The sequence below is a fragment of the Undibacterium sp. RuTC16W genome (assembly GCF_049339445.1).
Taxonomy (GTDB): domain Bacteria; phylum Pseudomonadota; class Gammaproteobacteria; order Burkholderiales; family Burkholderiaceae_D; genus Undibacterium.
The window spans coordinates 115,344-230,686 of sequence record NZ_JBMPPE010000007.1; the positions used below are offsets into that span (position 1 = coordinate 115,344).

Consider the following 115,343-nt stretch of genomic DNA (forward strand, 5'->3'; position numbering starts at 1 on the left):
TCCGGCATCGGTCTGTGGCGCTTGAGTGAGGTTGCGGCGAATACTCGCGCCATGATGCAGGAGCCCCTGAAAAAAGAGCGGCTTACCGAAGAATGGTATCGCATTACCGTCGCGGGTCTGAAGCGTACGCTAGCGATTGTCAAAAGCACTGATCCCAGCCTCGCCGATTTTTTTGAGGCAGATATAAAAAATTCTTCAACCCGGAATAACGAGATCCAAAAATATATGGAAGACCATATCAGCTCATCAGCTGAAAAAGATCTGCTACAAAAAATTATTGTGATCCGAAAACAATATATCACCACCCGCGACCTGATCAATAACGCAAAAAAGGCAGAACAAGCGGACGAAGTTGCCAAATTGTTTGAACAATTTAAACCCATGTCAGATGCGTATCAAAAAAGTGAGCTTGACTATCTCGAATTCCAAAGAGAGTCGGTAGATAAACTCAGCAAAAATGTGGATGACATAGCCTCCGAAAGTAAAATATTGGTTATTTCTCTGATTCTCGTTTTCGTTATTTTCGGTGTAATTTGTGCATGGTATTTAACGCAGGGCATCACCAGGCCCATGAACAATGCGGTCAATCTGGCAAAAAGCGTTGCAGACGGCGACCTGACAAGCAAAATAGAAATCCATTCATCAGATGAAACTGGACAACTGATGCAAGCGCTCAAAAACATGAATGACGGATTATTGAAAATCGTCAATGAGGTGCGCAGCGGCACCGATACCATCGTCAGCGCTTCGACCGATATCGCAAATGGCAATCTAGATCTATCATCACGTACCGAAATGCAAGCAAGCTCGCTGGAAGAAACCGCGTCATCGATGGAAGAACTCACCAGCACCATGAAGCAAAATTCTGATAATGCGCGGCAAGCCAATCAGCTAGCTCATGCAGCCTCTGAAGTCGCCATCAAAGGTGGTGCCGTAGTCGCACAAGTCGTCAACACCATGGGTTCCATCAATGAGTCATCGAAAAAAATCGTCGATATCATTGCCGTGATTGACGGCATCGCGTTTCAAACTAACATCCTGGCCTTAAACGCGGCAGTAGAGGCTGCACGCGCGGGGGAACAGGGGCGCGGCTTTGCGGTTGTGGCATCCGAAGTACGCAATCTGGCGCAACGATCAGCCAGCGCAGCGAAAGAAATCAAAGCCCTGATTGCCGACTCTGTTGGCAAGGTCGAAGAAGGCTCTCAGCTGGTTGACCAGGCTGGCGCCACCATGAATGAGATCGTCCAGCGCGTCAAACACGTCACCGATATCATGGGCGAAATCAACAATGCCAGTAACGAACAATCATCCGGCATCGACCAGATCAATCATGCCGTCATGCAGATGGATGATGTCACACAAAAAAATGCAGCACTGGTCGAAGAAGCTGCCGCCGCGGCAAAAAGTATGCAGGATCAGGCAAATAGCCTGCTCGACGTCGTCAGTGTATTCAAATTAGCCTCAACAGCCACCTACAGAGCGCCTTATCTGGCGAGATGATTAGAATCGGTCTTCATGAAATTTTGGATTTGTTTGTTACTGGCGACTCTCTCGTGCAGACAGTCATATGCAATCGAGATGCTGCAGTTTCGTGTTGCGGCACAAGAATCTTCTGAGCCCAAATTTATCGCTGCAACACACAATGGCAAATCCGCGATCGCGGGTCTTTGTGTCGATATTTTTCGTGCCATAGAAAAAGCCGACCCCATTATTCAATTTACCGGAGATCAGACGTGGCAACCGCGCGCACGCATTGATAACAACCTCAAATCGGGAGCACTTGATGTCATTTGCGGCGTACAACATATCGAGCGCTTTGAAGCCATCTATGCGTTCATTGACACGCCGCTATTTTCCGTCAACTATTTACTCGCAGCACGCGCAGATGATAGCGTCGAGATTAATAGCTGGGACGATATCCGCAAACTAGGTAAAGACGGCATCATCCTGGCCATGCATGGCTTTGGCATCGTTGATATTCTTGAGGACCTCGGCGGACTGACAATCGACTCGGGCGGAACAACTCCCTTGTCTAATACTGGCTGGCCGCGGACGTTTTTATTGCCATCGTTCACCGGGCATCAAAACCGACATCCTCAAAGCAGGCATGGAGAACAAAGTCAGATTGATTAGCAAATTACAGTTCTCAGAAAAACTCTATATGGCGACGTCTAAGTATGTGCCAAACAGTGACCGCTTGAGAATCCGCTCAGCGCTTGTTGTTCTGCAAGCGAACGGAGAATTAAAAAGGCTGATGGATAAATATCAGGAGTGAGGCTTCTTGCTATCAATATGGCGATCTAAAGTAAAGGCATCTGCTATTGGGAGTTCCTGATCATTTATTTTTGCACGTTTCATTTTAAGGTTGAGCTATCCCGAAATGTGCGCGATACATAAATCTCGAAAAGTAATCCATTAAGAAATGTTGAGAGTCGAAATTGCAATATGTACAGTTTCCGATTGAAGCTCCATCTTCATTTCCAAAAATCACCAAAATTTCCACCAGCTTTTAGTAAGAACTTCACGTTTTTTACATTTGTAACCTGTCGGCTCTTTTTCAATGGCAGTTCTATTATCTTGATATTCAATACCTTGATATTCGCCACTATGATCGGTTAAAACAATTTTCCCTGAATTAAGCCAAGAAATAACTTTTTTCGCTTCTTCAGCTATACCTGGATAAAACTCATTTATTAGTTCTTGCTGATCTTGCGTGGTCAATTCCAGCCATGTTTCGCCTTTATATTTCTCACGAGGAACGATCACGGCGAGTCCGTATCCCAAACCAAGATTATCCAGAAAATAGTACCCGTCGCAATAGAGGTCGTAACATTCCTCAATATATTTATGTACATCTGCAGTACGATTTATGATTCTTTGAAGAACGTTCTTTAAATGCCATTCGTAGCATTTTCCAATCCCAATATGCTTTCGAAGTATTTTCCCTGCATCGTATAAAGACGAAGACGTTTGATAGTTTAAAGAAATTAATTCTAAATAATCGTCAGACGTTAATATCTCGCTCAATTTTTTTTCTGAATACACCCATCGCTCAAAATCGCTTTGCTCGATTTCTTTTAATAACAATTTGTAGATAGTAAGTTCAAATTCGCTCAATTGAGACACTCATACAAGTAACGTTTATATAATTTCATTGCTCATCGTTCGTGTTGATGGATGATGTAGCCACTGCTAGTGATAAAAGGCGATTTCGACAGTTGTACATGATTCGTTAGTACTGGTAGCGATTGTGGGACTTGGCGAAAGATTCGTATTTGATGAAGACGGCACCAGCTTCCTCAGATTGATTAAGAAATCTGGTGTTCTTCCTAGCTAAGTCAACAATTCCAGAACCGCGATCCCCTCCACAATTACTGGGCGTGGCAGAGAAAGACGGAAAAAGATAATTCGTTCGATTTCTTCGTTCCGGTACTTAAGAGGTAACCCAGATTCAAAAAATAAATCAGTCTCGATCAGCGATATATTGAAGTACCAAGCTAGGTAACGGGCAAGCGTGGTCTTTCCAGCAGCATATGATCCATTGATGGCAATGACACGTAGCGGCAGTCCGTATAAAGGCTGAGTCAGTGCAGCAGTCACAAGATCAAAGGCTGGCGAGTGAATTGACATAGGCGGTTAACGTGCCATCAATATAAAAATGCTAATTTAACATTAAATGTTGCGATACATCATGAAAATTTAGTTCTCTGGAAACTCTCTTGATTTTTGGTTCTTGCGCCAACAAACTGCATACATATGCAGCTATAAAAAACAGACAAACCACGCAAGCGACTATTGAGCTACAGACGATCACTCGATCAGGTCTGAGGGCGTATTTGCAGTATGCATTACAGTCTCCAGGTAAAGAAAACGACTAGTACCTAGTGCGCTGGCAGATTCAGCGACCTAGTTTGCATTACCCGCTTAATTGGTTGGCTATGAAGTCAATCGTCAGATCAAACAATGCCACTTATCTTATGCATTCCTTTACCAAATAACCTGGTAAAAAATTTTCCCGTTGATCTACGACGAAATAAAAAAAGCCCTGATGACTCAAGGCTTTGAATTACAACTTTACACTTCACATCGCAGATACGAATGAGAAGTTTTGGAAAGATTAAAACGGAATATCATCATCCATATCCGAAAAATTCGGTGCAGGGCGTGAAGTTGGTGCCTGGCGTGGTGCGGATGATGGTGCTGGTGCGCTTTGGCGTGGTGCTGACGGTGCGCCGCCGTATTCGTCCATCGGTGCGCCGCCGCCCATGCCTGGACGTCCGCCCAGCATTTGCATGGTGTCTGCTTTGATGTCGGTCGAATATTTTTCTACGCCATCTTTGTCGGTGTATTTACGGGTGCGCAGGCTGCCTTCTACGTAGACTTGCGAACCTTTTTTCAGGTACTGGCCAGCGATCTCGGCGAGCTTGCCGAAGAAGGTGATGCGGTGCCATTCAGTCTGTTCTTTTTTCTCGCCGGTGGCTTTGTCTTTCCAGTTCTCTGTTGTGGCAACAGTGATGCTGGTCATGGCGTCGCCGCTAGGCATATAGCGCGTTTCTGGGTCGCGTCCGAGATTGCCGATGATCTGGACTTTATTGAGGGATGCCATGTGTTTCTCCTGTAATTCAGTAAATTTCTGTCATTTAAGTGTTTAATTCTTTAGGCTGGAAGCTGCTGCGAGGCTTTGGCGCGACGTGGCAATTCTGGCATATTGTTTGCGATTATAAGCCAGAGCAGGGTCAGAAAGGCACTTACAATAAATACGGAAGATGCGCCGGCATGCTGTTTTACCCAGCCGCCAAGCAGGCCGCCGCAGACCAGACCCAATGCTTGCAAGGTGTTATATACGCCCAGAGCAGCGCCTTTGGCGGCTGGCGGCGCGATTCTCGATACCAGGGACGGCTGACTGGCCTCGAGAATATTAAAAGCCAGAAAAAATGCAAATAGCAACGCCATCAAGATCGCAGGATTACTCAAAAATTGCCAGAATCCGATCTGCACTGCGAGCAGTAATGCAATTGCGGCGATAAATACCTGTTTCATCTTGCCTTGCTTTTCACCCACGATAATCGCTGGCAGCATCGCAAAAAATGATCCGAGTACGGCAGGCAGATACACTTTCCAATGCGATGCCAGCGGCATGTCTGCGTATTGAATCAGCGCCGATGGCACAACGACAAACATCGCTACCTGCGTCAGATGCAGTACGAATACCCCATAGTTCAGCCGCATCAATTCAGGATTTTTGAGCACTGCGCTGAAGGCGACTTTTTCTTGTGCTGTCCCGCGTACCGCAGGTGTAATCCAGATGACGACGGCAATCGCAGCAACAGACAATACTGCCGTCAGGATGAAGATGCCATCCATGCCGATGCCTTGATACAGTGCCGGAGCAGCAACCAGAGATAGTGCAAAAGTAATGCCGATCGAGCCGCCGACCATCGCCATCGCTTTGGTACGGTGCTCCTCACGGGTAGCGTCGGCGATCAGTGCCGTAATTGCCGCAGAGATGGCCCCCGCACCTTGCACAGCCCTGCCTATCAGGATGCCCATGACGGTGTGTGAAAAAGCAGCGATCAATGCACCGCAGGCGAACAACATCAGGCCAATGACAATAATGCGTTTGCGGCCAAATTTATCCGATGCAATCCCAAAAGGAATTTGCAGGCACGCCTGAGTCAGGCCGTAGATTCCCATCGCCATACCAACCAGGGTCGTGTTGTCACCATCAGGCAAGGATTTTGCATGGATTGCAAAGACCGGCAAGATCAGGAACAGACCTAGCATACGTAAAGCGAAGATTGATGCTAAAGAGCTGCTGGCGAGGATTTCAGCGCGGCTCATGCTGTCGGGCAGAGGATTCGGGCTGGTTTGTGTTGCAATAGTCATCATACAAACGAATCACAAAAACGGTGCAGAAACAAAGCGGATACGTCACCCGCGTTAAATTTCAAAAACCCGTTATAGTATCAGGTTGCTTGTTCCCGAATCAAAATCCCGGGACGCCACATCATCCTTTTGGAAAGCAGTTGATATGACACAAAATACGGCCAAAGTTCGCTCAAAATCGGCTAAAGCCAGCAAACCAGCAGAGATTGACTTTGACCATGCTGGTCTCGTTGCGCCCAAGAAAGAAGAAATCCGGATTCGTGGCGCACGTACCCACAATTTAAAGAACATCAATCTCGATCTGCCCCGCAATAAGCTGGTGGTGATTACAGGTTTATCCGGTTCCGGCAAATCCTCACTGGCCTTCGATACGCTGTATGCGGAGGGACAGCGCCGTTATGTGGAATCGCTGTCGGCCTATGCGCGCCAGTTTTTGCAATTGATGGAAAAACCCGATGTCGATCTGATCGAAGGTCTGTCTCCTGCGATTTCGATTGAACAAAAAGCGACGTCGCACAATCCGCGTTCGACCGTCGGCACCGTGACCGAGATTCATGATTATCTACGTTTGCTTTATGCCCGCGTCGGCACGCCGTATTGCCCGGATCATCCGGAAAATCCTTTAGCAGCGCAGTCGGTATCACAAATGGTCGATACCGTCCTGGCGATGCCGGAAGATACCAAGCTGATGATACTTGCACCGGTCGTCGCCAACCGCAAGGGTGAACACCTGGATCTGTTCGAGCAAATGCAGGCACAAGGCTTTGTACGCTTCCGTGTGCAGAGCGGTACACATGATGCGAAGATCGTTGAGGTCGATGACCTGCCGAAATTAAAGAAGACCGAAAAGCACACGATCGATGTCGTCATTGATCGCGTCAAAGTCAAGACCGAGATCAAACAACGTCTGGCAGAGTCCTTTGAGACCTCATTACGTATTGCAAATGGTCGCGCCCTGATCGTGAATATGGATACCGGTCATGAACAATTATTTTCGAATAAATTTGCGTGTCCGACCTGCGGTTATTCATTGCAAGAATTAGAGCCGCGCCTATTCTCCTTCAACAATCCTATGGGTGCCTGCCCGGAATGTGATGGGCTGGGTCATATCGAATTCTTCGATCCGAAGCGCATCGTCGCTTTTCCGAATCTGTCGCTGGCGAGCGGCGCAGTCAAAGGCTGGGATAGACGTAATCAATTCTATTTCCAGATGTTGTCGAATCTCGCTGCGTTCTACGAATTTGATATTGATACACCGTTCGAACAATTGCCGGAATCTGCGCAGCAAGTCATTTTGTATGGATCGGGTAAACAGAATATTCCGTTCACCTATATCAATGAACGTGGCCGCACGGTGATCAAAGAACATACCTTTGAAGGTGTGATCCATAATCTGCAACGCCGTTATCGCGAAACAGATTCAATGGCAGTCAAAGAAGAACTCGCTAAATTCATCAATGAAAAGCAATGTCCGAGCTGCAACGGCGCACGCTTGCGCATCGAAGCACGCTATGTAAAGGTCGGTAACGGCGCGCAAGAAAAAGCTATTTATGAGATCAGCGCCCTGCCTTTACGCGCTACGCTGAGCTTCTTTGAATCCCTGGTATTGACGGGAGCAAAGAAAGAAATCGCCGACCGTATCATCAAAGAAATCGGCTCACGCCTGACCTTCCTGAACAATGTCGGCCTCGATTATCTGTCTCTGGACCGCAGCGCGGACACGCTGTCCGGCGGTGAGGCGCAGCGTATTCGTCTCGCCTCACAAATTGGCTCAGGCCTGACGGGTGTGATGTACGTACTCGATGAGCCATCAATCGGCTTGCATCAGCGCGACAATGACCGCCTGATCGACACACTGAAGCATTTACGCGATATCGGTAATTCCGTGCTGGTAGTTGAACACGATGAAGACGCGATCCGCTGTGCTGACTTTGTCGTCGACATGGGGATCGGTGCCGGGGTACATGGTGGCGAAGTGATTGCCCAAGGTAGCTTGGAAGACATCATGAAGAGCGAGCGCTCATTGACCGCGCAATATCTGAGCGGCGCAATGGGAATTAAAGTACCGAAAAAACGTACGCAATTCAGTCCCGACAAACAATTTGTGATTGAAGGTGCGCGCGGCAATAACCTGAAAAACGTGACCCTGAAATTACCCGTCGGCCTGCTGACCTGCGTCACAGGCGTCTCCGGCTCAGGCAAATCTACGCTGGTCAATGACACACTCTACCCTGCTGCTGCCCGCCACTTGTATGGCTCACAAACGGAGCCGGCCGCTTTCGACAGCATCAGCGGTCTGGAACATTTTGATAAAGTCATCTCAGTAGATCAGGCGCCCATCGGACGCACACCACGCTCAAACCCGGCGACCTATACCGGCCTGTTCACCCCGATACGCGACCTGTTCTCGACAGTACCGGTAGCCAAAGAACGTGGCTACAGTGCCGGACGTTTCTCATTCAACGTCAAAGGCGGTCGCTGTGAAGCCTGTCAGGGCGATGGCGTGATCAAGGTAGAAATGCACTTTTTACCAGACGTCTATGTTCCCTGCGATGTCTGCCACGGCAAGCGGTATAACCGCGAAACACTGGAAGTCCAGTACAAGGGCAAGAACATCAATGAAGTGCTGAGCATGACGGTAGAAGACGCGTATGAATTCTTCAAACCTGTCCCGGTGATTGCCCGCAAACTGCACACCCTGCTGGACGTTGGTCTGGGCTATATCCGTTTGGGACAAAGCGCCACCACACTCTCTGGCGGTGAAGCGCAACGCGTCAAGTTGTCACTAGAATTATCAAAGCGCGATACCGGCCGGACCTTGTACATCCTCGACGAACCGACGACCGGTCTGCATTTCCATGACATCGACTTACTGCTCAAGGTAATTCACCGTCTGCGCGATCAGGGCAATACCGTCGTCATCATTGAACACAATCTCGACGTGATTAAAACGGCAGACTGGATCGTTGATCTGGGACCGGAAGGCGGTGCAGGTGGCGGCGTGATCATCGCCAGCGGCACGCCGGAACAAGTTGCCGTGAACGCGGACAGTGTGACAGGCAAGTATTTATTGCCACTGCTAAAGAAGACTAAATAAATTGATCAGATAGTCGTTTCAGATCAATTGAAGATGGGTTTCAGAATCGGTAACGTAAGTCCGAGATGTCATCAAAAAAACAGGCAAGTTGCTTTTGGGTGTGAGAGATAACAGGAATTTTGAGATGATTTTAGACACTATCCAGAAATGAACTCGCAATCCAGATGCGGCTTCCAGAGGCATTTCGTGCCAGAAGGCGCATAGATATTGCGGATTCACTTTTTAATTCTTGTTTTCAGACCGGTAGCGGGTGCTTGTTTATAATGAGCGCCCGTTCTGCCAACACAAACACTTTACTCAGCAACACCAGAACATCACTACCAAAACCTATCCGCGCAATAACAATACCAATGACAATACGATTGATCGTCGGGTTGGGAAATCCCGGCCCTGAATATGAGCAAACCCGCCACAACGCTGGCTTCTGGCTGGTTGATCAACTCGCGGCAAATGGTTTGCAACGCGATAAAAACTTTAATGCCCTAGTGGCTAAAACACGGATTGCCGGTGAAGATGTCTGGTTGCTGGAGCCACAGACGTTTATGAATCGCTCTGGTCAGTCGGTCGGTGCGATTTGCCGCTTTTATAAAATCACGCCGGATCAAGTACTGGTTGCCCATGATGAACTCGATATCCTGCCAGGCATCGCCAAACTAAAACTCGGCGGCTCCTCCGGTGGTCACAACGGCTTAAAAGATATTACAGCCGCGCTTGGCACACAAGATTACTGGCGCCTGCGTCTCGGCATCGGTCATCCGCGTAGCCTGAATTTGCAACAAGGCGTGGCTGACTTTGTGCTACATCGCCCGCGCAAAGAAGAACAGCCGCTGATCGATGAATCGATTGCCCGTAGCCTGGAAATTATCCCGATGCTGGTGGAAGGAAAATTTTCTACCGCAACGATGCAATTACACACGGCCAAGTAAGCATCTCGTTAGTAGTCTCCATCGTATTTCATCCCACAAAAAAAACACACGACACAATGAGTTCAGCCATTCAAATTCATGCCGGTAAAATCGCTTTGGAACATCTGCGCACCAACGGATTACATGCCAGCGATATTGCCGTCATTCCGGCAGCGGCAGGTGGTCCCAAAGGCTTGATTTTGCAAGCGCTGGACCAATGGCTGTTTGGCGAATGGCTGCCGTCTGCACCGCGTGAACGCAGTCTGATCGGCGCATCGATCGGTGCCTGGCGCATGGCCGCCGCCAGTCATGCCGATCCGGTTGCAGCGTTTCAGCGACTGGGCGATTTATATTGCGAACAACGTTATCCTGAAAAGCCGTCTGCACGTTACGTGACGGACGAAATTCACCAGCTTTTACAGGCATTCATCGGTGGTCATGAAGATGAGATTGTGCATCAACCTCTACATCGTTTGCATCTGCTGGCCATGCGTGGACGAGGACTATTGACTGCACCGCAAAGCAGCGCCAAAGCCAAAGCGGGCTTCGTCGCGGCGACGTTTTCGAATTTCGCCTCACGTGCCAAACTGGCGCAGCATATGGATAGGGTCGTCATCGGCGACATGCGCGATCCGCTGTTTTGGCTGAAGGCGAAATTCGATCATTTTGATACGCATTTTTCTTCACTGACGCCGGATAATCTGGAGCCAGCTTTACTGGCATCGGGAACCTTGCCCTTGATCATGGAACCGGTACGTCATATTCCGCATGCACCAACCGGTACCTATTGGGACGGCGGGATTATTGATTACCATCTGGCGCTGCCTTATTCACGGCTGACCGGCGGTAAAGAAGGCGGGCTGGTGCTGTATCCGCACTTTACCGATCATATCGTACCTGGCTGGTTGGATAAGCCTTTGCCTTGGCGTCGCGGCAGTCTGGGTAAAGACCGCCACTGGCTGGATAACGTGATCATGATTTCACCATCACCCGCCTTTTTGCGAACGCTGTCGCGTGGCAAATTACCGGACCGGAAAGATTTTTTCTACTATGGTACCGACCATGATTTCCGGATACAGAACTGGAAATTAGCCATCGCAGAAAGTGGCCGCATGTGCGATGCGTTTGCGGCTTTCGTCGAGCGGCCGGATCTGAGTCAGGTGTTGCCGCTGTAGTTGACAGTCCATGAAAACTTCAGAAATACGGATAAACGCAGAACAAGGCGTGACGTCCTGTTGTTCCAGATCTGGTACAAGTGCTGAATGTCGAATGCCGACTGCTGCCAGGCACTAGCTCAATTGCTGATACATACTGGTAATGCCATCCATCACTTCGAGTATGCGTTCGCTGGTGGATGCGACATTATTGGCGCTGAGTGTACGGTTGCCTGATTCCCCACTTTGGCGCAGTGCACTGTCAAAGAACATCCATTGCTGCTGCGCCAGCGCCAGCTCTTCTTTCAATTTTCCGCTGTTGCCGGGGGCGGCCATCAACGTCTGCATTCCAGCGATGAATTCTTTGCGTGATGTATCTAGTTTTATATTGGCATCTACCGGTGCGACGTCCCATTGCAACGCCTGATAAAATTTTGCCATACGTTGTGACAGCATACGCTGGCGGCCAGAGATATTTACCAATTGTCCTGCTGAGGTACCTGAATATTTCTCTAACTGGAGCGTAGCTTTTTGCGCCATTGCCAAGACATCTTCATTGATCACCATGATGCTCCTGGCATCTTGCTGATTCGGTGTTTTACCTGCTAAGACCTGCTTATAACTCAGCCAGGATTTTTCCATTTCACTCAATACTTGTTTGTTATCGGGAGTCGGGGCAAAGGTTCTTAACTCAGCTAACTGACGGTCAAATAGCGTCATTGAGTTATCAAGAATTTTTCGGGACTGCTCGACTGCAATTCCCTGACCAAGCTGCAAATAGGCTTTGGCCAGGCGTTGCGACAACATGCGCTGCCGTCCCGACTTGTTGATCGCCTCATTGATATTCAATGCTTGTGCTACAGAATACGAAAACAATCCCAATCCGCTGCTGATTAGTACGGTCTTACCAATGAAGCTTCTTCGGTTCATCATGACGCTCTCCTTTTTTAACATTAATTTTGCTATGTCACGCATAAGCAAAATTAATGCCCAGAAATTGCGCCAAATTGATGCTGATTATTCGACCTCTGATTTTTCAGGTGTCAAAGTACTATCAGGAACACGGCCTCGACGGTTTAACGCGTCCCTTAACAAATACTCGACTTGCGCATTACTACTCCGCAGCTCCTGTGCGGCAAGGCGCTCGATCTCTGCCCACAGTGCAGGATCGATGCGCAGTAAAAACGATTTTTTCCCTGGACTGGCCATGTCGTCAACGGCTTGGTGCAACGGTGAGCTGATGCAATTGCGCGTACAGGCGGTCTGGCTCGGCCGAACCAAGACGGATGGTGCTGCCATCTGCCTTGGTAATCCGCACAGCCCCGCTGCCCGCAGCGTTGTAGAGCATGCCTTCTTTGGTAAAGCGTATTCCCCAGCCTTCTACCCAGCGGGTCTCGCATAACTCCACTTGTCTTATCTCACTGAGAGGTAGTTTCCATGCGGGCCAGCCGAATACACCAAAATGCCAGCGCAGATGCGTACTGTCGATCTTGATAGTGAGACGCCCTATCACGCCAAGTACGAGAAAATTAATTCCGGCCATCGTAAGTAAAGCGCGCAAGCGCGCGGCAGTATCGAGGCCGTTGGTTTCTATCGTCATCACAATCAGCGTGATCAGCGGTAAGGTGATCCACAATACTTTCATCCACTGACTTTGCTGGTATTTGATTTGATTCACACTTAGTTCCTTTATTCTTGACACTTTTTAAGCCTAATTTTTATAGGGATGACTCACTGATTTTTTTTGCATTGTCTGTTTTAGGTACTGGTACGAATGGGCCTTGCATCCGAAATTTGATGAAGCTTTCCACTTTCTCCTGACCAAAAATCTTCATCAGCCAGGCTATCCCGAAGAAGCATATCGTCAGTGCTAATACCGTGACAATCATGACGCCGATAATCAGTAGAAGTGGATGCATACCAGCTCCGTTCAAGTAGTAAAGTGACCGAAAACAATCAGCTTCAATTGTAAAGCGTACCGGTGTTGATAATCGGTTGCGTCTCTTTATCCGAGCATAAGACGACTAGCAGATTGCTGACCATGGCGGCTTTTCGCTCGTCATCGAGATTCACGATCTGACGCTCGGATAACCCTTTTAAAGCTTCTTCCACCATCGAGACTGCGCCGTGTACGATTTTTTTGCGGGCACTGATAATCGCTTCCGCCTGCTGTCTGCGCAACATCACTTGCGCGATCTCCGGCGCATAGGCTAAGTGTGTGAGTTTGGCGTCTTCGACATCAATACCGGCAAACTCAAACCGTTTGTGCAGTTCGACGCTGAGTGCCTTGGTAACTTCATCAAGACCGGCGCGCAAAGTCGTTTCATGTGTTGGCACGTCGTCGCCCTCGTCGTAGGCATATTGCGATGCCAGATGGCGAATAGCGGTTTCTGCCTGCACATTCACAAAGCGCTCAAAATCGTCGATGTTAAATAAAGCGAGAGCGGTGTCCTGAACCCGCCATACGATCGCAGCACCGATCTCAACGGGATTACCGCGCTTGTCATTGACTTTTAAGGTAGGCGAGTTCAAGGTACGGGCGCGCAGGCTGACTTTACGCACCGCATAAAAAGGATTCGCCCAACGCAAACCCGGATTACGGTCGGTACCGATATATTGGCCAAACAAGGACAGTAAGGCAGCCTCATTGGGTTGCAACATATACAGACCCGATAACAAAAAAGCCCCGAGAACACTGGTCAGTAATTTAACCAGCAAACCCGGCAAATCGAGATTCGCAGCGCCAGACCATGCCCAGTAAGCACCACCCACGATCAACAAGAGCCCGATCGCCACCATCAGGTAGCCATCCGGGGATGAATGGATACGTTCATGCATCAAGACTTTTTTCCCGGCGGCAACCACTGGTTTGTTAGATTTGTCCATATATTCTCCGTTTGAATGACATCAAAGTGATATCACTTTAGTAGCAGCCAAATTGAAAGTCAAGGAGAGTTTGTATGAAAGGGAGAAAATCCACTGTTGGGCGAAAGCGATGCTGCAATGACAAAAAATATACTCTGGCATGTATATTTTAAGTATCCATATAATCATTGGACAATATTGCTCATTAATTTGAAAAATGGGGAGTATGCAATATTGGGTTAACTTTGCAGAGGGGGAAAGAATGTCTCGGCATACTTTTCTTGAAGCAAAAAAGGGCGGTTACAAGATTCAAGCATTTCCTGAGGTCGATGTTAAATTTAGTCCTGATTTAGCGCCAAATACGGCACGAGGTGCACATGCTATGACTGCGCCCCGTGCATGTTCCGACAAATATTACAGCTTAGGAACGGGTGCTTTTTTGTGCTCTTCCAAAATCTCAGTGTTCTTTTTATCCATCATTGCACGCGCAGCAGCATACTCGGCTGTCATCATTACAAAATCGGTAACACCAACCTCGATGTTGTTGTACTCCAGGCCGCTGTTATTAGAGCCTGCCAGAGCAACACTGACTGATTGCCGGCAATCTTTAAATTTACTCATCGTATAACCGACATTAATAGCCGTTCCAAATCTTCCATTGCAGTCGTTCAAATCGGTGCCAACGCCGGCGCGGCTATAGCCCGGACGGTAAGCAATCCAGTTCAAATCGCTGGAAGTTTGGCTGCTGGGGGTACCATATTTTTCAATCAGCGCTTTTTTTATTTCCGTCGCTACGACTGGATGATCAAATTTTTCGCGACGTAAAATAGCCATCACTCTGCCAGATTGAGGCCCAAATCGCACATCAACCATTGCAAGATCTCGACTACCAGTACTGGCGCTTGAATTAATCGTGTACACCAAACTCCACAACACTCCGGGAAAATTTTGTCCCAGCGGATGATTGTTAGTCGAGCCCAATTTATAACCCTTACTTGTCAATACCTGATCGACCTGCTGTCGTGTATCCCCGATTTTGATACCGATTGTTTCCAAGACTTTAGGAATACCATCCTTGCTAACTGCGCCGCTGCCAGCATTAGCAGTATCAGCGCCTGGGTTATTCGCATCGGGAGTTTTGGCTTGTGAATTACTATCGGCAATACTCTTCTTGATAATGTCCTTCAAATTAAACGTGGCCGTTTGCGAATGAGCCAATAAGGAAGAGAAAAGCAGTGTGCTAGCGCATACAAAGTGGGTGATTTTCATGAATGAGATGATGTGGTTAATTTCGTGAGATTTTAAGATTGAGTTCAACAACGGCGATCAACACCAATGCGAAACAAATGCTAATTGGACAACCCATTGTCACTCACGACATATCATTTCGTCAACTGAATACATGCTCATCTTTGTCGGAATAAATCAGCAGCTAAATAAATTCATACATCCGCTACGACATACGGATGCGGATGCAGTCAAAAATCGCGAGTGAAAAGACGAAGAACGGGAATCTAAGCTCACAAGGCGCTTGTATCTGCCAGGGCTTGCTTTACGTTTTAATGCTCCCCCGGTTACACAAGCTAACCGGAGCTACATGAACTTTTTATATAGGGCTGAAAACAGATACTACCCATATGTATATATTAATAGCTCAATCATTTATTGGGCAACACAGAATATTTTTATAAAAATAAGGGGAGTATGTCATTAATCTGCCCACCGAAAAGAACGCACTACAGCTAGCGTTAGCGCTCGTATTTAACCTCCAGCAGAAAGCTAAGATACTTTTTATAAAAAATGAACTAAGATGCCACTCGCACTTTATTTTGCGACTCACACTCGCTCGCACTACTGATTATGAAAACAAAAATCCTCACTGAATCCCGTGCTTTATGGCAGCTTGCATGGCCTGTACTGATTGGACAGCTTGCTACCGTCGGCATGGGCGTATCGGATGTGGCGATGACAGGTCATGCCAGCGCCAACGATCTGGCTGCAGTCGCCTTGGGGGCATCACTCTGGTCGATTGTTCTGGTGACAGTGATGGGCGTGATGATGGCGATTAATGCGATTGTTGCGCATGAAGTCGGTGCCAGTGCCGATCATAAGATTCCGCATATTGTCCGCCAATCGTTATGGATGGGACTGGGAGTCGGGATCCTGGCATGCGTGCTGCTGAACCTGTCCACGCTGATATTTGATCACCTGTATCTGGAAGATAGCGTCCGTGATAAAGCGGCTGAATTCGTCCACGTGATCAGCATCGGTTTGCCTGCTTTTGCGTGCTATCGCGCTCTGTATGGCTATACCGCCAGCCTGAACCAGACCAAACCGGTGATGCTGATTGCAATGGGTGGACTGGTGTTCAATATCTGCATCAACTGGTTATTAATTTATGGTCACTGGGGACTGCCGCAACTGGGTGCAACGGGCTGCGCAGTAGCTACTGGCGTGGGTTTGTGGCTGATGCTGGGGGCGATGATTTTCTGGATTAGCAAATCCCCTGCTTACCGCAGCACTTATCCATTTACACACAAGGAGGCGCCACACTGGAATGAAATCCGCAGCATGCTACGCATGGGCCTGCCTATTGGCGTCACCTATTTTGCCGAGGTCAGCGCATTTGGCGTGATCGGTCTGCTGGTTGCCCGCTTTGGCGTGACTGCGGTATCAGCGCACCAGATCGCACTGAATTTTTCATCGCTGGTATTTATGGTGCCATTAAGTTTCGGGATCGCCTCGATCACTCGCGTCGGTCAGGCACTGGGTGAAAACGATCCGCACAGAGCGCGCTTTTCGTCGTGGGTGGGCGTCGGTATGTCAGTAGGTTTTGCGCTAATCTCCGCATTAATGATCACACTATTCCGTCATGAAATTGCGGCGGCCTACACCAGTGACGTAGCAGTACAGCAAGTCACAATTAACCTGCTCTTGCTCGCCGCGCTGTTCCAATTATCAGACGGTGCACAAGTCGCCGCATCGTCGGCAATCCGCGGCTACAAAGTGACACGCACACCGATGTTGATTCATCTGGCAGCGTTCTGGGGTGTCTGCATTCCATTGGGCTGCATACTTGGGCTGGCACCGGCATGGTTACCATGGCGACCGGCGCAGCCGATGGCAGCGACTGGCTTCTGGATTTCACTGGTTGTTGGCCTGACGATCGCTGCCATCGCACTCGTGATGTACCTGCATCGGGTATCACACCGGCGCCTGGTTACCTGAGCGACTGATTGACGGGCATAACCAGAGTTCAAAACAGGTAAAACCCGTCCAAACTCAGCAAAACTGACTTGCACGATGGATGTTCAAGTAAAATAGTGGGTTAATCTAATCACGTTTCACCTACTCGGCAAACTATCATGAGTCTCAAATGCGGCATCGTCGGCCTGCCTAACGTCGGCAAATCCACTCTGTTTAATGCACTGACTAAAGCAGGCATTCCGGCAGAAAATTATCCTTTCTGCACGATTGAGCCTAACGTCGGCATGGTAGAAGTACCCGATCCGCGCCTGGCGCAATTGTCCGCCATCGTCAAACCAGAACGCATCCAGAACGCGATTGTTGAGTTTGTCGATATCGCTGGCCTGGTTGCCGGTGCATCCAAGGGCGAAGGCTTGGGCAACCAGTTCCTCGCCCACATCCGCGAAACCGATGCGATCGTCAACGTTGTCCGCTGCTTCGAAGATGACAATGTGATCCACGTCGCAGGCAAAGTCAGCCCGCTCGATGATATCGAAGTCATTCAAACGGAACTGGCATTAGCCGATATGGGTTCGGTAGAAAAAGCGATTCACCGCGAAAACAAAAAAGCCCGCTCCGGCGATAAAGACGCCGCCAAACTGGTCGCTATCTTAGAGCGCATCATGCCAGGCCTGAATGATGCCAAGCCAGTGCGCGCATTAGGTCTGGATGCAGAAGAAATGCTGCTGATCAAGCCGCTCTGCCTGATCACCGCCAAGCCAGCGATGTACGTCGCTAACGTTTCTGATACTGGCTTTAAAGATAATCCTTTATTGGATCAACTGACTGCCTACGCCAAGTCACAGAACGCACCGATCGTCGCCATTTGTGCCGCGATTGAAGCAGAAATTGCCGATCTGGACGACGCCGATAAAACCGATTTCTTAAACGATATGGGCATGGAAGAACCAGGTCTGGATCGCCTGATCCGCGCCGCATTCAAACTGTTGGGTCTGCAAACTTACTTCACTGCTGGCGTCAAAGAAGTACGCGCCTGGACCATTCATGTCGGTGATACAGCACCACAAGCCGCAGGCGTGATCCACACCGATTTCGAACGCGGCTTCATCCGCGCACAGACCATTGCATTCGACGACTATATCGCCTGCAAAGGCGAAGCAGGCGCCAAAGAAGCGGGCAAAATGCGCGCCGAAGGTAAGGAATATGTGGTCAAGGACGGTGACGTGCTGAACTTCTTGTTTAACGTCTAAGTACTAATTTAATTATTCTCGCCAACCCTGGCGAAAGTACTTCAAAAAGCGTAGCCTGCATCAGCAAGCTACGCTTTTTTTATCGCGTTATCGAGTGCTTATTTGAATATTGATGTGATTGCCATATCAGCATTACAAGAGAGTTTTACTAACGCTGCATTGGTACTTTAGTAGTGCTTGATCAGCCCTATCCGTTTAGGCAGATGGATGCACCCGTCCAGCCAGATGGGATACCAATACATTGCTCCGCTCTAACACACCTCCTGCATTAATTACCGTAATCCATTCTGCGGTGCTGCTCACTGCGCCGAAGTTGGATTGGAAGACGACATTAAAAGCGCGATGGATTTCTTCTGCGCTGGCGTATCCTGCGTTGTTTTCGTAGGGTAAAGCACCGGTTGCGTCGGATAAAATTTCGACTTGATAAGCATCGTGCGCTGCTTGATAAATAGTGCTGGCATTGCAGTTGTGCGTCATGTAGCCAACGATTGTCAGGGTATCAATGTGATTTTTTTCCAGCCATTGTTTAGCGTCCGTGCCAACAAAAATACTGGCCATGGATTTTTCGATCAAATGATCATAAGGACGACTTGTGACCGTTGTATGCAACTCCCAATTGGTCGAGCCACGCGCAAAGATGGGGGAGTTTTCAGGTGCGGAATGTTGTATTACCAAAATCGGGATACCTGCCGCCTTAGCTGCGTCCATCGCAAGACCAATATGATGCAGGGACAGTTGCGGATCTGGGTATTCGATCAGCATGTTGCCAGTAAAATATTCGTTCTGTACATCGATCACAATCAATGCACGCTTAGGTGTGGTCGGAATGGATATGGGCGTAGTCATGATGAAGCTCTCCAGATAAAGTGATATGGCAAACAGCGATTGCGTTTGTGCTGTTATTTTCAGATATATCGTCCAGATTAAGAAGTGACCCGATTGCCAATATTCGATACAATCAGGCCATGCATATTGCAACTCTGACTCAAGCCCCGATTCAAACCCCTATGCCATCTTCAATTCAATTCCCTTCCAGGACAGTAACGGTTGCTGTGCTGGCATTTGATGGTATTAGTCCGTTTCACTTATCGGTCCCTTGCCTGGTGTTCGGTGAGCAGCATGGCGAATTTAAACTACCTGCGTTTAAGCTGAAAGTGTGTGCCTTCGCGGCGAAGGCTGGTAAGCATGTGGTGACGACGAGTGCTGGTTTTTCTATCAATACGAGTCATGGTTTATCGGCCTTAGCACGGGCGGATATGATTGTGATCCCGTCGTGGCATAGCGATTTGCGACCTGCGCCAGCAGCACTACTGATGGCTTTGCGTAAAGCGCATCGAGCTGGTGTGCGGATTGTTGGTTTATGTCTGGGTGCGTTTGTGGTGGCGGAAGCAGGTTTGCTTGATCAGAGAATGGCAACGACTCACTGGGCATTTGCGAAAGAATTTTTACAGCGGTTCCCACAAGTACACCTCGATCCCAATGTCTTATACGTTGACCATGGGGATGTCATTACCTCGGCGGGTACGGCGGCGGGGATTGATTGCTGCTTACATGTGCTGCGCTCTCAGTATGGCGCGGAGGCTGCGGCGCATGTCGCCCGGCGCCTGGTGGTGGCGCCACATCGTCAGGGCGGGCAAGCACAATATATTGAGCAACCTGTTCCGACTCTTGCCAGCGATGACCGTCTATCTACAGTGCTGGAATGGATGCTACGGCATCTTGCGGAACCACAGCATCTGGATCAGCTGGCAGAAAAAGCGTTGATGAGCCGACGCAGCTTTACCCGTCATTTCCAGCAATTGACCGGGACCACCGTGGGTAAATGGCTGCTCAATCAGCGACTGGCACAGGCGCAACGTCAGCTAGAATCCAGTAAGCGCTCGGTTGATGACATCGCGGTGGATACCGGCTTTGGCTCGGCGTTATTATTGCGACGCTATTTTGCGAGAGAATTTAATCTCTCACCGTCGGCTTACCGGCAAGCTTTTCAGGGTAAGTAATGGGTTAACCTAGCGGATATGACGGTTGAATCTGCCAGTTTTGATAGTGTGCCTCTGAATATTCGCTAGCTTATCAGCTATCGAAATAATGATACTCCCATACAGTATTATTATTTACCTAGTCAGTATGTGGGCAATGAGGCGTATTTTATAAAAATTGGGGGGAGTATATTGAATGTCCGCGTATAAACTGATCATCACGAAGATTTATCACCTTATGAATTTTTGATTTGTGAATATTAACTATGCCTACGATTACTGAACTGACGCTGTACCCCATTAAATCTTGTGCTGGCATCGGCTTAGATTCAGCGATGGTGAGCGAATCCGGTTTATCACTTCAGACCGGAGCGGGCGTGATTCACGATCGCGAGTGGATGCTTGTTGATACTGCTGGACTGTTTTTAAGTCAGCGCAGCCATCCTCGCATGGCATTGATACGTCCAATAATCGACGGCGATCAGCTAATGCTGCTTGCGCCTGATATGCCTGCATTGCCGATGGCGCTTAGTCTGACTGAGTTAGCTCCGGCGATATCTTTACAAGTACAAGTCTGGGACGATCAGGTAGCTGCCTTCGACTGTGGCGATAAGGCTGCTGTCTGGTTAAGTCAGTTTTTGGGGACAGCTTGTCGTCTGGTACGATTTGACCCTGCTGGCCGACGTTTAGCCAGCCAAAAATGGACAGGTGATCAGGAGGTCGGCACGCTGTTTTCAGATGGATTTCCGCTCCTGCTGACCTCCACCTCATCACTCGATGATCTGAACCAAAAATTAGTGTTGCAAGGTCGTGAGGCAATTCCTATGGATCGCTTTCGCGCGAATATCGTTCTGTCGGGACTCGATGCTTTTGAAGAAGACTATGCGGATTTTATCGATCTTGTTAAGGCTGACAGCGGCTCTGCAAGAGACGCTGACAACGCAATACAATTAAAGGCGGTCAAACCCTGTACCCGCTGCACGATCCCGGCGGTAGATCAGCTCACTGGTGAGAGCGGCCCTGATCCTGTCGATATTTTACAAACCTACCGTGCGAATCCGCTGCTGGATGGCGGCATTACCTTTGGCGTGAATTTGATGGTAAGTAAAGGTGTTGGTTCACAGATTCATGTTGGTAATCAGGTAGATCTTCAGTTAGCATTCTAGTGTCTGTGAATCAACAATACTGGGCAAACCCGGATACCTAACGCACATGAAAGCTGATATGGGGACAGAACCAATACCACCTGATCTGAGCACACAATTCACCATGAACGAACTGCGCAGAGAAAACTCTATGCTGCGCAATCAATTGGCAAATTTGCTGGAACATGCGCATCAAAATCAGCAAATCATGTCACGGCATCATGACTTTGATCTGAGATTGATCGGCACCAGCAGTTTTCGTGAGCTGGTTGAAAATATTTTCAGCACGCTGGCAAAGATGTCGGAACTGGATATTGTGACGCTGGGTTTACTGGACAGACAAAAGGGACTGCAAAAAATTGTCCTGGATCTCAATATCACACCGGAAGAATTTCCCTCATTATTTTTCGTGCAAAACGAACTCGACCTGCGCATACATGGTGAGCAATTACGCAAACCCGTACTCGGCATCTTCAATCAAGCTGACCACGGAAAAATGTTTGCGTCTTCCGAGAAAAAACCGGCCAGCGTAGCCATCGTCCCGTTGATACGACAAAATAAATTATTAGGCTATCTGAATCTCGGGAGTTTTCAGGCATCACGTTTCAATGCAACGATGGCAACCGATTTCATCGAACACATGGCATCCATCATTGCAATCTGCCTGGAAAATGTCATCAACAACGAGCGCCTGACCCACATGGGGCTGACTGATCCTTTAACCAATGTCAGCAACCGTCGTTATGTGGAGCAACGCATGCTGGAAGAAATCGGTCGCGCGCGCCGTCAGCAATACAGTATTGTGTGCATGTATCTGGATATCGATTTTTTCAAACAGATCAACGACCGTTACGGTCATCAGGGCGGCGATGATGTTCTGATCGAAGTCAGCAACCGGATCAAGGCAGAGCTGCGTTTAAGCGACACAATGGGGCGTTTTGGCGGGGAAGAATTCGTCGCCCTGCTCATCGACGCAAGTGCAGAGGACGGCATGATGGTGGCAGAGCGCATCCGCAAAAGTATTGCGGAGCGACCATTCCAGTTTCATCAGATGGGAAGTTGCCAGGCCACGATTTCGATCGGCATCTCAACCCTGTCCGAATCCCTGAATTACGGAAAAATTGATAACGTTGCCCGCGAGCTTTTGCAAGATGCAGATCAGGCGCTATTTAGAGCGAAGAATCAGGGTCGTAACCGGGTGTGTGAGTCGACCTAGGTCAGCGAATTAAGACGGAATAGTTTTAATATTCGCTTGCAAACGTTCGTACTTGGCTTGCAATTCTTCTTTGGTCTCACGCCAGGCAGGATTGAATGGAATACAGCTCACAGGACAGACTTGCTGGCATTGCGGCTCTTTGTAATGGCCAACACATTCTGTGCACTTGTGAGGATCAATTTCATAAATCTCCGGGCCCATGTAAATGGCATCATTCGGGCACTCGGGTTCACATACGTCACAATTTATGCAATCGTCTGTAATCAATAAAGCCATACGTTCTCCTGCTACTGCATTGCACTACTTAACTGCTGAGTTAGTTACTTAACGAATTAAACCTTGAGCGCTTGTTCAGCTACTTTTTTCTGCAACCATTTATCGACAGACGGAAATACGAATTTAGACACGTCACCGCCAAACATGGCGATCTCGCGCACGATGGTGCCTGAGATGAATTGATATTGATCAGAAGGTGTCAGAAACAAGGTCTCGACATCTGGTAGCAAATAACGGTTCATGCCTGCCATTTGAAATTCATACTCAAAGTCAGATACCGCACGCAAACCGCGAACAATCACACGCGCATCATTTTTACGGACAAAGTCTTTCAGCAAACCGGAAAAGCTTTCTACCCTGACATTTGGGTAGTGCCCCAGCACTTCATTCGCAATCGACAATCTTTCATCCAGCGAGAAAAAAGGCTTTTTATTCTTGCTGTCTGCGACGCCGACAACCAGCGTATCAAACAAACCAGAAGCGCGACGCACCAGATCCTCATGGCCACGCGTTAGCGGATCAAAGGTTCCCGGATATACAGCTGTGACCATTTTTACTCCCTCATTTGTGTCTGTGCACCAATTTGAAGAGGCATTATGCCTGATTTCCGAGCGCCTTATGCGTCATAATGTTGCGTTGCAGTATGTGAAAATACACACTACCAGCCTGATCGGCGCGAATCACTTTCCAATCTGCCAACCATTCAGGAAGCTCTTGCGCATTGCTATCTGTCGATAATACATGCTCTGCTTCGACATACAGCAAGCCTTGTGCGCTTAAGAGTTTTGCACAATAAGGCAAAATTTTTGGCAGGTAAGCCTGATCAAACGGTGGATCCAGAAAAATCAGATCGTACTGTTGTTGGCGCGCCACCATGCTCTGAACGATGGTCAGCGCATCCCCTCTCTGCAAATTAACCTGACTGGCATTCAGCTTTTGCCTGACCTGATCGAGTTGCCTGAAGGCCGGTGTGTGGTATTCCACCATCGTGACACTGGCAGCACCGCGACTAGCCGCCTCAAAACCCAGCGCACCTGTTCCGGCAAACAGATCGAGACAAGTAAGCGCCGGCCATCTGCCATCAATCAAGTGGCCAAGCCAGTTAAAAACCGTCTCCCTGACGCGATCAGGAGTAGGACGTAATCCCTCTGCGTCAATGACACTGAGCACACTACGCTTCCATACACCGCCGATAATGCGGACCTGATGAGGTACGCGCTTGTGCGCTACTGGCGGCTTGGTGGGTTTCTTTGCCTGGGCTTTCATTGCTTACTGAACTCTACTTTGTTGGTGGCATACGTAGAAGGATTCTAGGTATGTAAATAAGGTCGCATTATCCCGGATTTTCCCTTAGAACAGCAGCAGGTGTATATCTGGCAAGCTGGCCGGTTAGACATGACGATGAGGCTGACTGCAAGGCAACTCGCCAGATATGCAATTGCCACAGCAGTGGTCTAACGGATACTCCCCGATTATGACGCAGTCTGTACTGCTGCCCCAACAAACTTCCGTCTGTTAGAATGACGGCATTCCAATCTGTCGCATATTCAGAGTCCCCACTATCCTCGATGTTTAGCTTTTTCAAGAAAAAACCCAAAGAAGAAACCGTCCTCCCGCCGGTTGTCGCACCCCAGGCAGCGGAGCTGGTTGTCACTCCTGCAGAACCTGCCCCCGTTACAACCGCCACGGCGAGTGATGCCCATGGGGTAACGCCAAAGCAATCCTGGTTAAGCCGCCTGAAAGCTGGACTATCGAAAACCTCGTCGAATCTGACGACCTTATTCGTTGGCGCCAGAATTGATGACGACCTTTACGATGAGCTGGAAGCCGCCTTATTGACAGCGGATACAGGCGTCGAGGCGACCCAATTCCTACTGGATGGCTTGAAGAAAAAAGTTAAAGAACAGAAGCTGACCGAAGCAGAACAAGTGAAGGCGGCACTCAAAGTCTTGTTACTGGATCTATTAACGCCATTACAAAAACCTCTGGAGCTTGGGCGCTACCAACCTCTGGTGATGATGATTGCAGGTGTGAACGGTGCTGGCAAAACAACAACCATAGGCAAGCTAGCGAAACATCTGCAAAGCCATCAGCAATCCGTACTACTGGCCGCTGGCGACACCTTCCGGGCGGCTGCACGGGAGCAACTGACAATTTGGGGCGAGCGGAACAATGTCACGGTGATCTCACAAGAATCTGGCGATCCAGCTGCAGTCGCTTTTGATGCAGTCGCCTCTGCCAAAGCCCGCGGCACCGATGTAGTGATGGTAGACACCGCAGGCCGTTTACCGACCCAGTTGCATCTGATGGAAGAATTAAAAAAAATTAAACGTGTGATTGCGAAAGGCATGGATGGCGCACCGCAGGAGGTGCTGTTAATCATCGACGGCAACACAGGACAAAATGCACTGGCGCAAGTGAAGGCATTTGATGATGCACTGGGCTTAACTGGTCTGGTAATCACGAAACTGGACGGTACCGCTAAAGGGGGCGTGCTTGCAGCGATTGCTAAGACGCGCCCTGTTCCGGTTTATTTCATTGGTATCGGTGAGCAGATAGAAGACTTGCAACCATTCAATGCCCAGGAATTTGTAGACGCCTTGTTGAGTTAAAAAGGATCACGCCGATGATAGAGTTCCAGCAAGTCTCCAAGCAATATGCGCACGGCGCCTATGCGCTGCGCAACGTGTCGCTGAAGATCAATGATGGAGAACTGATTTTTCTTGCGGGACCATCGGGTGCGGGCAAATCGACCTTACTCAAGATGATCGCTGGCATAGAACGCGCCAGCGCTGGTGTAGTCAGTGTGAACGGACAGGATATCAGCAAGCTCCAATCAGGTAGCCTACCTTATTTACGACGCAAGCTTGGTTTGATATTGCAAGACAAAGGCTTACTTCTCGACAGAAGCGTGCTGGCAAATGTCATGCTGCCACTGATTGTCGCAGGTGCATCTGCCGCAGAAGCCGAAACCAGAGCGTACGCTGCACTCGACAAAGTCAATCTGGCAGATAAGGCTGATGCATTTCCACTCGCACTTTCTGGCGGAGAACAGCAACGTGTTGCGATCGCCCGTGCTATTGTCAATCGCCCGCAAATTATTTTGGCTGACGAGCCCACAGCATTTCTCGATCGCGATAATGCAAATAAAGTCATCAGCGCTCTGAAAGCATTTCAAAGTGCAGGCGTGACCTGCATCATCTCCAGCCATGATGAACAGTTTCTGGATCAGGCAAGCCGCGTCATTTATTTGAACAAGGGTGAATTGTCAGACACATGGCAATCGCCCATCGCGGCATAGTCCAGGGAAGAAGAGGAAAAATCGATGTCCATCTGGTTCCGTCAGCATTTGTTTGCCCTTAAAAGTGCCTTGTCGCACTTACGCTCTGGTCCGGGCAATTTTTTATTCAATGTCTTGGTGGTCGCAATTGCGCTCGCATTGCCGATTGCAGGATTGACGCTGATTGAAAATATTCGCCCGGTTTCTGCGCAGCTCTCCATTGAACCCGAGATTAGCGTATTTCTTACGCCAGAAACCGCAAGATCAGATGCAACCGCTCTATCGATCACAATTAAAAAACTGTTAAAAGACGCAAATATCAGCGCAAAGCTTAATTTTGTAACTAAAGACAAAGCGCTCGCCGCCTTAGAAGAAACATCAAGTCTGGCAGAAGTGCTATCTACTTTGGGTGGCAACCCGCTGCCCGACGCTTATATTTTATCCTTGTCAAATTCTGACTCACATCGACTTGAATTTTTGACGCAACAGCTTAAAAGCTTACCTGGCGTCGATGTGGTGCAAGTGGATTCTGCTTGGGTAAAACGGCTGGCAGCTCTGGTGCAAGTATTGCAGCTATCTTTACTCTTTCTGGCAGTTACACTGAGTGTGGTCGTGGTCGTGGTGATTTTTAATGCCACGCGTTTGCAGGTGATTTCCCATCAGGCGGAAATTGCGATTGCCCGCTTATTAGGCGCAACCAATAGCTTCATCCACCGGCCTTATTACTACACCGGTGCTTTATTGGGGTTTCTTGCCGGTGGCATCGCTTTGGGTTTAATTGCCTTGTCTTTGCGCCCGCTCAATCAAGCCATTGCAGAATTTACTAAGTTATATGCATCGGAGTTCCACTTGGTACCGCTGGGACTAGTCGCCAGCATAGTATTGCTTGCAACCAGCGTTGTGCTAGGGCTATGCGGTGCATTTCTCTCAGTGAGAAGACAACTGTCGCGGCTAAGCTGATTAATTGTCAATCTAAGAGAAATTGGGGGTTGTTTTGCCAATACGTGCTTACTCTCAAATAATCCGAAACTTTTTTCTTAAATACCCCTCTAACCAGTAATAGCAGTTTCAAATTAACTAATATTTTTTAATATAGTTTTTCTATATTAAGTATATAAATTTCGAGTATTAGCACTCAACTCAAGAGAGTGCTAATATTAGAACTTGAAATTGGTGGTTTAGCCCAAAACTGTGGCTAAATCGGCAGCAAATAGGGAGGAAGAATGAATCAATCATCGACATCTGTGATGCCATCTTCGGATAGCACAGCGCTCGCTTTAGGCTTTACTGGCAGTCTTGGTAATATTGATGCCTATATTTCAGCGGTGAACCGCTTGCCCATGCTCACGCACGAGCAAGAGATCGATCTGGCGAAAAAACTTACCCAAAATAATGATTTGAACGCCGCGCAACAACTGGTTATGTCGCACTTGCGCCTGGTTGTATCCATCGCCCGCGGTTACCTCGGTTATGGCTTGCCACATGCTGATTTGATTCAAGAAGGCAATATTGGTCTGATGAAAGCCGTGAAACGCTTCGATCCTGATCAGGGTGTGCGTCTTGTGTCCTATGCGATGCACTGGATCAAAGCCGAAATGCATGAGTACATTTTGAAAAACTGGCGTTTGGTCAAAGTGGCGACGACCAAAGCACAACGTAAATTATTCTTTAATCTTCGTAGCCATAAAGAAGGTTTAGATTCAATGTCACCTAAACAGGTTGATGCATTGGCTAAAACTCTGGATGTCAAACGCGAAGAAGTCATCGAAATGGAAATGCGCTTATCCGGCAGGGATATTGCGCTGGATGCGCCAACTGACGATGACGACGATAAATTTGCGCCTATCGCGTATCTGAAAACAGAAAGCGAAGAGCCAACCCGTGTTTTGGAAGCTCGTCAGCGTGACCGTTTGCAAAGCGAAGGCTTGGAAAGCGCCTTGTCTAAACTCGATGCGCGTTCGCGTCACATCGTAGAATCACGCTGGTTAAAGAACGATGATGGTTCTGGCTCAACATTACATGAATTAGCCGATGAGTATGGCGTTTCTGCGGAACGTATCCGCCAGATCGAAAGTGCTGCATTGAAGAAGATGAAAGGCGCTTTGGCTAGTTTTGCATGACCTGGAATCAGCCCAAATAAAAAGCACTCCTAGGAGTGCTTTTTTTATTGCAGAAGTAATTTCAGATCGTGGACTATCGGCTCCGCCCCCTGTCCATGACGCAAAAACAAGCGTATCCGTCCCTCAGGGTCAAATACATAACTACCTGCTGTGTGATCCATCGTGTAGGAACTTGGCGTCTTTCCCGGCACTTTTTGGTAATACACTTTAAAATCCTTCGCGACCTTAGCTGTGGCGGCCGCATCACCGGACATTCCTAAAAATCTAAGATCAAAATTAGGCACATATGCGGCTAATAAAGCCTGCGTGTCACGCTCTGGGTCAACTGTTACAAACAGGACCTGCACCTTATCGGATAAGGTTCCCAATTGCTTCATTACAGTCGCCATTTCTGCCATGGTTGTGGGGCATACATCCGGGCATTGCGTGTAGCCAAAAAAGATGACGACAGCCTTCCCTTTAAAATCGGCCAGAGTGCGCACTTTGCCGTTGTGATCAGTCAGGGAAAAGTCTTTGGCGTAGTCCAGGCCAGTCAGATCCGTGTTTGTGAACTGTGGGGCAGGCTTGCTACATGCCACCATGAATAGCATCAGCAGCACGCTGGCAAAGCGAATGAATGGAGTCATAATGTAATGTAGTGATCGACCAGCAAGGCAGCAAACAGCAAGGATAAATAAATAATAGAGAAAGCAAAGGTCTTGCGGGCCAGCACGTCATCATAATGACGATAAATCCGCCATGCATACCAAAGGAAAATCACACCGAGAATGACCGCACTGACCAGATAAATCAATCCGCTCATGTGCACGGCGTAAGGCAGCATGGTGGTTGCAAACAAAGCGATTGTGTACAGCCAAATGTGAAAACGGGTGAATTCTAGTCCATGCGTGATTGGCAGCATTGGCAAGCCGGATTTAGCATAATCATCACGGCGATACATCGCCAGAGCCCAGAAATGCGGTGGCGTCCAGATGAAAATGATCAACACCAGGAGCCAGGCTTGCATGGGAACGTCGTTTGCAATCGCTGCCCAGCCAAGCGCCGGGGGCATCGCTCCGGACAAGCCACCGATCACGATATTTTGTGGGGTCGCCGGCTTCAGAATAATCGTATAAATAACCGCATATCCGACAAAGGTTATAAAGGTCAGCCACATCGTGAGTGGATTCACCATGGTGTACAGAATCCACATTCCCAGTGCACCAATGACGCCGGAAAAAATCAAAATCTGCGAAGGATTGATTTCACCCTGAGCCGAAGCTCGCCTTGCCGTCCTGGCCATACGTGCATCAATTTCACGCTCAACCAGGCAATTCACGGCGAATGCCGCTCCCGCCAATAACCAGATACCAATCGTTGCTGCAACGACGATGCGCCAATCCGGCAAATCTGGCGTAGCGAGAAACATACCTATCACCGCACAAAATACCGCCAATTGTGTGACACGAGGCTTCGTCAAAGCCCAATATTGAGCCATTCGACTGGATGGAATACTAAGTGATGTCATAGAAAATCTAGGGGAGGAGGACGCGTGCTACTTTTTATTACTGCGTTGTTGCCGATACACTGGCCACGTGTCTAAGGCGGTAGTTTAACATGCTCAGTAACAGGACAAGTAAGGCCGCACCACCGTTATGTAACACGGCGAGAAACAAGGGCCACGAGAAAAATACAGTCGAAACGCCAGTCAAAAACTGAACTCCGATAACCATCAGTAAGTATCGGCCCAGCGATGCCACATTAGTTTTTTTACGCGCCAGACAGGCGGTAATAAGGATCGCAATAATCACCAGCCAGGCAAAACTACGGTGCACCCAATGGATAGCAACCAGTGCAGAAAACGGTAAAAATGATCCGTCGGCTTTCTGACCTAACTGACGCCATAAGCTGAAACCATGCTCAAAATCCATTTCCGGAATAATGACGCCATGACACAAGGGATAGTCTTGGCAGGCTAAAGCAGCGTAGTTAGTACTAACCCAGCCACCGAGAGCGATTTGTATTGTGAGTAATATGAGTGCTACGGTTGCAAAAGTAATGAGTAAATCAGGCTTTGATCTCTCTGGTGTGGCGGTAGCTTGTATTTGATTCTGACTAGCCAGTGACCAGGCTTGAATGGCAAGCAATGCCATTCCCAATAAAAGATGCGTCGTTACAATCACGGGCTGCAACTTCAAAGTCACCGTCCAGGCGCCAAATGCGCCCTGCACGCAGACAAGAAGAAATATCGATGTTGGCAACCAGGGTGAGGTCAATAAATCCTTGCGTCGCCACCAGGCATAAACCATTTGCGCAAGAATCAAGATACCCACACTTGCCGCGAGATAACGATGGATCATCTCTATCCATGCTTTTGACAACGTCACCGGACCAGTCGGCATCAATGCCTGTGCGGCACTAATTGCATGGTGGGCTTGAAATGGATTAGCCTCGCCATAGCAGCCAGGCCAGTCCGGGCAGCCTAAACCTGAATCCGTCAGGCGAGTAAATGCGCCAAACATGATCAAGTCAAAAGTCAAAAACATACTGACCGAAATCAGTTTGTGATATTTACTTTGGTCTTTTGACAGCCAGACAATGCTCAACGGAATCGTCGCAAGAATCAAGGCGGTAATTGCAATTTGCATCCACATATTTAGCCTATTGCCGACGCCTTCAGTAATTTACCGATATCCTTCTTCATCTTATTCGGATCGGCATCTTTGGGGAAACGCATCATCAAATTACCTAGCGGATCAATCATGTAGATATGATCGCTGATGACGGTATTCGCATCCGCTGGCAACCAGGATTTGAGCTTATCCTGACTCACGGTCAACATGCGTGTGCCGTCGTATTCGCGAATCAAAACGGTATCCACAGGCTTATTGTCAGTAATTAGCCAAACACGCTCTATGCGATCCATTTCCTTCCCTTGAATCAGGCGTAACTGCCGCATGCCATACATTTTTTTCTTACATGCGTCAGCGCACTCACCGCTATCGGCTTGCAGCAGAATCCATTTCCCTTTATACGCATCGAGCTCTTTTGATTCACCACCTAGCAAATGCGCGTCAAGTTTAGGCATAGGATAAGATCTGGGGTCCAGAATGGCACCATAATTAGTTCTGCCCTCGGGTTTAATGACAAAATAAAACAGGTAAGAGAGAAGCATCGGTGCAGCACAAACGGCTAAGACCAATAAAAGTTTCCAGCGACCTGCATGTTTACTATTCGGTTTTTCCACGACGATATCCTGTAACCACAAAAAATATAAATGCCATCAATGACAAGGCGTACCATTGAAACGCATAGGCCCGGTGTTTATCAGATCCATCTGACAACAGCGGCCAATCGCGCTTTAATCCATCCGCTAAATCCGAGCTTTGCTCCACAATCAGAGGATGTATTTTCCATCCTGTTTTTTGTGCTAATTCTACTGGACTTATATTTTGTAAAACCGCACCAGGCTTAATGATTTCAGCTTGCCCTAACTGCATTACATGACCAAAATTTTCATGTAATTGTCCCTCTAGCTGCACGACTCCTGAAGGAGTAATTAGCGGCGGCATAGTCGCCCGGTCATGCGCGTTACGTGCTTGCCAGCCTCTGCCAACCAAAACAACCTGATCCGTCCCTTCAATCTTAAATGGCATAAGAACATAAAATCCTGCCACACCTTTTAATGGCCGGTTATCCAGATAAAAAAACCATTCGGAGACAAAATGTCCCGTTAAGCTGACGCGCCGATATACAGAATCAGAAGAGGCAAATAGCGCCTGAGAAGATAAAGCAGGCAACTGAGCGCGCTCCCGCATCGCCTGGGCAATTGCTTCTTTTTCATGCGCCCTGCGAGTTTGCCATTGTCCCAGACTAATGCCGACCACACAGAGCAACAATGTGATCAATAGAGGAATCCAGCGAAAACGAAACTTATTAAGCATTACAATAGAGGTTTTATGAGTAGGCAGAACGGCATGAAAATCCTGGTAGCAATCGCTTTTTTTCTGATCATCTTTAGTATGGGATCTGCACTGGTTTACCTCATGAAAGATAAAGGCCGCAGTAATCGTACCGTCAAAGCGTTGGCCTTTCGGGTCGGTTTTTCGATTAGTCTATTTCTCTTGATTTTACTGGCAAATCATTTTGGATTAATTCAACCAACTGGCATCAGATAGGTAGGCAATCAACTGTTCAGACCTAACAAAAAGCCGCACATTGTGCGGCTTTTTTATGTATGGCAAGTGTATCAGTTATAGCCAATATACGACGACATACAAGCCGAGCCATACAACGTCAACAAAGTGCCAGTACCAGGCCGCACCTTCAAAAGCAAAATGCTGTTCAGGAGTGAAATGACCTTTCATGACACGATACAAAACAACGGACAACATAATTGCCCCCATGGTGACATGGAAGCCGTGGAAGCCTGTCAGCATGAAGAATGTAGAGCCATAGATACCAGAGGTCAGCTTCAGGTTCAGTTCGCTGTACGCATGCATGTATTCATATGCCTGAAAGCCCATGAATACTGCGCCTAACAACACTGTAGCAAACAACCAGAGTGCAGTTTTCGTACGATGACCTTCACGCAAAGCATGGTGGGAAATTGTCAGAGTCACGCCAGACGTCAACAGCAATGCCGTATTAATCGTAGGAATAGGGAAAGGACCCATAGTTTTAAATGCTTCAATCGTACCCGCCGGGCCTGCATTACCCCATTGTGCTGCGAAATCTGGCCATAAAACTTTATGGTCGAGATCAGCCAGCCAAGGCATAGAAATACTACGTGCATAAAACAGAGCGCCGAAGAATGCGCCGAAGAACATCACTTCCGAAAAAATGAACCAGCTCATGCTCCAACGATAAGACACGTCAATACGTGCGTTGTATTTACCGCCTTCAGATTCAGCAATTGCATCACCAAACCAGTTGTAGAGAACAACCAAGGTCAGAAAAATACCTGCAAAATTGAGGTAAGCACCCCAAGTAATACCGTTGACCCATGCTGATGCACCGATCATAGTCAACAATAAACTCGCCCCACCCAGAACTGGCCATTGTGATGGTCCAGGCACAAAGTAGTACGGTGCATTAGCGTTTTGAGAACTCATTTCCATCTCCCGATACAATTTTTAAACTTGAAGTATTACTTTATTTATTACTTATTTTGGCTTACTTTGCCACTACAGCTTTTACTATAAATACCAATATCGTAATAAAAATCAACGCGCCGAGAACACCGGCGATGATTACGTGAATTGGATTTAATTGCGCGGCATCCTGCTCATAATCATTTTTTTTACGTATTCCTAAAAAGGACCAGAATACGGCTTTCATCGTGGCAAAAAAAGAAATCTTACGCTTACTAGCCTGCTTCAGCTCATCCATGTCATACGCCTTTATCAGCCAGTTTAGGTTTTCCACCTACCTCAAAAAACGTGTAAGACAAAGTAATGATCTTCACATCTTTTGGCAGCGCCGGATCAATATAAAATACGACCGGCATTTGTCTTGCTTCGTTCGCTTCTAGGGTTTGCTGCTTAAAACAAAAGCATTCCATTTTCTTGAAGAATGCTGAAGCTTGTTGCGGCGCATAACTAGGGATAGCCTGAGCATCCATTTTGTATGACTGCTTATTTACCACTTCATACATGACTTGTGCCATTTCACCCGGATGCACTTTCATGCTTGATACCGTAGGACGAAAGCGCCATGGTCCCTGTGTATTAGCATCAAACTCAATGGTGACTTCCCGCGAGCGGTCAATTTGAGAGTTCGTAATTTCTTTCACCGAAATATCTTTCGGCGTCAGAATATTCACCCCCGTCAACTCACAGATCTGCTTGTAAATAGGCACCAAGGCATAGCCAAAGCCAAACATCAATAAAGCGATCACCAGCAACTTGCTCAACATAGTCGCGTTGAGTTTATTTTTACCTGATTTCGCTTGATCTAATTCATCCGACATACCCTGAGCCTCAGCGCAAGGTTTGTTTGACGAATACACCAATGAAAAACACCAGGGCAACCGAAAACAAAATTAAAGCCGTTCTGAGATTGTTTGGTTTTTTGCCGTTACTCATTTTTACTTAGGGCGCTGCTGGCAGCACCCTACCTTAATTTATTTAACGACAGGTGGCTCTTCGAATGTATGGAACGGTGCTGGACTAGGTACTGTCCATTCCAATCCCTCTGCGCCATCCCAAGGTTTCGCTGCTGCTGGCTGCCCGCCTTTGATCGACGGAATAACCACACCCAACAAGAAGTAAACTTGCATCAGACCAAACCAGAAAGCACCAATCGTTGCTACCTGATTGAAATCCGTGAACTGAGCAGGGTAATCCGCATAGCGACGTGGCATACCGGCCAAGCCCAGGAAATGCATAGGAAAGAAGGTCACGTTGAAAGCAATCAAAGAACCCCAGAAGTGAATCTTGCCGCGTGTTTCGTTGTACATGAAGCCTGTCCATTTCGGACCCCAGTAGTAGAAACCGGCGAACAAGGCAAACAGGGAGCCCGCCACCAATACATAGTGGAAGTGGGCAACCACATAGTAAGTATCTTGTAACTGAATATCAATCGGTGTCACCGCAAGGATCAGACCTGTGAAACCACCCATGGTGAACACGAAGATAAAGCCGACAGCAAACAACATAGGCGTCTCGAAAGTCATCGAGCCTTTCCACATTGTCGCCACCCAGTTAAACACTTTCACACCGGTAGGTACCGAAATCAGCATGGTGGCATACATGAAGAACAACTGTGCCGTCACTGGCATACCGGTTGTGAACATGTGATGCGCCCAGACGATGAAGGACAAGATCGCGATGGAGGCTGTTGCATACACCATCGATGCATAGCCAAACAAAGGCTTGCGGGCAAATGCAGGAACGATCTGGGAAACGATACCGAAGGCTGGCAAAATCATGATGTACACCTCTGGATGTCCGAAGAACCAGAAAATGTGTTGGTACATGACAGGATCACCACCGCCTGCAGCATTGAAGAAGGACGTACCGAAATGACGGTCGGTCAGAGTCATGGTGATCGCACCAGCTAACACCGGCATAACAGCGATCAACAGGTAAGCAGTAATCAACCAGGTCCAGCAGAACATCGGCATTTTCATCAGAGTCATGCCAGGAGCGCGCATGTTCAGGATGGTGGTGATGATGTTGATGGAACCCATGATGGAAGACGCACCCATGATGTGAACCGCGAAAATCGCCATGTCCATACCAGGGCCCATCTGTGTGGACAACGGTGCATACAGTGTCCAGCCAGCAGCCGTCGCGCCGCCAGGTACCCAGAAAGAACCCATCAGCAACAACGCTGCCGGAGGCATCAGCCAGAACGAGAAGTTGTTCATGCGGGCAAATGCCATATCGGACGCGCCGATTTGCAGAGGAATCATCCAGTTAGCAAAACCAACGAATGCCGGCATGATCGCGCCGAACACCATGATCAGACCATGCATGGTCGTCAATTGGTTGAAAAATTCTGGTTGCATCAATTGCAAACCCGGTTGGAACAATTCGCTACGAATCATCAAGGCCAATACACCGCCAGATAACAACATCGTGAAAGCGAACCACAGATACAAGTTACCGATATCTTTGTGGTTGGTGGCGAATAAATAACGGCGCCAGCCATGAGGATGATCATGTGCATGATCATCATGCGCGTGGTCGTGAGCGTGCGCGACTGTAGTAGAGCTCATCAAATTCTCCTGTTCTTCCTGCAATTACTTACGCGCAGCAAGCACTTCTGCTGGCTGAACAATGTTTTCGGCGGCTTTGTTGGTCCAGCTATTACGAGTGTAAGTAATAACGGCAGCAATTTCTGTATCGGATAAAGTTGCTTTCCATGCTGGCATACCATTTTTACCGTTCAACAAAATCGCTTCCTGACCGGCTTTAGGACCATTCACAACAGCAGAGCCATCCAGCGCAGGGAACGCGCCCGGAACACCTTTACCCGTTGCCTGATGACAAGCTACACAATTTGCTGCATATACTTTTTCGCCGCGCTGTTTCAGCTCATCGACTGTCCATACTTTATTTGGATCATCCGCTTTGGCTGCCATTTCTTTTTTCTTGCCATCGACCCAGACTTTGTAATCTGCTTCGGAAACAACTTTGACAACGATAGGCATAAACGCATGCTCTTTACCGCACAACTCGACGCACTGACCACGATAAGTGCCAACTTTTTCAGCCTTAAACCATGTATCACGGACAAAACCAGGGATAGCATCTTGTTTCACGCCAAAAGCAGGGATAGTCCAAGAGTGAATCACGTCGTTTGCCGTTGTAATGATGCGGACTTTCTTGTTGACCGGAACAACGACTTCGTTATCAACTTCGAGTAAATAGTTATCACCACGCGCTTCAGTAGGTGCCACACCAGGTGCACCGACTTGTGATCTTGGCGTGGAAAGTGTGGAAAGGAAGGAGATACCTTCACCCTCACCTTTGAGGTAATCGTAACCCCACTTCCACTGCATGCCCGTCGCCTTGATAGTCAGGTCCGCGTTGGAAGTATCCTTCATCGCAACGACTGTTTTAGTCGCAGGCAAGGCCATTGCAATAACAATAATGAAAGGAACGATTGTCCACGCAATTTCAACTGCGGTACTTTCATGAAAAGTCGCTGCCTTGTGTCCTACCGATTTACGATGTTTCAAAATCGAATAAAACATCACGCCAAACACAGCAATAAAGATAGCCAGGCAGATGCCCAGCATTAAATTGTGTATGGAGTAAATTTGTGACGCAATTTGTGTCACCGGTGGTTGCAAATTCAATTGCAGTACAGCTGGACCGCCTTGACTGTCTACCACTGCCCAAGATGGCAAGCTTGCCGCCAGGAGCGAGGCACCAAGCATTAACGACGGTAATCGCTTCGCATGTTTCATGATTTCCCCAAAAAACCCATTAGAATTCTTTTAACAGAAGCGTCCGTTTTGCTTACAGCTCAAACAAAATATAGTGCCAATGCTCAAGGACAACTTCCACAACTGCAAGAGTATAAGGCGTAAAGCGGCCCCATATCAAGCAGAAAGCGGGTCATATCACTATGATCTGGCGCATATCAGGCTCAGATTACGACACCTAAAATAAGTGATGAGAAAAAAATCTGACCGAAGTTTGAGTTGAATTAAATTCCCTTTTTGGGAAAATCAAGCCGGATGATTGATTCACCAGATGCGAGTTTTTTGGGAATAGGCCGAAACGCATGTCCATAGACCACTTCCAGAGTCAAGGGAATTCGCCCATCTGCGCCGCGTGCGCGCGACAGGGCATCACTTAACCGCTGATGAGCAGCCCGTCCCAGTAAGCCCTGGCGACGTGTTAAGAGAGGATTGCCGCCCAAGGACTTCACATCGGCAAACAATTGCTCCACTCCTTGATAAGTCAGGGTAATTTTTTCCATATCCATCACGGGAGTAGAAAATCCAGCATTTACCAGCATATCGCCAAAGTCATGCATATCGACAAAAGGCAAGGTATGAGGCAAGTCATCGATCTCGGAGAAAGCCCGGCGCAACTCCACCAGAGTATCTGGCCCAAAGCAGGAAAACATTAGCAAACCCTCTGTACGCAAGACTCTGCGCCACTCAGCAAAGACCAGATCTGGCTGAGGATGCCAGTGCAAGGCAAGATTTGACCAGACCATATCGATCGAGCTTGTGGCGATTGGCAGTCGTGCAAAATCCGCACACAACAGACTGTCCGTATGACTTGCACGCAAACCCGCTGGCAGCCACTTACCCAAAAGACGTCCCACCGAGCTCTGCGCCGCGTCTCGCTTCTGCTGAGCTGAGCGCAACATCTGCTGCGAAGCATCCACGCCAAGCAGTTGCGCCTGGGGATATAAGCTCTGCATATGTACCAGATCTGCCGCTTCGCCACAACCAGCATCCAGCAAGCGGCTGGGCTGAATTTTGACTAACTCCAGCTTTTCACGCATGCGAACAGCAACCTCACGCCTTAAAAAATCAGATCCTTGCGTTTTCTCAGGATGTGAAAACAGGTGCCGTACACGTGACAAATCAATTGGGGCGCTCAACATGGCTTCGGAAGTTTATAGAATGCGATAATGTGCTGAGTTTACACGCTTGTCATCCACATCGCCGACCCTTGCATGCATTCCTCACGATTTAACCGACTTACTGCGTACTTGATGAAGACGGCAAAGCTACTGCCGTCTGCCTGCGTCTTATGTGGCAAGGGCAATGAAAACACCCTGTGTCCAGCTTGTCGTTTACAGTATTTTCAGGCAACACAAACCCGCTGCGTAATGTGTGCATTACCAATATTACAGAATATTCACGCCACGACACTCACCACAAAAACACTACTACGCTGCGGTGAATGTATCGCAAATCCTCCCAGCTTCGACCGTACAATCGTCGCATGCAACTATGTAGCACCGGCAGATCAATTAGTACTCGCCTTAAAATTCGCCCATCAATTAATGCTGGCACCGCTGCTATCCAACTTATTAAGAGACTCCATCTTAAACAGCCTGGATCATGCATTGCCCGATGTATTGACGACAGTTCCGCTAGGGGAAAAAAGATTACAGGAGCGGGGGTTTAATCAGGCAGTTGAGATAGGGCGACCTCTTTCCAAGCAGCTAGGCATTAAGTTTCAGGCTAATCTACTGGAGCGGACTAGAGAAACCCGCCAGCAAAGCAGCCTGCATCCGGATGAAAGACACAAAAATATGCGGCAGGCCTTTATCCCCAATGCCCATTTCATTGAGCAAATTAAAGGTCGTCATATCGGGATCGTCGACGACGTCATCACAACAGGTACCACCTTGAACGAAATGGCCATGACACTGAAACGTTTTGGCGCCATCCGCGTCAGCAACTATGTATTTGCCAGAACCATCCCTCACTAATATCATCGCACCATCGTGCATCATCGCGCACCACATCAGCTAAACAATTAAAGGAAATCACCTTGTTTCATGTCGTCTTAGTAGAACCTGAAATCCCCCCGAACACTGGGAACATTATCCGCCTCTGTGCCAACACAGGTGTACAGCTACATCTGATTGAACCGCTTGGTTTTCCGCTGGACGATAGCAAAATGAAACGCGCAGGTCTGGATTATCATGAATACGCCAATATGAAAGTGCATAAGAACTGGGACGCTTTCTTAGAACTGGAACAGCCAGATGCGAGCCGTATGTTTGCGCTCACCACACATGGCTCCTCGCGGTTTTCGGCAGCCAGTTTTATGCCGGGCGATTACTTTGTATTCGGTGCTGAAACACGCGGCTTACATCCTGACCTGAGAAACTCATTCCCCGAATCCCAACGCATACGCTTACCTATGCGACCGGATAATCGCAGCCTCAATCTATCCAATACAGTGGCAATCGTGGTGTATGAGGCATGGCGTCAGAACGATTTTATAGGCGGCGCTTAATTTGCCCTGATATTTATCAGGAACAGACTGAAAACAACTAAGTTAGATACTTTACGGAAAATTTCTCACATGAGCAGGACAAAGAGTTAATATTTAGTCATAACTGCTAGATTTTGCTGATATTCACATCGGATTTTCGTTGCGAATATCAATAGGCTCCAAACTAAAACTATTTAAGTACAAACAATCGTCTTCAATGTTCGACCTGATGGAATGGGGCTGATGAATTGAAAAATGTCGGTACATGGACCTGGTCCAAAGAATCCGGAGAATTCTACTGGTCACCACTGGTGTGCGCCATCTTTGGGTATGACCTCACAAAGACAAACTTATCAATAACAGAAGCCGCACGGATTTACCCCGCTCCCGCCTGGAAGCAACTGGATTCGGCAATCAAAGAATCTGTCTTAAAAAGTACTCCCTTTGATATCGAATTTCAACTCACTGGCGCTGATGGACGCAGCAAATGGATCAGGCAGCGTGGCATTGCTAACGATGTCATTGAAGGAAAAGAATTTGCCACCGGTGTCACGATCCGCGGCACCATAGAAGATATCAGCGCGATGAAGTCGATCACTCAAGGCTTTCAGTATGAGACAAAAAATCTTCTGAATCTGATCGACGCGCTTCCCTTCTGCATCTCCTATCTCGATACGAATTTCCGCTACCAGTTCATCAATCAAACGTATGTGAAATGGTTTGGTTTTGAAAAATCGGACGCAGTCGGCATGGAAATATCGTCCGTCATCGGTCTTGAAGCATTTGACAAAGTACGAGGATATATTGACCGCGCATTCGCTGGCGAGTATGTATCCTACGAAGCCCTGGTGCCGTATTTTGGCAACGCAGCGCGCCATATCGCAGCAGACCTCTATCCCGATTTTGGTGAAAATGGCGTACTGGGTTGCTATGCATTTATCCGGGATATTTCAGATCAAAAAAGAATCGAAGAACAACTGAAGACAAATGAAGAGCGATGGAAACTCGCGCTCGAAGCATCCGGAGATGGCGTCTGGGACTGGTATCCGCAAACCGGCATAGAAATACTCTCGCCCAGACTAAAAGAAATTTACGGCTACGATGACAAAGAAATTCCAGATCTGTCAGAAGAACTAGACCGGCGCACACACCCGGACGACCTGGCTCAGATGCACGCTGATCGTCAGGCACATTTTGAAGGTAAGACACCGATCTACATCAACGAACATCGGGTTCAATGCAAAGACGGTCGCTGGAAATGGATACTCACTCGAGGTACCGTTATCCAAAGGAACGAACAAGGTAAGCCTGTGCGTGTCATCGGAACACATACCGATATTTCAGAACGAAAACATGCCGAGGCCGCATTAAAAGAGAGTGAAGAACGATTAAGGATGACGCTCTCGGCTAGCCGACAAGGGCTTTATGATGTCAATGTTCAGACTGGCGCAGCGGTGGTGAATCAGGAATACGCCCAGATGCTGGGATATAAGCATGCTGATCTTTGCGAATCCCATCAAGCCTGGATAGAGCGCATGCATCCCGATGACGTTCCTGTCGCCACCAAAGCTTACAATGACTACACCCAGGGACGCACCCCAGCATACCGTGTCGAGTTCAGGCAAAAAACGGCCAGCGGAGACTGGCGCTGGATCCTTTCGGTCGGCGCGATTGTTGAACGAGACGAGTATGGTCAGCCACTACGCATGCTTGGTACGCATCTCGATATCGACGAACGAAAAAATGCAGAAAGCGTTATCTGGCAACAGGCACATATTGACACCCTGACCGGTCTGCCAAACCGCAGGATGTTTTATGACCGTCTGGAACAAGACATCAAAAAATCCAAACGCAACGGAAGAATGCTGGCCATCTTGTTTATCGACCTGGATCATTTTAAAGAGGTTAACGATACGCTCGGCCATTCCGTCGGAGACACTCTATTGATTGAAGCCGCGAACCGGCTACTAGGTTGCGTCAGAGAATCCGACACCGTGGCGCGCCTTGGTGGCGACGAGTTTACGATTGCGTTGCCTGGTCAGCATAACCCAGAACATGCCGAACAAATTGCGCAGACCGTCATCAATAAAATGACTAAGCCGTTTCAATTAGGAGAAGAAGAAATTTTTCTTTCCGCCAGCATCGGGATCAGCTTGTATCCAGATGATGCGGACAATCTTGATGATTTGCTCAGACACGCCGATCAGGCGATGTACGCGGCAAAAAATTCCGGTCGCAATCGCTTTCACTACTTCACACCGAGCATGCAAACGGCATCACTTGCTCGCCTCCGGCTGGGTAATGACTTACGTACGGCGCTTTCAGAAAATCAACTCTCAGTTCATTTCCAACCTATCATCTCTCTGGAGACCGGACAAATCCATAAAGCAGAAGCGCTGGTTCGCTGGCGTCACCCGCAACGTGGTTTTATCAGTCCGCTGGAATTCATTCCGATCGCAGAAAGTAGCGGACTGATTATAGAAATTGGCGATATCGTATTTCGAGAGGCTGCGCGCTGTACAGCAAAATGGCGACAGCGATTTCATGCCCAAAAAGATTTTCAGATTAGTGTCAATCAATCGCCTGTCGAATTTCAACGCGACACATCCAGGTATGTCAGCTGGGTCGATTATTTACATGAATTAGCGTTGCCGGGACAAGCAATCAGCGTAGAAATTACCGAAGGATTGCTACTCGATGCAAGTACTAAGGTTACGGATAAATTATTGCAGTTCCGTGATGCAGGGATTCAAGTGGCGCTGGACGATTTTGGTACGGGCTATTCGTCCCTGTCCTATTTGAAAAAATTTGACATCGACTACCTGAAAATCGATCAGTCGTTTGTTCGCAATATGACCCCCGGCTCCAGCGATTGCGCACTAGCGGAGGCAATCATAGTCATGGCACACAAACTAGGACTAAAGGTCATCGCAGAGGGAGTAGAAACCGAATTGCAGCGCGACTTATTAAAAAATGCCGGATGCGATTACGGACAAGGCTACTTGTTTTCTAAACCGGTGCCGCCGGATGAATTTGAACTGCTATTAGAGCGGGATAATTAAGGTCCCTTGATACGGCGGCGATTATGGCGATTATTTTGCCCGGACTTTCGCCAGTAATTTACTCGTTGAACGATCATGTTCAAAATCAATTGCTTTCACCTGCCCGCCATAAGCCAAAACCGCTTTTCCTTCAGGGATCGCCGCCATATCGTAGTCTCCGCCCTTCACATACAGATCTGGCCGTGCAAGCTCGACCATTTGTAAGGCTGTGTCCTCATCAAAATCGACAACCAGACTGACGGATTCCAGGGCGGCTAACACAGCCAATCTGTCTTCACAGCTATTGACCGGCCTGTCATCACCCTTGCCCAAGCGCTTCACAGAAGCATCGGTGTTCACTGCCACAACCAAAGATGCGCCTAAAGCGCGCGCCTGATCGAGGTAAGTGACATGCCCCCTGTGCAAAATATCAAAGACACCGTTCGTCATCACGACTGGCTTTGGCAAAGCCGCGATGCGCTCGCGCAAGTCGCTTGCTGTGCTTATTTTTTGTTCGAATGTGGTCATGATGTTTTGTAGTCCGAGCCAATTAAAAAAGCCGCAATCTGTTGCGGCTTTTTCATTGTAAACGAATTGCGAAACAATACGGATTCTATGCAGCACCTAAAATAACGGTATCTCCGGCTGCCAGTCTCTGCGTGACTTCTTTGCGATAGCGATTTAAATCCTGAACAGATTCAAAAGTACGGTCGAACAGCAAGGACATATTGTGCAAAATTCGTTCGATTACTTTTTTTTCCCAAACGCCGTCGAACTTAATCTGACCATCCAACCAGCGTTCCAGCCAATCAGGATCAGGCAGGCGACTTTGCACGGTATCTCTAGGAAACAGTGACTGATTTACATGCAGATTGGTCGGATGCAAGGGCTTTTCGGTACGGCGGGCAGACGCCATCAATACGCCGATCTTTGCAAACGCTGCGCGGGCAGTATCACCAGCCTCGCCTAGGGCCTTTTTCATATAGCGCAAGTAGGCGCCGCCATGACGCGCTTCATCCTGACTGATGATTTTATAAATCTGCTTAATCACAGGTTCGGTATGCCAGTCAGATGCGCAACGATACCAGTGATTCAAACGGATTTCGCCACAAAAATGCAGCATCAGAGTTTCCAGCGGTGGTGCCGGATCGAACTCAAAACGCACATTATCCAGCTCTTCTTCAGTAGGCACTAATTCAGGATGAAAGCGGCGCAGATACTCCATCAACACCAAAGAATGTTTTTGCTCTTCAAAAAACCAGATCGACATAAAAGCAGAAAAATCACTGTCACCACGGTTATCGCGCAAAAACATCTCTGTTGCGGGTAATGCGGACCATTCGGTGATCGCATTCATTTTGATCGTCTGCGCCTGCTCTGGCGTCAACTTCGACGCATCGTACTGATCCCAATTAATGTCCGTTTCCATATTCCATCGGACTTGCTCTAAGGATTTAAACAATTCTGGGTAAAGCATGATGACCTTTACAAAGTTAAAGCAAAAATAGAGTAGATTTTCTAATTTTACCAGACGGATGTGACCGCTTCACGACAAGCTCGATTTTGCCTGTTTTATATCTTGCTGCTAATTTGATAATTGGGGTTCAACCGCATTTTTTCAAATGCGATAAGATAGTTTTCAGGAGAAAAACGTTGAAATCCCCCCAAAACAAGGTCAAGGAAACCATCATGAGACAACTAATTCGTATTTTTTTGATGCTGAGCATAGGATTTATTGCAAATATAGCATCAACATCGAGTGCTTTTGCCGAAGACAAGACAAGTTGTCCCGCAGTCTTAAACCATAAATTTAAACGCTTACAAGACGAATCTGCACAAGACCTTTGTCAGTACGCAGGCAAAGTTACTTTGGTGGTGAACACGGCCAGTTACTGCGGATTCACCAGCCAATATCAGGGGCTGGAAGAGCTGCACGCCAAATACAATCCTAAAGGCCTGGTGGTATTAGGATTCCCGTCAAACGATTTTGGCCAGCAAGAACCAGGTAACGATAAGGAGATTGCCGACTTTTGCTTCAACACCTACGGGGTGAAATTTCCTATGTTCACCAAGACCTCAGTCAAAGGTAAAGAGGTGAATCCTCTGCATGCACAGTTAATCCAGGCAACCGGTACGACACCAAAATGGAATTTCTACAAATACCTGATTGACCGCAAAGGCAATGTGGTGGCGGCCTACTCCAGCACCACGACACCGGATGATAAAAAACTGGTCGCTGACATCGAAAAAGCACTAGCCCAATAAGGCAGCAGAAAACCAGACAAAGGGTGCGGATTACGCACCCTTTTTTTAAAACCGCAGCTCAGGATCTCCCCGGAATTCAGATCCTGGACATCCCCACTATCCAAAAAATTTTTTGTAATAGTTAAAAATAGTTGAATCCGATAGGCAACTTCAAACGAATAAGACATAAGAACATCGTTTCATTGCCAAAAATTTATTAACCCCTGCCCTCACAAAACAATATGAAAATTGCGGTCATCGGTTCCGGCATCTCCGGTCTCTCCTGTGCGTATCGCCTTTCACAGGCGCAATATGATGTCAGTCTGTTTGAGGCAAACGACTATTTCGGCGGCCATACTCACACCGTCGATGTCAGCCTGGACGGTCATACCTATGGTGTAGATACCGGTTTTTTAGTCTTCAACCACAAAACCTACCCAAATCTGGTCAACTTATTTAAAGAACTAGATATAGAAACGGCTGCGACCGATATGTCGTTTTCCGTCAAGATGCCGATAAACAACCGTAGTCTGGAATGGGCCGGCGCGAACCTGGATACCGTGTTTGCACAAAGACGCAATTTGTTCAGCCCAAGTTTTTTGGGTATGTTGCGCGATATTCTGCGCTTTAATCAGCAAACTACGGCACTCGCAAATTCGGAGAATGTCGCCGATCATGATTTTCAGTTGTCGCTGGGAAGCTTTCTCGACAAGCACCACTACGGACAGGCATTCCGCACCTGGTATTTGCTGCCGATGGCTGCCTGTATCTGGTCTTGTCCCACCGCGACCATGATGAGTTTTCCGTTGTCTTCCTTCGTCCGGTTTTGTCATAACCACGGGCTGTTGCAGGTCAATGACCGTCCTCGCTGGCAAACCGTCAAAGGCGGGGCACGTCACTATGTGGAAAAAATCCTCAAGCTGATTCCGAAAAAATATCTGAACACGCCCGTTCTTTCCATCCATAGAACACCGAGACACACCGTCCAGTTAATGACCAAAGACGGCATCCAGGAATTTGATCAGGTGGTACTTGCGACACACAGCGATCAGAGCCTCGCGATGCTCAGCGATGCATCGCGCGATGAACAAGCTATTTTGTCGGCAGTCACGTATCAGCCAAACAAGGCTGTCCTGCATACCGATGCCTCTTTCTTGCCGGAGAAAAAGAAAGCCTGGTCTGCCTGGAATTACCAAAGCGAGAGCGGTAATGAAGCAAAGGTCTGCGTCCACTACCTGATTAACCAATTGCAGCCACTACCGTTCAGTACGCCTGTCATCGTCAGCCTGAATCCGATTGACGCTCCTGCGCCGTCATCCGTGCTAGCAAGTTTCGACTACGCCCATCCCGTTTTTGATCAAAAAGCAATCGCCGCACAAAACCGACTGCATCAGATACAAGGCAAAAACGGCGTCTGGTTTGCCGGTGCCTGGACCGGTTATGGCTTTCATGAGGATGGCCTGAAATCTGGTCTGGCAGTTGCAGAGCAAGTACAAAACCTGGATCAACAAGCAGCACGTGCAGCCTAAAATGAGATCGACCATGACAGCAATACGTTTATGCACCGGCGAGGTCAGACATCATCGCCTGCGTCCTGCTGTGAACCGCTTTACTTATGGTGTGTTCTTCATTCGTGTGAACTTGCGTGGCATCGCCAATCAGGCACCAGAACCCTCATGTTTCGGATTTTCACATAACCGGTTTAATTTGCTGTCTTTCTTCGACAAAGATCATGGCGATGGTCAGCAAACGCCTCTTGCCTGGGTAGAAAATTTACTACTCTCTGAAGGCATCACTGATGCGGATGGCGAGATCACGCTGCAATGTTTTCCGCGGGTTTTCGGTTATGTATTTAACCCTGTGTCTTTCTGGTTCTGCCATCGTCAGGACGGCGAATTGCGTGCCGTTGTTTGCGAGGTTCGCAATACCTTCGGGGAAAAACACATCTACCTGCTAGAGACGGGCGATATACAGCACTACGGACAAGAGTTAAGTGCAAAAAAAATCTTCCATGTTTCACCGTTTTGCGCGATCGAAGGCCAATATCGCTTTCGCTTCATGCGTACATCACGCGACATCGGAGAACAGCATCGGACTCAGCACGTCGCCCGCATCGAGTACGACGATGATGCAGGCCCGCTGCTGCTGACGAGCATTGCCGGTGGCGAGCAGAACATGACTGCAGCAAGTATTGCCAGAGTCATGCTGCGTTATCCCCTGATGACATTCGGCGTGGTCGTCCGCATCCATTTACAAGCGCTGTACCTCTGGTTCAAGCGCGTACCTTTTTTTTCCAAACCACTCCCACCAGCTAACGAGGTCAGTCGATGAGTAGTCTGCATCCCACCATCCATTCCCATCAGGAACAAAGCACGCCTTTAAATACGGCGCAGTTCCCGGCTGAAGCTAAATTCGTGCTGAGCCTGCTGCATAAGCTGGAGAATGCCAACCTGACGATACAATTTCCCGATGGTCAGGAAGGCCATTTTGGTGATCACAATCATAGCCCGGTCAGGATGGTGCTGAATAACTGGCAACTCTGCCGCTCAGTGCTCAAATCAGGAGATATCGGCTTTGCAGAAAGCTATATCGAAGGTCACTGGACAACCAGTCAGCTACCTGCCCTAATCGAACTGATCTCCCGTAACCGTCAGCAACTCGAATCCGTGATTTACGGCACCTGGTGGGGCAATTTGTTATATCGGATTAAGCATCTGTTGAACCGTAATTCACGTGCTGGCAGTAAAAAAAATATCCACGCCCATTACGACATCGGCAATGATTTTTACCGTTTGTGGCTGGATCCTTCAATGACCTACTCCAGTGCGCTGTTCTCTGGAGATAAAGTCGAGACTTTGCATGATGCGCAGCTGGCAAAGTACCGTCGTATCCTGCAACAGCTCGCGGTTCATCCGCACGATAACATTCTGGAAATCGGTTGTGGCTGGGGTGGCTTTGCAGAAATCGCCAGCACCGAAGCGTTCGCGCATGTGACGGGGCTGACGCTCTCCACTGAGCAATTGCACTTTGCCCAGGAACGCCTGCAAAAAGCGGGCTTGCATGAAAAGAGCAAGCTACAGATTCAGGACTATCGTGACGCTCATGGCAGCTACGACGCCATTGCGTCTATAGAGATGTTTGAAGCCGTCGGTGAAGCTTACTGGCCTAGCTATTTTGAATGCATCAGCCGTAACTTAAAACAAGGCGGCAGAGCATGTGTGCAAAGTATCGTGATCGCCGATGAATTATTTGAGCGCTATCGCAAAGGCACCGACTTTATCCAGCAGTATATTTTTCCTGGAGGGATGTTGCCATCGATACAGGTGTTCAAAGAATATGCGAAACAGCATGGCTTGCAGGTGGTCGATACCTTCACCTTCGGCCTCGACTATGCACGCACCTTGCAGGAATGGAGAAATGCATTCATGGCGACACTGCCAGAAATCATGGCGCAAGGATTCGACCAGGAATTTATCCGCACCTGGGAGTTTTATCTCGCCTATTGCGAAGCGGGCTTCCGCGCGCATAGCATCGATGTCGCGCAATTCACCCTGATCAAATCATGATGTTGTTCAGCTTAGCTTGGCGCACCCTCTGTATCAGCGCCATGTTGTGGTGTATGTGGAGTGTTACACCTGCGTTTGCCAGCAGTGACAAAGCAAGGACTAACGCTCACATCCAGCAAGAACTGGGGCAGGCCAAACCCTTAGGCAAGGGCACGTTTCGCTGGTTTGGTATTGCTGTGTATGACGCTCAGTTATGGGTAGGCAAAGATGGTTATCTGCCCGAATCCAACGGTCAGCTCGGCCGTCAGCCTGTTGCACTGGATCTGACTTACGCCCGCAATCTGATTGGTGCAAAAATTGCCGAAGCCAGCATTGAAGAAATCCAGAAACTCAAGCTCGGTAGTGAGGAGCAAAGAAAAACCTGGCTGACGCAGATGACGAAACTGTTTCCTGATGTCAAAGAAGGCAATCACATCACGGGGATCTTCCTGCCGGGTCTCACCGCACGTTTTTATCTCGACGGAAAATTATTGGGAGAAATCAAGGATCCGGAATTTGCTCATGCCTTCTTCTCCATCTGGCTGGACCAAAAAACCTCAGCCCCGGGCCTGCGCCAGAAGTTATTGGAAATCGGCTCCCAATAAACTGTCTTAACACCGCCTCACCTACAAGCAAGGACAAGATCATGAAGCCTTTTATACTGATGCGCGGTATTGCCGTGTTTGTTGCCACACTCTTACTGAGCTCCTGCGCCAGCACGAATGATCCGAAGTTATATGCAGCAGAAAAGCCCGCACTCGAATTGCCGCAATTTTTTAACGGCACGATCGATGCGTGGGGAATGTTTCAGGACCGCTCTGGCAAAATTATCAAACGATTTACCGTCGTCATGCGCTGTGAATGGCAGGGCGATACTGGCACACTGGATGAAGATTTTACTTACTCAGACGGCACTCGCCAGAAACGCATCTGGACCTTGAAGAAAACGAGTGCAGACAACTTCACCGGCACCGCTCCCGATGTCATTGGTGAAGCGCAAGGCGTTGTATCAGGCAATACCCTGCACTGGAATTATGTGCTGGCATTGCCAGTCGACGGAAGAGTCATTCATGTTGATTTTGATGACTGGATGGTGCTGATGGATGACAAGCTCATGCTGAATCGTGCCATCATGAGTAAATACGGCATAGAACTTGGCAGTGTGACCTTGTCCTTTACCAAGCGGAGCAGCAAGTAATCATGACAACGATGAATCCAAAAATCACTGACTGGCATGGCAAAAAAGTGTGGGTCATCGGCGCATCGTCCGGTATCGGTGCAGAGACTGCTTTACTGTTGCTACAAAAAGGCGCGCAAGTGGCCTTATCGGCGCGGCAAACTCCTCTGCTGAACCAGATTGCCGCCGGACACAGTCAGGCAGTGGTGGCACCCGCGGATATCACCGACCATACGACGCTAGCAAAAGCACACGCCGATCTGATACAGCAATGGGGCAAGATTGATCTGGCGCTGGTCGTTGCTGGTGGCTACAACGCGATGCGTGCCGATGAATTCGATTTGACGGCGGCCAATCGTTTAATCGATCTGAATTTGCGCGGCGTATTGAATTGTCTCGATGTAGTGTTACCGTCTCTGATCAAACAGGGATCTGGCGGAATCGGCATAGTCGGCTCTGTCGCAGGCTTATCAGGCCTGCCAAAGGCCTTGATTTATGGACCGACTAAAGCCGCCATCATCAACTTGTGTGAATCGTTGTACTTTGACCTGCATCCAAAAAATATTGCGGTCTATCTGATCAGTCCGGGGTTTGTCAAAACGCCGCTGACGGCAGGCAATGATTTTGAGATGCCGTCGCTCATCACCGCAGAAGTCGCCGCCGCAGAACTCGTTAGCGGGATGGAGCGCGGAGAATTTCATATCCATTTTCCGAAGCGATTTACCAACTGGCTGCGATTCGCACGCCTGCTTCCATACCGCTGGTATTTTGCTCTCATACACAAGACTACTGGCCTATGAATACCAACAGTACTGAGAATACTGACAATGCCGATGCCATTTTGTATGAAGAGGCTTTGCGCAAACTCGTCGTCTTCTTTGAAACGCTGACACCAGAAAGCGTACAGAAGATCCCATCGGTCTATGCTGAAAAAGCCTACTTCAAAGATCCTTTTAATGAAGTACAGGATGTCGCTGCGGTACAAGCGATTTTTGCGCATATGTTTGCCCAGGTCGATCAACCGCGGTTTAAAGTGCATACCCAGCTAGTGCAAGGAAATGAAGCATTCATCAGTTGGGATTTTCTGTTTACGATGAAGCGATTTTCGACGGAGCTGCAAAGAATCAAAGGCGCGACTCATCTTCGCTTTCGTGACGATGGACGGGTCAGTTATCACCGGGATTATTGGGATGCTGCCGAAGAATTATATGAAAAACTTCCGGTACTAGGCAGCCTGATGCGCCTGCTGAAACGCGCTGCCAAGAACTGAGGCATGTCATCTCCATTGATGACAAATCGCGACACAGAGTCAATAAAGCGCGACCATCAAACGACGCGACGCGTTTGATGCGATTTTTGAAGCTTCTTACGAATACGTAATATAGATGCGCCTTCCAGGCTGAAATGCCTCTGAAAGCCGCATCTATATTGCGTATTGAATGCCTGAGAACTTCCAAAATCTCCAAATTGAACAATCACATCGATAGAACTGACGCTAAAACCAAGACCTCTCACCAAAGAGACCCGGAGACACGGAGAAAAGGCAGGAGTAAGCGGCTCCATGAAATGCCAGGTAAAGGTTTTTTCGAAATTCCCTTTAGTAGTAATAGATTAGCCAAGTAGCTTTCTGCTTTGAATGAGTCCTGTTCTGGCTATTTATTTGTAGCTGTCGATTTTTTGACACTCGCGACAGTCGTTTTTGCGACCGCTGAGGGCTGACGAGATACGGATTTTTTGGTGGTCGTGCCCGACACTTTTTTATTCGCGACCTTAGTAGCTGCGGTTTTTTTGTTAGCCGGCACACTGGTCTTCGATGTTTTGACGGTACTGCCGGCGGTTTTTTTCGCCGCTATTTTTTTCACTGCTGCTTTTTTTAATGCTGTATCTTTTAATGACTGATCAGACTTGTCTGACTTGGTGACTGTAGTGGTATCTGCCTCGCTGATCATCGCGTTACTGACCGCTTGCTTGAACTGATCCTGCAACAAATTCCACCATGCAGCTGGATTAGAGAAGGCTGAGTTACCATCCGCGGCTTGCCCTGCCTTCTCTGCGGGCTCTTCCGTTTCCTTGCTATTCACCGTTTTAGCTGGGCTTATACTCGCTGTTACTGGTTCTGCTACTGGCTCTGCTACCGCTTCTACAGACATCTTGTGTACAGGCTCGGGATCTGGTTCCTGCTGTACTTCTGATGCCGCAGCATTAGGCCAAAATGTATTTTTGGTGAATTTAAATGGTTTTGCTGGCTCTTCGGATTTGCCTGCGCCTGCATTGGCCATGGTACTGGCGAAACTCTCTCCTAGAGAATTCAGTGCGGCGATCGTCGCTCTTTGTACTTCTAGTGCCTGTATGGTTCCTCGCAACATATTCATGTTAACGGTCAGCCATGATTCCACAGTCTTGAGATCCTTGATCTTTTTATCCAGCTCATCTATCGACACGGTCGGCGTTACCATCCCTGGCACATGCATACCTCCCCAGATATTTTTAACAAAAGACAGGGTGTCGTTCATTGCATTCACACCTGGAAAATCATTTCCTGAAAACGGGGAAGTCATACTGTTCTCCTAAAGGGGCTGTCAGATCGTTTATTCCGTCAGAACACGCAACACGCAACACGCATACAAGACTCATAGGAGTGCTATAAGACTCATGCGCCGTGTCAGTGATCACGCAAGAAGCTTTTGTCCATCTTGCATGAGCTTGGCAATGCCGTCAATCCAGATGCGAAATAGCGCTCTGTTTTAAAACCGTAGCCACTACCCTCATTATCAAACCTGAGCCCGCTTCTGGCGTCAGGATTGCGCTTCTGCATGACGGAGACATATAAGGCCTGTATCAATTGATGATCGCTTGCACGCATGCTCGCATCATGAAAACCGTTATTGAAACTAGCACCCTCCATCGCCCTGGCGACGGCACCCGCTTCTACGCTACCCGCTTTTTCTATCGCTGCCACCAGCATATTCACCAGTATATGCATACGTAAATGCACATAATCATCACGCGGATCAGGATAACGTCGGCGGAAGCTTTGATAAAAAGCATCACTGTCAGATCCTCCGGCATTCGGATGCCACTCAGCAACTGCTCTGACGCGGCCAATACCTGCATCGCCAATCGCTGCCGGGGCACCCAGAGCATTGGCATAAAAGGTATAAAACCTGGTATCCATCCCTGCATCTTTCACGGCTTTGATTAACAAGGTCAGGTCACTACCCCAGTTTCCGGTGATTACCGTGTCTGCGCCGCTGGCCTTGATTTTGGCGGCATAGGGAGCGAAATCTTTGATCTTCCCTATCGGATGCAAATCATCTCCGACAATGCTGATATCCGGACGTTTCTTTGCCAGCATGCTGCGCGCAGTTGCCGCGACCTGTCTGCCAAAACTGTAATCCTGGCCGATCAGATATACTTTCTTTACGCGTTCGTCATCGCGTATCACCTCAGTTAATACATGTAAGCGCATATCGGCATTCGCATCAAAGCGAAAATGCCAGTAACTACATTTCTCATTCGTTAAACTCGGCTCGACCGCCGAATAATTCAAAAACAAGACGCGATGCTGCGGCACTCGCTGATTATGTTTATTGATGGCATCGACCAGTGCCAGGGCCACCGCCGAGCTGTTGCCCTGAACGATGAACGGAATATCCTGATCGGTCACATGCTTAAGAATCGTCAGGCTATCTTCAACTCCCTGCTTGTTATCAAAACTTGTCAATTGCAGCGGATGCCGGCCATCTGCCAGCCGCACACCCCCTCGGGCATTCACCTGTTCTATCGCCATTTGCAGATTACGGACAACCGCTTCTCCGGCATTGCTGAATGTACCGCTCAAGCCATCTATCATTGCGATACGTATCGGTTTAGCTTGTACAGATGCATTAGCTGCGTACGATTGAGGTAGTGTAAGTGCAGTGAATAAAGCAAATAACACAAAGACAAATAAATCTACGCGACGCATTTGTTTTGATGGGGAGAAAGAAAACCAGGGGGAGATCATGGACAATACCAGGGACATAAAACGTCTTCTTTTCTAATGTTTCAACAAGTTAAGCGGAACTTTCGCGTAACGCTCCGCCTGTAGCACATCGTTTCTTCTTCATTTTACATGGGCAAGGTCATCGCAAGCGATGCCCGGAACGTTTACACTACTTGTTGCTCACTTTATTGCGTCGCGTGCTTATTTTGCTTTGCTTTCTTTGCGTGCTTTATTTGCTATTTTTTCTTACTACTCCTTGTTTCATGATTGCAGCCTGGTTGAATCAAATACCGCGTCGTCAGATTCTGAGCTTTGCCATGGCGGCGATCGCTTTGCATCTGTGCGTTTTTTTCTGGTTGAACAAGGTAGCAAGCAAAGCAGAAATCAGCATACTTAAAGAATCCAAGGTAAAAATCAAACTGCTCAAACCTGATCAGCCCGCTGTCGAGAACAAGATCGAAGCAGTAAAGACAAGTCCGCGCCAAGCAGCGGATGACGTCAAAAAAATCATTACAAAAACACAGAAGCCAGCGCCAGCAGTTCCTTTTCAGATTGCGGACAGCAACGACGATAACGCCACCTACCAGGCGGCATCCGGCTATCTGGCGGTTACGCCAGTCATCAGGTCCGATGCAGAAACTACGGGCACAAAAGAGATAACTGAAGCCGCAGCCTCAATACCGGCCAATAACAAAGAGGTACTGAAGGAGATACATAGCACTGCGGGCGAGACACCCGATGCACCAAAAAAAGTGAGTGATCCAGATACACCGAATCTGGCGCAGTTCACGTCAACGCCGTTACCGTCAGCTCAGCTCAAATTGCAATTAGTACGTACCGAACCTAATAAGAGTCCCTATTACGGCGTCGGAGAAATCAACTGGCAACTGACGGACGATCGCTACACGATGACGATCGATGCAGGGTTGGATTTGTTAGTGACGACCCTCAATTTATTTAAGCTGAAAAGCGAAGGCAAAGTGTCGCAGGCAGGTATTACACCGCTCACCAGCAGCGAGATGCGTCGCAATCGCTCCGAAACAGCCATTCATTTCAACCACATCGATAACACACTGAGTTTTTCGTCATCGAACAAGACACAGCGCATGGCCAATGCTGCGCAAGATAAAGCCTCTGTACTGATGCAGTTAGCAGGCATTGGCTATGCAGATCCGGCGCAATTTAAAACCGGCCAGGAGATTATTATTCAGGTCGCCGAAGAACGTGAAGCAACGACGTTTCGCTTTGTGATTGCCGGTCAGGAAGAGCTGACAACGAAACTTGGCACTCTGATGACCTGGCACGTCGTACGGCCGCCAAGAGCAGGCGCATATAATTCGCAACTGGATATCTGGTTCGCACCAGCGATGAACTGGTATCCAATACAAATACGAAATACCGAAACCAACGGGGCAATCACAACTCAGATTGTGACCAAAATTATCCCGGCTACTGTCACCGAAAGATAAGTATGAATCTGTTCCAGAATTTCTATCAAAAGCCAGTGCAGTTGTTCTGTGCAGCCTTGTTCACCAGCATCAGTTTTCATGCACCGGTCATGGCGGATACGGACAACAGACATGCAATCAATTTGCCGCCGTCGGCCAATTTAATTTACGTCATCAAGGCAAAACAAAGTGGCATTCCTCTCAGCGGTGAGGCAAGCGTCAACTGGCAACTCAACGATAAAAAATATAGCATCGTCACAGAAACCCGTGCCATGCTGGTAGGGAAAATTCTGGATGCCAGCAGTATCGGCAACATCGACGACTACGGTTTAGCCCCAGATAAATTCGTCGAAAAGAGATTCCGTAAAAACGAGAGCACGACCCGCTTTGAACGCAATACAACAAATAAGGTCATCAGCTTTAGCGAATCCTCAGAACAGTACCCGATCAAAGGTGGCGAACAGGACCGCACTAGCGCAACCTGGCAACTAGTGGCAATTGCCCGCGCAGCAGGTGAAAAATTTAAAGCTGGCAGTGAATGGAAAATGTTTGTTGCAGGCCGGCGTGACGCAGAACCATGGACGTTTAAAGTCATCCAGAAAGAAACGATCAACACGGCTCTGGGAGAACTCGCAACGATCCACATTATCAAAGCGCCTCCGCCGGACTCCAAAGATCAGCAACTCGAATTATGGCTGGCGCCTGCAATGGAATGGTATCCGGTACGTCTGCGTTTCAGTGATGCAGATGGCGACTATGTAGAGCAGTCGATCGGCCAGATAAAGAAATGATTCTGCCATTACGGATACGTCTTACTCAGTCCGTCAGAACGAATATGCGTATCCACACCAGACTCAGTTACTTTTCAGAAGTACGCTCATAAAACATCACAAAGGTACACAACACAATACCAAGCAACATCTGACCTGCCATTGTGCCGGTAGTCGCCACACCGTTAAAACCCACAACATCCAGAACAGCTACCGTCCTCGCTTGGGTTGCGATATACAAACCGAAAAGGAACAGCGCCAGAAAAGTTCTTGCAGTCCGCGTCAGTCGTCCCAAAAAACTGGCCGCGGCGGACAACGCGAACAAACCTGTGACAAGCGCCAAAGCGCGACCCGAATCGCTCACGGACCAGCGCATAATCACAGGAAAAAATAGCAATAATCCTGCTACATAACCCGCACATAATTGCCGCAGATACCGGTAGCGACGACCGCCATGCACAACCTCACTGAGATCTTCGCTACCGGACTGAAAATCCCGCACACTCAGATCAGCAATCTGTATGCCCCAGCAAGCGACACCAACCATGACAAGCGCACTTAATTCAGCTTGCCCCAATGCACTACCAAGCAACATCACCACGGCTATTCCGATCACCACTACAGGGCTGGTCGCTATTGTCAGCGCCAGTTCCGCCACAATCTGACCAGGCAATCCCGGCAATCTGGCAGACAATGCAAATAGAGGATGGCTACAGGCAGCAAGAGGCCTGACTAGACGATTCAGCAGACGCAAAGGTGACCAGCTTTTTTTGACACTTGCGCTTTTCACCTTATCGGGGGAGAAACGATGAAATAAGAAAATCGCTGGTAAAAGCGGCAGCATTGCAACGGCCAGACACAATAGTCTTGCGAAGATCATGTCAGCCGACCAAAATCCCTCAGACAAGGTAACAGGTGCCAGCGCATGATTAAAATCAGCGATGCCTAAAGAAAAATGATTGCTTGCCAGTACCTGATGAAACCGGCTCATCGCAGTACCAGTAGCAGAAAAATCGAACAAGAACGCGGGATTCCACCCCGCAGAAGTGCCACCATTCATCATCGAGACGGGGGCGCCGATTTGCGTCGTCCATATAAAGAAGTACAACACATCGCCTGATTTTCCCATCAGAGGTGCGAATGACTCACATAACAGAGCCATGCTCGCCGCAAAAAAACAGGCCGGCAATAACACCAGCGCATAACTTTGCAGATAAATACCTAACTGTATCGGTCCCTCGCCACGCAGCAAATGCAATACCAGCACCGTCAGCAAAAATACCAGCACCATAAAACACAGATACGCCACACCGCCAAGCCAGCGGCCAAAAATGAACTGGCGATTGCTAACAGGCATGCTCGCCATCACTGCGCCAGCACCGCTGCGTATATCCTCCTGCATACGACCACGAACCAGGTAAAAACCAGCGAGTCCGAATAACAGACTGGATAGTAATGAACTGCCGAGCGCCAGACATACACTGTTATAGACCACACGCGCGCCACCAACTGCGATCAGGGTATTTCCGCTAGCAGGATCAGGAATCATGAGCCAGGTAATCGCGACCACAACCAGCATGGCGACGAGAGTGCTGGTACGACGCATCCGCAGACGCGCCTCATTTTTCATCATCTCTGATAATAAATACCAATTTAAATATCTGCTCATGCTGCCAACTCCTGTACCGCATAGCGCCGGGACATCAATGCCTCTTCCAGCGTTGGCTCGACTATCTGTGCACCTTGACAAGGTGAATGCGGATGGGCGATGCGCAAACTGATCCCCGATGTCTGCCGCTGCGCCTGTAAGACCTGCACTTGCTGGCTCAGCAAATCATATTGCTGCGGATCGACTGTAGCCGACCAGATTTGTCCACGGCCTTGTTGCACAAAACTTTCCGGAGTGTCGTAAGCCACCAGTTTGCCGTTACGCATGATGGCAAGATGACCCGCCATGTTTTCGATATCCGACACGATATGCGTTGATACGATCACCAGTTTCTTAAACCCGATCTCCGATAATAACTGACGAAAACGCAAACGCTCCTCAGGGTCAAGTCCGGCAGTCGGCTCGTCTACAATCAAAATATCCGGGTCATTCAACAAGGCTTGGGCAATACCGAGACGCCGCCGCATGCCGCCGGAAAAAGTCGACGCAACACGCGAGGCATGCTCATGCAAATTGACAAGCTCCAGCAACTGCCGGATACGGGCGCTGTCGCATATCCCCTTCAAGGCAGCAAAATAGCGCAAAAACTCCAGCGCCGTAAGGTTAGGGTAAACACCAAAGTCCTGCGGCAAATAACCAAGCCGCTGGCGTATTGCATTCGGCTTTTTCACAATGTCACTGCCATCAAACAGAATCTGACCGCTTGTTGGCCTGGTCAGCGTAGCGATCATTTGCATCAGTGAGGTTTTACCTGCGCCGTTGTGACCGATCAGGCCGACCACGCCCGCGGATAACTGCAATGACAGATTATCGACTGCCTTCACATGATTACCATAGGTTTTTACTACGTTCTGGATGCTCAGCATAATTTATTCCGTCCCATGATGTGTTTGTTAGATGACGTAAGGATGTCCAATGACACCTCCACCTTACGACGATCCGCTTACGATGAAGCAGAGCTTAATGCCACCTAGAGTGCGCTTCCAGCGTGACGAGACGAAGTGCAGCCTGATCAGGACAAAATGAAAAATATGGGGAACAGAATGTGTCGCACAAAACCAAAACACACTCAGCAAGCGATACTGAATTGACGTTTTTTAACGATGAACAAGTTAACGTTCTGTTATTCTATCTCTCACATTCTGATTGCTTTGTGATGGCGTCATTTCTTCTAAAAAACTCCATGAAACGCACTTTCTCACGCTTGGCTAAAACTGTGATTCGCTCGCGATCAACGCGTAGCGTGGAAGGCGCAAAGTTGTCCATAGGCACTGATTTAGTATGGATACCCGGGGTAGAACAATCGGTTCGGCAGTTTGGTCAGCGATTTTTGCAACGTGTTTTCACTTTACGCGAGCTGGACTATTGTCATAACACGATAACCGGAGCATTTCGCTTCGACCGGCTGGCAGCACGCTTCGCGGCAAAAGAAGCAGTCATGAAATTGCTCAGGCCAAGTAAAGATGAGGCTCTGCCCTGGCAATCAATAGAAATCGTCACCGACGAGAATGGCGCGCCTGCCGTTGTACTGGCGCCAGAGCTGAGGCGACGGTATCAGCGATCAGGCATATACCAGATCGCCCTCAGTCTTAGCCACGATCATGAATATGCAACGGCGTCTGCGATTGCGGTACCGGCAGCCGTCATTTAAATTACTTTTATCCTTCAAAAAAGCACAGCAATGAGCACAGAAAAAATTCGCCAGGTTTTAAAAGATCATGCCCGTCTGGCTGTCGATGTGGCGACACTCGCCGACGAAACCGACCTGTATGAAGCAGGAATGACCTCGCATGCCAGTGTCAATGTGATGCTGGCGCTGGAAGATGCGTTTGATCTGGAGTTTCCGGACCGTATGCTCAAGCGTAGCGTGTTTGAAAGTATTGCCGCAATGCATGCTGCGATTCAGGAATTAACTGCCTGAATACCTGCAGTCCCGGTAAGAAGTTTTCACGATGCCGGCTGATGTCACGACTGTAAATGACAGCCAATATTGCCACTACCGCCAAAGATCTTTATGTCCGAATCTGCTTCAGCTCTGCTGACATTAGCCAAACAAATCGCAAAAGAGATCGCCGCGCCGCATGCCGACGCGGTTGATCGCGATGCACGTTTCCCGCTTGAGGCGATTAATGCGCTGAAAGAAGCGAAATTGCTCAGTGCCTATATCCCTGAGGAGCTAGGCGGTGCAGGTGCCAGTCTGACTGAACTCGTTGAAATATGTGATGCCCTAGGACAGCAATGCTCAGCAACGGCGATGATTTTTGCGATGCATCAGATTCAAGTCATCACCCTGGTAAGACATGCGCTCGACAACCCATGGTATCGCCAGTATTTACGTGATCTGGTTGATCATCAATACTTGATTGCCTCTGTGACTTCTGAGGTCGGTGTCGGCGGCGAAATGCGTCGCAGCGCCTGCTGTGTGGAGTCGGACGGAACAGAATTCCGTCTGGTCAAAAATGCGATGACGATTTCTTATGGAGCACAAGCAGACGATTTACTAGTTACCGCACGTCGTGCGCAGGATGCAGCGAACAGTGACCAATCCCTGATTCTGGTACGCAAATCTGCCTACCATCTGGAACAAAAAGGAGATTGGGACACCATGGGTATGCGCGGCACTTGCAGTCCGCCTTTCTTGCTCAGTGCAACCGGAGTGGTCGCACAAATTATCGCGACAGCTTTTGCCGATATGTCGAATGTCACGGTCGTCCCTGTCTCGCATTTATTGTGGAGCGGCTGCTGGCAGGGGATCGCCGCGGCTGCGGTGAACAAGGCACGTGCATTTGTCCGGGGGCAGGCCAGAGCCAATCCTGGTACGGTACCACCGACTGCCTTACGCCTGGCAGAACTGGTAGGTATGCTGCAAACCCTGCGCACCGCTTCGCAAGCCTGCCTGATGGAATACGAGCAACTCACGGCAGCTCATTCCGTTCATAACGGCGACTCCGTAAATGATCGTCTGTCAACGATGGGCTATGCGCTGAAAATGAATAATTTAAAAATCCAGGCATCGCAGGATCTACCGGTGATCGTAACCAAAGCACTATCGATCTGCGGCATTCTCGGCTATAAAAATGATAGCCCGTTCAGTATGAGTCGTCACTTGCGCGATGCCCATTCTGCTGCGTTGATGGTAGGTAACGATAGGATTCTGGCGACCAACGCCAATATGCTGCTCATCCTCAAAGATAATTAAAAAGAAAACGAAGGATCCCCATGTCGATCAATTTTTCCCCTGAACTGCTTACCGATGATCTGGTTGCTGCCGGACATATTATTCCAGTCGGTGTACAAGGCATCTTTGGTAGGGGGCCGGTATTTGAAGATGTTTTACGTCGCTTCGATGATTACGTGACACGGGTGGCCGCAGACGACAAGGCAGTCAAGATGTCATTTCCGCCCTGCCTGGATCGTCAGGTATTGGAGCAGAGTGAATTTCTCGATTCTTTTCCCCAGCTTGCCGGAACGATTTTCAGTTTTACCGGCAATGAGGCTCAGCATAAAGAACTCAGCGAAGCCGTGCATGAAGGTCGTCCCTGGACACATCTGCAAACCATGACGGCGGTCTGCCTGACACCGGCGGCGTGCTATCCGGTGTATCCAAGCTTCAGCGGTACGCTGGCGGCAGAAGGACGTCTGGTCGATATGCAAAACTGGGTATTCCGGAATGAACCGTCGTCAGAACCGACTCGTATGCAATCCTTTCGTGTGCGTGAATTCGTACGCGCCGGCAGTCCAGAAATGGTGATTGCATGGCGCAATGTCTGGTTGCAGCGAGGTCTGGATATCTTGTTGTCGCTAGGCTTGCCAGCACGCTCCGAAGTCGCATCCGACCCTTTCTTTGGACGCGGCGGCCGCATGCTGGCTGCCAATCAACGCGAACAGCAATTGAAATTCGAAGTCGTCGTCCCAGTGATTTCACAAGAGAAACCGACGGCAGTCTGCTCATTCAATTATCACCAGGATCATTTTGGTAAATTGTTCGGCATTCATACAGCAGGAGGCGATGTTGCCCATACCGCCTGTCTGGGCTTCGGTCTGGAACGTATTGTGATGGCCTTGTTCAAGACCCACGGTATGGATACGGCAGACTGGCCGCATGCAGTGCGCGCCTTGCTCTGGTCATGATGTTTCACGCCCTGCCACGCATTGATCGCGCCAGCTATGTGCCGCATGCCTTGCACGGCAATGAGCGCGCTTGGAGCGAAACCAATTGCTATATCGACGTCTGGATCGAGGTCTTGCACAGCCTGAAACTGAATCCGCTTGCCTGCATGGCGATGGTATTTGCACTCGACTTCGATGGTGATCAATGGACGTTTTATAAGCCGCCTCATGAGGACTTATTCGCGTTATATGGGATCGATGTACAGGAGCTGAATGTCTGGCGCACTCTGCTGGATAACGCCTGTGTCCAATTACAACGTGGCCGTCTCGTACTGAGCGAAACCGATTCTTTTTATCTACCAGATACCTCCGGCACCGATTACCGTACGAATCACGTCAAAACCACCATCGCGATTCAGGAAATCGATGTTGCTCAACAGCGTATGGGCTATTTTCATAACAGCAGTTATCACGAACTCAGCGGTGATGACTTTGTTCAGACTTTCCGTACTGGCGCCGTGCACGATTCGTCAGCAGTCCAGACGGCCATGCCGATGTTTGCTGAATTTGTACGCCTTGACCGGCTGATGTTTCTGGATGAGCGCGCACTGGCGCAAGCGTCGCGAGCACTCCTCATCAAGCATCTGGCACGCCGTCCTGCACATAATCCCATCAGCTTGTTTCAACCCGTCTTCATCAGCGATGTTGAGCAGTTAAAAGCAGAGGGACTGGCCGCTTACCACGCCTATGCATTTGCAACACTACGACAATTGGGTGCGGGATTCAGTGTAGGAGCGACTTACCTGCGCTGGCTGGAACAAATGGGGCAAGGCAATTTTGCGAGCGCTGCGTTAGCCTTTGACGGCATCTCCGATGGGACTAAAACACTGCTGTTAAAAACCGCCCGCGCTGTGATGGGCAAAAAATCCATCGACCTGACATCTATTCTGACGGAAATGGAAGCCCACTGGCAAACTGGCATGGATCAGCTTGAGCAAGCCCTGATTCGGGATGAGCGCTGATGGCACTGGTCCGACATCCGTATCAGCAGCCTCTCGACGCTCAGTGGCAATTTGCCGAAGTCGCGACCAATGAGCTTCCCGCGATCGAATTCGCATCGCAGATTGCCGACCTGCGCTGGCAAACAGCACAGGTACCGGGAACTGTTGCATCATCACTGCATGCTCTGGAGCGCTTTACTTACGGTGCACAGCAGTTTGATGATGCAGATTACTGGTTCCGTTGCCACTGTGACTTGCCGCAAGCCGCCGTCCTGTGTTTTGATGGTCTCGCCAGCCTGAGCGAGGTATTCTGGAATGATATCTTGCTGTTCAGCTCGGAGAATATGTTTGTCCAGCACCGGATTGATCTGTCTGCCCACCTCGCCAGCACGGACAGCATGATCCACTCAGGCATCCTGAGTCTGCGATTTCGGTCACTGAATACCGCACTCAAAATCCGTCGCCCGCGTGGCCGCTGGCGTACTCGACTAGTGGAACAACAGCAACTGCGCTGGATCAGAACCAGCTTGCTCGGCCGCATGCCCGGATGGTCGCCACCGGTCGCTGCTGTCGGCCCGTACCGGGCAATACGCATTGAAATCGCCAACGATATCCGCATTGTGGATGCCGATGTACGCCCCCGTCTTGATGTATCCGGAGCACCTCAGACGTCCAATACCACAGAGCAAAGCACAGGCACCGTCAGCGCAAAAATTCGTATTGCGGCGACAACACCGATTGATCAGGTGATCCTGCATGTCGGTGACACTCAATGCCAATTAGATATAGCAGATCAGACTTCCGGCGACTCCCCTGCCTTCATGGCGAGCGGTGAATTACGTCTGACAAATCCGTCGCTCTGGTGGCCACATACGCATGGCCAGCCCGCGCTATATCCGGCGCAGATCGAGATCATCAGCGCGGGTCAGCGTCATCTGTTAGATCTGGGTAAACTCGGTTTCAGATCGATACAGGTGCGACAGGAGCAGGACGATTTTCATCTGCATGTGAACGGGGTTCCGGTATTTTGCCGCGGTGCGTGCTGGATGCCGCCGGATATTCTCTCACTTGCAGGCGATGAGACCAGTCTGCGACCTTCACTGCTGCTGGCGCGGGATGCCGGTATGAACATGATAAGAGTAGTCGGCACCATGCAGTACGAGAGCGATACTTTCTATCGCCTGTGCGATGAGCTGGGGATTCTGGTCTGGCAGGATTTCATGTTTGCGAACATGGATTATCCGGTCGACGATCCTGTCTTCTCTGCCAGCATCCTGCATGAGGCAAGTCAATTTTTAAACCGGATTCAACTCTCGCCCTGCGTCGCCGTACTTTGCGGCAGTTCAGAAATTGAACAACAGGCAGCGATGCTGGGCGTTTCGCGCGATATGTGGCGCAATCGTTTTTTTGCCGACAGCTTGCCACAATTGTGCGCCGGGTTTCTGCCTGAAACAAGCTACGTTCCCTCCAGTCCTTGCGGTGGTGTAATGCCGTTCCAGCTTGATGCAGGGGTCTCGCATTATTTTGGCGTCGGTGCCTATCTGCGCCCGCTCGACGATGCGCGTCGTGCCGGTTTGCGCTTCACCTCTGAGTGTCTGGGCTTCTCGAACATGCCTGACGACAGCACGATAGAGCAGTTCTTACAAAACGGCGAAGCACCCGGACCGCATCCCTCATGGAAGCAACGGATTCCCCGTGATAACGGCACCAGCTGGGATTTTGAAGACGTTCGGGATCACTATATGGCGCAGCTGTATCAGGTCGATCCTGCCAGCTTGCGGTATGCCGATATGCCGCGCTATCTGGCCTTGTCGCGAGTCAGCACAGGCGAAGTCATGGCGCAGACGCTGGCAGAATGGCGACGTGCCGGTTCGACGTGTCATGGCGCTCTGATCTGGTTCCTGCGCGATCTCTGGCCCGGTGCAGGCTGGGGCCTGATTGATGCATTCGGCAAGCCGAAAGCCGCCTACTACTATGTGCGCCGTGCGATGGCAGCACTGACCGTGCTGATCACGGATGAGGGCTTGAATGGTCTTGCGATACACATCGTCAATGATAGCCCTGCACCGGTGCAGGCAGAATTGCAGCTTGATTTATATCGTCATGGCGAAACTCCGATTGCGCATGGCGTGCAGGCCGTCACGATTAACGCACACAGCACCATACAGATACGCGCGGATAGCCTGCTAGAACATTTTTTTGATACGGCTTACGCCTATCGCTTCGGCCCTCCCGGTCACGATGTGGCGATTGCACGGCTGCGCTCCGCTAACGCTGACGCTGACGCTGGCGGTAATGGAATTCCGTATTGCGCGGCGTTTTATTTCCCGACCGGGATCAAGCATCATGGCGAACGTGATCTCGGCTTGCAGGCACAATTTGAACCGGCAGAGCCCACCAGCATTACCGATGATTTTGTCGTGTACCTGACGACGCGCAAACTCGCATTATCAGTTTTTATCGATGTACCGGGCTACCTGCCTGACGATAATTACTTCCATCTTGCACCAGGTGCGATCCGCGAAATCAGATTGACCAGCAGCGCCGCGTCCCCCAGTGGAAAAAAATCTGTGCAAGGCTCGGTCTTTGCACTCAATGCAATCAGTCCGGTCAAGATCAGCAAGCCTGCATCGCCCTCCGAATAATCTGCCGACGATGAATCTATAGTGACTATCGCCATGCCTCCCCCACTCCCGACCAATCCGGACGCTGATACGGCACAGGGCTTTTGGTTTGGCGATGCGGATACGCCTTTATTCGGTTGGTATCATCCGGCGCAAGGAGCCGTACGCAATTCCGGCGTGGTTCTGTGTCCACCTTTCGGCCATGAATATATGGTCTCGTATCGCTCGTATAAACATCTGGCAATGACTTTAGCCAGAGCTGGTTTTCCTGTCTGTTTTTTTGATTACGATGCAAGCGGCGATTCCGCTGACAGCGATACAGCAAGAGTCGCAAGCTGGCGAAAAAATATTAAGCAGGCAGCCGAGCAGTTACGGCGTTTGTCCGGTGTCGCACAAGTCAGTTTATTCGGCATGCGGCTCGGCGCCCTGCTGGCGGCCGCGGTCGCAGATGACTTGTCAGCACCGGCATTGATTTTGTTCGCGCCTGTGGTGTCAGGACGAGCTTATGTCAGAGAACTCATCGTATTACGTGGCATGCATAGCATTCCGCCTTCAGACCATCCACGACAGCAGATCAGCGATGATGAACTGACGGGTTACGCTTTTGATGCCAGAACCCGGGCTGAACTTGGCCAGCTCGATTTGCTAAAAATCGCTGCACCGCAGGCAGCGACAATGATCGTGGCGAGAGATGACATATCGGGACAGGAAGCCAAACTTGCCAATGCCTGGCACCTCGACCACAGAGCGATCCATCTGTCTGACAGTTGCGGTTATGCAGCGATGATGACCGAAGACGCACATGAATCCGTGGTGCCGCATACGGTCTGGAATGACATCAGCGAATGGCTGTGTAGTCAGATTTCCTATAAAAAAATGCGCCCGGAACCGGCCGTCATACGTCGCGGAGATGCGGCACTATCGATTCAGGTATCACTGGCAAAACATTGCCGCCTGCCATATGCAACATCGATACTTGAAGAAGAAATTGTCAGCTTCGCCGGCATGCATGGCATCGTGTGCAGACTGCGGCCAGAACATCCTGCCGACGACATCCCTCAAAGAAAAATTGCCACCAGACCTGCCATTATTTTGACCAATGTGGGCGCGAATCATCGTGTCGGCAACCATCGTCTGTATGTCAAACTCGCGCGCCGTCTGGCAGCGCAGGGCTTTACCGTATTGCGCTTTGATAAGCGCGGTATCGGCTATAGCCTGCCAACACCAGCCGGTCTGGAGAACGATGTCCACAGTCCGTCGGGGATAGACGATATACGCTCAGCAATGAAGTTCCTGGAGGAGTCCTACGACGCGCAACAATTTGTCCTTGGCGGAATTTGCTCAGGTGCTTATCTGTCTTATATGACAGCGGTGCACGATGAGCGCGTCACCGGTCTGGTGCTGATGAATCAACTGACGTTCCACTGGCGTCAAGGCGACGTGATACAAACCAAGAGGGCATCCACGCTGAAGTCCACGCAGTTCTACTGGCGTGCCGCCAGCGCAGGTGATACCTGGCGTCGTATGTTACGCGGCAAGATTGCTCTGCGCCGCATCGTCGGCAATCTCAGCAAACGTCTGAGCAGGCAGGTCATCAGTAGCGTGCGCCACAGTCTGGCGAGGTTTATGAAGACACATGATCTGCTGGGACGTGTCGCGAGAAATTTCAGAACCATGCAAACGCGGGGAGTGGAGTTACTGTTTATCTTTGGTGAAAACGATAGCAGCATCGATCTGATGACTCAGCATCTCGGCGCCAATGCCCATTTGCTGCCGGATCGCGATGGTATCCGTATCGAGGTTATACGCCATGTTGATCATACTTTTACACCGATGTGGTCGCAGGAATATCTGACAGACATGCTGGCCGCACATCTGGCCAAACGCTTTCCGGAGTAGATCGCGTCAACATCGGCCAGGCACCGGAAACATTACCGGAAATAATTCAGCCCTTTTTCTGTAAACCCGGCAGAATAAATTTCCAAACCACAAAAAGCTCAAACACCTCGACTACCATCAGCGCAATAATCGCACCGGCAGATCCCCAGTGCGGAATAGCCCATGAGGTGATTGCCAGCACCAGTGCCAGAGTCACGCTACCGAGGAAAAATAAAGAACGAAACGCCCCGCCGCTGCTCAGCCATGAGGTGCCAACCCAGCGCGCTGCATTGATTGCAAAATAACCGCCCCACAGCATCACCAGCGGATCAAGGCCGCTGTATTTACTGCCGATCACATGCGCTTCCAGCCAAGGCAACATCAACAATAGTACGACCACATACGCCAGGACCACCAGCTCAATACCCGCGATAGAAAACAGGGTGAGTTTACGCAAACCAGCCCAGTTCTGGTCCGCCATCAGACGGCTGGCCTCAGGACGTGCAATGCGTGACCAGGCCGCGACTGCCAGCGGGATAGGCATCAGTAATAAGCGGGAGGCATTCAGGTCGGCAATCGCTGCCACACCGAGCCAGGCACCCGACAGATAGACATAACTGTAATTCGATAACCAGCCGACCAGCACACCAAGTATCGCCCAACGCCCGTGACCGCTGATCGTATCCTGATGTTCGGTAATCGCCTTCTGCATTTCATCCTGCGCCTCATGCTCCTCAGCCAGAGGTGTATGCGTACTCGCCTTCAGTCGTCCGGCACCGATCGCCGAACACAGGATAGAGGCGCCAGCCAGACTCAGAAAAATATTCTCAAGACCGAGGTAATCACCGGCAAACAGTCCTGCCAGGCTAATGACGACCAGGCCGACATACAGCACATCCTGGCGTAGCACCGCGACGATATCGGATTGAATAAAACCCACCGTGCGACCGTATTCACGCAAGCCGTTACCGATCACATACGCGCCGAACGCTAGCGCCAGCAAATTTCCTTTATGGCTGTTATGGGTTGCCGCCGGCACGAACTCGACAATCGCAAACGCCAGCCCGCCCATCAGCAGCGTGCTCCAGATCTGGCGTATCCAGTAGTGACGCAACAAGGCTTTGCGGGTTGCATCATGGACAGCGCTGGCAACCGTGGTCAGCGGCCCGGCGATCCAGGAATCCACCACCAGCCCCGCCAGCAAACCACCCGCATACAACTGACCGTACAAGCCGTAGTCTTCCTTGGTCACCAGTCTGATCAGCAGCATGCCAATCGCAAAGTTCAGCGCGCTCAGCATGCCCTGATCAATGACCGACAAGATGGAAGATGACAGGAATTTTTTGGTGACACTCATGAAGAAACCGGAAGCAAAAAAATAGACAATGGGCAAAACGTCAAAACCTTACCATCATGCCTTATTCATGGTCAAAGTGTTTCATTCCCTTACAAAGCTTAATGACGGGGCTGACATAAAAACCAAGACCTCTTACCACAGAGGCACGGAAACACAGAGAAAAGCTAGAGTAAGCAAGTCCATGAAACATCGACTAAAGGGTTTTCGAAATTCCATGTGAGGCATGCTCAATGTTTGTAGAAATCCTCAGGTCATTAAAATCAAGTTCCACGCCGACATTTGGGGGCGATATTGCTAAAATGCGGTGAAGCTCATTGCAAATCGATGTCCCATTCTGCAATTTATTAAAAATGGGGGAGTATCTGCTTTACATAGCCGATTCCGCACGTAATTACTGCGGAATTAAACAAAAAATAGATATACCCCTAACCAGTATCGTAAATATGACTATTTCAAACGAAAGCGCCCTCGTTCTGTTCAGCGGTGGCCAGGATTCCACTACCTGTCTTGCCTGGGCGTTGTCGCGCTACCAGCGGGTCGAAACCATCGGCTTCGATTACGGCCAGCGTCACGCAATTGAGCTGGAACAGCGCCCTGTACTGCTCAAAAAAATCCGCGGTTTCTCCAGCGACTGGGATAACAAGCTGGGCGAAGATCACATGATCGATCTCTCGCTGATTTCGCAACTCTCGCACACGGCAATGACAGAAGACATCGAAATTGTCATGCAGGAAAACGGTTTGCCGAATACCTTTGTTCCAGGGCGCAATCTGATGTTCATGATGGTAGCCGCGACGCTGGCCTACCGTCGCGGGGCAAATGTGCTGGTCGGCGGCATGTGTGAAACGGATTTTTCCGGCTATCCGGATTGCCGTGACGACACCATGAAAGCGCTGCAAGTTGCCCTCAATCTCGGTATGGCAACCCGCCTGAAACTCGAAACACCTCTGATGTGGATCAATAAAGCCCAGACCTGGCAACTCGCAGAACAACTCGGCGGTGCCAACCTGGTCGATCTGATCCGTGCCGACACCCACACCTGCTACCTCGGTCAGCGCGGCGAGCTGCATCCCTGGGGACATGGCTGCGGCACATGCCCGGCGTGTGCGTTGCGGGCAAACGGCTATAGTGAATATGTTGCGGAGAAAACAGCTTAGCATCTGCTGCTGCTCAACATGAAGTACGCCTGATTTTTTCATTAGCGTAAGCATGGCGTTAGCTACACCAAGTAGTATCCAGCCATTCCATCACCGACAGACTGATCACCATGTTGCTAGCCATCCTGACCGACCTGCATGCAAACCGCGAAGCGGTCGAGGCCTGCATCGCCCATGCAAAGCAACAAAAGGCCAGTCAGTACGCGTTCCTGGGGGACCTGATTGGCTATGGTGCCGACCCCGAATGGGTAATGTCCACGGTCATGACCTACGTACAGCGTGGTGCTTATGCGCTGATGGGCAATCACGACATCGCAATTCTGCAAGACGATCGTCAGGGCATGAATCCGGTGGCACGACAAGTCGTCGAATGGACACGCTCGCAACTCAGCGACGCGCAGATTGCTTTCATCCGCAATCTGCCCTATCGCATCGACCTGCAAGACCTGCTGCTGGTCCATGCCAATGCCTGGGCACCCGATGAATGGGAATACGTTGACGGCGTAATGGAAGCCATGCGCAGCATGCACGCGACGAAGGCGCAGGTGACTTTTTGCGGTCATGTCCACATGCCAACCCTGTACCACATGACGATGACGGGTAAGACCGGCGAATTTCTGCCAACACCGGAACATAGTATCCCGCTGAGCAAGCAACGACGCTGGCTGGTCATCCCCGGTTCGGTCGGACAACCGCGCGATGGCAATCCGGCTGCATGCTACGCCACTTTTGATACGAATACCCAGGAACTGACCTACTTCCGCGTACCTTATGATAACGAAACAGCTGCGAAAAAAATTATCGCGGCAGGTCTCCCGGTCAGCCTCGCCCAGCGTCTGATGACAGGGGATTAAATTGAGCGATTTGAGCCCAACCAGCGCGTCCGGTACCGCATCGTCCAAACAAACCAATCAACACGGCACAACACACAACACGCCCCACCACAGCCTCAAACCGGGCATGGAAGTGAACGGCTACCGGCTAGAAGAAAAGCTGCATACGGGCGGGATGGCCGCATTGTGGCGCATCACCGATCTGCAAAAACGCCATCGTTCCGAAAATAGCGACAGTGGAGAAGGCACCGTCAGTAGTCCGCCATTAATCATGAAAGTGCCGCTGCTGTTTTCTACCGATGATCCGACCGCGATCGTCGCGTTTGAAGTCGAGCAAATGATCATGCCTAAGCTCAAGGGCAAACACGTGCCGCGCTACTACGGCTCCGGCGATTTTGATACCCAGCCGTATATCGTGATGGAACATATCGCAGGCACCTCGCTGCGCAGCCGTTTTGAAGAATCGCCGCTACCGGTAGAAGAAGTCGTCATCACCGGCATCAAAATCGCGCACGCCTTGCAAGACCTGCACCGCCAGCATGTGATTCATCTAGATATCAAACCCAGCAACATCATGTTCCGCGCCGATGGCACGGCAGTGCTGATTGATTATGGCCTGTCACGACATGACAAATTGCCGGATCTGCTAGATGAAGAATTTCGCCTGCCATTAGGCACCGGTCCCTATATATCACCAGAACAAGTGCTAGGTGTCCGCAACGAGCCGCGCAGTGATTTGTTCGCCCTCGGCGTGCTGCTCTATCACCTCGCCACCGGAGAGCGGCCTTACGGTCACCCGACCTCGGTTGCCGGTCTCAAAAAACGCATGTACCGCGATCCGGTTCCGCCGCGCAGCCACAACCCGCTCATCCCGAACTGGCTGCAAGAAATTATCCTGCGCTGCCTGGAAGTCAATCCCGCTGCGCGTTTTGACACCGCAGCCCAGCTCGCTTTTTTACTCCAGCATCCAGATCAGCTCACACTCACCGAACGCGCCGACAAGAGCAATCAGGACGGCTATTTATCGGTACTCAAGCGCCGTTTTCAGGCCGCCGGCGCAGAACCGCTATTGCAGCACAGCGTCTCTGACCAACTCTCACAAGCCCCCATCATTGTCGTCGCCCTCGACCTGAGCAATCCCAATGCGTCCGCTGCACTGAGCGACAACCTGCGCAACATCACCCTGCGCATGCTACAAACCAAACAAGGCGCCCGCCTCGCCTGCGTTACCGTCCGTAAAACCAATCGCATCGGCATGGACGACAGCATCATTCAACAAGGCCAGAACATCCACGTCAAACAACTGGTCGACCTCAAGCACTGGGCCAGACCACTTAACATCAGCCCCGACAAAATCACTTTCCACGTCCTCGAAGCGCACGACCCCGCCGCCGCCATCATCGACTATGCAAACAACAACGACGTCGATCACATCATCATAGGATCAAGAGGCAGCTCGGCATTACGCAGATTTTTAGGAAGCGTCTCGTCGCAGGTAGTCGCGGAGGCGCATTGCACGGTGACTGTGGTGAAGGTGAGTGAGAAGTAGCATCGCATAATGATTGCGCAAGCCATCAAATCAATCAATACGACTCTTCTTCAACAAGGTTATTCTAACTAGAGAAAATATCACAGTTGCTATGATTGAGTTCAATATTGATCTACTTATCGAAGTTGATCTCCATTCTGAGACCATCTGTTCATTACCGCTATATGGATGAATAAGATCGGGACCTTTTATCTCCATTAATACCTCCCCAGTTCCAAATAGATGTTTATAGTGAGCTATTTGAGCAGTCACTAACTTACCTTCTAAATAGCGATATGTACAGCCACCCTCTGGCCCGAGAAAACTAATGCTACAAAATACCTGGTTTTTATCTATAAAACTTTGAGACCGACTTCTCGATGATCCGCCGTTATAAGAATAAACTCCAGTAATCGTTTCGAACGAAGAAATTTCCTCTGGTGTAGGGTATAAACACCAGATAATTACTCCCTGAATTATTGCTGTTAACATAAAGAAGATTGAATATATAAACACTATTCTTACTTTTGGAGTCATCATTAGCACTGATCTTCATCTCATCTGTTTGTATACATTTTTAGTACTCAGCATACTCATTTCTCCACCTGACTAGCAGTCTGCCCGTCAATCACCTGACGCTGCGCCTCTGCGGCTTTTTGCAAGGTTTGTTCTACCTCTTTTGCTTTTTGTAGTTGCTCGCGTTGCGGCTCAGCGATGTTGAATGCTGGTGGTTCTGAAGAAACTTTGGGATCTGTTTTTTTGTTGCAGGCACTGAGCAAAGTCAGGATACAAAGAATGAATATGGTGCGCATGATCGGTTTCCTTCTATAGTCAATTTTTGACACGATTCAAAATAAGGTTGTGCCGGATTTCATGTCGCGATATGCAGCCCATGCCAGCATTGCCCAGGCGAGTAAAAAAGCCAATCCGCCTATGGGGGTGATCGCGCCCAGCCAGCGTACACCGCTCACAGCCAATACATAAAGACTGCCGCTAAAAATCACGATGCCAATGAGCATCGCTGCCGCCGAGCGGGTCAGCCAGAGTGATGGGACGCGCGGCATTAGCAAAGCAATGCCGAACAAACCAAGTGCATGGCTGGTCTGGTAACTGACCGCCGTGTGCCAGATGGCCAGCATTTCGGGAGTCAGGATATTTTTTAAACCATGCGCACCAAATGCACCGGCTGCTACCGCGATCAGCATGTTGATGGCGGCGAGGATGATGAGCTGTCGTTGCGTCATAGTTGGATCGTCGTAGTTATCTGGATGTGGCAGTTTTATCTGATGCCGTCATCATACGCGTTCACTGTCTTATTGGCGTTGTGCCAGTGCATTCAGACGATCGAGTTTTGCGGCATACAGAGCCTGATCGTTACGCGTGGTGCTGTTCTCCATCGCAATCGCCATATGTTTGCGTGCCTGCCGGATATCATCGAGGCGGAAGTAGGCAAGCGCCAGCCAGAACTGAAATTCATGATAATACGGTGCGCGGTCAACCTCTTTGGCAAACCAGTCTCTGGCCTGTGCGTAGTCATTATTTTTCATCGCAGCGATGCCACGATCAAAATAATAAAACGGCGGATAAGGTTGCATGCGTTCTAGCTTGGCGCGCAACATTTTTGCTTCCTCTACACGTCCCTGTGCCTGGATGACCTGCGCCAGATTGGACATGGCAAGCAGATTGTCCGGCTCACGCTCCAGCGCAAAGTTAAATGCCTGCTCTGCCTCTGACCAGTTGTGATGCCGCCAGTAAATCACCCCGAGCATATTGTAAGAAGACAGATAGGCTGGATTCTGCAACAGCGCCTCGCGCGCCCACCAATAAGCATCATTCAGATGTCCTGTACTAAGCAATTCGGCTGCGCGATTATTCATATACATCGCGATGATGGTGCTCTCTTCTATCGGCATGACATGCTGACCGCGGATTTCTTCCGGAGGTAAAAAATCGATGGTCAGTGTCTGATAATAATCATACGATTTAACAGTATCAAAACGCTTTTTACCGAGCACCAGATTCACATGTCCGGCAGAAAAATACAGATTGGCACGACGGCTCCAGCTCTCATCGACGGCCACACTTTGATACTGTATCGACAAACCCATTTCCTTAGCGAACGCAGCGGTCATGATGACTAAAGAAAGGCAGTTACCGGATCGCAGCTTGAAAGTGTCAGACGCATTGCGCGTCATCTCGGCATCGTATTCCAATTTCAGTTGATGCTTGCTGTACAGGGCATCGAACAAACCCTTTTGCGCGCCTTTTGTGCGGAGCTCGCTGGCAATATCAAAGCTCAGGTAATGGCGCATCTCGTCACTGACCGCAAAGATATTGGTCGCATCAACCGGTGTCGCCGGTGGGATGAAATAAGCGTCATGAAAAAATTGTGCAGGTTGCAAGGCCGCTTGTTGCGCGGTGATCTGGTTAGCGCAGCCGGCCATACAGCCAGTGACTAGCGCAAAACATAACAAGATGAACCAGTTTCTCATGATAGTGTCTCCTAAACAGGTCAGGCAGCAACACTAGCTATAAAAACAGGTCGCTGAGGAATATCTGTTGATATGGTTTATTTGATTTTCAGTATCCTCGGCTGCAATGCACCTGTCAAATGTCGTAACATCTTGATTGCGAGAACGATAATGGGCTGGTGCGAACGCAGTGAGTTTTACTGGTGTCAGAATGGCGGTTGCGAAAGACGATAGCGTCAGGAGAATCGCAATTAAAACGCCCTGATCCACACGTGGTTCAGGGCGCCAGGGTAGAACTTAAACCTATGTCAGGTTTACGCCTTAGCAGGTCCGTTGGTAATCAATTTTCTCAATACCGGAATCAGGATAATCAGTACGATGCCGACGGCGACACTGCCCCATCCCAGCATGGAAAAAATATGGTGATAAGTCGGATTGGTAGAGCTGGCCATACCCTCTTTTGCTTCGGGTATCAGCGCGGAGAAGTAACTCGCAAAAATGGATCCTGTTCCGGTCACCAGCATCCAGGTGCCCATCATCACACCCTGATATTGGGTCGGTGCCAGACGCCCGATCATTGCGTAACCGATAGGCGAAATCAAGAGCTCAGCGATACTTTGAAAGACAAAACTAATGAAGATCCATTTAAAGGCGACCATACCGTTTTCAGCAGCGAATGAAATACCGAGAGGCAGCACCAGAAAGCCCAGCCCTATGATGACCAGAGAAGCAGAAAACTGTCTTGGGATATCAATGTTCCAGCCTTTTTTACGCAAGTGATCAAAGAGCATCGCCATCAGCGGGCCGCCAAACATGATCACAAAGGTATTGATGTTCTGTATCCACTGAGGTGCGATTTCAAAACCCCAGACAATGCGATCCACATTATTATCAGCAAATAATTGCAGCCCACTCGGCGCCATCTGATACAGCGTCCAGAACACCAGAGAACCAAGCGCGAGAATCAGATACGCGGCCATATTGCGACGTTCTCTGAGGTCTTTGTGCACATATGTCAGATAGCCCAACACAATGGCAATCGCGACGCTGATCGCGAGTACCAGATAACCGCTGACCTCGGCATGATGCAACATAAACTGCACCAGAGGAACCAGGCCAATCAGGATCAGCAATCCCACTGCCAGACGTTGTTTAAATTCTTTTGGCGGGGCTTCTAATAACGGTGTGTTCAGATCAGAAATTCTTTTCCAGTTCCATGCTGCCAATACGATCGCCATGAAATTACCGATGGTCGCAAAAATAAACAGGCTCTGGTAATCCTGCTTTAACTGATACACGCCAGCCGCAGAGAATCCAATAAAAAATCCGAGATTCATACCGGCATAATTCCACAAAAACGCACTCTCACGCCGGTCATCTTCGGGCTTGAATCTTTGTGTCAGCATCAGGTTAATGCACGTCACGTTCAGGCCGCTACCGGTCAGAAACAAGGCCAGGCCCCAATACAACTGCGCCGAGCTGCCGCCAGAAATACACGCACAGCCAAGTACCTGCAAAACCATCCCGCCGACAAACAAATTACGGTTACTGATAAAGCGGCCACCGAGATAGCCGCCAAATAAATGCAAACCATAATTAAACGCACCAAACACACCCATGATCGCCGTCGCATCCTTCACGCTGAAGCCGAGTTTTTTGGTCGAGTACAACACCAATGTCGAATACAGCACCGCAAAACCCAGAGTCGCAAAAATCTGGATAAAGAACAATGCACCGGCTCCCTCAGGAATCGCCGCTAGTTTTTGTTTGAATGGTGACAAAATGGTCTCCTGGATAAATAATTGATTTTGTTGTGGGCGTTTTTAGTAGGTGACACTCTGCTAAGCAGATTCGCAGAAATAAATCAATATACTATCTACTAGTATTTTTTAAACACATAGAAAAACATTGCGGGTAAAGCCATTTTTTTAAAAATAATGGGGGAGTATATCAATATCTGATTTGCTCCTGCCATTAAGATGGCAAGTGACAATAAATCCAGCCGAAAAAAGAAATAAAAATGGCCGGCTCGCGCCGACCATTTTTTACTGCTGCACCTATGTTTCCATACTGACGGACTTACGCCGCCTTTTGGGCTTGCGGTCTGGCATTGAATTCTGCCAGCAATTGCGCCTCTTTCGCTTTTGCTGCGGCGAAGTGGCGTTCCTTGACGTGACCGTAACCACGGATGTCTTCCGGAATACTCGCAATCGCGACGGCTTTTGCTACATTGTCGGCGTTCAACTGAGTGAGCAACTTACTGACCGTGGCTTTGTAATCGACCGGCAAAGCGCGTTCCATCTTGCGTTCTGCCGTGTAGCCGAAGACATCGAGCGCACTGCCACGCAGGGATTTGAACTTGGCGAGCAGGCCAAAGGCTTTCATCATCCATGGACCGTATTGCTGTTTAATCAGATGTCCCTGGCTGTCGGTCTTGGCGAGCAATGGCGGTGCGAGGTGGAAGTTGATTTTGTAATCGCCTTCAAACATGCCAGCGATTTTTTGCTGGAATTTGCCATCGGTGTACAGACGGGCGACTTCGTATTCATCTTTATACGCCATCAGTTTAAACAGATATTTCGCAACCGCTTCGGTCAGGCGTAATGGTTTGCCGTCGGCGATGGCCGCTTCTGCCGCTTTGACTTTATTGACGAATTCGCTGTATTGCAAGGCATAAGCCGCATCCTGGTACTCAGTCAGGAAAGCGATACGCTTGTTGATGGTGTCATCAATTGTCGGAGCACGTTTTAGCTCGATGACCTGAGCTGGCGTGACCAGTTTTTTCACCGCAGCCAGATCATGTGCCGCGACGCGCCCCCAGTTGAATGCCTGCTTGTTGAAATCAATCGCAACGCCATTGAGTTCGATCGCACGCATCAATGCCGCTTCGCTCAGAGGCACACTGCCTTTTTGCCATGCGAACCCAAGCATGAACATATTCGAGGCGATGTTATCGCCCATCAGAGCCGTTGCCATACGCGTGGCGTCGACCATGTCTACGCGGTCTTCGCCACAGGAATGACGAATCTCGGTTTCGGCACTCTCACCCGGGAAAGTCCAGTCTGGATTTTTGATGAAGGTAGATGTCGGAGAAATGGAAGAATTGACCACTGCTCGGGTACGACCTTCGCCCATCCGCGACAGTGCGTCACGGCTGGCAGTGACGACTTCGTCGCAACCGATAACCAGGTCTGCCATGCCGGTACCGACACGGGTGGAATGCAGATCACCTGCGTTGTCCGCAAGACGCACATGCGACATGACCGCGCCGCCTTTTTGTGCCAGACCCGTGATATCGAGTACGGAGCACGCCTTGCCTTCCAGATGCGCTGCCATCGCCATAATCTGACCAATGGTGATCACACCGGTGCCGCCGATACCGGTTACGAGCACATTCAGAGGTTCTGTCGTTGCCGGCAATACCGGTGCTGGCAAGCTGGCGACGTCGAGTGCGGTACCTTGTTCTACTTTGGCTTTGGCTGGCTTTTTCAGTTTGCCACCTTCGACGGTGACGAAGCTTGGACAGAATCCGTTCACACAAGAAAAATCCTTGTTGCACGAGGATTGATTGATCTGACGCTTACGGCCAAACTCGGTTTCTAAAGGTTCGACGGACAGGCAATTTGATTGCACGGAACAATCGCCGCAACCTTCGCAGACAGCTTCATTGATCACAGCACGTTTGGCCGGATCAGGGAAGCCAGGCTTGCCATCTTTGTCAAATTTTTTCCGGCGGCGACGCTTCTCGGATGCGCAGGTCTGGTCATAAATCATGGCCGACACGCCTTCGATTTCACGCAACTCACGCTGAACGGCATCAAGCTCACTACGGTGACGTACAGTTACGCCGGGCGCCCAGTTGTAGTCTGCCGGATATTTTTCCGGTTCGTCCGTCACCACGATAATTGGTGTGACACCTTCTGCGGCGATCTGACGTGAAATCATGCCAGGATCAAGCGGACCGTCAAACTCTTGTCCGCCGGTCATTGCAACAGCGTCATTGAATAAAATTTTGTAGGTGATATTGACATGCCCTGCAACCGCCGCGCGTATCGCCAGCAAGCCGGAATGGAAGTAGGTGCCGTCACCCAGATTGCTGAACACATGCTTCTCTGTCGTGAACGGTGACTGACCGACCCAGGTCACGCCTTCACCACCCATGTGACTGAAAATCGTGGATTCACGGTTCATCCAGGTCACCATGTAATGGCAACCGATCCCCGCCAGAGCACGACTGCCTTCCGGCAATTTGGTTGATGTATTGTGCGGACAACCAGAGCAAAAATGCGGGATGCGGTCTTTGTTCGGATCAGGTTTGGCAGCGATATTCAGAGCGGCTTCTTTGGCCTCCAGATAAGCGACACGTTCTTTGACGCGCTGCTCAACAGGATGACCGGAAAAATATTTGGTGATACGTGAGGCAATCGCTCGGGCGATCTGCGCCGGGCTTAATTCATACGTCGCTGGCAGCAACCAGTCGCCGTGACCGGCGTGATCGAGATCGCTCCATTCGCCGGTATCGTCAAACTTACCGACTACGCGCGGACGCACATCATCTTGCCAGTTATAGAGTTCTTCTTTGAGTGCATATTCGAGAATCTGACGCTTCTCTTCGACCACCAGAATTTCGTCGAGACCTTTAGCAAATTCGCGTACGCCTTGTGACTCAAGCGGCCAGGTCATACCGATTTTATACAGACGGATACCGATGTCAGCAGCAGTTTGTTCGTCAATACCGAGATCTGCCAGCGCCTGGCGCGTATCGAGGTACGACTTACCTGCTGTGATAATGCCTACCTTGGCGCGGGGACTGTCCCAGATAATCTGATTCAGCTTGTTAGCGCGGGCATAGGCTAAAGCGCCATACCATTTGTAATTGATCATGCGTGCTTCTTGCGCGAGCACAGGATCGGGAGTGCGGATGCTGATGCCATCAGCGGGCATCTGAAAATCACCAGGAATAATCGGCTTGATACGCTCAGGATCGATATCTACAGAGGCACCGGATTCCACGACTTCGGTCACACATTTCATCGAGACCCAGAGACCGGTGTAGCGTGACAACGCGATACCATGCAAGCCGTAATCCAGATATTCCTGTACCGACGATGGGTACAGAACCGGAATGCCGCACGCTTTCAAAATATGTTCGGACTGGTGTGCAGCGGTCGAGGATTTTGCAGCGTGGTCATCACCTGCAATGACCAGTACACCACCATGCTTGGACGTACCTGCCAGGTTCGCATGTTTAAACACGTCACCGCAACGATCTACACCCGGGCCTTTACCGTACCACATCGCAAATACGCCGTCGTATTTAGCGCCCGGGAACAGATTCACCTGCTGCGTACCCCATACCGAGGTAGCGGCCAGATCTTCGTTCACTCCGGGATGGAATTTGACATGCGCTTTTTCCAGATGCTTTTTGGCTTTAGCGGCAGTCAGATCGACGTTGCCCAGTGGTGAGCCACGATAGCCGGAGATAAAACCGGCCGTATTCAATCCGGCTTTTTCATCTGCCTGACGTTGCAGCATCATCAGGCGCAATAAAGCCTGTGTGCCAGTCATGAAAGCGCGTCCGCGCTCCAGGGTAAATTTGTCGTCCAGCGTGATGTCATTGTCGATCAACGTCTGTGACTTGATGGGTGCATTCATGGGGTCTCCGTGCTTTTTAGTGTTGGCGGGGTAACGCCTCTGACAACCTGGTTCACCTTGTGAGTGAATCATATACCTCTTGCGAGCTTGCCACAGTAGCACGGTGTATTGCCGGTCTCAATGGACAGTGCGCAACAAATAGACCAGTACAGTACGGCTGACAGATGTGCAAAGTGTACCGGTCAAAGAACGAAAAAATCTCTTTAGGTGTCATTCTTTATTGCAAGTTATTTTGCAAATTCAACACAATCTAACAACGATCACGACATAAAAATCTGCGAGAATGATTATGAGATGAATTGTTATTCAAAACGCACAGCACAAAGAGACAAAATAAAAAACGACTATCCGAGAGGACAACATGGCCAACTACCAAGAGCTTGTCAGTCGCATCATGCAACCCTGCTCAATCGTCATGAGTAAATTAAGTCTGCGCACCAAGCTGCTCTGTATGGCAGTGACATTTGCGCTACCGATGCTCTTCCTCAGCGTCAATATCACACTCAAATACCAGCAAGATCTTGATATCGCCGCCGAAGAGGCGAACGGCATAGGCTTATCCAGACAGGTCATGAACCTGATCATAGAAACACAAAAACACCGCGGCCTCACGAATCTCAAATTTGCCGGACAAGACGTCGAGCAGCCATTGACCGCTACGCGCAGCAAGCTCAAGGAGCAGCTCAAACGCATCAACGACCTTGTGCTTGCCTCGCCCGGACTAGAGTTAGGCGCACCATGGAAAGCATTGTCTGAACCAATACAACAGATCTCCGATGGCAAACTTGCCGCTACAGCGGCTGATAATCTGAGCCAGCATCATCAACTGGTCGCTGACTGCATACGTTTTCTGCTACTGGAGGCCGAAAAAACCGGACTGGTGCTGGATCCTGAGGCAGCGACCTATTTTTTAATGGACGCGTCAATCCAAAAAATGCCGTCATGGATAGAAAATCTTGCCCAACTACGCGGACTGGGATCAGGCTTTGCAAAAAAGGGAGAACTCGACTTCAATGACAAGGCTATTTTAATTTCAAAGATAGAAGCACTAAAATTTGGCCTGAATACAGTGGTCGATACCAATGCATCTTTAAAACGCGCCAACGAAGAGATTCCTGCCTCACAAAAAGCCGCGATCGAGACCAGTGAAGCCTTTATTGCAACGACTAAAACTAACTTATTGGGAGAAAAAGTCAGCATCGATGGCAATGCTTTTTTTGAGCAAGGTACAACAGCAATCGGCAAACTGCTTGAATTTCAAACTGATGTCTTGAACCGGCTCGACCTCTTGCTACAACAACGCGTGAAAGACTTTGCGTTTAAGAGAAACCTGACCGTATGGGTTATCGTCATCGCATTTTTGTTCACGACTTATCTGATTTATGGTTTCTACCGGGGCTTCGTGCTCGCGCTTAGCGCCGTCTCGCAAGCATCAAAAGCGGTTGCCTCGGGTGATCTGACTGCCCAGATTCACATCTATGGCAAAGACGAGCTGGCACAGACCGGACTGGTGCTGGAAAACATGAATTTCAATTTATCCGGACTGGTCGCCAATGTCCGAAGCAATGCGAGTATGGTCTCGCAACTGGGTAACCAGCTCGCAACCGGCATCGGTGATCTGTCTGTCCGCACAGAGCAACAGGCATCGAGCCTGGAACAGACCTCAGCCAGTGTCGAAGATCTTGCCGAAACCGTGAAAAAAAATGCTGAGAGCGCGAGGTCCGTCGATATTCTCGCCTCGAAGGTCAGACTGATTGCCGAGTCCAGCAGTACTACAATGAGCGCCGCAGTTGACTCCATGCAAGGCATACAAACCAGCGCGTTGAAAATGCAGGAAATCGTCAGCCTGATTGACACGATTGCGTTCCAGACCAACATCCTCGCGCTGAATGCTGCGGTCGAAGCAGCGCGCGCCGGTGAGCAAGGACGCGGCTTTGCGGTTGTCGCCGCAGAAGTACGCAATCTCGCCCAGCGCAGTGCAGGCTCGGCCAAAGAGATTAAATTATTGATTGATGATTCGGTCAATCGCGTCAAAACCGGTGTATCACAAATCAATGAAGTCAATACGACCCTGACGGACATCGTCGATGGCATCCGTAATCTGGCGGGCAATATCAATTCCATCTCTACCGCATCAGAAGAACAAAGTAATGGCCTCGCGCAGATTTCTGAAGCGATACGTCATCTCGACGAAATCACACAGAGCAACGGACAGATGGCAGAGCAAGCCAAAAACTCCTCGATTCTGCTGGAGGAACGCGCTATCGGTTTAGCCAAAGCCGTGTCCTCATTCAAGCTCCGGCAAGGTACGGCGGACGAGGCCTTGATGTTTGTGAACAAGGCAGTCCATTTGTATAAAAGCGCGGGCCGCAATGCGCTGTCCATGATTACAGCGGACAAAGACAAGCAATTTGCCGATCGTGATATGTATGTATTCGCTTTTGATCGCAGCGGGCAGTATCGCGCATTCGCCGGCAACGCCTCAAAGCTGCAAGTCAATCTGCTTGAGGTCACGGGACTCGACGGGCGCAAACTGGTCTCCGATGCATTTGCGATTCCACAAAGTGGCGGCTGGGTCGATTACACCATCCTGAACCCGGCAACACGCAAAGTCGATGCAAAAATGTCGTATATCGTGCCAGTATCCGATGATCTGGTGCTGGGATGCGGCGTGTACAAAATTGTCTGACACGCGCTGACAAAAAACGATCAGCACAATCCTCTGCAAGTCGCTACGCTGAGCGCGCTATAATGTGCTGATGAAACTCAAATTCACCAAAATGCATGGCGCGGGTAACGATTTCGTTGTGATCGATGCCATTAACCAAGCCATCTCATTCACGCCTGCGCAATGGAAACTGCTGGCAGACCGGCGCTTTGGCGTGGGTGCCGACCAGATTCTGGTAGTCGAACAATCGCCGAGTGAAGGCATTGATTTTCGCTATCGCATCTATAACGCGGATGGCGGCGAAGTTGAACAATGCGGTAACGGTTCACGCGCTTTTGTACGCTTTGTCATCGACAAAAAACTCACCGCTAAAACAGCAATCCGCGTCGAAACCATGTCCGGCGTGATTGAGCCACGGCTCGAAGCCGATGGCAGCATCACGGTGAACATGGGTGCACCGGTTCTGGTGCCTGCCGATATCCCGTTTGACGCCGCAGGACTGACCGCCACCACACAGGGACGTGATGCGCTCTGGCCTCTGGAGATCAATGGCAAAACGACTCTATTCTCCACCGTCTCCATGGGCAATCCGCACGCCGTACAAGTCGTCGGCGACACCAGCACCGCTGCGGTCGCCACGGATGGTCCTGTGATTGAACATCACCCGCGCTTTCCGCGTCGGGTCAACGCAGGTTTTATGCAGATCGTCTCACCTCAACACATCCGTCTGCGCGTGTTCGAACGCGGCGCGGGTGAGACGCTGGCCTGTGGCACCGGTGCCTGCGCCGCTGCCGTTGCAGGCATCCGTCGTGGCCTGCTGGAGTCCCCTGTGCGGGTCAGCATGCAAGGCGGCGAGCTGTCGATTGCCTGGCAGGGCGAAGGACAGCCCGTGTATTTAAGCGGTCCGGCTGTCACTGTGTTTGACGGCGAAATCGACATTATCTAATTTACCGACATTGACCAAGAATGAATTCCTCTGACATCGCTGAGTACCTGACCAACCATCCGCATTTTTTTGAAGAACATGCCGAGCTCCTGTCCAGCGTCAAACTGACTAGCCCGTTGATGGGACGAGCGATTTCGCTGCAAGAACGCCAGATGGAAGTGGTGCGCGAAAAATATAAAGTGCTGGAATTACGCATGTCCGATCTGATGCGTCTGGCGCAAGAGAATGATGGAATTACGAATAAATTCCAGAGTTGGACGCGATCGTTGCTGCTGGCACGCAATGACGTCGATCTGCCACATATCCTGACCCAGGGCTTACAGGATATTTTTACTGTTCCCCATGCAACGCTGCGTCTGTGGCAAGTTGCGCCCGACTTTTCCCACACCTGGTTTGCCGAGCTTGTCAGTGAGGATGTGCAACTGTTCGCCAAAGGTCTGGTGACGCCGTATTGCGGTAGCAATCATGATTTTGAAGCGGCTGGCTGGATCGAATCCGATCACAGTATTCAATCGCTGGCGATGCTGCCTTTACGCCTGGCACCTGGCTCCGCTACGTTTGGTTTGCTGGTATTGGGCTCGCCTGATGCGGCCCGTTTTACCAAGGAAATGGCAACCGATTTTCTGGTAAAAATCGCGGACACCAGCAGCGCTGCGCTGAACTGCCTGATCGACTGACGATGTACGTAAATCCAATCTCAATCCACCACACACCATGACAGCTGATGCGCCCCGGACAGAGATTCACGACTATCTGGACGTCCTGCGCACTCAGCGGCAACTCTCGCCACATACGGTAGAGAGCTACCGGCTCGATTTACTCGAATTAAAAAAATTCGCCGGTGAGCTCAGTCTTGCCAGTCTGAGCTATCACCAGATCCGGCGTTTTACCTCGCAGTTACATGCGCAGGAAATCAATCCACGCTCGATTGCACGCAAACTCTCGTGCTGGCGCGGCTACTACCGCTGGCTGGCGGAGCAGATCACTCTGCCAGCGAATCCGGTCGATGGCATTAAACCGCCGAAAAAAAATAAGAGCTTACCCAAAGCCCTGGGCACTGATGATGCCGTGCGTCTGGTATCGCAGCATCGCTCCGATACGGCAAGCCAATGCGCGAACCGGGCGATGTTTGAATTGTTGTACTCCAGCGGATTGCGGGTGTCAGAACTGGTCGCACTCGATATCAGCCAGTCCAGTGAAAAAACACATGTCAGCCTGGGCTGGGTCGATCTCGAACAGGCGGAGGTGCATGTCACCGGCAAAGGCAATAAACAGCGCATCGTCCCGGTCGGCCGCCATGCCATAGATGCACTGCTCGCCTGGATTGGCGTGCGTCCGACCTTGCTGAAAGCCGATCCCCATCCCTTATTTTTAAGCGAGCGCGGCAACCGTATCTCGCAACGTCTTGTGCAACTGCGGATCAAGGCGCATGCACAGTCGCTGGGCATTCCGGCCGACGTGACGCCGCACGTCATGCGCCACTCATTTGCCAGCCATGTATTGCAATCCTCAGGCGACCTGCGTGCGGTTCAGGAAATGCTGGGGCATAGCTCGATTGCCGCGACCCAGATCTATACCTCGCTCGACTTTCAGCATCTGTCCAAAGTCTATGATCAGGCGCATCCCAGAGCGAAGAAATAATATACTCCCCCTTATTTTATTAAAAATAGGCCTGATCCCGCCCTTAGATAGGGTGCATTAAAATATACTAGGGATGAGTATATTGAATCATCATCAAACATCATTCATGCATGCCAATGCTGCCGCCATGCGTCGAGACACTGGTAGAGCCAATCGCGCACGATACGATAACGAGACGGATCATGCTCAAGTTCTTCGCTGCTTTCGCATGATGTGGCGGCAGACAAACGCGGCAAAGGCGACTCATCGCCAAAGAAATTATTCAACTCTACAACCGATGCCGCATTCCATTCAGGATGAAATTGCACAGCAATACGCCGCTCGCCATGGGTCACATATTGCTGAGAACAAGCCGGACTGCTGGCGTGGAGTACAGCACCCGGCGGCAAACTGAAACTATCTTCATGCCACTGCAATACCGCCATCTCACTACCATGCGTAAATTGCACCTGGCTCCAGCCGCCTTCTTTTTCAATAGCCGGAGCAAGCTCTGCCCCGAGGCAGCTTGCAAGTAATTGCGCTCCCATACAAATTGCGAACACCGGCGCGTCTAGCTCCAGGATCTGCTGCAGCCACATCCGCTCAGTTTGTAACCACAATGGAGGGCGGTACACGGCATAAGGGCCACCCAGAATAACCACGGGATCCGCACACACTATCGGCAACTCTCCCAGATCGGCGCGCACTATGTTGAGGTGCACGCCTCGCGACGCTGCCCACAAAGCAATCTCACCCGGCCCTTCGGCAGAATGATGCTGAATCACATTGAGCGATAGTTTGAGCGGCTTAAGAGGTTGGTCTGGCATAAATGAGTATTCGTTGGACATGCAATCTGCCTCTCAAAACACAGCCTCAGAAGATGCAGAATATGAACTAATGCAGAGAGTATATTAATGCATCAGTGCTTTTCTCCGCCTCTGTTGCGCCTCTGTGCCTTCGTGCCTCTGTGGTGAGAGGTTTTGTTTTTGCGCAGGTTTATAACGGTATTACAGATTGATAAAAAGGTCCAAGCGCTCACTCAGGCAGAGTAAATAAGCACCAGGTTTCTTTGCATCACAATAAAGGCATTTTGCAACTGAATTGCATTTTCAGGCATAATAGCGCAAAGTACCACACAGAATACATCCTCACTACCGCCGTTTTGCTCTCACCGATTTTCATCATGACAGCCGCCATTCGCAAAAAATCACCCACACTTTCTCAGACCGCAAACGAGGTGAGAGCGCTAGCCGAACACATGCTGCAACAAGCGACGATCCGGGTAACAGAAGCACGTACCAGCGTCCTGACGACCCTGCTCAATACCAGCCGCGCCTTATCGCATCAGGAGATACAAGATACCCTGCCGGAGATGGACAGAGTGACGCTATACCGTGCACTTGACTGTCTGACCGATGCCGGTCTGGCACACAAGATTGCCGGCGATGACAGAATTTTTCGCTACAACACAGGAAGCGACGATCAGGCCCATATCGCAACGAGCGGCATACAGCATCAGCATGGCCATTTCAAATGCACGCGCTGCGCCAAAGTGTTTTGCCTTGATGAAGAACAGCATTGTACGAACCAGTCACATCATCACCCGTCTCTTCAGGATCAGTTACAGGCGACCCTGCAAGCGACGCTGGGTAAGGGTTTTCAGAATCACGACATAGAACTGACCATCAAAGGCTGGTGCGCCGAATGCGCCAGATAAAACGACAAAACGCACAAAGTACAGAAAGATAGTTATGGCATTAATTCCCACCACGATACTGACCGGCTTCTTAGGTTCGGGTAAAACCACGTTGCTGAACCGGATTCTACAAGAAGATCACGGTCACAAAATCGCCGTGATTGAAAATGAATTCGGCGAAGAGAATATCGACAACGATATTCTGGTACAAGACCGCAATGAGCAAATTATCGAAATGAACAATGGCTGCATCTGCTGCACAGTTCGCGGCGACCTGATTGTGGCTCTGAGCAATCTGATACAGCAAAAGAATGACGGCAAGATCGACTTTGAGCGCGTCGTGATTGAGACGACCGGTCTTGCCAATCCGGGACCGGTTGCGCAAACCTTCTTCGTCGATGAAGAAGTCGGCAGTTATTACATGCTGGATGCCGTTGTCACCATGGTCGATGCGCGCCACGCCATGCAACAACTCGACGAGCATGAAGAAGCGCAACGCCAGGTCGGTTTTGCCGACAAAATTCTGCTATCTAAAACTGACCTGGTGGATGTGGAACAAGTCCGCAGCTTGCGACAACGCCTGAGCCGTATGAACCCGCGTGCCACCATCAGCATTGCCGATTTTGGCAAAGTCGCGATCAGCGAAGTGCTGGATCTGAAAGGCTTCAACCTGAATGCCAAACTCGAACTGGATCCGGATTTTTTACTGGCAGAAGCGGCCCATGAACATACTGAGGAGCACATTGACGAGCATCATGTGCATGACGAACATTGCGGGCATGCTCATGACGAGCACCATCATGACCATCATCACGCTCATCATTCCGATGATATCGCCGCCTTTGTGTTTAAAAGCACACAAGCATTTAATACCGCAAAACTCGATGAGTTTCTAGGGGGGCTGGTCAATGTATTCGGCCCGCGCATGTTGCGCTACAAAGGCGTGCTGCTGATGGATGGCGCGGATCGCAAGGTCATTTTTCAAGGCGTGCATCAAATTATGGGCACGGACGTCGGCATGAAATGGGGTGACGACGAGTTGCGCGAGAGCAAGATGGTGTTTATTGGCAAAAATTTACCTAAAGAAGTATTTATTGATGGTTTAAAACTATGTTTGGTATAAACTAGCGGGCTACTGAATCGGGGCAACAGCTTTTGCTGTCCTTGCAATGTAAATGGCAAACTTCATCAGGATGTCATTTACTTTGTCAGTAAGGGGAGGATAATGGCTAGCCAAATGCAGATTCAATGCAATTTAGCTATTACTTGTATGTTAATCCGTCGTATCGAAAGTCAGCGAAGTGGCAACTAAATCACCTAAATCGACTGCAACAGTCAATGCGCCCGCAGCTCTGCTCACCGAAGAAGAAATTCTTAAGATGGGCGAGAAGGACTACATGAATGCTGCACAACTGGCATTTTTTAAAGCCCGTTTGCAACAGCTAGAGAAGGATTTGCTTAAAAACGCCGACGAAACTACCGAACATCTACGCGAAACCGTGCTGGTTCCGGATCCGGCTGACCGCGCCACCATCGAAGAAGAGCATGCGCTGGAATTGCGTACCCGCGATCGTGAACGTAAATTGTTGAAAAAAGTTCAGCAATCCATCGCCAGCATCGACGAAGGCGACTACGGCTGGTGTGAAGAAACGGGCGAGCCTATCGGCGTTCCACGTTTGTTAGCGCGACCAACAGCGACCCTGTCTCTGGAAGCACAGCAAAGACGCGAAATGAAGCAAAAACTATACGGCGATTAATTCTCGCCGTAAGGTAAGTCAACAGCGTGCATTATCCATGCACGCTTTTTTTGGCAAGATGTATGCAACCCAGTTGCAATCAATAAGCACTTAGTTCGCGATTGAGGACGTTTAAGCAAAAGAATGTCAGTTTTTTGCCACACTACCGGATGCAGCAATCGCCGCAATCCATGTGCTAGTTTTTTAGCCAAACAAGCCTTCGTCAGATCATTCTCTTGTAAAAGATAGGATGCGAACTTAAATGATGCAAACTTGTCATAAAACAAGCTACAAATAAATACCCTCATGGCGACATGAAAAGACAGCAAACGATACGCAATATCACAGCAATATATCTGAACACTTTTTTGTAAAAATCACGAAATCTGTATGCGATTTTTCTCTCTATCTCGTCCACATCACACGGCCCGCTTGCTGTTGTGGATACTGCTGCCCGCATTATTGCTGGCGCAGTGGATAGGACAAAGTCACAAAATCGCCCATGCCGGCTGGAGCAATGGCAAGCCCGCCTACAATGTGCTTGTCAGTCAGGCTCAGAACCCGTCTGCAGTCACACTTTTAGAAGCGTTCAGCCAGCCATTTGGCGACGATAAACAAGTACACTCCTGCGCGTTCCTTGATGCACTGACAGCCGCAGACTGTCTCCATGCAGTAACGCCACCATTACCGGATTTAGCCGGCACCTCCATTCCTGCCGATCTGCCCGCCGAACAAAGCTGGCAAGCACCTTTGCAACTGCACTTTTCCTCCCGCGCACCACCAGCTTCCCTTTCCTGATCGGGCGATCTGCCCACTGCAATGTCACGAGCCATCGTTTCGATGACGCTTGTTTTTTTCCATTTTTCAGGAAGTATTATGTCTTTCCAACGTTCCCTTATCGCAAGCGCCGTGCTGTCTGCACTGGCCTCATTGAGTTCTGCCGCATTCGCCGATAGCACGATCAATACCGTCACTGTTTCATCTAATCCACTAGGCAATGATGAGAATATGCAAATCCTGACGCCCGCCAAAATTCTCTCTGGCCCTGAGTTACGCGCCAAACTTGGTACCTCCCTGGGCGACACATTAGGTGGCGAACTGGGTGTCGCTGCCTCAGGTTTTGGTGCCGGGGCATCACGTCCGATTATTCGTGGACTAGAAGGTCCGCGTGTGAAAATTTTGCAAAACGGGATGGGTGTCGCCGACGTCTCCAGCCTTTCTAATGACCATGCCGTTGCCAGCGAAAGTGCAACCGCACAGCAAATCGAAATTTTGCGCGGCCCTGCAGCGCTGTTGTATGGCAGCGGCGCAATCGGTGGTTTGGTCAATGTAGTTGATGAGCGGATTCCCACCGTGCTCAGCAAGCAAATCAGCGGCGAAGCTGAACTGCGTTACGGCAGCGTGAATCAGGAAAAAAATGCCTCATTCTCACTCCTCGGTTCCAGTGGCGATGTGGCATTCCATCTCGATGGCAATACGCGCGATACCGGCGACTACCGCATCCCCGGACAAACTGAAACTGGCAACCCTAGTTCTGCAAGCGGCAAATTACCGACCAGCTACACACATGAAACAAGTTTCGGGATCGGCGCGGCGCTGATCAAGGATTGGGGCCATGTTGGCGCTGCAGTACAAACAATGAGCGATCGCTACGGTATTCCTACCGCTGAAAAATCCTTCATCGACCTGAAGCAAAATCGCCTTGATATCGATGGCATGATCAAATCACCTTTGTCCGGTTTTGATTCGCTGCATTTCAAGCTTGCCGATACGGATTACAAACATACCGAGAAGATGGAAAATGGCACGCCCATTACCGATTTCACGAATAAGTCCCTGGAAACCCGCATCAGCCTTGCGCACAAGAACTGGGACGGATGGGAGGGTAGCTGGGGCATGCAAACAGAGAACATCCGCTTCTCCGCCTTATCTGCCAGCACAGGTCGCTCCGATACTGTGCCGACAACCAAGTCCACATCCTTCGCCTTATTCGCCGTTGAGCAAAAAGCGTTTGGTGATGTGATGGCCAGTGCTGGTGCGCGTATCGAAAACGTCAAACGCGATCCCGAAGCACAGTTCCAGCTACCAAGCCGCAGCTTCAATATCGGCTCTGCATCGGTCGGCGGTTTATGGCAATTCGCACCAGGCTATGGCATCGGCGCGACGCTATCGATGGCACAACGCGCACCATCGACCGAAGAACTGTATTCGAACGGTCCGCATGAATCGACGTCGACCTACGACATCGGCAGCAATACATTGAAAAAAGAAAGCTCGCGCAATCTGGAATTGACCGCACAAAAAACAACCGGGCTGATCCGCTGGAAAATCAATACCTTCCTGAACAAAGTCAGCAACTATGTGTATGGTCATAGCGATGGCACCAAAGTAGATGAAGCTGGCATCCCTGATGCCGATGCAGAATTCACCCGTCGCTATTGGTCCCAAGCGAGCGCGACTATACGCGGCGGCGAGGCTGAAGTGAGCTACAACCAGCATGGCGAAGGTTTATCAGTACGCGCGTTCGCCGACACATCCCGTGGCACGCTCGACGATGCAGGCAATCTGCCACTGCAACCGGCAACACGTTTGGGCATCGATCTCGCTTATAAAATGGGTGCGTGGAATGGTGGCCTGAATATATTGCGTGCACAAAGTCAGGACCGGCTCGCGAGTTTTGAGGATTATGTGACGCCGGGTTATACCAAGCTTGATGCCAGCCTAACCTACACGCATGCCTACAATAACAGCCAGCTCACTTGGTTCTTATTGGCGAAAAATCTCTTGAATCAAGATATCCGTCTTGCGACATCGGTATTAAAAGAAACCGTACCTCAGCCGGGTCGCGGTGTCGTCGCCGGAGTCAGAGTGATGTTTTAAATGCAGGCCTTGCCAGGTAAGTAAATTACAAATCAACAGAACACCAGCAACACAAAACGGTCAAAAAAAGAGGGCGGACTAAGCCCTCTTTTTTTATTATCCGACAAATTTCACAGAGCATACGCAGGCTCAAATACAAAATTATTCTTGTCTGTTACAATTTTTGTAGAATTTTTTACATTTTCATTAGAGCAAAGCCGCAGCACGGCCAACAAAAGTTACATGTTTCAGACTATACTTTAGCTTCGCCAAATTGGTTGCGTATCCATGACCAAGATTATTTTGTAATCCAAAGAAGCACATAATAGTTTCAACTATTTATATTCAGGAATAACGTGGGGATTTTTTCGCTTTTCGGCAAGAAGAATGGTCAGCAGGAGAATGACTCCTCGCAGAAAACTTCTGCTAAAAAAACACGTTCAAAAAGCGGCAATACCGATATCGCGGTGCCTGCTGAGGACGAATTAGCGTCTCAATCCATCATGGCGCAACGCCATGTTGCACGCGCAACTGCCCGTAAAATTGATGCGATCGAATTTGAGATGTCGCGCGATATGGGCAAAACAAAGAGCCCGATTCCTGCTAAATCTGCGTCTGATGCTGTGAGTAAAAAAGCAGCAAAAAATGCCGATGCTTCCGCAGAACACATTACCGATTTTCAAAGCACTCTCCCACTGGAAGTACCGGCCACTGATTATCTGCTAAGTCAGCATACGGATGTGATGACGCCGGAACTAGCCGAGAGCGAGTCAATACCATTACTGGAAGAAGCAGGAATCCTGTTCGCCAGTGGTCAGAAAGAGGTCGCCGCACAAATGTTGCGATCGGCGATACATAATAATAGTCTCGGTCACGTTGAACAGATTGGCTGGTATATGCTGTTCGACCTATATCAGATCACCGGTAATCAGCAGCAGTTTGACAGTCTGTCGCTTGACTACGCGAGTAAATTCGAAACATCGCCGCCAATCTGGCATGGCCCCGATGAAGCGGAAGCAGATACAGAAAACGAGGCAGACCAAACCACGGCCAATCTGTCTTTCCCAGCAAGCCTGGATGCGAATATCGTTAAGGTATTAGCCCGCTTGCAACAGATGAGCCTGAAAAGTCAAAGCCTGAAACTCGACTTTACCCGCGTAAAAGAAGTAGCTCCAGTCGGCTGCGGCCTGCTGTTACGGGCGATCAAGAATCTGAAAAAGACCAAGCATGATCTGATGCTGGTGGCGGCGCAAGATCTGGCGGATAACATCCGTGCGATCTTGCAAGTAGGCCGTCGTGACGAAACTGAAGCTCCATGGCTGCTGCTATTGGAAATCCTGCAATTGCTCCACTTCGAACAAGCGTTTGAAGAAGTCAGTATGGATTACTGTATTACGTTTGAAGTGTCTCCTCCTTCATTTGAAGCACCGATCAATAAAGTCACCACCTCCCTGCCAGATATCCGGATCGAAACACTTCAGCCTTCAAACCGTTTCATGATGCCTGTTGTCATCGACGGCAAAACTGACATCCTGATCAATCGTATCGCCGAACACGCCAAAATTTTCCACAACCCCCTGATTCTCGACTGCTCTAAACTTGAACGGGTCGAATTCGGTGCATCTGCCCAGCTGCTGAACGGTTTGGTACCGATCTCGTCAGCACGCGACACGCATATCCAGTTTGTCGAAGTTAATTACCTCGTCATGGCGCTGTTCAATGCAATGGGCCTGAAAAACGTTGCCACTATTTTTCCGCGCAAACGTTAATTTCCACACGGCACCCCGCTTCTGTCCTATCTTGTAATTTTGGGGATGCACCCCATTTTTCAGTACAGGCTAAGATCAATATGTCGCTCAACTGCGTTTTGCAGATCAAACGACATTGAAAATTGATACGAAATTAACGACATCGCAAAAACCGAATACTGACTGAGGCGCAGAATGCTTGTTTTTATTCTTTGCATTTAGGCCCCCTGGAAGACAGATGCCGCTGCAATTTACGCCAATATAGCAAGTAACATCATCATTGAGGATCACATGGAACAATTCCACGGAACGACTATTTTGTCGGTACGACGCGGTAATCTGGTCGCACTAGGCGGCGACGGCCAGGTCACTTTAGGCAACATCGTCATGAAGGGTACTGCGCGCAAAGTACGCAAGCTGTATCACAACAAAGTATTGGCAGGATTTGCCGGCGGAACGGCTGACGCCTTCACACTGATTGAACGTTTCGAAGCGAAACTGGAAAAGCATCAGGGGCATCTGATGCGCGCATCCGTTGAGCTCGCCAAGGACTGGCGCACCGACCGCATGCTGCGTCGCCTAGAGGCTATGCTGCTGGTAGCGGACAGAGAAACTACTCTAGTCATTACCGGCAATGGCGATGTATTAGAGCCTACTGACGGCATCGGCGCGATTGGTTCGGGCGGCACCTTTGCTCAGTCTGCGGCCAAAGCCTTGCAAGAAAATACTGACTTATCGCCCATTGAGATTGTCAAAAAATCGCTCACCATTGCAGGCGAATTGTGCATTTATACCAATTTGTCACATACGATAGAAACCTTAGAATAAACACGGATCAGCTCTATGAACATGACTCCCCAAGAAATCGTTTCTGAACTCGACAAACATGTGGTCGGACAGGGCCGTGCCAAACGCGCTGTCGCCATTGCACTGCGTAACCGCTGGCGCAGACAGCAAGTACCAGAGCCGCTTCGTCACGAAATTACGCCAAAAAACATTCTGATGATAGGCCCTACAGGTGTCGGCAAAACCGAAATCGCCCGCCGGCTGGCAAAACTTGCCGATGCACCCTTCATCAAAATTGAAGCGACTAAATTTACAGAAGTTGGGTACGTCGGTCGCGACGTCGATACGATTATTCGCGACTTAGTGGATATCGGCATTAAACAAACCCGCGAGGCAGCAACTCGCAAGGTGCGCGCCCGCGCTGAAGATGCCGCAGAAGACAGAATCCTCGATATCCTGTTGCCGCCATCACGTGATTTTGGCTTTGCCCCAAATACCGGTAACGCCGCCAATACTGGCGATACCGACTCCGCAAGTACGGACAAAGCCGTCGACAATCCAACCCGTCAAACCTTTCGCAAACGTCTGCGTGAAGGCGCCTTAGACGACAAGGAAATCGATATCGACCTCACTGAGCCAGCACCGCAAATGGAGATCATGGCGCCGCCTGGCATGGAGGAGATGACTGAACAGATCAAATCCATGTTTTCCGGAGTAGGTAGCGGACGCAAAAAGTCCCGCAAGCTAAAAATCAAAGAAGCGCTGAAACTCTTGATCGAAGAAGAGGCTGGCAAGCTGGTCAACGAAGACGAACTAAAGCAACAGGCGATCCAGAATGTCGAGCAAAACGGGATTGTGTTCCTTGACGAAATCGACAAAATCGCATCGCGCTCAGAAACTGGGGGCGCTGAAGTATCGCGTGCCGGCGTACAGCGCGACCTGCTTCCGCTAGTCGAAGGAACCACCGTCAATACCAAGTACGGGATGATCAAAACCGATCATATTCTGTTCATTGCCTCTGGTGCCTTTCATCTGGCAAAACCGTCCGATCTGATCCCGGAATTGCAAGGTCGCTTCCCGATACGCGTCGAGCTGGAATCTCTCTCGATTGCTGATTTCGAACGCATCCTGACCAGCACCGATGCTTGCCTGACACGTCAATATCAAGCATTACTGGCAACCGAAGGCGTCACCGTAGAATTCAGTGATGAAGGGGTGCAAAGGCTCGCGGGAATTGCTTTTTCCGTCAATGAAACAACCGAAAATATCGGTGCACGCCGGCTCTACACCGTGATGGAAAAGCTGCTGGAAGAAATCTCTTTCGACGCCCATCAAAACTCGGGCAGTACCGTTGTGATTGATGCCGCCTATGTGGAAAGTAAGCTCGCCGCCTTATCGGTCGACGAGGACTTATCCCGCTATGTTTTATAAGCTATGTTTTATCAACTTTGTAGCCGCTAACAAACAACAAAACATAGCACTGAAAAATGATCGGAAAGGAAAGCAGTAATGGCTAATAAAACTTCAGGAACCCGCCAGAAACTGACTTTCCGCCTCGATCCGTCACAGACTAAACCACGTAATCCGATAGCTGTCGCTGCCAAACAAAGAAGTGCAGGCAGTCACCAGAAATCGCCCTCCGCTCTGCGACAAGCGCAAAAACTCATCGTCAAAAAATTGCCTGTCGATGGCGAACAAGATTGATTTAGCCGAAAAATCAGTTACAGTAAGAATGTCGGAATGAGTAAGCAAAACAGTCAAGGTTAGTCATTTACCCGGCCTTATCCGAAATGCAGTCCAGCCATGTCCTAGGTAGTCCCCTCTCCAGCATCACTTTCGCAGAGAACATCAGGTGCAATCATGTCAGGAAGCAGGCGCAGAAAACAACAAGTACAACACCATATGTTCTTACGCCGTAAGGATATTTTTGACGCGTTTTATGGTGGACCTGGGAACACTTTATCTGTCCACGTTGGGCTTGAAAAAGACTCGCGAATTAATGAGACGGCAGCATGTGCCTGAGACCGTCATCATCCGGGTGTTAAGCTTTCCGGGTTTTCGCCGAACCTATGCCCGCACCTGATTTATTTGGCGACTTTATTGTGGCTACCGCCTAACTTGTCTACCGGAGCTCTTGCTTAGCATCGCGTGCCAGTAAGCGCGCAATCATTTGCTGTGCGGGGACATCATCGAATAACACCCCTGCTACGGCATTCGTAATCGGCATTTCAATCTGCAAACTTTCTGCCAGATTTTTGACGGCTCTGGCACAACGCACACCCTCTGCGACATGCCCCAACTCTTGCACAATCACCTCCAGTGACTTGCCCTGAGCTAATGCCAGTCCGACTTTACGATTGCGGGAAAGATCGCCGGTGCAGGTCAATATCAAGTCCCCGACGCCGGTCAATCCCATCAACGTTTCGACATGCCCACCCAGCGCAGCGCCGAGCCGGCTGATTTCAGCCAAGCCACGTGTCATTAAAGCAGCACGGGCATTTAAACCCAGACCTAGGCCATCGGCAATACCGGTGGCAATTGCTAAAATATTTTTAACTGCCCCGCCGACTTCAACGCCGACCACATCATCACTGGAATACACGCGAATCGCGTTGCCATGCACCGCATTCACGACATGCTGACATAGCTCTGCGGAACTGGACGCAATCGTCAGTGCACACGGCAAACCTCTGGCAACTTCCTGAGCGAATGATGGACCGGACAATGCCCCTGCGAGCACGACATCGCCCAGCACCTGACGCACAACCTGATGCGGTAATAATTGCGAACCTTCTTCAAATCCCTTGCATAACCAGACCACATGCTTAGGATGATATGGTAGGCATTGTTGCAAGAGAGGACGTAAGCCCGCAACCGAAGTCGCAATAATCAACAGGCCATCGTCCGTGCTGACATGCCTCATTGTTTCTTGAAAATCATCACTTGCTTGCAATTGAGGCGGGAACGGGAAACCGGCAAGATAAGTCTTGTTCTCACGCCCGGCCTGCATTGCTTGCATGACATCAGCGTTACGCCCCCACAACTGCACCTGATGTCTGGCAGCTAAAGAAATCGCCAGGGCAGTACCCCAGGCTCCAGCACCAAGTACGCTGATGTTCATAGTCTGACCTTCACAAGAAGTTGTTTCATAAATATTCATGCTTAAACCGATGGTATACCAGCAATGGCGGGTAGCATGCTTTTTTCAATTATATGCATATACTCCACTTAGTATATTTTCAGGCACACGTTTTATATGCGGATACAGGTATATTTTCTAAAAAATGAGGGGAGTATATAAAAAAAGGACAGCTTCCTGTCCTTGTTTATGCCTACATTTTACTCTGCGCAACACTTGCGCAGTCTGCTTTACGTGCTTCTGATTTATACGCCCCAGACTTCTGCCACTTTGACATAACCGATCTGGCCATCGCGATGTTTGACCTTGACCCAGCCAGCATTGGCGGGCTCTGCCATTTCCAGCAACACATTCTTGTCCGCACTAAAAATCAATGCAGAAGATTCGTCGGCAGCAGCACGGACTTTGGCATTCGCTACACGCACAACCACATTACGACGGGCGACCAGTTCTTTGGACTCGACCCAACTGAGATCACCACCCATATCGCGCACCTTGCTCCAGGTGCCATAGCTCAAGATTACCTCGACCGGCATACCACGTGGTGCGACATAAACCTTGCTGCCTTTGGCAGACGGCGCGTCATAGAAGATGACCGGTGAAGGGCCAATCGACTTGAAATCGAGCGCCAGAGCGGCACCTGACACCGATGCCAGAGCAAGCACTACAGATAAGACCAGAGAACGACGCATAGTAGTTTCCACTTAATTCCCTGCCAGCACACTGGCTGGCAGGTCTATCGTCAAGAATTACAATTAGTGAGTGGTTGCTGGCGTTTCAGTACCGGCATCTGCTGCGAGTTTGGCTTGTTGCTCAGCCAAAGATTGCAGACGTTGCTGGTAGAAAGCTTCAAAATTGATTTCTGACAAATGCACTGGCGGGAAACCGGCGCGGGAAATCACATCAGCGATGTTGGAACGCAGGTATGGGTAGATGATATTCGGGCAACCGATGCCGAGCAATGGATCGAGTTGATCCGCAGGGATATTGCGCGCTTCAAAAATACCAGCTTGCTTGCCTTCAACCAGGAAAGCGACTTTGTCTTTGATTTTTGCAGTCACTGTCACGGTCACGGTGGACTCAACAATGCCTTCAGCGAGCGGCTCAGCAGTCACATCCAGTGCAACTTCGATCGTCGGTGCTTCTTGTTCCAGAAAAATCGCTGGAGAGTTTGGCTGTTCAAGCGACAAATCTTTCAGATAAACGCGTTGAATTTGAAATACGGGCTGCAGATTTTCGTCAGACATGTGAGACTTTCTAAAAATTCTAAAAGATTAATAATGAACAGCGAGATGGCAAGATGTGGCTGTTTTCAGCCATTTCAAGATCACGGCGCGTTATTCTATCAAGTCAAAGACAAAATCAGCAAAAATCCTCAAATTAGTGGGATTTTTGCTGATTTTATTTGATTTCCAGCAAGTAAACCGGTTGCGAGATCCGCAGTTAAGCTGGATTCAGCAGTGCATCAAGTTTGCCAGCCCTGTCTAATGCAGACAAATCGTCAAAACCACCAACATGCGTTTCGCCGATATAAATTTGCGGTACGGTACGACGACCGGTCTTTTGCATCATATTGTCACGAATCACCGGATCCAGATCGACGCGAACTTTTTCAATCTCTTCGACACCCTTGGATTTCAACAGGCGTTCTGCCATGGTGCAATAGGGACAAACTGCGGTGCTATACATTAGGACATGCGCTGTCATGTTGTTCTCCTGCGCTAAATAACTGGATGACTGGATTATTTTACTGTCGGCAAACCTTGCGACTTCCAGGCCGCAACGCCACCCTCAAGACTGACTACCTGCTCAAAGCCTGCTTTATTCAGCACACCTGCAGCAGTCGCAGAGCGGATACCGCGCTCACAGACGGTGATAATAGTAGCGCTTTTTGATTTTTCCAGCTCTTTCAAGCGATTTGGCAATTCAGCGAGCGGGATATTTTTCGCGTTTTGTAAATGACCTGTCGCAAACTCAGTCGCCTCCCGTACGTCAAGAACGACGGTCTTGCCTTGATTGATCAATTGGGTTGCCTGCAATTGTGTGACCTTGGCGCCACGTCTTTGCAGTACGGGAAAAAGCAATGCGCCGCCAGAAACCAGGGCGAGGCCAATAATCCAGATGTTATCAATAAAGAATTTCACAGTATTCCAATGGTGAGTTAATTGTTATAAACGGTAATAAGTAGCAGTAAAGTCTCTGTAACGAACGCCGCCATTATAAAATAGATGCTGCAACAGCGACTGACTCCCTCAAATTCACAACAATTTCACGTAAATCATGTACAAAATCGTTTTGATGCGCCACGGCGAATCCACCTGGAATCTTGATAACCGCTTTACTGGCTGGACCGATGTTGATCTGACGGAGAAAGGCGTAGCCGAAGCACGTCAGGCCGGACAGGTTCTGAAAGAAGCTGGTTTCACTTTTGATCTGGCATTTACCTCCGTATTGAAACGCGCCATCCGCACGCTCTGGGGCACCCTGGATGAAATGGATTTGATGTGGCTGCCGGTGGTGCATGACTGGCGCCTCAATGAACGTCATTACGGTGCCCTGCAAGGCTTGAACAAAGCAGAAACCGCCGCCCAGTATGGGGATGAGCAGGTGTTGGTATGGCGTCGCAGCTACGATACGCCACCGAACGCATTAACAGAAAACGATCCACGCGCTTCATTCAACGACCCGCGTTATGCTGGTTTATCCCGCGCGCAAATTCCACTCACAGAATGCCTGAAAGACACCGTAGAACGCGTCATGCCAGCGTGGGAAGATACGATTGCACCAGCGATCCGCTCCGGTAAACGCATCATCATCAGTGCTCACGGCAACAGCTTGCGCGCTTTGATCAAAATGCTGGATGGCATCAGCGATGCCGATATTGTTGGCCTGAATATTCCAAACGGTCAGCCGCTGGTGTATGAATTAGATGCTGATCTGAAGCCCATCAAGCATTACTACCTTGGCGATCAGTCCGCTATCGAAGCGGCGTTGCAAGCCGTTGCCAGCCAGGGAAAATCCAAATAAGTATCTTGATGCATCAAGTCGTAACGGGTGTTTTTCAAACAAGCGCCCACTGCACACCATCGCATATAGTGTCCTTAGCGTCACGACTACGTGCGATGGTCGGTCATGCTGCAATTGTTCTGACGATCAGCGTAACAGCACCGCACACTGCGGATGCAGCTACCACTGCGCGTGCTACACAAAAAAATCAGGCCGAAGCACAACGCGCCGAACTCCAGCAAAAGCTGAAGACGCTCAAAACCGATATCAATAAAACGGAAACCGCCAAAGATAAAGCCAGCGACGCTTTAGCGGCATCCGAGCAGGCGATCTCCGAGGCGAACCGTTCTTTACGCGATTTAAAAATCGAGCAGGGCGACACCCAAGTACGTTTACAAAAACTATTAGACGAACAAAAGCGCCTCAGTGCCAAGGTGGATCTTCAGAAGAAACAACTTTCCGATTTTTTGCGTCACCAGTACATGCGAGGCGACAGTGACCGTATCAAATTATTGCTCTCTGGCGACAATCCGAATCGCATTAACCGCGACTTGCAATACATGGGCTATGTCTCGCAAACCCAGGCCAAAATGATAGAGGGCTTGCGGGTCAGCCTGGCGGCAGCGGAAAAAAATGCCAAGGACGAGCAGGAAGCCAAAGACGAATTAGATGAAATCGCGCAAGAAGAACTTACGCATAAAAATGCGCTTGAATCAGAAAAGAAAAAACGCAGTACCCTGCTCGCCCAGCTAGCAGACAAATTACACGCCCAGAAAAAAGAAGCGGATAGCCTGCAAAAAGATGAACAACGCCTGGGCAATCTGGTGTCGCGACTGAACAAACTTATCGAGGAACAAATTAAGGCAGAGCAAGCACGAGCTGCCCAGATCGAGAAACAGCGCCAGGAAAAACTCGCCCAGGAAAAAGAACAGCGGGACAAAGCGGCTAAAGACAAGGCGCTCGCAAATCAGGGCAAAAAACCAGGAAAAGCAAGCAACCCCAATGCGATTAACGCCGACGAACCACCGGCAAAATCCTTCGCCAAGAACGAGCAAACGCCCACACCCAATAATTTTGAAGGTGAGTTCAGCAAGCTTAAAGGGCAGTTACGTCTTCCTGTCAAAGGTGAGCTGATCGCCAGATTTGGCAGTAAACGTGGCGACGGCCCTAGCTGGAAAGGTCTTTTTATCAAGACAAGTGAAGGCGCTGAGATCAAGGCAATTGCAGCGGGACGAGTCATTTTTGCCGAATGGCTGCGCGGCTTTGGCAATATGATCATTGTGGATCACGGCAGCCGCTACTGGAGCCTTTATGGCAATAATCAGTCGGTTTTCAAGCATGTCGGCGATGTCGTCAAGGCAGGTGACACGATTGCCAGTGCGGGTAATAGCGGCGGCAATGAAGAATCAGGTTTATACTTTGAGCTCAGATACCAAGAGCGCGTATTCGACCCGTTAACCTGGGTAACAATTAAGTGAGATGTGAGTTATAAAACATGGGCAGCAAAATTAAGAATTTTGGTTTAATCAGTTTGGGCATGATCGCCGGCGTCGCTGCATCTGTGCAGTTTTCCGCACTGGCGCAAAAAAATGCCGGCACGCCTTTGCCGGTTGAAGAGCTGCGTCAGCTAGCCGATGTGTTTGGTCTGATCAAGTCCGATTATGTAGAGCCGGTAGAAGACAATAAGCTGCTGACCGAAGCCATTTCAGGCATGGTCGCCTCACTTGATCCACATTCAGCGTATCTTGATAAAAAAGCCTACGCGGAACTGCGCGAAGGCACACAAGGTAAGTTTGTCGGCCTTGGGATCGAAGTCGGGATGGAAGACGGCTATGTCAAAATCATTTCCCCCATCGAGGATTCTCCCGCCTATCGCGCCGGCGTCAAAGCAGGTGACTTGATTACCCGCCTTGACTCGCAACCAGTCAAAGGTCTGTCGCTGGACGAAGCCGTCAAAAAAATGCGTGGCGAGCCGAATACCAAGATCACTCTGACGCTGGCACGCAAGACCGAAGACAAACCTATCGTCGTCACCATCACCCGCGAACTGATCAAGCAGCAAAGCGTCAAAGCGAAACTCATCGAGCCCGGTTATGCGTGGTTGCGTATTGCGCAATTCCAGGAGCCGACTGTCGAGGACATGGCGAAAAAAATCCAGACACTGTATGCGCAGGATCCCAATATCAAAGGCCTGGTCTTAGATTTACGCAATGATCCGGGCGGCGTGTTGCCAGGTGCTATCGGCGTCTCTGCTGCGTTTTTGCCAAAAGACGTCGTCGTGGTATCAACGAACGGTCAGCTGCCAGATTCTAAAGCGACTTATTACGCCAAGCGCGAGAATTATGCCAACCGTGCTGTCGGCGATCCGCTCAGCAAATTACCTGAAGCGATCAAAAATGTACCGATGGTAGTACTGATTAATACCGGCTCCGCCTCCGCATCCGAGATCGTCGCGGGAGCATTGCAAGACTACAAACGCGCAACCATTATCGGTACCCAGAGCTTCGGTAAAGGATCGGTGCAGACCATCCGTCAACTGTCTGCCGATACCGCAGTCAAGCTGACTACAGCACGCTATTACACACCGAACGGGCGCTCTATCCAGGCGAAAGGTATCGTGCCGGATCTGAACGTTGAAGAAACCGCTGATGGGGACGGATTCAATAGCCTGCGCACACGTGAGGCAGATTTGCAAAAACATCTGACGAACGACAAAGAAGCTGAGCAAACCAATAAAGGTAAAGTCGATGAACTCGAAGAGGAGCAACGACTGATTGCAATGGCAAAGAGAAGTAAGCCGCTCGAATACGGTAGCAAAGATGATTTTCAGCTGGCACAGGCTTTAAATCACTTGAAGGGATTACCAGTCAAAGTCGCCAAAGCCGAAGCCAAAGAAGAGATGAAGGATGAGGCCGATACCAAGTCAGACGGTAAATCTGACAGCAAGAAAAAATAACTGAAAACTGAAACTCAGTCAGGGTTGACAGATTTGCTTCACCTGTCAAACCTGATGAAATCGACTTAAAGTTGGTTAAAAGACCGCAGCTGATGCGGTCTTTTTTTATCTGCGTCCCATGCATTCTTATTCCGCTTACAATACCCGGCAGGCCAGGCAATACATTTTTCCAACGTCAGAGAATCCCACATGGACGACCATCAGTTATTACGTTATTCGCGGCATATCCTGCTCGATCAGATTGGGATCGAGGGGCAGGAAAAAATCCATGCAGCTCATGCCTTAATTATCGGTGCAGGCGGTCTGGGTTCACCTGCGGCCTTGTATCTCGCCAGCGCCGGCGTCGGCACTATCACACTGGTAGATCACGATACCGTCGACCTGACTAACTTACAACGACAAATCGCACACAATACTGCACGTATCGGTCAGTCCAAAGTAAGCTCCGCAAAACAAACGCTGGAAGCCATTAATCCCGAGATCACGATCATCGCTCTGCAGGAAAAAGCCAGCGATGAACGTCTGCACGAATTAGTTCAGTCCGCCAGTATCGTGCTCGATTGCTGCGACAACTTTAGTACGCGCCACGCAGTCAATCAGGCCTGTGTCATGGCAGGTGTTCCGCTGATCTCTGGTGCGGCAATCCGCTTCGACGGGCAGATCAGTGTGTTTGATACGCGCGACGCTGCATCGCCGTGCTATGCCTGCCTGTTCCCGCCTGACCAGGCGTTTGAAGAAGTCATGTGCTCAACCATGGGCGTGTTCGCCCCGCTAGTCGGTATCATCGGTAGTATGCAGGCCGCTGAAGCCTTAAAAGTAATCATGGGGATAGGTCAGGCATTGACCGGACGTTTGCTTCTGCTCGATGCGCAAAACATGGAGTGGACGCAGATCCGCATCAACCGCAATCCACTGTGTCCCTTGTGCGCTCAGCGCCAACATACACAATAATGTCACGCTGATATAACGCTCACGGCCTCACGCAACGGCACGCACCTCAAAGACCTTTTATTGGGCTGACCCAGTCGATTCAGCCTCGATTGACGCGGACATACAGCGCAGATTTGCATACCGTGTTGGCACCTGTTATTATTTTCTTTTAGACAATTAATATTGTGTTAGTGTTTATCCTTATCGGTGCCACCAGCATTATTGGTAATGGCACGTAAACACAATCCAACCAGCCCTTCGCTCATCCCATGCTGAATGTCGTCAAAAACGAAATCAGGTCTTTCCTTAAAATCCGCAAAGAACGGATGCTACCGCCACCGGGTAGTATGCCAACCTTCGGCAGCACCATCGTCCTGCATCGTTTAAAAATTCAATTACGCATGACTCTGGAGCCGGAGCAATGGGAATGGCTGACCTTAAAAGGCTGGCGCACGCAAGACATGCGCAAAAATCGCCGTAAGTATTTTAAAGTACCGAGCAAAGCCGTCGCACGCCTGCTGCATGCGGCGCCTGAAGAGCGTGAAGATATTTATCAGCGCATCGTGACGTATGAATTTGATGAGAGTCATCTGATCTGAGTCACGCTAGTCCACATCGTTGTTCATATACTGCCGCCCGATATTTAGCCAGACCTAAACAATGTAAAACCGGCGGCATACATCGTAATATTCCCCCAGCAATATTCACGTTACCAGACAGATCATTAAAGATCCGTTAAGACCAGTCTTCTTGCAATAAGCTTGCCTCAAGGTATCGTACCTGAAGCTCCGCGTAACTATTTTTCACAAAATTGAATCCAAAGCCTGATTGCTCTCGTAAGTGAGATGCGGACTGAATTCCACCAACCGTGGAAACCGTTTACCTACACTAAGGGAGTTGATCATGAGACATATCGCAACAAGACTCAGCAATAAAATCCTGCTTTCCCTCGTGGCTGCTGGCAGCCTGAGTGGCATCACCTCTTTACCAGCGCAAGCGTCAAGTCACAGGGAGGCACCTTTTTTGACGCGCCATCCTAAAGTCGATGCAACAGATTTTTATATGTTCCGTAGTTATGAAGCCAATCGCGGCAGCTATACAACGCTGATAGCCAACTACGTGCCTCTCCAAGATGCCTATGGCGGTCCAAATTATTTTTCCATGGATCCAGATGCTTTGTACGAAATCCATATCGACAATAATGGCGACGGCAAAGAAGACATGACCTTTCAGTTCCGTTTCACCAATACCAATAAAGACGCAAAATTCTCAGTCGGGGGTAAAGATGTCTCGATTCCGCTGGCAATTAATGGCGGCGCAATCGACTCCGTCAATCCTGCCGGCCTGAACGTACGCGAAACATACAGCATCACTCTGGTACGCGGTGATCGTCGTACCGGCACACGTAGCGTCGTTACCAATGCCACCGGCGGAGCAACGGTTTTTGACAAACCGGTCGATAACATCGGCAATAAATCTATCCCTGACTATGCTGGCTATGCGGCCAAGCATGTGTTCAATATAAACATACCCGGCTGCGCCACACCAGGTAAAGTCTTTGTCGGTCAACGCAAAGACCCGTTCGTCGTCAATCTGGGTGAAACCTTTGATCTCATCAATATCAAAGCCCCCGCCACCGCCTTCGATCCGAATGCAGAAAAAGCCGCAAAAGACGATCTGGCAGATAAAAACGTCACGGCAATTGAAATGGAAGTACCGACGAGCTGTTTGACCGCCGGTACGGAAACTGTCATCGGTGGCTGGACCACGGCTAGCCTGAGGCAAGGTCGCGTCATCAACCCAACTCCGAATACAGGCAGCGCATCGAAAGAAGGCGGCGCCTGGACCCAGGTATCCCGTTTAGGCATGCCACTGGTTAACGAAGTAGTCATTGGCTTGAAAGACAAAGATCAGTTCAACCATAGCAAGCCAACAGGCGACGGTCAGTTTTTGACGTATGTCACTAACCCAACTTTACCTGCTCTGGTTGAAGTGCTGTTTAGTAGCGCCGGCGTCAAGGCTCCGACGAATTTTCCCCGAAACGATCTGGTCGCAGCCTTCCTGACCGGCATCAAAGGTGTGAACCAGCCAGCCAATGTCGTCGCCTCTGAAATGTTACGTCTGAATACGACAACTCCTGTCAGCGCAACACAAAACCGCATGGGTGTCATCGGTGGCGACAGCGCAGGCTTCCCGAATGGCCGTCGTCCGGGTGATGACGTCGTCGATATCGCCTTACGCGTCGTGATGGGTCGTCTGTGCAAACTCAGTATCGGTTGCATACCAACTGATGCACCCGCAGGTAGCATCGATTTCACCGATGGTGCCTATCTCGACAGCAGCTTTTTCGATAATAGCTTCCCGTATTTGAAAACACCGATTGCTGGTTCTTTCAAACATTAAGACGCTCTCATCATCCCTCTGGAGAAGATCATGAAAATGAGAAACACCATGCTCAGCGCATCCCTGGCGTTGCTACTGGCAGCCTGCGGTGGCAGCGATAGCTACACCAGTACCTCGCCCGCGACACCAATGACGCCGACAACACCGTCCATCATGGATACGTTCACAAAGTTTGTGGTCAGTCTGATCGCTGGCAGTCCGGAAGATCAGGAACCGCAGGCGGTGGAATCTATTACCGTCACAGCGCCGGAAGATACAGAATCGGTGAGCACGACATAAGTTGTAAAGGAACAGTATTTGCACCGCTGTCCTGAAGTGCCATTGGGCCTGTTCGTTCAGAATACCGCAACACCGGTAACACGAACAGGCCCAAACCGACTATGGCTGTAGTGACTATTTGAAGACCCCGGGGTCTGTAGATATTGGACATATAAAATGTACGCTCCCTTCCGCTCTTCTGTCGTTGCCGCCGGCGTATTGCGACTGCTACCGCAGCCACCCCAGTTAGCACTGCTATCACTGTTATTGCTAACGCCGCTGGCATCGTTGATATCGCAGACCGCTCATGCAGGCGGTGTCCAGGGCACACCGGAACAGGTAAACAGCGTGACGATTACCGCATTGAATAGCCGAGCACAAATCGGGCTGGCGGATTCTGCCAATCAGGGCATGATCACTGCAGAGCAATTAGAAAATCGCCCTCTGGCCCGCACCGGTGAATTGCTGGAAGCAGTACCAGGCATGATCGTGACGCAACATTCCGGTGACGGCAAAGCGAATCAATATTATGTGCGTGGTTTCAATCTCGATCACGGCACCGACTTTCGTACCAGCGTGTTGGGCATGCCAGTCAATATGTTGTCGCATGCGCATGGCCAGGGTTACTCCGATCTGAATTTCGTCATCCCGGAACTCGTCAGTACGATCCAGTATAAAAAAGGTACCTATTACGCCGAAGAAGGAGATTTTTCAGCAGCCGGTGCCGCGGCATTTGATTACAAACGCCGCCTGGAACAAGGTCTGATGAATCTGGAAATCGGGCAATATCGTTACCACCGTCTTGTCTTCGCTAATTCGACTCAGTCAGGTCCGGGAAATCTCCTCTACGCTCTGGAAGTTGCGGGACAGGATGGCCCCTGGCAATTACCCGAACGCTACCAACGCGTGAATGCCGTGTTGTCGTATAGCTGGAAGAGTGGCGCCGATGATGTGCGTATCAGCGCGATGGGACTAGACTCATCCTGGCACTCGACCGACCAGATCCCGCAACGTGCGATCACTACCGGACTGGTGGATCGCTATGGTGCGTTAGACCCGAGTGATGGCGGCAACACTGCACGATATAGTCTCTCCCTGAACTGGAAGCGCCAGTTCAGCGATGGCAGTTTTAGATCGAATGCCTATATGATCCGTTCGCGTCTTGATCTGTATAGCAATTTCACCTATTCCCTTGATGATCGCATCCAAGGAGACCAATTCAATCAATCAGAAAAACGTACGGTGATTGGCTGGGATGGCGAGCGCAAATGGCGACATCAATTAGCCGGCTTCGATTCTGAAACCAATCTGGGATTACAACTGCGCACAGATCGCCTCTCGCCAGTCGGCTTGTATAGTACCCGGGCTCAGCAACGTTTATCGACCACGCGTGAAGACCGCATTAACGAAGCAACGAGCGCTTTATACCTGTCGAATACAACCCAATGGACCGGCTGGTTCCGCACACTGGCGGGACTGCGTGCCGATCGCTATAGTTTTGAAGTCATCAGCGATCTGAGTGCTAATTCCGGCCAGCGCACTGCGCATATTGTCAGCCCAAAACTATCGCTCATCTTCAGTCCTGACAAGACGACCGAGCTGTATGCGAACTGGGGGCAAGGCTTTCATAGCAATGATGCGCGTGGTGTTACCCAAACGACAGATCCCAAGACAGGCCTGACTACGGATGCTGACGGACAAGTCATCACCAGAGCAACGCCGCTGGTCAAAGCGACGGGGAAAGAAATTGGTCTGCGCCTGACCGGTTTGGCACCACATTTGCAAACCTCCATCTCGCTATGGCGATTAGATCTGGCATCCGAGCTCCTGTTTGTCGGTGATGCGGGCAACACAGAGGCGAGTCGCCCGAGCCGCCGCACCGGTCTGGAAATCGCAAATTACTACACACCGGTAGCTGGCTGGATAATTGATGCCGATATCGCCTTGTCACGCGCCCGCTTCCGTAACGCTGACCTGGCAGGCCCCTACATACCGGGTGCGATTGAACGTACCGCCTCGATTGGCTTGAGCGCAACAGAAGGTCCTTGGTCCGGCGGTTTGCGTCTGCGTTATTTCGGTGGCAGGCCGCTCATCGAAGATAACAGCGTACGCTCCGGAGCCTCAACATTGGTTAACGCCAAACTTGCGTATGCCATCAATAAAAAAATTAAAGTAACAGCGGAAGTCATCAATGTGCTGAATCGTCAGGTCAGCGATGTCGATTACTACTACGCATCCCAACTACCCTCAGAATCAGCACCGGTCAACGACATCCACACACATCCGGCAGAGCCGCGGGTCCTGCGGATCGGCTTACATTTAACGTTCTGACTTCCTGGTACAACTCATTTCTTTACTTTCATTTCTTTTCATTTCCTCTCATTTGTGATTGACCATGATGCGATTCTGTTTCCTGCTGATGATTGTTGCGATATGCTGTCTGCCAGCGCAGGCAACGCCATATCTTCCCAAAGACGATCAGCAGGTACTGGAGCACCTGCCCTTACGCAATGATACGACGCAGAGAGAATTTAGACGTCTGCGTCAAATATTGATCGCGCAACCAGATAATCTGCGCGCTGCAACCGAGCTGGCACAACACTATATTGATGCCGCACGTAACGACGGTGATCCACGCTATCTCGGCTACGCGCAGGCGGCATTAAAACCATGGTGGTCACTGATACAGGCACCAGTTCCTGTTCTGGTATTACGTGCTACCTTAAGGCAAAGTACGCATCAGTTTCCTGCAGCGCTGGATGATTTGAATGCGGTATTAAAACAGGATAGAGACAATGCCCAAGCCTGGCTGACGCGCGCGACCATATTGCAGGTACAGGGCAGGTTTGCCGAGGCAAAAGCCAGTTGTATGCACCTGTATCCTCTGGCACCTGAACTCGTTACCTTGACCTGTATCAGTAATATAGGCAGCCTGAACGGCGATGCAGCAGCAAGCTACACAACACTCCACAAAATCTATGACAAAAACCGCGATGCAGATCCGGGGATCCGTATCTGGGTACTGACCTTGCTCGCAGAAATCTCTGCTCGACGCGGCGATGCGACCGCCGCCGAGAACAGGTATCGAGACGCAATGTCACTGGCTATACCGGACAGTTATTTGCTCGGCTCCTACGCTGACTTCCTGCTTGATCAACACAGACCTGCCGACGTGATCGCGTTGCTCAAAAATAAAACAAAAGTCGATGCCTTGTTACTACGTTATGCACTTGCCCTGCAAGTACAACACTCACCTGCTGCCGATCAGATCAGTTTACTGGATCAGCGCTTTGAGGCAGCCATGCTGCGTGGTGATACGGTACATCAACGCGAACAGGCACGTTTTGAATTGCAATTAAAAAATCGCCCGGAGGTCGCATTAAAGCTGGCACAACTGAATTGGGCGATTCAGAAAGAACCCGCCGATCTGCGCATCTATCTGGAAGCCGCGGCTGCCAGCAAAAATCTGGAAGCGGCGGCACCGGCCATCGCCTGGCTCAGGCAAAACCGGCTGGAAGATATAGCGCTCGCCCCTTTACTCAACAAGCTGGGGGTGAAACAATGAATGCCGACGTGAATGCTGATGTGAATGTCGCGTTACATGCGGCCATAAAGCCTGGCGCAAATCCGGTGATGAATACTTCTTTATTACTACGCGTTTTGCACCAGCTCTTTGTGACCATCGCTGTGCTCACTACCTTGATGAGCCAACCCGCTTATGCGCATAAACCCAGCGACAGTTACCTGACCCTAAGACAGGATTCGCATGGTCTGCACGGGCAATGGGATATCGCGCTGCGGGATCTGGATTTTGCGATTGGACTCGATCAGGACGGTAACGGCGAATTGACTTGGGAAGAAGTCCGCAATAAGCATCAGGATATTGCCGCTTACGCTTTATCACGTCTCAGTATCATGGTCGACGGTAAAGCATGTCCTATACAACAAGGCCAGCAACTGATTGATCAGCATAGCGATGGGGCGTACACCGTATTATTGTTTGATACAGCCTGCGCAGGAGAAAAAATTTCGCTGCGCTACCAGCTCTTCTTTGATCTTGATCCGCAACATAAGGGTCTGTTGAATTTCATCAACAAGGAGGGTACTACCGCCACGGCGATCTTTAGCCCTGACCATGCAAGCCAGCAATTCACTCTGGCAGGCATCAGTAAATTGCAGCAATTCACGGAGTATGTACGGCATGGTGTCTGGCATATCTGGATTGGTTTTGACCATATCCTGTTCTTGCTGTCCTTGCTACTGCCAGCCGTGCTCGTTTTGCGCCAGGGTAAATGGGATGCCGCCAGCAATTTCAGGCAAGCGCTGTTTGATGTGATCAAAATCGTTAGCGCCTTCACACTCGCCCATTCGATCACTCTAAGTCTGGCAGCGCTGCAAATCATCGCCCTGCCCTCGCGCTGGGTAGAGTCGGCCATCGCCGCGTCGGTGATCCTGGCGGCATTAAATAATCTGTTTCCGGTGTTTCAAGGTAAGCGCTGGCTGGTCGCTTTTGTTTTCGGCCTGATCCATGGCTTCGGCTTTGCCAGCGTACTGGCAGATTTAGGTTTGCCGCAGGCAGTATTAGTATTGGCACTGGTAGGTTTCAATGCCGGAGTTGAGCTGGGACAACTCGGCATCGTTGCGGCATTCTTGCCACTTGCCTACCTGCTGCGCCGGCATCGCGTGTACCGTCAGGGGGTATTTCAGTTCGGTTCTGCACTGATCGTGCTGATCGCCTTGATCTGGCTGGTGGAACGTGTGTGTGACATCAGGCTGATTTCGGTTTAACCCGCTGATTGACACGATGTCACTCCGGTAGAAGTCCGGTGAAAGTTTGGCAATTTTTAAAATTTTAAAAAATATTTAAAAATCAGTGTAAGTAATTCCGGTTTGCATACGACTGATGCTCAAGTTCAAGCAAAGAACAACAAATAACTCTTTGTGATGAACTTGAAGGTTCAATCCTTGACCGGTAATTTTTACTCATCAACTATTTATTTTTCGGAGAACACATCATGAAACAAACTATCCAAACTGGCGCCCTGATCGCTGCTGCCGCTGCTGCTATGGCATTGTCCGGTGCTTCTTTCGCTGCGACAGCCACTGTCAGTGCCGGCGATAAAGTACATTGCGCCGGAATCAACAGCTGCAAAGGTACCAGCGATTGCAAAACAGCGGAGAACGCTTGTAAAGGTCAAAACTCTTGCAAAGGCCACGGCTTCGTTGCAACAAAAGCAGGTGAATGCCTGGCGAAAAACGGCAAGATCGTTGATCTGGATAAATAATCCAACAACCCGTCTGTCATGCGCTTGCTCTGGTCGTCCCGGACAAGCGCAATTTTTTTAAGTGATTAAAAATGAGTATGCCCATCGCTACACCAGGTTTCGGTCTGGGACTACGCACCGATCATTACCATGAGATCCTGGCCGCGCCACAGGCGGTAGACTGGTTTGAAATCCTGTCTGAAAATTACATGGTACCGGGAGGTAAACCGCTCGCGATGCTGGATGCGATTCGACGTGATTATCCCATGGTGATGCACGGTGTATCGATGTCGATAGGCTCGGCTCAAGGACCAGATCCGGACTATCTGCGTGATTTAAAAAAATTATTACACCGCGTTCAGCCGCTGTGGGTTTCTGACCATATTTGCTGGACTGGTGTACATGGTAAAAATCTGCACGACCTGTTTCCTCTGCCGTATAACGAAGAGACGATTAAAATTCTTGTGCAAAATATCCGGCGCGTACAAGATGTGCTGGAGCGCCCACTGGTATTGGAAAACGTCTCCAGTTACCTCACTTTTCAGAGCGATACGATGAGTGAGTGGGAATTCGTGGCCGCCGTGGCAGAAGAGTCGGACAGTCTGATTTTGCTTGATGTCAACAACATCTATGTCAGCAGCGTCAACCATGGCTTTGATCCGGTGACTTATCTCAATGCGATCCCTGTGAATCGGGTACAGCAAATCCATCTGGCCGGCCATCATGATCACGGCACCCATATCATCGACACGCATGATCAGCCGGTAGCCGATCCGGTATGGGCATTATACGAACAGGCTTTGCGCCGGTTCGGCAACATTGCCAGCATGATAGAACGTGACGATCATATTCCCCCTCTGGCAGATCTGGTCTCTGAACTGGACATTGCGCGTCAGATTGCGCGGTGCGTTTCGGCAGAACAATGTCTGCTGGTTAAATCACACCCGACAGACCATCAAGCCATGCTGGAGACCTCGACATGATGCCGCTCTCTGCACTGGGTAAACTGCAAGCTGAATTTCAGGATGTGATTCTTGGCCTAAATACGCCCGCCAGCATACTGCCCCACATAGGAAATCAGTCTGGGCTGGCGACGGAAGAGCGACTGTCCATTTATTTCGATGGCTATCGCTTACGCCTATGCGAAGCATTGTCCAGCGCGTTTGATAAAACCCGCGCCTATCTAGGCGACGACTTATTTGATCAGGCTTGCCGTGCCTACATTCAGGAACATCCATCTCAATCACGTAATTTGCGCTGGTATGGCGCGGACTTTCCCGCATTCTGCCAAGTCTTCTTTTCTGACTATCCTTTAGTTGCCGAGCTTGCCGGATTTGAATGGTACTTAAGCCTGGCGTTTGATGCAGAGGATCAGCCCGTGCTGAGCGTAGGCAACCTGGGTGCGATAGCGCCGCATGCTTGGGAAAGCATAGGATTTCGCTGCCAGGCATCGCAACATTTTTTGCACAGTCAATGGAACTCGGTCGCAACCTGGCTGGCGCTGAGTGAAGAACAGACTCCGCCAGCACCGCAGCGATCTGAAGACACGCTTATCTGGCTGATCTGGCGCAGAGAGTTACAAGCGCATTTTCGCTCGGTCTCAGCGGCAGAATATCAGGCACTGCTGTCACTCAGCGCTGGACAAAGTTTTGCCGGTGTGTGTGCCACGGCGACCGAACATAATCCGGACAGCACCTCACAAATTGCAGGCTGGCTGCATACCTGGCTTAACGAAGGACTGCTCTCAGGAATCACCTGATCTGCTGATGTCGTCATTCCGCCTGACCTTGGCCAAACAACGGGAGCGGAGGCCAGATGCTACAATCTGGCCTCCGCTGTTTCCTGCCGTCGACCATGCCCCTCTCAGATCTGATCAAACTCATTCTCCTTGCTGCAATCTGGGGAGGATCATTTATTTTTATGCGTGTCGCAGTACCTGAGTTAGGGGTGGTAGTGACCGCGAGTTTGCGCGTGACAATCGCTGGTCTTGCCTTGCTAGGTTTTGTACGGCTGCAATCCGTTCCGATGCTATGGCGGGAGAACGTGAAATCGTATGCCATCGTCGGATTTTTTTCTGCGGCGTTTCCATTTTCCTGCTTCTCTTACGCGTCACAATTTTTACCAACTGCGTACTCTGCAGTGTTAAACGCGACTGCGCCTTTATTCGGCGCTTTATTTTCCATCGTCTGGCTGGCAGATCGCCTGACAATGCGTAAGCTGACTGGTTTATTGCTAGGCATTATCGGCGTGGCCGTTCTGGTTGGTGCGGGTGCACTGGATCTGAATCCACAGACACTCAGCGGCGCTCTGGCTTGCCTGGCAGCGGCAGCTTCTTATGCGATCTCCAGCATTTTGATGAAAAAGATGGGGCAGAATAAAACCGCTACCAACGCGGCATCGACAGGCATTCACCCATATGCAATGGCATGTGGATCCATGCTGCTGGGAGGCTTGATGCTGGCACCGGCAGTGCCGTTCTCGCTACCGCATCAGATCCCGTCGGTCACTGCGATTGTGTGCATGCTCTCACTCGCGTTGCTGGCAACTGGCGTAGCGCAGGCGATTTTTATTCCGCTCATTAGTCGCATCGGACCCACCAAGGCGATGACCGTGACTTTCCTGATTCCGATGTTCAGTATGTTGTGGGGCTATTTATTTTTACACGAAAGCGTCAGCACCTCGACCATCGCCGGTACCGCCATCGTACTCAGTGCGATGGGCTTAATTTTACATTCACCGGCCTCGACAAAAACTTAGGTCGATATCGTTTGAGTCCCTTACGTGCTGAGTGCGGGACGTAAATTTTGCTCAACAAAGTCGGCGCATTGTGGCGCGGGTAGAGGCTTGCTAAACAAGAATCCCTGTCCGTAAGTACAATCTAGCCCCCGTAAAAATTCTGCCTGCTCCCGGGTCTCAATACCTTCTGCGACGACCCGCATGTCCATATGGTTTGACAGAGAGACGATCGCCTGCGCAATCGCGGCATCATCTTTATCGTCGGGTAAATCCGAGACGAAACTCCGGTCGATTTTTAACTTATGAATCGGAAA

At 49.8% G+C, this 115,343-nt stretch carries 110 protein-coding genes (2 of these 110 cut by a window edge); 65 read left to right on the forward strand and 45 right to left on the reverse strand.

Going from position 1 to position 115,343, the window contains the following annotated elements; translation table 11 throughout:
- Nucleotides 1–1,500, forward strand: the 3' portion of a protein-coding gene (locus ACO0K4_RS14505) for a methyl-accepting chemotaxis protein (RefSeq protein WP_422957349.1). Its footprint begins 78 nt before the window's first position; the window shows 1,500 of its 1,578 coding nt (coding positions 79–1,578); its start codon lies beyond the left edge, outside the window; its stop codon occupies nucleotides 1,498–1,500.
- Nucleotides 1,501–1,578: 78 nt separating this feature from the next.
- Nucleotides 1,579–2,133 (forward strand): hypothetical protein, encoded by a 555-nt coding sequence (locus ACO0K4_RS14510; protein WP_422957350.1) that lies wholly within the window; start codon nucleotides 1,579–1,581, stop codon nucleotides 2,131–2,133.
- A 354-nt stretch (nucleotides 2,134–2,487) separates the two neighbouring features.
- On the opposite strand, the gene ACO0K4_RS14515 is transcribed toward ACO0K4_RS14510, so the two are convergent.
- From ACO0K4_RS14515 to ACO0K4_RS14530, 4 genes are all read right to left on the reverse strand, one after another.
- Complete coding sequence (locus tag ACO0K4_RS14515) at nucleotides 2,488–3,117, reverse strand: hypothetical protein (RefSeq protein ID WP_422957351.1); 630 nt, start codon at nucleotides 3,115–3,117, stop codon at nucleotides 2,488–2,490.
- A gap of 216 nt (nucleotides 3,118–3,333) precedes the next feature.
- A complete protein-coding gene (locus tag ACO0K4_RS14520) occupies nucleotides 3,334–3,630 on the reverse strand; it encodes a hypothetical protein (RefSeq protein WP_422957352.1) in 297 nt (98 codons plus the stop codon).
- Between the two features lie 487 nt (nucleotides 3,631–4,117).
- Nucleotides 4,118–4,606: a single-stranded DNA-binding protein gene (gene ssb / locus ACO0K4_RS14525; RefSeq protein WP_422957353.1), complete on the reverse strand. Its 489-nt coding sequence runs from the start codon at nucleotides 4,604–4,606 to the stop codon at nucleotides 4,118–4,120.
- Between the two features lie 50 nt (nucleotides 4,607–4,656).
- Nucleotides 4,657–5,841, reverse strand: a complete 1,185-nt coding sequence (locus tag ACO0K4_RS14530) for an MFS transporter (protein WP_422957489.1) — start codon at nucleotides 5,839–5,841, stop codon at nucleotides 4,657–4,659.
- Between the two features lie 190 nt (nucleotides 5,842–6,031).
- Here ACO0K4_RS14530 and uvrA point away from each other — a divergent pair, with 190 nt between their 5' ends.
- The 3 genes from uvrA (at nucleotide 6,032) to ACO0K4_RS14545 (ending at nucleotide 11,063) form a co-directional block, all read left to right on the forward strand.
- A complete protein-coding gene (gene uvrA / locus ACO0K4_RS14535) occupies nucleotides 6,032–8,983 on the forward strand; it encodes an excinuclease ABC subunit UvrA (RefSeq protein WP_422957354.1) in 2,952 nt (983 codons plus the stop codon).
- Between the two features lie 350 nt (nucleotides 8,984–9,333).
- Nucleotides 9,334–9,909, forward strand: coding sequence for an aminoacyl-tRNA hydrolase (gene pth, locus ACO0K4_RS14540; protein ID WP_422957355.1), 576 nt, complete (start codon nucleotides 9,334–9,336; stop codon nucleotides 9,907–9,909).
- Between the two features lie 56 nt (nucleotides 9,910–9,965).
- Nucleotides 9,966–11,063: a patatin-like phospholipase family protein gene (locus tag ACO0K4_RS14545; RefSeq protein WP_422957356.1), complete on the forward strand. Its 1,098-nt coding sequence runs from the start codon at nucleotides 9,966–9,968 to the stop codon at nucleotides 11,061–11,063.
- 114 nt (nucleotides 11,064–11,177) lie between these two features.
- On the opposite strand, the gene ACO0K4_RS14550 is transcribed toward ACO0K4_RS14545, so the two are convergent.
- From ACO0K4_RS14550 to ACO0K4_RS14575, 6 genes are all read right to left on the reverse strand, one after another.
- Nucleotides 11,178–11,975 carry a type IV pili methyl-accepting chemotaxis transducer N-terminal domain-containing protein gene (locus ACO0K4_RS14550; protein WP_422957357.1) on the reverse strand — a complete coding sequence of 266 codons (798 nt, stop codon included), beginning with the start codon at nucleotides 11,973–11,975 and terminating at the stop codon, nucleotides 11,178–11,180.
- 84 nt (nucleotides 11,976–12,059) lie between these two features.
- On the reverse strand, nucleotides 12,060–12,251 hold the full coding sequence (locus tag ACO0K4_RS14555) for a hypothetical protein (protein WP_422957358.1): 192 nt from the start codon (nucleotides 12,249–12,251) through the stop codon (nucleotides 12,060–12,062).
- 4 nt (nucleotides 12,252–12,255) lie between these two features.
- A complete protein-coding gene (locus tag ACO0K4_RS14560; RefSeq protein WP_422957359.1) occupies nucleotides 12,256–12,720 on the reverse strand; it encodes a hypothetical protein in 465 nt (154 codons plus the stop codon).
- 40 nt (nucleotides 12,721–12,760) lie between these two features.
- Nucleotides 12,761–12,961 (reverse strand): hypothetical protein, encoded by a 201-nt coding sequence (locus ACO0K4_RS14565; protein ID WP_422957360.1) that lies wholly within the window; start codon nucleotides 12,959–12,961, stop codon nucleotides 12,761–12,763.
- A gap of 43 nt (nucleotides 12,962–13,004) precedes the next feature.
- Nucleotides 13,005–13,928 carry an SPFH domain-containing protein gene (locus ACO0K4_RS14570; protein ID WP_422957361.1) on the reverse strand — a complete coding sequence of 308 codons (924 nt, stop codon included), beginning with the start codon at nucleotides 13,926–13,928 and terminating at the stop codon, nucleotides 13,005–13,007.
- Between the two features lie 393 nt (nucleotides 13,929–14,321).
- Nucleotides 14,322–15,176, reverse strand: coding sequence for a hypothetical protein (locus ACO0K4_RS14575; RefSeq protein WP_422957362.1), 855 nt, complete (start codon nucleotides 15,174–15,176; stop codon nucleotides 14,322–14,324).
- A 591-nt stretch (nucleotides 15,177–15,767) separates the two neighbouring features.
- Here ACO0K4_RS14575 and ACO0K4_RS14580 point away from each other — a divergent pair.
- Together ACO0K4_RS14580 and ychF are read left to right on the forward strand one after the other, a co-directional pair.
- On the forward strand, nucleotides 15,768–17,135 hold the full coding sequence (locus ACO0K4_RS14580; RefSeq protein WP_422957363.1) for an MATE family efflux transporter: 1,368 nt from the start codon (nucleotides 15,768–15,770) through the stop codon (nucleotides 17,133–17,135).
- Between the two features lie 137 nt (nucleotides 17,136–17,272).
- On the forward strand, nucleotides 17,273–18,364 hold the full coding sequence (ychF, locus tag ACO0K4_RS14585) for a redox-regulated ATPase YchF (protein ID WP_422957364.1): 1,092 nt from the start codon (nucleotides 17,273–17,275) through the stop codon (nucleotides 18,362–18,364).
- Between the two features lie 195 nt (nucleotides 18,365–18,559).
- On the opposite strand, the gene ACO0K4_RS14590 is transcribed toward ychF, so the two are convergent.
- Nucleotides 18,560–19,210 carry a cysteine hydrolase family protein gene (locus ACO0K4_RS14590; RefSeq protein WP_422957365.1) on the reverse strand — a complete coding sequence of 217 codons (651 nt, stop codon included), beginning with the start codon at nucleotides 19,208–19,210 and terminating at the stop codon, nucleotides 18,560–18,562.
- Between the two features lie 161 nt (nucleotides 19,211–19,371).
- Between ACO0K4_RS14590 and ACO0K4_RS14595 the strand changes: the two genes are divergently transcribed.
- The 3 genes from ACO0K4_RS14595 (at nucleotide 19,372) to ACO0K4_RS14605 (ending at nucleotide 22,704) form a co-directional block, all read left to right on the forward strand.
- Entirely contained in the window at nucleotides 19,372–20,364 is a 993-nt protein-coding gene (locus ACO0K4_RS14595) for a GlxA family transcriptional regulator (RefSeq protein ID WP_422957366.1), read from the forward strand.
- Nucleotides 20,365–20,609: 245 nt separating this feature from the next.
- On the forward strand, nucleotides 20,610–21,509 hold the full coding sequence (locus ACO0K4_RS14600) for an MOSC domain-containing protein (RefSeq protein WP_422957367.1): 900 nt from the start codon (nucleotides 20,610–20,612) through the stop codon (nucleotides 21,507–21,509).
- 46 nt (nucleotides 21,510–21,555) lie between these two features.
- Nucleotides 21,556–22,704: a DUF484 family protein gene (locus ACO0K4_RS14605; RefSeq protein ID WP_422957368.1), complete on the forward strand. Its 1,149-nt coding sequence runs from the start codon at nucleotides 21,556–21,558 to the stop codon at nucleotides 22,702–22,704.
- Nucleotides 22,705–22,713: 9 nt separating this feature from the next.
- Here ACO0K4_RS14605 and ACO0K4_RS14610 read toward each other — a convergent pair whose 3' ends face one another.
- Genes ACO0K4_RS14610 through rsmD form a run of 3 tightly spaced genes read right to left on the reverse strand, consistent with a single transcriptional unit; the run spans nucleotide 22,714 to nucleotide 24,246 of the window.
- Nucleotides 22,714–22,980, reverse strand: coding sequence for a YfhL family 4Fe-4S dicluster ferredoxin (locus ACO0K4_RS14610; protein ID WP_422957369.1), 267 nt, complete (start codon nucleotides 22,978–22,980; stop codon nucleotides 22,714–22,716).
- Between the two features lie 56 nt (nucleotides 22,981–23,036).
- The gene (coaD, locus tag ACO0K4_RS14615) at nucleotides 23,037–23,531 is read right to left on the reverse strand and encodes a pantetheine-phosphate adenylyltransferase (protein ID WP_262838062.1); all 495 of its coding nucleotides are present in this window, start codon (nucleotides 23,529–23,531) and stop codon (nucleotides 23,037–23,039) included.
- A 43-nt stretch (nucleotides 23,532–23,574) separates the two neighbouring features.
- The gene (gene rsmD / locus ACO0K4_RS14620) at nucleotides 23,575–24,246 is read right to left on the reverse strand and encodes a 16S rRNA (guanine(966)-N(2))-methyltransferase RsmD (RefSeq protein ID WP_422957370.1); all 672 of its coding nucleotides are present in this window, start codon (nucleotides 24,244–24,246) and stop codon (nucleotides 23,575–23,577) included.
- A 302-nt stretch (nucleotides 24,247–24,548) separates the two neighbouring features.
- Here rsmD and ftsY point away from each other — a divergent pair, with 302 nt between their 5' ends.
- The 4 genes from ftsY (at nucleotide 24,549) to rpoH (ending at nucleotide 28,380) form a co-directional block, all read left to right on the forward strand.
- The gene (gene ftsY / locus ACO0K4_RS14625; protein ID WP_422957371.1) at nucleotides 24,549–25,592 is read left to right on the forward strand and encodes a signal recognition particle-docking protein FtsY; all 1,044 of its coding nucleotides are present in this window, start codon (nucleotides 24,549–24,551) and stop codon (nucleotides 25,590–25,592) included.
- Nucleotides 25,593–25,606: 14 nt separating this feature from the next.
- Complete coding sequence (locus ACO0K4_RS14630) at nucleotides 25,607–26,281, forward strand: cell division ATP-binding protein FtsE (protein ID WP_422957372.1); 675 nt, start codon at nucleotides 25,607–25,609, stop codon at nucleotides 26,279–26,281.
- A 24-nt stretch (nucleotides 26,282–26,305) separates the two neighbouring features.
- Nucleotides 26,306–27,220, forward strand: a complete 915-nt coding sequence (locus tag ACO0K4_RS14635) for a cell division protein FtsX (protein WP_422957373.1) — start codon at nucleotides 26,306–26,308, stop codon at nucleotides 27,218–27,220.
- Between the two features lie 263 nt (nucleotides 27,221–27,483).
- Nucleotides 27,484–28,380: an RNA polymerase sigma factor RpoH gene (rpoH, locus tag ACO0K4_RS14640; RefSeq protein ID WP_422957374.1), complete on the forward strand. Its 897-nt coding sequence runs from the start codon at nucleotides 27,484–27,486 to the stop codon at nucleotides 28,378–28,380.
- A gap of 44 nt (nucleotides 28,381–28,424) precedes the next feature.
- Here the strand turns inward: rpoH and ACO0K4_RS14645 are convergent, their stop codons facing one another.
- From ACO0K4_RS14645 to ACO0K4_RS14665, 5 genes are read right to left on the reverse strand one after another with little or no spacing between them, the layout of a single operon-like run.
- Nucleotides 28,425–28,970: an SCO family protein gene (locus ACO0K4_RS14645; protein WP_422957490.1), complete on the reverse strand. Its 546-nt coding sequence runs from the start codon at nucleotides 28,968–28,970 to the stop codon at nucleotides 28,425–28,427.
- 32 nt (nucleotides 28,971–29,002) lie between these two features.
- Entirely contained in the window at nucleotides 29,003–29,887 is an 885-nt protein-coding gene (gene cyoE / locus ACO0K4_RS14650) for a heme o synthase (RefSeq protein WP_422957375.1), read from the reverse strand.
- Nucleotides 29,888–29,924: 37 nt separating this feature from the next.
- Complete coding sequence (locus ACO0K4_RS14655) at nucleotides 29,925–31,013, reverse strand: COX15/CtaA family protein (protein WP_422957376.1); 1,089 nt, start codon at nucleotides 31,011–31,013, stop codon at nucleotides 29,925–29,927.
- A gap of 2 nt (nucleotides 31,014–31,015) precedes the next feature.
- The gene (locus tag ACO0K4_RS14660; protein ID WP_422957377.1) at nucleotides 31,016–31,606 is read right to left on the reverse strand and encodes an SCO family protein; all 591 of its coding nucleotides are present in this window, start codon (nucleotides 31,604–31,606) and stop codon (nucleotides 31,016–31,018) included.
- Complete coding sequence (locus ACO0K4_RS14665) at nucleotides 31,590–32,267, reverse strand: SURF1 family protein (protein WP_422957378.1); 678 nt, start codon at nucleotides 32,265–32,267, stop codon at nucleotides 31,590–31,592. The genes ACO0K4_RS14660 and ACO0K4_RS14665 overlap by 17 nt, the downstream gene beginning before the upstream one ends.
- 69 nt (nucleotides 32,268–32,336) lie before the next feature.
- Here ACO0K4_RS14665 and ACO0K4_RS14670 point away from each other — a divergent pair, with 69 nt between their 5' ends.
- Nucleotides 32,337–32,537 (forward strand): twin transmembrane helix small protein, encoded by a 201-nt coding sequence (locus ACO0K4_RS14670; RefSeq protein ID WP_422957491.1) that lies wholly within the window; start codon nucleotides 32,337–32,339, stop codon nucleotides 32,535–32,537.
- Between the two features lie 75 nt (nucleotides 32,538–32,612).
- Here ACO0K4_RS14670 and ACO0K4_RS14675 read toward each other — a convergent pair whose 3' ends face one another.
- From ACO0K4_RS14675 to ACO0K4_RS14705, 7 genes are all read right to left on the reverse strand, one after another.
- Nucleotides 32,613–33,473 carry a cytochrome c oxidase subunit 3 gene (locus tag ACO0K4_RS14675; RefSeq protein ID WP_422957379.1) on the reverse strand — a complete coding sequence of 287 codons (861 nt, stop codon included), beginning with the start codon at nucleotides 33,471–33,473 and terminating at the stop codon, nucleotides 32,613–32,615.
- A gap of 61 nt (nucleotides 33,474–33,534) precedes the next feature.
- Nucleotides 33,535–33,750, reverse strand: coding sequence for a DUF2970 domain-containing protein (locus tag ACO0K4_RS14680; RefSeq protein WP_422957380.1), 216 nt, complete (start codon nucleotides 33,748–33,750; stop codon nucleotides 33,535–33,537).
- A gap of 1 nt (nucleotide 33,751) precedes the next feature.
- Nucleotides 33,752–34,330, reverse strand: coding sequence for a cytochrome c oxidase assembly protein (locus ACO0K4_RS14685; protein ID WP_422957381.1), 579 nt, complete (start codon nucleotides 34,328–34,330; stop codon nucleotides 33,752–33,754).
- 10 nt (nucleotides 34,331–34,340) lie between these two features.
- The gene (locus ACO0K4_RS14690) at nucleotides 34,341–34,445 is read right to left on the reverse strand and encodes a cytochrome oxidase small assembly protein (RefSeq protein WP_422957382.1); all 105 of its coding nucleotides are present in this window, start codon (nucleotides 34,443–34,445) and stop codon (nucleotides 34,341–34,343) included.
- A 38-nt stretch (nucleotides 34,446–34,483) separates the two neighbouring features.
- Nucleotides 34,484–36,082: a cytochrome c oxidase subunit I gene (gene ctaD, locus ACO0K4_RS14695; protein ID WP_422957383.1), complete on the reverse strand. Its 1,599-nt coding sequence runs from the start codon at nucleotides 36,080–36,082 to the stop codon at nucleotides 34,484–34,486.
- 24 nt (nucleotides 36,083–36,106) lie between these two features.
- Nucleotides 36,107–37,279 carry a cytochrome c oxidase subunit II gene (coxB, locus tag ACO0K4_RS14700; protein WP_422957385.1) on the reverse strand — a complete coding sequence of 391 codons (1,173 nt, stop codon included), beginning with the start codon at nucleotides 37,277–37,279 and terminating at the stop codon, nucleotides 36,107–36,109.
- Nucleotides 37,280–37,521: 242 nt separating this feature from the next.
- Nucleotides 37,522–38,436, reverse strand: coding sequence for a methyltransferase domain-containing protein (locus ACO0K4_RS14705; protein WP_422957386.1), 915 nt, complete (start codon nucleotides 38,434–38,436; stop codon nucleotides 37,522–37,524).
- A 111-nt stretch (nucleotides 38,437–38,547) separates the two neighbouring features.
- On the opposite strand from ACO0K4_RS14705, the gene ACO0K4_RS14710 reads away from it, so the two are divergent.
- From ACO0K4_RS14710 to ACO0K4_RS14720, 3 genes are all read left to right on the forward strand, one after another.
- A complete protein-coding gene (locus ACO0K4_RS14710; RefSeq protein ID WP_422957387.1) occupies nucleotides 38,548–39,273 on the forward strand; it encodes a ComF family protein in 726 nt (241 codons plus the stop codon).
- A gap of 62 nt (nucleotides 39,274–39,335) precedes the next feature.
- Nucleotides 39,336–39,806 (forward strand): tRNA (uridine(34)/cytosine(34)/5-carboxymethylaminomethyluridine(34)-2'-O)-methyltransferase TrmL, encoded by a 471-nt coding sequence (trmL, locus tag ACO0K4_RS14715; protein WP_422957388.1) that lies wholly within the window; start codon nucleotides 39,336–39,338, stop codon nucleotides 39,804–39,806.
- A gap of 227 nt (nucleotides 39,807–40,033) precedes the next feature.
- Nucleotides 40,034–42,847: an EAL domain-containing protein gene (locus ACO0K4_RS14720; protein WP_422957389.1), complete on the forward strand. Its 2,814-nt coding sequence runs from the start codon at nucleotides 40,034–40,036 to the stop codon at nucleotides 42,845–42,847.
- 30 nt (nucleotides 42,848–42,877) lie between these two features.
- Here the strand turns inward: ACO0K4_RS14720 and rfaE2 are convergent, their stop codons facing one another.
- Nucleotides 42,878–43,354, reverse strand: coding sequence for a D-glycero-beta-D-manno-heptose 1-phosphate adenylyltransferase (gene rfaE2, locus ACO0K4_RS14725; RefSeq protein WP_422957390.1), 477 nt, complete (start codon nucleotides 43,352–43,354; stop codon nucleotides 42,878–42,880).
- Between the two features lie 85 nt (nucleotides 43,355–43,439).
- Complete coding sequence (locus ACO0K4_RS14730) at nucleotides 43,440–44,303, reverse strand: ferritin-like domain-containing protein (RefSeq protein ID WP_422957391.1); 864 nt, start codon at nucleotides 44,301–44,303, stop codon at nucleotides 43,440–43,442.
- 212 nt (nucleotides 44,304–44,515) lie between these two features.
- Here ACO0K4_RS14730 and ACO0K4_RS14735 point away from each other — a divergent pair, with 212 nt between their 5' ends.
- The 8 genes from ACO0K4_RS14735 (at nucleotide 44,516) to ACO0K4_RS14770 (ending at nucleotide 51,062) form a co-directional block, all read left to right on the forward strand.
- Nucleotides 44,516–45,091, forward strand: a complete 576-nt coding sequence (locus ACO0K4_RS14735; RefSeq protein ID WP_422957392.1) for a glutathione peroxidase — start codon at nucleotides 44,516–44,518, stop codon at nucleotides 45,089–45,091.
- A 221-nt stretch (nucleotides 45,092–45,312) separates the two neighbouring features.
- On the forward strand, nucleotides 45,313–46,599 hold the full coding sequence (locus tag ACO0K4_RS14740; protein ID WP_422957393.1) for an NAD(P)/FAD-dependent oxidoreductase: 1,287 nt from the start codon (nucleotides 45,313–45,315) through the stop codon (nucleotides 46,597–46,599).
- Nucleotides 46,600–46,612: 13 nt separating this feature from the next.
- Entirely contained in the window at nucleotides 46,613–47,401 is a 789-nt protein-coding gene (locus ACO0K4_RS14745) for a DUF1365 domain-containing protein (protein ID WP_422957394.1), read from the forward strand.
- The gene (locus ACO0K4_RS14750) at nucleotides 47,398–48,636 is read left to right on the forward strand and encodes a class I SAM-dependent methyltransferase (RefSeq protein ID WP_422957395.1); all 1,239 of its coding nucleotides are present in this window, start codon (nucleotides 47,398–47,400) and stop codon (nucleotides 48,634–48,636) included. Before ACO0K4_RS14745 ends, ACO0K4_RS14750 begins: the two co-directional genes overlap by 4 nt.
- A complete protein-coding gene (locus ACO0K4_RS14755) occupies nucleotides 48,633–49,220 on the forward strand; it encodes a chalcone isomerase family protein (RefSeq protein WP_422957396.1) in 588 nt (195 codons plus the stop codon). Before ACO0K4_RS14750 ends, ACO0K4_RS14755 begins: the two co-directional genes overlap by 4 nt.
- A gap of 41 nt (nucleotides 49,221–49,261) precedes the next feature.
- A complete protein-coding gene (locus tag ACO0K4_RS14760) occupies nucleotides 49,262–49,813 on the forward strand; it encodes a DUF3833 domain-containing protein (protein ID WP_422957397.1) in 552 nt (183 codons plus the stop codon).
- Nucleotides 49,814–49,824: 11 nt separating this feature from the next.
- Nucleotides 49,825–50,592, forward strand: a complete 768-nt coding sequence (locus tag ACO0K4_RS14765) for an SDR family NAD(P)-dependent oxidoreductase (protein WP_422957492.1) — start codon at nucleotides 49,825–49,827, stop codon at nucleotides 50,590–50,592.
- Nucleotides 50,589–51,062: a nuclear transport factor 2 family protein gene (locus ACO0K4_RS14770; RefSeq protein WP_422957398.1), complete on the forward strand. Its 474-nt coding sequence runs from the start codon at nucleotides 50,589–50,591 to the stop codon at nucleotides 51,060–51,062. Before ACO0K4_RS14765 ends, ACO0K4_RS14770 begins: the two co-directional genes overlap by 4 nt.
- A gap of 382 nt (nucleotides 51,063–51,444) precedes the next feature.
- Here the strand turns inward: ACO0K4_RS14770 and ACO0K4_RS14775 are convergent, their stop codons facing one another.
- A complete protein-coding gene (locus ACO0K4_RS14775; RefSeq protein WP_422957399.1) occupies nucleotides 51,445–52,350 on the reverse strand; it encodes a PhaM family polyhydroxyalkanoate granule multifunctional regulatory protein in 906 nt (301 codons plus the stop codon).
- 104 nt (nucleotides 52,351–52,454) lie between these two features.
- Nucleotides 52,455–53,759 carry a branched-chain amino acid ABC transporter substrate-binding protein gene (locus ACO0K4_RS14780; protein ID WP_422957493.1) on the reverse strand — a complete coding sequence of 435 codons (1,305 nt, stop codon included), beginning with the start codon at nucleotides 53,757–53,759 and terminating at the stop codon, nucleotides 52,455–52,457.
- A 296-nt stretch (nucleotides 53,760–54,055) separates the two neighbouring features.
- Here ACO0K4_RS14780 and ACO0K4_RS14785 point away from each other — a divergent pair, with 296 nt between their 5' ends.
- A complete protein-coding gene (locus ACO0K4_RS14785; RefSeq protein ID WP_422957400.1) occupies nucleotides 54,056–55,246 on the forward strand; it encodes a DUF3108 domain-containing protein in 1,191 nt (396 codons plus the stop codon).
- A gap of 2 nt (nucleotides 55,247–55,248) precedes the next feature.
- Nucleotides 55,249–56,016 carry a DUF3108 domain-containing protein gene (locus ACO0K4_RS14790; protein WP_422957401.1) on the forward strand — a complete coding sequence of 256 codons (768 nt, stop codon included), beginning with the start codon at nucleotides 55,249–55,251 and terminating at the stop codon, nucleotides 56,014–56,016.
- 67 nt (nucleotides 56,017–56,083) lie between these two features.
- Here the strand turns inward: ACO0K4_RS14790 and ACO0K4_RS14795 are convergent, their stop codons facing one another.
- Both ACO0K4_RS14795 and ACO0K4_RS14800 read right to left on the reverse strand, forming a co-directional pair.
- Nucleotides 56,084–57,664 carry a hypothetical protein gene (locus tag ACO0K4_RS14795; RefSeq protein WP_422957402.1) on the reverse strand — a complete coding sequence of 527 codons (1,581 nt, stop codon included), beginning with the start codon at nucleotides 57,662–57,664 and terminating at the stop codon, nucleotides 56,084–56,086.
- The gene (locus ACO0K4_RS14800) at nucleotides 57,661–58,530 is read right to left on the reverse strand and encodes an ABC transporter ATP-binding protein (RefSeq protein WP_422957403.1); all 870 of its coding nucleotides are present in this window, start codon (nucleotides 58,528–58,530) and stop codon (nucleotides 57,661–57,663) included. The genes ACO0K4_RS14795 and ACO0K4_RS14800 overlap by 4 nt, the downstream gene beginning before the upstream one ends.
- A 317-nt stretch (nucleotides 58,531–58,847) precedes the next feature.
- Here ACO0K4_RS14800 and acpS point away from each other — a divergent pair, with 317 nt between their 5' ends.
- The 7 genes from acpS to ACO0K4_RS14835 all read left to right on the forward strand — a co-directional run bounded on the left by acpS (nucleotide 58,848) and on the right by ACO0K4_RS14835 (nucleotide 67,298).
- Complete coding sequence (gene acpS, locus ACO0K4_RS14805; protein ID WP_422957404.1) at nucleotides 58,848–59,315, forward strand: holo-ACP synthase; 468 nt, start codon at nucleotides 58,848–58,850, stop codon at nucleotides 59,313–59,315.
- Between the two features lie 30 nt (nucleotides 59,316–59,345).
- Nucleotides 59,346–59,585 carry an acyl carrier protein gene (locus ACO0K4_RS14810; RefSeq protein ID WP_422957405.1) on the forward strand — a complete coding sequence of 80 codons (240 nt, stop codon included), beginning with the start codon at nucleotides 59,346–59,348 and terminating at the stop codon, nucleotides 59,583–59,585.
- Between the two features lie 93 nt (nucleotides 59,586–59,678).
- The gene (locus tag ACO0K4_RS14815) at nucleotides 59,679–60,863 is read left to right on the forward strand and encodes an acyl-CoA dehydrogenase family protein (protein ID WP_422957406.1); all 1,185 of its coding nucleotides are present in this window, start codon (nucleotides 59,679–59,681) and stop codon (nucleotides 60,861–60,863) included.
- 20 nt (nucleotides 60,864–60,883) lie between these two features.
- The gene (locus ACO0K4_RS14820) at nucleotides 60,884–61,795 is read left to right on the forward strand and encodes an amino acid--[acyl-carrier-protein] ligase (RefSeq protein ID WP_422957407.1); all 912 of its coding nucleotides are present in this window, start codon (nucleotides 60,884–60,886) and stop codon (nucleotides 61,793–61,795) included.
- A complete protein-coding gene (locus ACO0K4_RS14825; RefSeq protein ID WP_422957408.1) occupies nucleotides 61,792–62,796 on the forward strand; it encodes a DUF1839 family protein in 1,005 nt (334 codons plus the stop codon). The genes ACO0K4_RS14820 and ACO0K4_RS14825 overlap by 4 nt, the downstream gene beginning before the upstream one ends.
- Entirely contained in the window at nucleotides 62,796–65,420 is a 2,625-nt protein-coding gene (locus ACO0K4_RS14830) for a glycosyl hydrolase 2 galactose-binding domain-containing protein (RefSeq protein WP_422957409.1), read from the forward strand. Before ACO0K4_RS14825 ends, ACO0K4_RS14830 begins: the two co-directional genes overlap by 1 nt.
- Nucleotides 65,421–65,453: 33 nt before the next feature.
- On the forward strand, nucleotides 65,454–67,298 hold the full coding sequence (locus ACO0K4_RS14835; protein WP_422957410.1) for an alpha/beta fold hydrolase: 1,845 nt from the start codon (nucleotides 65,454–65,456) through the stop codon (nucleotides 67,296–67,298).
- 46 nt (nucleotides 67,299–67,344) lie between these two features.
- Here the strand turns inward: ACO0K4_RS14835 and ACO0K4_RS14840 are convergent, their stop codons facing one another.
- Entirely contained in the window at nucleotides 67,345–68,634 is a 1,290-nt protein-coding gene (locus ACO0K4_RS14840; protein ID WP_422957411.1) for a lipopolysaccharide biosynthesis protein, read from the reverse strand.
- A gap of 443 nt (nucleotides 68,635–69,077) precedes the next feature.
- Here ACO0K4_RS14840 and queC point away from each other — a divergent pair, with 443 nt between their 5' ends.
- The 3 genes from queC to ACO0K4_RS14855 all read left to right on the forward strand — a co-directional run bounded on the left by queC (nucleotide 69,078) and on the right by ACO0K4_RS14855 (nucleotide 72,173).
- Nucleotides 69,078–69,791, forward strand: coding sequence for a 7-cyano-7-deazaguanine synthase QueC (gene queC / locus ACO0K4_RS14845; RefSeq protein ID WP_422957412.1), 714 nt, complete (start codon nucleotides 69,078–69,080; stop codon nucleotides 69,789–69,791).
- Nucleotides 69,792–69,901: 110 nt separating this feature from the next.
- Nucleotides 69,902–70,645 (forward strand): metallophosphoesterase family protein, encoded by a 744-nt coding sequence (locus ACO0K4_RS14850; protein WP_422957413.1) that lies wholly within the window; start codon nucleotides 69,902–69,904, stop codon nucleotides 70,643–70,645.
- A 1-nt stretch (nucleotide 70,646) separates the two neighbouring features.
- Entirely contained in the window at nucleotides 70,647–72,173 is a 1,527-nt protein-coding gene (locus ACO0K4_RS14855; RefSeq protein ID WP_422957415.1) for a protein kinase domain-containing protein, read from the forward strand.
- Between the two features lie 572 nt (nucleotides 72,174–72,745).
- Here the strand turns inward: ACO0K4_RS14855 and ACO0K4_RS14860 are convergent.
- The 5 genes from ACO0K4_RS14860 to ACO0K4_RS14880 all read right to left on the reverse strand — a co-directional run bounded on the left by ACO0K4_RS14860 (nucleotide 72,746) and on the right by ACO0K4_RS14880 (nucleotide 80,278).
- On the reverse strand, nucleotides 72,746–72,964 hold the full coding sequence (locus ACO0K4_RS14860) for a hypothetical protein (protein WP_422957416.1): 219 nt from the start codon (nucleotides 72,962–72,964) through the stop codon (nucleotides 72,746–72,748).
- Between the two features lie 36 nt (nucleotides 72,965–73,000).
- Nucleotides 73,001–73,396, reverse strand: coding sequence for a DUF423 domain-containing protein (locus ACO0K4_RS14865; RefSeq protein ID WP_422957417.1), 396 nt, complete (start codon nucleotides 73,394–73,396; stop codon nucleotides 73,001–73,003).
- 69 nt (nucleotides 73,397–73,465) lie between these two features.
- The gene (locus tag ACO0K4_RS14870) at nucleotides 73,466–74,644 is read right to left on the reverse strand and encodes a tetratricopeptide repeat protein (RefSeq protein ID WP_422957418.1); all 1,179 of its coding nucleotides are present in this window, start codon (nucleotides 74,642–74,644) and stop codon (nucleotides 73,466–73,468) included.
- Nucleotides 74,645–74,937: 293 nt separating this feature from the next.
- The gene (locus tag ACO0K4_RS14875; RefSeq protein WP_422957419.1) at nucleotides 74,938–76,404 is read right to left on the reverse strand and encodes a peptide MFS transporter; all 1,467 of its coding nucleotides are present in this window, start codon (nucleotides 76,402–76,404) and stop codon (nucleotides 74,938–74,940) included.
- A 298-nt stretch (nucleotides 76,405–76,702) separates the two neighbouring features.
- Entirely contained in the window at nucleotides 76,703–80,278 is a 3,576-nt protein-coding gene (locus ACO0K4_RS14880) for an indolepyruvate ferredoxin oxidoreductase family protein (protein ID WP_422957420.1), read from the reverse strand.
- Between the two features lie 361 nt (nucleotides 80,279–80,639).
- Between ACO0K4_RS14880 and ACO0K4_RS14885 the strand changes: the two genes are divergently transcribed.
- The 4 genes from ACO0K4_RS14885 to xerC all read left to right on the forward strand — a co-directional run bounded on the left by ACO0K4_RS14885 (nucleotide 80,640) and on the right by xerC (nucleotide 85,533).
- The gene (locus tag ACO0K4_RS14885) at nucleotides 80,640–82,967 is read left to right on the forward strand and encodes a methyl-accepting chemotaxis protein (protein WP_422957421.1); all 2,328 of its coding nucleotides are present in this window, start codon (nucleotides 80,640–80,642) and stop codon (nucleotides 82,965–82,967) included.
- 70 nt (nucleotides 82,968–83,037) lie between these two features.
- The gene (gene dapF, locus ACO0K4_RS14890) at nucleotides 83,038–83,892 is read left to right on the forward strand and encodes a diaminopimelate epimerase (RefSeq protein WP_422957422.1); all 855 of its coding nucleotides are present in this window, start codon (nucleotides 83,038–83,040) and stop codon (nucleotides 83,890–83,892) included.
- A 20-nt stretch (nucleotides 83,893–83,912) separates the two neighbouring features.
- Entirely contained in the window at nucleotides 83,913–84,569 is a 657-nt protein-coding gene (locus ACO0K4_RS14895; protein WP_422957423.1) for a DUF484 family protein, read from the forward strand.
- Nucleotides 84,570–84,606: 37 nt separating this feature from the next.
- Entirely contained in the window at nucleotides 84,607–85,533 is a 927-nt protein-coding gene (xerC, locus tag ACO0K4_RS14900; RefSeq protein WP_422957424.1) for a tyrosine recombinase XerC, read from the forward strand.
- Between the two features lie 104 nt (nucleotides 85,534–85,637).
- On the opposite strand, the gene ACO0K4_RS14905 is transcribed toward xerC, so the two are convergent.
- Complete coding sequence (locus ACO0K4_RS14905) at nucleotides 85,638–86,339, reverse strand: type 1 glutamine amidotransferase (protein ID WP_422957425.1); 702 nt, start codon at nucleotides 86,337–86,339, stop codon at nucleotides 85,638–85,640.
- Nucleotides 86,340–86,695: 356 nt separating this feature from the next.
- On the opposite strand from ACO0K4_RS14905, the gene ACO0K4_RS14910 reads away from it, so the two are divergent.
- The 9 genes from ACO0K4_RS14910 (at nucleotide 86,696) to ACO0K4_RS14950 (ending at nucleotide 96,041) form a co-directional block, all read left to right on the forward strand.
- Nucleotides 86,696–87,229 (forward strand): Fur family transcriptional regulator, encoded by a 534-nt coding sequence (locus ACO0K4_RS14910; protein ID WP_422957426.1) that lies wholly within the window; start codon nucleotides 86,696–86,698, stop codon nucleotides 87,227–87,229.
- A gap of 34 nt (nucleotides 87,230–87,263) precedes the next feature.
- On the forward strand, nucleotides 87,264–88,331 hold the full coding sequence (locus ACO0K4_RS14915; protein WP_422957427.1) for a CobW family GTP-binding protein: 1,068 nt from the start codon (nucleotides 87,264–87,266) through the stop codon (nucleotides 88,329–88,331).
- Between the two features lie 229 nt (nucleotides 88,332–88,560).
- Complete coding sequence (gene dksA / locus ACO0K4_RS14920; protein ID WP_262838172.1) at nucleotides 88,561–88,965, forward strand: RNA polymerase-binding protein DksA; 405 nt, start codon at nucleotides 88,561–88,563, stop codon at nucleotides 88,963–88,965.
- Nucleotides 88,966–89,334: 369 nt separating this feature from the next.
- The gene (locus tag ACO0K4_RS14925) at nucleotides 89,335–89,742 is read left to right on the forward strand and encodes a hypothetical protein (RefSeq protein ID WP_422957428.1); all 408 of its coding nucleotides are present in this window, start codon (nucleotides 89,335–89,337) and stop codon (nucleotides 89,740–89,742) included.
- Nucleotides 89,743–89,820: 78 nt separating this feature from the next.
- A complete protein-coding gene (locus ACO0K4_RS14930) occupies nucleotides 89,821–91,824 on the forward strand; it encodes a TonB-dependent receptor (RefSeq protein WP_422957429.1) in 2,004 nt (667 codons plus the stop codon).
- Between the two features lie 335 nt (nucleotides 91,825–92,159).
- The gene (locus ACO0K4_RS14935) at nucleotides 92,160–93,572 is read left to right on the forward strand and encodes a hypothetical protein (RefSeq protein ID WP_422957430.1); all 1,413 of its coding nucleotides are present in this window, start codon (nucleotides 92,160–92,162) and stop codon (nucleotides 93,570–93,572) included.
- A gap of 270 nt (nucleotides 93,573–93,842) precedes the next feature.
- Nucleotides 93,843–94,379: an ATP-dependent protease subunit HslV gene (gene hslV / locus ACO0K4_RS14940; protein WP_422957431.1), complete on the forward strand. Its 537-nt coding sequence runs from the start codon at nucleotides 93,843–93,845 to the stop codon at nucleotides 94,377–94,379.
- A gap of 15 nt (nucleotides 94,380–94,394) precedes the next feature.
- Nucleotides 94,395–95,768 (forward strand): ATP-dependent protease ATPase subunit HslU, encoded by a 1,374-nt coding sequence (gene hslU / locus ACO0K4_RS14945; protein ID WP_422957432.1) that lies wholly within the window; start codon nucleotides 94,395–94,397, stop codon nucleotides 95,766–95,768.
- 78 nt (nucleotides 95,769–95,846) lie between these two features.
- On the forward strand, nucleotides 95,847–96,041 hold the full coding sequence (locus tag ACO0K4_RS14950; protein ID WP_422957433.1) for a hypothetical protein: 195 nt from the start codon (nucleotides 95,847–95,849) through the stop codon (nucleotides 96,039–96,041).
- Nucleotides 96,042–96,459: 418 nt separating this feature from the next.
- On the opposite strand, the gene ACO0K4_RS14955 is transcribed toward ACO0K4_RS14950, so the two are convergent.
- The 5 genes from ACO0K4_RS14955 to ACO0K4_RS14975 form a co-directional block, all read right to left on the reverse strand.
- On the reverse strand, nucleotides 96,460–97,458 hold the full coding sequence (locus ACO0K4_RS14955) for an NAD(P)H-dependent glycerol-3-phosphate dehydrogenase (protein ID WP_422957434.1): 999 nt from the start codon (nucleotides 97,456–97,458) through the stop codon (nucleotides 96,460–96,462).
- A gap of 263 nt (nucleotides 97,459–97,721) precedes the next feature.
- The gene (locus ACO0K4_RS14960; RefSeq protein WP_422957435.1) at nucleotides 97,722–98,168 is read right to left on the reverse strand and encodes an SH3 domain-containing protein; all 447 of its coding nucleotides are present in this window, start codon (nucleotides 98,166–98,168) and stop codon (nucleotides 97,722–97,724) included.
- Between the two features lie 63 nt (nucleotides 98,169–98,231).
- A complete protein-coding gene (gene secB, locus ACO0K4_RS14965) occupies nucleotides 98,232–98,723 on the reverse strand; it encodes a protein-export chaperone SecB (RefSeq protein ID WP_422957436.1) in 492 nt (163 codons plus the stop codon).
- A 196-nt stretch (nucleotides 98,724–98,919) separates the two neighbouring features.
- Nucleotides 98,920–99,183 carry a glutaredoxin 3 gene (gene grxC / locus ACO0K4_RS14970; protein WP_422957437.1) on the reverse strand — a complete coding sequence of 88 codons (264 nt, stop codon included), beginning with the start codon at nucleotides 99,181–99,183 and terminating at the stop codon, nucleotides 98,920–98,922.
- A gap of 35 nt (nucleotides 99,184–99,218) precedes the next feature.
- Nucleotides 99,219–99,620, reverse strand: a complete 402-nt coding sequence (locus ACO0K4_RS14975; protein ID WP_422957438.1) for a rhodanese-like domain-containing protein — start codon at nucleotides 99,618–99,620, stop codon at nucleotides 99,219–99,221.
- 136 nt (nucleotides 99,621–99,756) lie between these two features.
- Here ACO0K4_RS14975 and gpmA point away from each other — a divergent pair, with 136 nt between their 5' ends.
- The 14 genes from gpmA to ACO0K4_RS15045 all read left to right on the forward strand — a co-directional run bounded on the left by gpmA (nucleotide 99,757) and on the right by ACO0K4_RS15045 (nucleotide 115,050).
- Nucleotides 99,757–100,503, forward strand: a complete 747-nt coding sequence (gene gpmA, locus ACO0K4_RS14980; RefSeq protein WP_422957439.1) for a 2,3-diphosphoglycerate-dependent phosphoglycerate mutase — start codon at nucleotides 99,757–99,759, stop codon at nucleotides 100,501–100,503.
- 95 nt (nucleotides 100,504–100,598) lie between these two features.
- Nucleotides 100,599–101,960 (forward strand): murein hydrolase activator EnvC family protein, encoded by a 1,362-nt coding sequence (locus ACO0K4_RS14985; protein ID WP_422957494.1) that lies wholly within the window; start codon nucleotides 100,599–100,601, stop codon nucleotides 101,958–101,960.
- Between the two features lie 17 nt (nucleotides 101,961–101,977).
- Nucleotides 101,978–103,438, forward strand: a complete 1,461-nt coding sequence (locus ACO0K4_RS14990) for a S41 family peptidase (RefSeq protein ID WP_422957440.1) — start codon at nucleotides 101,978–101,980, stop codon at nucleotides 103,436–103,438.
- A 189-nt stretch (nucleotides 103,439–103,627) separates the two neighbouring features.
- Nucleotides 103,628–104,389 carry a HesA/MoeB/ThiF family protein gene (locus ACO0K4_RS14995; protein ID WP_422957441.1) on the forward strand — a complete coding sequence of 254 codons (762 nt, stop codon included), beginning with the start codon at nucleotides 103,628–103,630 and terminating at the stop codon, nucleotides 104,387–104,389.
- A gap of 248 nt (nucleotides 104,390–104,637) precedes the next feature.
- A complete protein-coding gene (locus ACO0K4_RS15000) occupies nucleotides 104,638–104,967 on the forward strand; it encodes a hypothetical protein (protein WP_422957442.1) in 330 nt (109 codons plus the stop codon).
- A gap of 304 nt (nucleotides 104,968–105,271) precedes the next feature.
- Entirely contained in the window at nucleotides 105,272–106,771 is a 1,500-nt protein-coding gene (locus ACO0K4_RS15005) for a DUF4331 domain-containing protein (protein WP_422957443.1), read from the forward strand.
- Between the two features lie 30 nt (nucleotides 106,772–106,801).
- Complete coding sequence (locus ACO0K4_RS15010; protein WP_422957444.1) at nucleotides 106,802–107,050, forward strand: hypothetical protein; 249 nt, start codon at nucleotides 106,802–106,804, stop codon at nucleotides 107,048–107,050.
- A gap of 156 nt (nucleotides 107,051–107,206) precedes the next feature.
- The gene (locus ACO0K4_RS15015) at nucleotides 107,207–109,360 is read left to right on the forward strand and encodes a TonB-dependent receptor (RefSeq protein WP_422957445.1); all 2,154 of its coding nucleotides are present in this window, start codon (nucleotides 107,207–107,209) and stop codon (nucleotides 109,358–109,360) included.
- Between the two features lie 64 nt (nucleotides 109,361–109,424).
- On the forward strand, nucleotides 109,425–110,594 hold the full coding sequence (locus ACO0K4_RS15020) for a tetratricopeptide repeat protein (protein ID WP_422957446.1): 1,170 nt from the start codon (nucleotides 109,425–109,427) through the stop codon (nucleotides 110,592–110,594).
- Nucleotides 110,591–111,817, forward strand: a complete 1,227-nt coding sequence (locus ACO0K4_RS15025) for a HupE/UreJ family protein (protein WP_422957447.1) — start codon at nucleotides 110,591–110,593, stop codon at nucleotides 111,815–111,817. Before ACO0K4_RS15020 ends, ACO0K4_RS15025 begins: the two co-directional genes overlap by 4 nt.
- Nucleotides 111,818–112,044: 227 nt before the next feature.
- Nucleotides 112,045–112,314 (forward strand): hypothetical protein, encoded by a 270-nt coding sequence (locus ACO0K4_RS15030; RefSeq protein ID WP_422957448.1) that lies wholly within the window; start codon nucleotides 112,045–112,047, stop codon nucleotides 112,312–112,314.
- A gap of 71 nt (nucleotides 112,315–112,385) precedes the next feature.
- Nucleotides 112,386–113,276, forward strand: a complete 891-nt coding sequence (locus ACO0K4_RS15035; protein ID WP_422957449.1) for a DUF692 domain-containing protein — start codon at nucleotides 112,386–112,388, stop codon at nucleotides 113,274–113,276.
- Nucleotides 113,273–114,052 carry a DNA-binding domain-containing protein gene (locus ACO0K4_RS15040; protein WP_422957450.1) on the forward strand — a complete coding sequence of 260 codons (780 nt, stop codon included), beginning with the start codon at nucleotides 113,273–113,275 and terminating at the stop codon, nucleotides 114,050–114,052. Before ACO0K4_RS15035 ends, ACO0K4_RS15040 begins: the two co-directional genes overlap by 4 nt.
- Before the next feature lie 95 nt (nucleotides 114,053–114,147).
- The gene (locus ACO0K4_RS15045; RefSeq protein ID WP_422957451.1) at nucleotides 114,148–115,050 is read left to right on the forward strand and encodes a DMT family transporter; all 903 of its coding nucleotides are present in this window, start codon (nucleotides 114,148–114,150) and stop codon (nucleotides 115,048–115,050) included.
- Between the two features lie 20 nt (nucleotides 115,051–115,070).
- Here the strand turns inward: ACO0K4_RS15045 and ACO0K4_RS15050 are convergent, their stop codons facing one another.
- Nucleotides 115,071–115,343, reverse strand: partial view of a putative bifunctional diguanylate cyclase/phosphodiesterase gene (locus ACO0K4_RS15050; RefSeq protein ID WP_422957452.1) — the 3' portion only. It continues 1,812 nt past the right edge of the window; the window shows 273 of its 2,085 coding nt (coding positions 1,813–2,085); its start codon lies beyond the right edge, outside the window; the stop codon is at nucleotides 115,071–115,073.

Bases quoted from the DNA above. Each gene is read 5' to 3' on its own strand.
- ACO0K4_RS14575 (WP_422957362.1), bottom strand. From the start codon at position 15,176: ATGAAAATCACCCACTTTGTATGCGCTAGCACACTGCTTTTCTCTTCC.
- ACO0K4_RS14780 (WP_422957493.1), bottom strand. From the start codon at position 53,759: ATGCGTCGCGTAGATTTATTTGTCTTTGTGTTATTTGCTTTATTCACT.
- ACO0K4_RS14510 (WP_422957350.1), top strand. From the start codon at position 1,579: ATGCTGCAGTTTCGTGTTGCGGCACAAGAATCTTCTGAGCCCAAATTT.
- secB (WP_422957436.1), bottom strand. From the start codon at position 98,723: ATGTCTGACGAAAATCTGCAGCCCGTATTTCAAATTCAACGCGTTTAT.
- ACO0K4_RS15015 (WP_422957445.1), top strand. From the start codon at position 107,207: ATGTACGCTCCCTTCCGCTCTTCTGTCGTTGCCGCCGGCGTATTGCGA.
- ACO0K4_RS14835 (WP_422957410.1), top strand. From the start codon at position 65,454: ATGCCTCCCCCACTCCCGACCAATCCGGACGCTGATACGGCACAGGGC.
- ACO0K4_RS14865 (WP_422957417.1), bottom strand. From the start codon at position 73,396: ATGACGCAACGACAGCTCATCATCCTCGCCGCCATCAACATGCTGATC.
- ACO0K4_RS14790 (WP_422957401.1), top strand. From the start codon at position 55,249: ATGAATCTGTTCCAGAATTTCTATCAAAAGCCAGTGCAGTTGTTCTGT.
- ACO0K4_RS15030 (WP_422957448.1), top strand. From the start codon at position 112,045: ATGAAACAAACTATCCAAACTGGCGCCCTGATCGCTGCTGCCGCTGCT.
- ACO0K4_RS14960 (WP_422957435.1), bottom strand. From the start codon at position 98,168: ATGCGTCGTTCTCTGGTCTTATCTGTAGTGCTTGCTCTGGCATCGGTG.
- ACO0K4_RS14770 (WP_422957398.1), top strand. From the start codon at position 50,589: ATGAATACCAACAGTACTGAGAATACTGACAATGCCGATGCCATTTTG.
- ACO0K4_RS15045 (WP_422957451.1), top strand. From the start codon at position 114,148: ATGCCCCTCTCAGATCTGATCAAACTCATTCTCCTTGCTGCAATCTGG.
- ACO0K4_RS14655 (WP_422957376.1), bottom strand. From the start codon at position 31,013: ATGTGGATGCAAATTGCAATTACCGCCTTGATTCTTGCGACGATTCCG.
- ACO0K4_RS15020 (WP_422957446.1), top strand. From the start codon at position 109,425: ATGATGCGATTCTGTTTCCTGCTGATGATTGTTGCGATATGCTGTCTG.
- ACO0K4_RS14755 (WP_422957396.1), top strand. From the start codon at position 48,633: ATGATGTTGTTCAGCTTAGCTTGGCGCACCCTCTGTATCAGCGCCATG.
- ACO0K4_RS14740 (WP_422957393.1), top strand. From the start codon at position 45,313: ATGAAAATTGCGGTCATCGGTTCCGGCATCTCCGGTCTCTCCTGTGCG.
- ACO0K4_RS14645 (WP_422957490.1), bottom strand. From the start codon at position 28,970: ATGCTATTCATGGTGGCATGTAGCAAGCCTGCCCCACAGTTCACAAAC.
- ssb (WP_422957353.1), bottom strand. From the start codon at position 4,606: ATGGCATCCCTCAATAAAGTCCAGATCATCGGCAATCTCGGACGCGAC.
- ychF (WP_422957364.1), top strand. From the start codon at position 17,273: ATGAGTCTCAAATGCGGCATCGTCGGCCTGCCTAACGTCGGCAAATCC.
- acpS (WP_422957404.1), top strand. From the start codon at position 58,848: ATGAAACGCACTTTCTCACGCTTGGCTAAAACTGTGATTCGCTCGCGA.
- ACO0K4_RS14680 (WP_422957380.1), bottom strand. From the start codon at position 33,750: ATGGATGAGCTGAAGCAGGCTAGTAAGCGTAAGATTTCTTTTTTTGCC.
- ACO0K4_RS14985 (WP_422957494.1), top strand. From the start codon at position 100,599: ATGGTCGGTCATGCTGCAATTGTTCTGACGATCAGCGTAACAGCACCG.
- ACO0K4_RS14850 (WP_422957413.1), top strand. From the start codon at position 69,902: ATGTTGCTAGCCATCCTGACCGACCTGCATGCAAACCGCGAAGCGGTC.
- xerC (WP_422957424.1), top strand. From the start codon at position 84,607: ATGACAGCTGATGCGCCCCGGACAGAGATTCACGACTATCTGGACGTC.
- ACO0K4_RS14955 (WP_422957434.1), bottom strand. From the start codon at position 97,458: ATGAACATCAGCGTACTTGGTGCTGGAGCCTGGGGTACTGCCCTGGCG.
- ACO0K4_RS14565 (WP_422957360.1), bottom strand. From the start codon at position 12,961: ATGCATCCACTTCTACTGATTATCGGCGTCATGATTGTCACGGTATTA.
- ACO0K4_RS14895 (WP_422957423.1), top strand. From the start codon at position 83,913: ATGAATTCCTCTGACATCGCTGAGTACCTGACCAACCATCCGCATTTT.
- ACO0K4_RS15035 (WP_422957449.1), top strand. From the start codon at position 112,386: ATGAGTATGCCCATCGCTACACCAGGTTTCGGTCTGGGACTACGCACC.
- ctaD (WP_422957383.1), bottom strand. From the start codon at position 36,082: ATGAGCTCTACTACAGTCGCGCACGCTCACGACCACGCGCATGATGAT.
- ACO0K4_RS14930 (WP_422957429.1), top strand. From the start codon at position 89,821: ATGTCTTTCCAACGTTCCCTTATCGCAAGCGCCGTGCTGTCTGCACTG.
- ACO0K4_RS14775 (WP_422957399.1), bottom strand. From the start codon at position 52,350: ATGACTTCCCCGTTTTCAGGAAATGATTTTCCAGGTGTGAATGCAATG.
- ACO0K4_RS14685 (WP_422957381.1), bottom strand. From the start codon at position 34,330: ATGTCGGATGAATTAGATCAAGCGAAATCAGGTAAAAATAAACTCAAC.
- ACO0K4_RS14520 (WP_422957352.1), bottom strand. From the start codon at position 3,630: ATGTCAATTCACTCGCCAGCCTTTGATCTTGTGACTGCTGCACTGACT.
- ACO0K4_RS14870 (WP_422957418.1), bottom strand. From the start codon at position 74,644: ATGAGAAACTGGTTCATCTTGTTATGTTTTGCGCTAGTCACTGGCTGT.
- ACO0K4_RS14710 (WP_422957387.1), top strand. From the start codon at position 38,548: ATGAAGACGGCAAAGCTACTGCCGTCTGCCTGCGTCTTATGTGGCAAG.
- ACO0K4_RS15010 (WP_422957444.1), top strand. From the start codon at position 106,802: ATGAAAATGAGAAACACCATGCTCAGCGCATCCCTGGCGTTGCTACTG.
- gpmA (WP_422957439.1), top strand. From the start codon at position 99,757: ATGTACAAAATCGTTTTGATGCGCCACGGCGAATCCACCTGGAATCTT.
- ftsY (WP_422957371.1), top strand. From the start codon at position 24,549: ATGTTTAGCTTTTTCAAGAAAAAACCCAAAGAAGAAACCGTCCTCCCG.
- ACO0K4_RS14910 (WP_422957426.1), top strand. From the start codon at position 86,696: ATGACAGCCGCCATTCGCAAAAAATCACCCACACTTTCTCAGACCGCA.
- ACO0K4_RS14595 (WP_422957366.1), top strand. From the start codon at position 19,372: ATGCCATCTTCAATTCAATTCCCTTCCAGGACAGTAACGGTTGCTGTG.
- ACO0K4_RS14570 (WP_422957361.1), bottom strand. From the start codon at position 13,928: ATGGACAAATCTAACAAACCAGTGGTTGCCGCCGGGAAAAAAGTCTTG.
- ACO0K4_RS15000 (WP_422957442.1), top strand. From the start codon at position 104,638: ATGCTGAATGTCGTCAAAAACGAAATCAGGTCTTTCCTTAAAATCCGC.
- ACO0K4_RS14530 (WP_422957489.1), bottom strand. From the start codon at position 5,841: ATGAGCCGCGCTGAAATCCTCGCCAGCAGCTCTTTAGCATCAATCTTC.
- ACO0K4_RS14610 (WP_422957369.1), bottom strand. From the start codon at position 22,980: ATGGCTTTATTGATTACAGACGATTGCATAAATTGTGACGTATGTGAA.
- ACO0K4_RS14860 (WP_422957416.1), bottom strand. From the start codon at position 72,964: ATGCGCACCATATTCATTCTTTGTATCCTGACTTTGCTCAGTGCCTGC.
- hslV (WP_422957431.1), top strand. From the start codon at position 93,843: ATGGAACAATTCCACGGAACGACTATTTTGTCGGTACGACGCGGTAAT.
- rsmD (WP_422957370.1), bottom strand. From the start codon at position 24,246: ATGAAAGCCCAGGCAAAGAAACCCACCAAGCCGCCAGTAGCGCACAAG.
- ACO0K4_RS14830 (WP_422957409.1), top strand. From the start codon at position 62,796: ATGGCACTGGTCCGACATCCGTATCAGCAGCCTCTCGACGCTCAGTGG.
- ACO0K4_RS14880 (WP_422957420.1), bottom strand. From the start codon at position 80,278: ATGAATGCACCCATCAAGTCACAGACGTTGATCGACAATGACATCACG.
- coxB (WP_422957385.1), bottom strand. From the start codon at position 37,279: ATGAAACATGCGAAGCGATTACCGTCGTTAATGCTTGGTGCCTCGCTC.
- ACO0K4_RS14815 (WP_422957406.1), top strand. From the start codon at position 59,679: ATGTCCGAATCTGCTTCAGCTCTGCTGACATTAGCCAAACAAATCGCA.
- uvrA (WP_422957354.1), top strand. From the start codon at position 6,032: ATGACACAAAATACGGCCAAAGTTCGCTCAAAATCGGCTAAAGCCAGC.
- ACO0K4_RS14590 (WP_422957365.1), bottom strand. From the start codon at position 19,210: ATGACTACGCCCATATCCATTCCGACCACACCTAAGCGTGCATTGATT.
- ACO0K4_RS14750 (WP_422957395.1), top strand. From the start codon at position 47,398: ATGAGTAGTCTGCATCCCACCATCCATTCCCATCAGGAACAAAGCACG.
- ACO0K4_RS14810 (WP_422957405.1), top strand. From the start codon at position 59,346: ATGAGCACAGAAAAAATTCGCCAGGTTTTAAAAGATCATGCCCGTCTG.
- ACO0K4_RS14800 (WP_422957403.1), bottom strand. From the start codon at position 58,530: ATGCTGAGCATCCAGAACGTAGTAAAAACCTATGGTAATCATGTGAAG.
- ACO0K4_RS14760 (WP_422957397.1), top strand. From the start codon at position 49,262: ATGAAGCCTTTTATACTGATGCGCGGTATTGCCGTGTTTGTTGCCACA.
- pth (WP_422957355.1), top strand. From the start codon at position 9,334: ATGACAATACGATTGATCGTCGGGTTGGGAAATCCCGGCCCTGAATAT.
- ACO0K4_RS14995 (WP_422957441.1), top strand. From the start codon at position 103,628: ATGGACGACCATCAGTTATTACGTTATTCGCGGCATATCCTGCTCGAT.
- ACO0K4_RS14745 (WP_422957394.1), top strand. From the start codon at position 46,613: ATGACAGCAATACGTTTATGCACCGGCGAGGTCAGACATCATCGCCTG.
- ACO0K4_RS15025 (WP_422957447.1), top strand. From the start codon at position 110,591: ATGAATGCCGACGTGAATGCTGATGTGAATGTCGCGTTACATGCGGCC.
- ACO0K4_RS14550 (WP_422957357.1), bottom strand. From the start codon at position 11,975: ATGATGAACCGAAGAAGCTTCATTGGTAAGACCGTACTAATCAGCAGC.
- rfaE2 (WP_422957390.1), bottom strand. From the start codon at position 43,354: ATGACCACATTCGAACAAAAAATAAGCACAGCAAGCGACTTGCGCGAG.
- ACO0K4_RS14925 (WP_422957428.1), top strand. From the start codon at position 89,335: ATGCGATTTTTCTCTCTATCTCGTCCACATCACACGGCCCGCTTGCTG.
- ACO0K4_RS14905 (WP_422957425.1), bottom strand. From the start codon at position 86,339: ATGCCAGACCAACCTCTTAAGCCGCTCAAACTATCGCTCAATGTGATT.
- ACO0K4_RS14990 (WP_422957440.1), top strand. From the start codon at position 101,978: ATGGGCAGCAAAATTAAGAATTTTGGTTTAATCAGTTTGGGCATGATC.
- ACO0K4_RS14635 (WP_422957373.1), top strand. From the start codon at position 26,306: ATGTCCATCTGGTTCCGTCAGCATTTGTTTGCCCTTAAAAGTGCCTTG.
- ACO0K4_RS14825 (WP_422957408.1), top strand. From the start codon at position 61,792: ATGATGTTTCACGCCCTGCCACGCATTGATCGCGCCAGCTATGTGCCG.
- ACO0K4_RS15005 (WP_422957443.1), top strand. From the start codon at position 105,272: ATGAGACATATCGCAACAAGACTCAGCAATAAAATCCTGCTTTCCCTC.
- ACO0K4_RS14730 (WP_422957391.1), bottom strand. From the start codon at position 44,303: ATGCTTTACCCAGAATTGTTTAAATCCTTAGAGCAAGTCCGATGGAAT.
- ACO0K4_RS14675 (WP_422957379.1), bottom strand. From the start codon at position 33,473: ATGAGTTCTCAAAACGCTAATGCACCGTACTACTTTGTGCCTGGACCA.
- ACO0K4_RS14605 (WP_422957368.1), top strand. From the start codon at position 21,556: ATGAAAGCTGATATGGGGACAGAACCAATACCACCTGATCTGAGCACA.
- ACO0K4_RS14670 (WP_422957491.1), top strand. From the start codon at position 32,337: ATGAAAATCCTGGTAGCAATCGCTTTTTTTCTGATCATCTTTAGTATG.
- ACO0K4_RS14580 (WP_422957363.1), top strand. From the start codon at position 15,768: ATGAAAACAAAAATCCTCACTGAATCCCGTGCTTTATGGCAGCTTGCA.
- cyoE (WP_422957375.1), bottom strand. From the start codon at position 29,887: ATGACATCACTTAGTATTCCATCCAGTCGAATGGCTCAATATTGGGCT.
- ACO0K4_RS14765 (WP_422957492.1), top strand. From the start codon at position 49,825: ATGAATCCAAAAATCACTGACTGGCATGGCAAAAAAGTGTGGGTCATC.
- queC (WP_422957412.1), top strand. From the start codon at position 69,078: ATGACTATTTCAAACGAAAGCGCCCTCGTTCTGTTCAGCGGTGGCCAG.
- ACO0K4_RS14735 (WP_422957392.1), top strand. From the start codon at position 44,516: ATGAGACAACTAATTCGTATTTTTTTGATGCTGAGCATAGGATTTATT.
- ACO0K4_RS14820 (WP_422957407.1), top strand. From the start codon at position 60,884: ATGTCGATCAATTTTTCCCCTGAACTGCTTACCGATGATCTGGTTGCT.
- coaD (WP_262838062.1), bottom strand. From the start codon at position 23,531: ATGGTCACAGCTGTATATCCGGGAACCTTTGATCCGCTAACGCGTGGC.
- ACO0K4_RS14705 (WP_422957386.1), bottom strand. From the start codon at position 38,436: ATGTTGAGCGCCCCAATTGATTTGTCACGTGTACGGCACCTGTTTTCA.
- ACO0K4_RS14545 (WP_422957356.1), top strand. From the start codon at position 9,966: ATGAGTTCAGCCATTCAAATTCATGCCGGTAAAATCGCTTTGGAACAT.
- ACO0K4_RS14600 (WP_422957367.1), top strand. From the start codon at position 20,610: ATGCCTACGATTACTGAACTGACGCTGTACCCCATTAAATCTTGTGCT.
- ACO0K4_RS14885 (WP_422957421.1), top strand. From the start codon at position 80,640: ATGGCCAACTACCAAGAGCTTGTCAGTCGCATCATGCAACCCTGCTCA.
- dapF (WP_422957422.1), top strand. From the start codon at position 83,038: ATGAAACTCAAATTCACCAAAATGCATGGCGCGGGTAACGATTTCGTT.
- ACO0K4_RS14915 (WP_422957427.1), top strand. From the start codon at position 87,264: ATGGCATTAATTCCCACCACGATACTGACCGGCTTCTTAGGTTCGGGT.
- ACO0K4_RS14630 (WP_422957372.1), top strand. From the start codon at position 25,607: ATGATAGAGTTCCAGCAAGTCTCCAAGCAATATGCGCACGGCGCCTAT.
- rpoH (WP_422957374.1), top strand. From the start codon at position 27,484: ATGAATCAATCATCGACATCTGTGATGCCATCTTCGGATAGCACAGCG.
- ACO0K4_RS14840 (WP_422957411.1), bottom strand. From the start codon at position 68,634: ATGAGTGTCACCAAAAAATTCCTGTCATCTTCCATCTTGTCGGTCATT.
- ACO0K4_RS14555 (WP_422957358.1), bottom strand. From the start codon at position 12,251: ATGGCCAGTCCAGGGAAAAAATCGTTTTTACTGCGCATCGATCCTGCA.
- ACO0K4_RS15040 (WP_422957450.1), top strand. From the start codon at position 113,273: ATGATGCCGCTCTCTGCACTGGGTAAACTGCAAGCTGAATTTCAGGAT.
- ACO0K4_RS14795 (WP_422957402.1), bottom strand. From the start codon at position 57,664: ATGAGCAGATATTTAAATTGGTATTTATTATCAGAGATGATGAAAAAT.
- grxC (WP_422957437.1), bottom strand. From the start codon at position 99,183: ATGACAGCGCATGTCCTAATGTATAGCACCGCAGTTTGTCCCTATTGC.
- ACO0K4_RS14950 (WP_422957433.1), top strand. From the start codon at position 95,847: ATGGCTAATAAAACTTCAGGAACCCGCCAGAAACTGACTTTCCGCCTC.
- ACO0K4_RS14690 (WP_422957382.1), bottom strand. From the start codon at position 34,445: ATGAGTAACGGCAAAAAACCAAACAATCTCAGAACGGCTTTAATTTTG.
- hslU (WP_422957432.1), top strand. From the start codon at position 94,395: ATGAACATGACTCCCCAAGAAATCGTTTCTGAACTCGACAAACATGTG.